Annotated in this window: 86 protein-coding genes and 3 pseudogenes; 49 read left to right on the top strand and 40 right to left on the bottom strand. The window is 63.9% G+C overall.

What is annotated here, in order from left to right:
* Positions 1-60 precede the first annotated feature (60 nt).
* From RLO07_RS15075 to RLO07_RS15060, 4 genes are all read right to left on the bottom strand, one after another.
* Positions 61-849 (bottom strand): fumarylacetoacetate hydrolase family protein, encoded by a 789-nt coding sequence (locus RLO07_RS15075; protein WP_462292965.1) that lies wholly within the window; start codon positions 847-849, stop codon positions 61-63.
* On the bottom strand, positions 842-1,678 hold the full coding sequence (locus tag RLO07_RS15070) for an alpha/beta fold hydrolase (RefSeq protein WP_462292964.1): 837 nt from the start codon (positions 1,676-1,678) through the stop codon (positions 842-844). Before RLO07_RS15070 ends, RLO07_RS15075 begins: the two co-directional genes overlap by 8 nt.
* Positions 1,679-1,701: 23 nt before the next feature.
* Positions 1,702-2,928: an acyl-CoA dehydrogenase family protein gene (locus RLO07_RS15065; protein WP_462292963.1), complete on the bottom strand. Its 1,227-nt coding sequence runs from the start codon at positions 2,926-2,928 to the stop codon at positions 1,702-1,704.
* A gap of 93 nt (positions 2,929-3,021) precedes the next feature.
* Complete coding sequence (locus RLO07_RS15060; protein ID WP_462292962.1) at positions 3,022-3,885, bottom strand: SDR family NAD(P)-dependent oxidoreductase; 864 nt, start codon at positions 3,883-3,885, stop codon at positions 3,022-3,024.
* Positions 3,886-3,980: 95 nt separating this feature from the next.
* On the opposite strand from RLO07_RS15060, the gene RLO07_RS15055 reads away from it, so the two are divergent.
* A complete protein-coding gene (locus tag RLO07_RS15055; RefSeq protein WP_462292966.1) occupies positions 3,981-4,775 on the top strand; it encodes a trypsin-like serine peptidase in 795 nt (264 codons plus the stop codon).
* Here RLO07_RS15055 and trhO read toward each other — a convergent pair.
* Genes trhO through RLO07_RS15040 form a run of 3 tightly spaced genes read right to left on the bottom strand, consistent with a single transcriptional unit; the run spans position 4,772 to position 7,160 of the window.
* Positions 4,772-5,722 (bottom strand): oxygen-dependent tRNA uridine(34) hydroxylase TrhO, encoded by a 951-nt coding sequence (trhO, locus tag RLO07_RS15050; protein ID WP_462292961.1) that lies wholly within the window; start codon positions 5,720-5,722, stop codon positions 4,772-4,774. The genes RLO07_RS15055 and trhO overlap by 4 nt on opposite strands.
* Positions 5,722-6,054 (bottom strand): BolA family protein, encoded by a 333-nt coding sequence (locus RLO07_RS15045; RefSeq protein WP_462292960.1) that lies wholly within the window; start codon positions 6,052-6,054, stop codon positions 5,722-5,724. Before RLO07_RS15045 ends, trhO begins: the two co-directional genes overlap by 1 nt.
* A 59-nt stretch (positions 6,055-6,113) precedes the next feature.
* Positions 6,114-7,160 (bottom strand): AraC family transcriptional regulator, encoded by a 1,047-nt coding sequence (locus RLO07_RS15040; protein WP_462292959.1) that lies wholly within the window; start codon positions 7,158-7,160, stop codon positions 6,114-6,116.
* A 153-nt stretch (positions 7,161-7,313) separates the two neighbouring features.
* Here RLO07_RS15040 and RLO07_RS15035 point away from each other — a divergent pair, with 153 nt between their 5' ends.
* Positions 7,314-8,030 (top strand): hypothetical protein, encoded by a 717-nt coding sequence (locus RLO07_RS15035; protein WP_462292958.1) that lies wholly within the window; start codon positions 7,314-7,316, stop codon positions 8,028-8,030.
* On the opposite strand, the gene RLO07_RS15030 is transcribed toward RLO07_RS15035, so the two are convergent.
* Together RLO07_RS15030 and RLO07_RS15025 are read right to left on the bottom strand one after the other, a co-directional pair.
* The gene (locus RLO07_RS15030; RefSeq protein ID WP_462292957.1) at positions 7,999-9,381 is read right to left on the bottom strand and encodes a sensor histidine kinase; all 1,383 of its coding nucleotides are present in this window, start codon (positions 9,379-9,381) and stop codon (positions 7,999-8,001) included. The two genes, RLO07_RS15035 and RLO07_RS15030, sit on opposite strands and share 32 nt — an antisense overlap.
* 5 nt (positions 9,382-9,386) lie before the next feature.
* Complete coding sequence (locus RLO07_RS15025) at positions 9,387-10,067, bottom strand: response regulator transcription factor (protein WP_462292956.1); 681 nt, start codon at positions 10,065-10,067, stop codon at positions 9,387-9,389.
* A 143-nt stretch (positions 10,068-10,210) separates the two neighbouring features.
* Between RLO07_RS15025 and RLO07_RS15020 the strand changes: the two genes are divergently transcribed.
* A complete protein-coding gene (locus tag RLO07_RS15020; protein ID WP_462292955.1) occupies positions 10,211-10,705 on the top strand; it encodes an RDD family protein in 495 nt (164 codons plus the stop codon).
* Here RLO07_RS15020 and lptG read toward each other — a convergent pair.
* Both lptG and lptF read right to left on the bottom strand, forming a co-directional pair.
* Positions 10,702-11,763: an LPS export ABC transporter permease LptG gene (lptG, locus tag RLO07_RS15015; RefSeq protein ID WP_462292954.1), complete on the bottom strand. Its 1,062-nt coding sequence runs from the start codon at positions 11,761-11,763 to the stop codon at positions 10,702-10,704. The two genes, RLO07_RS15020 and lptG, sit on opposite strands and share 4 nt — an antisense overlap.
* Complete coding sequence (gene lptF, locus RLO07_RS15010) at positions 11,750-12,868, bottom strand: LPS export ABC transporter permease LptF (protein WP_462292953.1); 1,119 nt, start codon at positions 12,866-12,868, stop codon at positions 11,750-11,752. Before lptF ends, lptG begins: the two co-directional genes overlap by 14 nt.
* A 124-nt stretch (positions 12,869-12,992) precedes the next feature.
* Here lptF and RLO07_RS15005 point away from each other — a divergent pair, with 124 nt between their 5' ends.
* The 6 genes and pseudogenes from RLO07_RS15005 (at position 12,993) to RLO07_RS14980 (ending at position 19,400) form a co-directional block, all read left to right on the top strand.
* On the top strand, positions 12,993-14,567 hold the full coding sequence (locus RLO07_RS15005) for a leucyl aminopeptidase (protein WP_462292952.1): 1,575 nt from the start codon (positions 12,993-12,995) through the stop codon (positions 14,565-14,567).
* Between the two features lies 1 nt (position 14,568).
* Positions 14,569-14,997 (top strand): DNA polymerase III subunit chi, encoded by a 429-nt coding sequence (locus tag RLO07_RS15000; RefSeq protein WP_462292951.1) that lies wholly within the window; start codon positions 14,569-14,571, stop codon positions 14,995-14,997.
* 33 nt (positions 14,998-15,030) lie between these two features.
* Positions 15,031-17,865, top strand: coding sequence for a valine--tRNA ligase (locus RLO07_RS14995; RefSeq protein ID WP_462292950.1), 2,835 nt, complete (start codon positions 15,031-15,033; stop codon positions 17,863-17,865).
* 91 nt (positions 17,866-17,956) lie between these two features.
* Positions 17,957-18,169 carry a cold-shock protein gene (locus tag RLO07_RS14990; protein WP_462292949.1) on the top strand — a complete coding sequence of 71 codons (213 nt, stop codon included), beginning with the start codon at positions 17,957-17,959 and terminating at the stop codon, positions 18,167-18,169.
* A gap of 408 nt (positions 18,170-18,577) precedes the next feature.
* A pseudogene (locus RLO07_RS14985) lies at positions 18,578-18,790 on the top strand (cold-shock protein); the annotation flags it as partial.
* 1 nt (position 18,791) lies between these two features.
* Positions 18,792-19,400, top strand: coding sequence for a class I SAM-dependent methyltransferase (locus RLO07_RS14980; protein WP_462292948.1), 609 nt, complete (start codon positions 18,792-18,794; stop codon positions 19,398-19,400).
* On the opposite strand, the gene RLO07_RS14975 is transcribed toward RLO07_RS14980, so the two are convergent.
* Positions 19,378-20,685 carry a hypothetical protein gene (locus RLO07_RS14975; protein ID WP_462292947.1) on the bottom strand — a complete coding sequence of 436 codons (1,308 nt, stop codon included), beginning with the start codon at positions 20,683-20,685 and terminating at the stop codon, positions 19,378-19,380. The genes RLO07_RS14980 and RLO07_RS14975 overlap by 23 nt on opposite strands.
* 124 nt (positions 20,686-20,809) lie before the next feature.
* Between RLO07_RS14975 and RLO07_RS14970 the strand changes: the two genes are divergently transcribed.
* From RLO07_RS14970 to RLO07_RS14950, 5 genes are all read left to right on the top strand, one after another.
* On the top strand, positions 20,810-22,276 hold the full coding sequence (locus RLO07_RS14970; protein ID WP_462292946.1) for a WS/DGAT/MGAT family O-acyltransferase: 1,467 nt from the start codon (positions 20,810-20,812) through the stop codon (positions 22,274-22,276).
* A 147-nt stretch (positions 22,277-22,423) separates the two neighbouring features.
* Positions 22,424-23,413, top strand: coding sequence for a LysR family transcriptional regulator (locus RLO07_RS14965; RefSeq protein ID WP_462292945.1), 990 nt, complete (start codon positions 22,424-22,426; stop codon positions 23,411-23,413).
* A gap of 22 nt (positions 23,414-23,435) precedes the next feature.
* Complete coding sequence (locus RLO07_RS14960; RefSeq protein ID WP_462292944.1) at positions 23,436-24,254, top strand: TatD family hydrolase; 819 nt, start codon at positions 23,436-23,438, stop codon at positions 24,252-24,254.
* Between the two features lie 139 nt (positions 24,255-24,393).
* On the top strand, positions 24,394-27,198 hold the full coding sequence (gene rapA / locus RLO07_RS14955) for an RNA polymerase-associated protein RapA (protein WP_462292943.1): 2,805 nt from the start codon (positions 24,394-24,396) through the stop codon (positions 27,196-27,198).
* A gap of 34 nt (positions 27,199-27,232) precedes the next feature.
* Positions 27,233-28,771: a leucyl aminopeptidase family protein gene (locus RLO07_RS14950; protein ID WP_462292942.1), complete on the top strand. Its 1,539-nt coding sequence runs from the start codon at positions 27,233-27,235 to the stop codon at positions 28,769-28,771.
* Between the two features lie 67 nt (positions 28,772-28,838).
* Here RLO07_RS14950 and RLO07_RS14945 read toward each other — a convergent pair whose 3' ends face one another.
* The 7 genes from RLO07_RS14945 to RLO07_RS14915 are packed head-to-tail and all read right to left on the bottom strand — an operon-like array spanning position 28,839 to position 35,955.
* Positions 28,839-29,606 carry an SDR family NAD(P)-dependent oxidoreductase gene (locus RLO07_RS14945; RefSeq protein ID WP_462292941.1) on the bottom strand — a complete coding sequence of 256 codons (768 nt, stop codon included), beginning with the start codon at positions 29,604-29,606 and terminating at the stop codon, positions 28,839-28,841.
* 47 nt (positions 29,607-29,653) lie between these two features.
* On the bottom strand, positions 29,654-31,189 hold the full coding sequence (locus RLO07_RS14940) for an acyl-CoA carboxylase subunit beta (RefSeq protein ID WP_462292940.1): 1,536 nt from the start codon (positions 31,187-31,189) through the stop codon (positions 29,654-29,656).
* 34 nt (positions 31,190-31,223) lie between these two features.
* Positions 31,224-32,012, bottom strand: a complete 789-nt coding sequence (locus RLO07_RS14935) for an enoyl-CoA hydratase (RefSeq protein ID WP_462292939.1) — start codon at positions 32,010-32,012, stop codon at positions 31,224-31,226.
* 11 nt (positions 32,013-32,023) lie between these two features.
* Positions 32,024-32,806 carry an enoyl-CoA hydratase/isomerase family protein gene (locus RLO07_RS14930; RefSeq protein WP_462292938.1) on the bottom strand — a complete coding sequence of 261 codons (783 nt, stop codon included), beginning with the start codon at positions 32,804-32,806 and terminating at the stop codon, positions 32,024-32,026.
* Between the two features lie 31 nt (positions 32,807-32,837).
* Positions 32,838-33,971 carry a CaiB/BaiF CoA transferase family protein gene (locus RLO07_RS14925; RefSeq protein WP_462292937.1) on the bottom strand — a complete coding sequence of 378 codons (1,134 nt, stop codon included), beginning with the start codon at positions 33,969-33,971 and terminating at the stop codon, positions 32,838-32,840.
* 12 nt (positions 33,972-33,983) lie between these two features.
* A complete protein-coding gene (locus tag RLO07_RS14920) occupies positions 33,984-34,757 on the bottom strand; it encodes an SDR family NAD(P)-dependent oxidoreductase (RefSeq protein WP_462292936.1) in 774 nt (257 codons plus the stop codon).
* 22 nt (positions 34,758-34,779) lie between these two features.
* Positions 34,780-35,955: an acyl-CoA dehydrogenase family protein gene (locus RLO07_RS14915; RefSeq protein WP_462292935.1), complete on the bottom strand. Its 1,176-nt coding sequence runs from the start codon at positions 35,953-35,955 to the stop codon at positions 34,780-34,782.
* Between the two features lie 132 nt (positions 35,956-36,087).
* On the opposite strand from RLO07_RS14915, the gene RLO07_RS14910 reads away from it, so the two are divergent.
* From RLO07_RS14910 to RLO07_RS14900, 3 genes are all read left to right on the top strand, one after another.
* Positions 36,088-37,272 carry a GGDEF domain-containing protein gene (locus RLO07_RS14910; RefSeq protein ID WP_462292934.1) on the top strand — a complete coding sequence of 395 codons (1,185 nt, stop codon included), beginning with the start codon at positions 36,088-36,090 and terminating at the stop codon, positions 37,270-37,272.
* A complete protein-coding gene (locus RLO07_RS14905) occupies positions 37,273-38,271 on the top strand; it encodes an AraC family transcriptional regulator (RefSeq protein WP_462292933.1) in 999 nt (332 codons plus the stop codon).
* An 80-nt stretch (positions 38,272-38,351) separates the two neighbouring features.
* On the top strand, positions 38,352-41,237 hold the full coding sequence (locus tag RLO07_RS14900) for a DUF748 domain-containing protein (RefSeq protein ID WP_462292932.1): 2,886 nt from the start codon (positions 38,352-38,354) through the stop codon (positions 41,235-41,237).
* A gap of 9 nt (positions 41,238-41,246) precedes the next feature.
* Here RLO07_RS14900 and RLO07_RS14895 read toward each other — a convergent pair whose 3' ends face one another.
* Positions 41,247-41,795 (bottom strand): SprT family zinc-dependent metalloprotease, encoded by a 549-nt coding sequence (locus RLO07_RS14895; RefSeq protein WP_462292931.1) that lies wholly within the window; start codon positions 41,793-41,795, stop codon positions 41,247-41,249.
* Between the two features lie 33 nt (positions 41,796-41,828).
* Entirely contained in the window at positions 41,829-42,713 is an 885-nt protein-coding gene (locus RLO07_RS14890) for a LysR substrate-binding domain-containing protein (protein WP_462292930.1), read from the bottom strand.
* 117 nt (positions 42,714-42,830) lie between these two features.
* On the opposite strand from RLO07_RS14890, the gene RLO07_RS14885 reads away from it, so the two are divergent.
* On the top strand, positions 42,831-43,604 hold the full coding sequence (locus tag RLO07_RS14885) for a ferredoxin--NADP reductase (protein WP_462292929.1): 774 nt from the start codon (positions 42,831-42,833) through the stop codon (positions 43,602-43,604).
* On the opposite strand, the gene RLO07_RS14880 is transcribed toward RLO07_RS14885, so the two are convergent.
* Positions 43,605-45,305, bottom strand: a complete 1,701-nt coding sequence (locus RLO07_RS14880) for a class I adenylate-forming enzyme family protein (protein ID WP_462292928.1) — start codon at positions 45,303-45,305, stop codon at positions 43,605-43,607.
* Positions 45,306-45,489: 184 nt separating this feature from the next.
* On the opposite strand from RLO07_RS14880, the gene RLO07_RS14875 reads away from it, so the two are divergent.
* The 3 genes from RLO07_RS14875 (at position 45,490) to RLO07_RS14865 (ending at position 47,577) form a co-directional block, all read left to right on the top strand.
* A complete protein-coding gene (locus RLO07_RS14875) occupies positions 45,490-46,509 on the top strand; it encodes a phosphotransferase family protein (protein ID WP_462292927.1) in 1,020 nt (339 codons plus the stop codon).
* 61 nt (positions 46,510-46,570) lie between these two features.
* Positions 46,571-46,930: a thiol-disulfide oxidoreductase DCC family protein gene (locus RLO07_RS14870; protein ID WP_462292926.1), complete on the top strand. Its 360-nt coding sequence runs from the start codon at positions 46,571-46,573 to the stop codon at positions 46,928-46,930.
* A 14-nt stretch (positions 46,931-46,944) separates the two neighbouring features.
* A complete protein-coding gene (locus tag RLO07_RS14865) occupies positions 46,945-47,577 on the top strand; it encodes a flavin reductase family protein (RefSeq protein ID WP_462292925.1) in 633 nt (210 codons plus the stop codon).
* Between the two features lie 21 nt (positions 47,578-47,598).
* Here the strand turns inward: RLO07_RS14865 and RLO07_RS14860 are convergent, their stop codons facing one another.
* Positions 47,599-49,257 (bottom strand): DUF3336 domain-containing protein, encoded by a 1,659-nt coding sequence (locus RLO07_RS14860; protein WP_462292924.1) that lies wholly within the window; start codon positions 49,255-49,257, stop codon positions 47,599-47,601.
* A 218-nt stretch (positions 49,258-49,475) separates the two neighbouring features.
* Between RLO07_RS14860 and RLO07_RS14855 the strand changes: the two genes are divergently transcribed.
* From RLO07_RS14855 to RLO07_RS14845, 3 genes are all read left to right on the top strand, one after another.
* Positions 49,476-50,546: an efflux RND transporter periplasmic adaptor subunit gene (locus RLO07_RS14855; protein ID WP_462292923.1), complete on the top strand. Its 1,071-nt coding sequence runs from the start codon at positions 49,476-49,478 to the stop codon at positions 50,544-50,546.
* A 28-nt stretch (positions 50,547-50,574) separates the two neighbouring features.
* Complete coding sequence (locus RLO07_RS14850; RefSeq protein WP_462292922.1) at positions 50,575-53,622, top strand: efflux RND transporter permease subunit; 3,048 nt, start codon at positions 50,575-50,577, stop codon at positions 53,620-53,622.
* Between the two features lie 142 nt (positions 53,623-53,764).
* Positions 53,765-56,665 (top strand): TonB-dependent receptor plug domain-containing protein, encoded by a 2,901-nt coding sequence (locus tag RLO07_RS14845; RefSeq protein WP_462292921.1) that lies wholly within the window; start codon positions 53,765-53,767, stop codon positions 56,663-56,665.
* An 11-nt stretch (positions 56,666-56,676) separates the two neighbouring features.
* Here the strand turns inward: RLO07_RS14845 and RLO07_RS14840 are convergent, their stop codons facing one another.
* Positions 56,677-59,025, bottom strand: coding sequence for a winged helix-turn-helix domain-containing protein (locus RLO07_RS14840; RefSeq protein ID WP_462292920.1), 2,349 nt, complete (start codon positions 59,023-59,025; stop codon positions 56,677-56,679).
* A gap of 92 nt (positions 59,026-59,117) precedes the next feature.
* Positions 59,118-61,460 carry a winged helix-turn-helix domain-containing protein gene (locus tag RLO07_RS14835; RefSeq protein WP_462292919.1) on the bottom strand — a complete coding sequence of 781 codons (2,343 nt, stop codon included), beginning with the start codon at positions 61,458-61,460 and terminating at the stop codon, positions 59,118-59,120.
* Between the two features lie 353 nt (positions 61,461-61,813).
* Between RLO07_RS14835 and RLO07_RS14830 the strand changes: the two genes are divergently transcribed.
* Positions 61,814-62,290, top strand: a complete 477-nt coding sequence (locus RLO07_RS14830; RefSeq protein ID WP_462292918.1) for a UrcA family protein — start codon at positions 61,814-61,816, stop codon at positions 62,288-62,290.
* A gap of 51 nt (positions 62,291-62,341) precedes the next feature.
* Here RLO07_RS14830 and RLO07_RS14825 read toward each other — a convergent pair whose 3' ends face one another.
* Both RLO07_RS14825 and RLO07_RS14820 read right to left on the bottom strand, forming a co-directional pair.
* Positions 62,342-63,931: an acyl-CoA synthetase gene (locus RLO07_RS14825; RefSeq protein WP_462292917.1), complete on the bottom strand. Its 1,590-nt coding sequence runs from the start codon at positions 63,929-63,931 to the stop codon at positions 62,342-62,344.
* 69 nt (positions 63,932-64,000) lie between these two features.
* Positions 64,001-64,852, bottom strand: a complete 852-nt coding sequence (locus RLO07_RS14820; protein ID WP_462292916.1) for an acyl-CoA thioesterase — start codon at positions 64,850-64,852, stop codon at positions 64,001-64,003.
* An 87-nt stretch (positions 64,853-64,939) separates the two neighbouring features.
* Here RLO07_RS14820 and RLO07_RS14815 point away from each other — a divergent pair, with 87 nt between their 5' ends.
* From RLO07_RS14815 to RLO07_RS14770, 10 genes are all read left to right on the top strand, one after another.
* Complete coding sequence (locus tag RLO07_RS14815) at positions 64,940-65,725, top strand: putative hydro-lyase (RefSeq protein ID WP_462292915.1); 786 nt, start codon at positions 64,940-64,942, stop codon at positions 65,723-65,725.
* 32 nt (positions 65,726-65,757) lie between these two features.
* On the top strand, positions 65,758-66,489 hold the full coding sequence (locus tag RLO07_RS14810; RefSeq protein WP_462292914.1) for a 5-oxoprolinase subunit PxpA: 732 nt from the start codon (positions 65,758-65,760) through the stop codon (positions 66,487-66,489).
* Between the two features lie 7 nt (positions 66,490-66,496).
* Positions 66,497-67,180, top strand: a complete 684-nt coding sequence (gene pxpB / locus RLO07_RS14805; RefSeq protein ID WP_462292913.1) for a 5-oxoprolinase subunit PxpB — start codon at positions 66,497-66,499, stop codon at positions 67,178-67,180.
* Complete coding sequence (locus tag RLO07_RS14800) at positions 67,177-68,127, top strand: 5-oxoprolinase subunit C family protein (RefSeq protein ID WP_462292912.1); 951 nt, start codon at positions 67,177-67,179, stop codon at positions 68,125-68,127. Before pxpB ends, RLO07_RS14800 begins: the two co-directional genes overlap by 4 nt.
* The gene (locus RLO07_RS14795; protein ID WP_462292911.1) at positions 68,124-68,966 is read left to right on the top strand and encodes a glutamate cyclase domain-containing protein; all 843 of its coding nucleotides are present in this window, start codon (positions 68,124-68,126) and stop codon (positions 68,964-68,966) included. The genes RLO07_RS14800 and RLO07_RS14795 overlap by 4 nt, the downstream gene beginning before the upstream one ends.
* A gap of 25 nt (positions 68,967-68,991) precedes the next feature.
* Positions 68,992-69,849: an aminotransferase class IV gene (locus tag RLO07_RS14790; RefSeq protein WP_462292910.1), complete on the top strand. Its 858-nt coding sequence runs from the start codon at positions 68,992-68,994 to the stop codon at positions 69,847-69,849.
* Positions 69,849-70,934: an alanine racemase gene (gene alr / locus RLO07_RS14785; protein ID WP_462292909.1), complete on the top strand. Its 1,086-nt coding sequence runs from the start codon at positions 69,849-69,851 to the stop codon at positions 70,932-70,934. The genes RLO07_RS14790 and alr overlap by 1 nt, the downstream gene beginning before the upstream one ends.
* Before the next feature lie 80 nt (positions 70,935-71,014).
* The gene (locus tag RLO07_RS14780; RefSeq protein WP_462292908.1) at positions 71,015-71,206 is read left to right on the top strand and encodes a hypothetical protein; all 192 of its coding nucleotides are present in this window, start codon (positions 71,015-71,017) and stop codon (positions 71,204-71,206) included.
* 74 nt (positions 71,207-71,280) lie between these two features.
* Positions 71,281-71,889 (top strand): hypothetical protein, encoded by a 609-nt coding sequence (locus tag RLO07_RS14775; RefSeq protein ID WP_462292907.1) that lies wholly within the window; start codon positions 71,281-71,283, stop codon positions 71,887-71,889.
* 90 nt (positions 71,890-71,979) lie between these two features.
* Positions 71,980-73,488 carry a Ppx/GppA phosphatase family protein gene (locus tag RLO07_RS14770; protein WP_462292906.1) on the top strand — a complete coding sequence of 503 codons (1,509 nt, stop codon included), beginning with the start codon at positions 71,980-71,982 and terminating at the stop codon, positions 73,486-73,488.
* A 5-nt stretch (positions 73,489-73,493) separates the two neighbouring features.
* Here RLO07_RS14770 and RLO07_RS14765 read toward each other — a convergent pair whose 3' ends face one another.
* Positions 73,494-74,093, bottom strand: a complete 600-nt coding sequence (locus RLO07_RS14765) for a DUF924 family protein (protein WP_462292905.1) — start codon at positions 74,091-74,093, stop codon at positions 73,494-73,496.
* Positions 74,094-75,104 carry an alpha/beta fold hydrolase gene (locus RLO07_RS14760; protein ID WP_462292904.1) on the bottom strand — a complete coding sequence of 337 codons (1,011 nt, stop codon included), beginning with the start codon at positions 75,102-75,104 and terminating at the stop codon, positions 74,094-74,096.
* A gap of 211 nt (positions 75,105-75,315) precedes the next feature.
* On the opposite strand from RLO07_RS14760, the gene RLO07_RS14755 reads away from it, so the two are divergent.
* Both RLO07_RS14755 and RLO07_RS14750 read left to right on the top strand, forming a co-directional pair.
* The gene (locus tag RLO07_RS14755; protein ID WP_462292903.1) at positions 75,316-76,170 is read left to right on the top strand and encodes a CPBP family glutamic-type intramembrane protease; all 855 of its coding nucleotides are present in this window, start codon (positions 75,316-75,318) and stop codon (positions 76,168-76,170) included.
* A gap of 4 nt (positions 76,171-76,174) precedes the next feature.
* Entirely contained in the window at positions 76,175-77,374 is a 1,200-nt protein-coding gene (locus RLO07_RS14750) for a serine hydrolase domain-containing protein (protein ID WP_462292902.1), read from the top strand.
* 108 nt (positions 77,375-77,482) lie between these two features.
* Here RLO07_RS14750 and RLO07_RS14745 read toward each other — a convergent pair whose 3' ends face one another.
* The 3 genes from RLO07_RS14745 to RLO07_RS14735 are packed head-to-tail and all read right to left on the bottom strand — an operon-like array spanning position 77,483 to position 81,010.
* On the bottom strand, positions 77,483-78,322 hold the full coding sequence (locus tag RLO07_RS14745) for a DUF6544 family protein (protein ID WP_462292901.1): 840 nt from the start codon (positions 78,320-78,322) through the stop codon (positions 77,483-77,485).
* A 53-nt stretch (positions 78,323-78,375) separates the two neighbouring features.
* Positions 78,376-79,245, bottom strand: a complete 870-nt coding sequence (locus RLO07_RS14740) for a general secretion pathway protein GspB (protein WP_462292900.1) — start codon at positions 79,243-79,245, stop codon at positions 78,376-78,378.
* Positions 79,246-79,288: 43 nt separating this feature from the next.
* The gene (locus tag RLO07_RS14735; protein ID WP_462292899.1) at positions 79,289-81,010 is read right to left on the bottom strand and encodes an ExeA family protein; all 1,722 of its coding nucleotides are present in this window, start codon (positions 81,008-81,010) and stop codon (positions 79,289-79,291) included.
* A gap of 279 nt (positions 81,011-81,289) precedes the next feature.
* Between RLO07_RS14735 and ggt the strand changes: the two genes are divergently transcribed.
* Entirely contained in the window at positions 81,290-82,873 is a 1,584-nt protein-coding gene (gene ggt, locus RLO07_RS14730) for a gamma-glutamyltransferase (RefSeq protein WP_462292898.1), read from the top strand.
* A gap of 13 nt (positions 82,874-82,886) precedes the next feature.
* Here ggt and RLO07_RS14725 read toward each other — a convergent pair whose 3' ends face one another.
* The 5 genes and pseudogenes from RLO07_RS14725 to RLO07_RS14705 form a co-directional block, all read right to left on the bottom strand.
* Positions 82,887-83,210 (bottom strand): DUF4156 domain-containing protein, encoded by a 324-nt coding sequence (locus tag RLO07_RS14725; RefSeq protein WP_462292897.1) that lies wholly within the window; start codon positions 83,208-83,210, stop codon positions 82,887-82,889.
* Positions 83,211-83,389: 179 nt separating this feature from the next.
* Positions 83,390-85,021: pseudogene (locus RLO07_RS14720) on the bottom strand (N-acyl-D-amino-acid deacylase family protein); the annotation flags it as partial.
* Positions 85,022-85,130: 109 nt separating this feature from the next.
* Complete coding sequence (locus tag RLO07_RS14715; RefSeq protein WP_462292896.1) at positions 85,131-86,855, bottom strand: N-acyl-D-amino-acid deacylase family protein; 1,725 nt, start codon at positions 86,853-86,855, stop codon at positions 85,131-85,133.
* A gap of 40 nt (positions 86,856-86,895) precedes the next feature.
* Positions 86,896-89,745, bottom strand: coding sequence for a TonB-dependent receptor (locus RLO07_RS14710; protein ID WP_462292895.1), 2,850 nt, complete (start codon positions 89,743-89,745; stop codon positions 86,896-86,898).
* Between the two features lie 168 nt (positions 89,746-89,913).
* The gene (locus tag RLO07_RS14705) at positions 89,914-90,411 is read right to left on the bottom strand and encodes a MarR family winged helix-turn-helix transcriptional regulator (RefSeq protein WP_462292894.1); all 498 of its coding nucleotides are present in this window, start codon (positions 90,409-90,411) and stop codon (positions 89,914-89,916) included.
* A gap of 224 nt (positions 90,412-90,635) precedes the next feature.
* On the opposite strand from RLO07_RS14705, the gene RLO07_RS14700 reads away from it, so the two are divergent.
* Genes RLO07_RS14700 through RLO07_RS14685 form a run of 4 tightly spaced genes read left to right on the top strand, consistent with a single transcriptional unit; the run spans position 90,636 to position 95,206 of the window.
* Entirely contained in the window at positions 90,636-92,099 is a 1,464-nt protein-coding gene (locus RLO07_RS14700) for a serine hydrolase domain-containing protein (protein WP_462292893.1), read from the top strand.
* A gap of 1 nt (position 92,100) precedes the next feature.
* Complete coding sequence (locus RLO07_RS14695; RefSeq protein ID WP_462292892.1) at positions 92,101-93,189, top strand: YkvI family membrane protein; 1,089 nt, start codon at positions 92,101-92,103, stop codon at positions 93,187-93,189.
* A 1-nt stretch (position 93,190) separates the two neighbouring features.
* Entirely contained in the window at positions 93,191-94,213 is a 1,023-nt protein-coding gene (locus RLO07_RS14690; protein WP_462292891.1) for a DUF1611 domain-containing protein, read from the top strand.
* A 15-nt stretch (positions 94,214-94,228) separates the two neighbouring features.
* Positions 94,229-95,206, top strand: a complete 978-nt coding sequence (locus tag RLO07_RS14685; RefSeq protein ID WP_462292890.1) for a dipeptide epimerase — start codon at positions 94,229-94,231, stop codon at positions 95,204-95,206.
* 42 nt (positions 95,207-95,248) lie between these two features.
* On the opposite strand, the gene RLO07_RS14680 is transcribed toward RLO07_RS14685, so the two are convergent.
* Both RLO07_RS14680 and ilvB read right to left on the bottom strand, forming a co-directional pair.
* Positions 95,249-96,415, bottom strand: coding sequence for a GGDEF domain-containing protein (locus RLO07_RS14680; protein WP_462292889.1), 1,167 nt, complete (start codon positions 96,413-96,415; stop codon positions 95,249-95,251).
* Positions 96,416-96,701: 286 nt separating this feature from the next.
* Positions 96,702-98,561 carry a biosynthetic-type acetolactate synthase large subunit gene (ilvB, locus tag RLO07_RS14675; protein WP_462292888.1) on the bottom strand — a complete coding sequence of 620 codons (1,860 nt, stop codon included), beginning with the start codon at positions 98,559-98,561 and terminating at the stop codon, positions 96,702-96,704.
* Positions 98,562-98,694: 133 nt separating this feature from the next.
* Here ilvB and RLO07_RS14670 point away from each other — a divergent pair, with 133 nt between their 5' ends.
* The 5 genes from RLO07_RS14670 (at position 98,695) to RLO07_RS14650 (ending at position 104,606) form a co-directional block, all read left to right on the top strand.
* A complete protein-coding gene (locus RLO07_RS14670) occupies positions 98,695-99,180 on the top strand; it encodes an Lrp/AsnC family transcriptional regulator (RefSeq protein ID WP_462292887.1) in 486 nt (161 codons plus the stop codon).
* Between the two features lie 249 nt (positions 99,181-99,429).
* Entirely contained in the window at positions 99,430-100,716 is a 1,287-nt protein-coding gene (locus RLO07_RS14665; RefSeq protein WP_462292886.1) for a thiamine pyrophosphate-dependent enzyme, read from the top strand.
* Positions 100,713-101,783, top strand: a complete 1,071-nt coding sequence (locus RLO07_RS14660; RefSeq protein WP_462292885.1) for an alpha-ketoacid dehydrogenase subunit beta — start codon at positions 100,713-100,715, stop codon at positions 101,781-101,783. The genes RLO07_RS14665 and RLO07_RS14660 overlap by 4 nt, the downstream gene beginning before the upstream one ends.
* An 18-nt stretch (positions 101,784-101,801) precedes the next feature.
* The gene (locus RLO07_RS14655) at positions 101,802-103,178 is read left to right on the top strand and encodes a dihydrolipoamide acetyltransferase family protein (RefSeq protein WP_462292884.1); all 1,377 of its coding nucleotides are present in this window, start codon (positions 101,802-101,804) and stop codon (positions 103,176-103,178) included.
* A 171-nt stretch (positions 103,179-103,349) separates the two neighbouring features.
* On the top strand, positions 103,350-104,606 hold the full coding sequence (locus RLO07_RS14650) for a valine--pyruvate transaminase (RefSeq protein ID WP_462292883.1): 1,257 nt from the start codon (positions 103,350-103,352) through the stop codon (positions 104,604-104,606).
* Between the two features lie 27 nt (positions 104,607-104,633).
* On the opposite strand, the gene RLO07_RS14645 is transcribed toward RLO07_RS14650, so the two are convergent.
* On the bottom strand, positions 104,634-105,761 hold the full coding sequence (locus RLO07_RS14645; protein ID WP_462292882.1) for a branched-chain amino acid aminotransferase: 1,128 nt from the start codon (positions 105,759-105,761) through the stop codon (positions 104,634-104,636).
* Between the two features lie 437 nt (positions 105,762-106,198).
* On the opposite strand from RLO07_RS14645, the gene RLO07_RS14640 reads away from it, so the two are divergent.
* Positions 106,199-107,233, top strand: coding sequence for an AraC family transcriptional regulator ligand-binding domain-containing protein (locus RLO07_RS14640; protein ID WP_462292881.1), 1,035 nt, complete (start codon positions 106,199-106,201; stop codon positions 107,231-107,233).
* A 90-nt stretch (positions 107,234-107,323) separates the two neighbouring features.
* Positions 107,324-107,572: pseudogene (locus RLO07_RS14635) on the top strand (TonB-dependent receptor); the annotation flags it as partial.

Raw genomic sequence — 107,572 nt, 5'->3', positions numbered from 1 at the left:
CCTGATTTTCTTGCTCATGATGGAATATCCGTTATCTCGAATGGGTTGCCGCTACAGGAATTATACAAAACGGCAGCTGCAGCCGCCGATGCCGTCGATTTCCAGGCGCATCTCGTCGCCTGCCACCACCGGGATCAGCGGAGCCAGGGAGCCGGAGAGGATCACTTCGCCGGCCTTGAAGGGAATGCCGAACTCGCCCAGAGTATTGGCCAGCCAGGCCACTGCGGTCAGCGGGTTGCCCTGCACGGCGCTGCCCAGGCCCTCTGAATGATACTCGCCATTCTTCCAGATGGTCATTTTCAGGCTGGGCAAATCAAATTCGCGCGGGTCTACCTCATTCCTGCCCAGAACGTAAACACCGCAGGAGGCGTTGTCAGCGATGGTGTCCTGGATCTTGATTTCCCAGTTGCGGATTCGCGAATCGACGATCTCGAAACAGGGCATGATGCTTTCGGTGGCATCGAGCACGTCCTGTTCGGTGACCCCAGGGCCCTGCAGGTCTTTTTTCAGGCGGAAGGCGATCTCGCCTTCCGCCCGGGGCTGGATGAGGTGGCCAGCAATCGGGATCTCGGCCCCGTCGGGGTAATCCATGGCATTGGTCAGGAAACCGAAATCGGGCTGGAACACGCCCAGCATGTCCTGCACCGGCTTGCTGGTGACGCCGATCTTCTTGCCCACCACCCGCTCGCCGTCACGCTCCAGGCGCTGCTGCAGCATCTGCAGGCTGATGTGGTAGGCATCACTGATGCTGATGTCGGGCGCGCGCTCGGTCAGCGGCGCCACGATGCGCAATTCGCGCAGAGCCTGGTAGAGCTCGTCCCCGAATCGGGCGATCTGCTGCTTATCCATGTTGCAGGAAATCCAGGCACTGGCGGTTGAACAGGTCACGGTGCTCGACCATGACCCAGTGGCCACACTCGGACATGAGGATCAGCTGCAGGTGCCTGACGTTTTTCGCCAGCGCCATGATACCGCTCTCGGGCATCATGCGTTCGTTGATGCCCCAGAAACCGAGGACCGGGCACTCCAGTTCGTGCAGGCGATCGACAAGCACGGGGATCTTCATGCTGGCCATCACATGCCCGTTCATGAGCCCCATGATTTGCAGTCGCTCGCTGACCAACTCGTCGGTGGCGTGGCGCGGATCGTACATGAGACCGGTGGCAAACAGGTCCTTCATCACCTCGTGGGTGACGGGCTCGCCCGCACCAAACACCTGGAACATCTTCTGCATGCCGGGCATCTGCTGGTATTCGTGCATCTCGCTGAGACCGCCGGGGGCCATCAGGATGAGTTTTTCCACCAGCTCCGGATGCGCCAGTGCCAGGCCTATCGCCACCACCCCGCCCAGGGAATTGCCGACCAGGCTGCAGCGGCTGATACCGGCTTCGTCCAGGGTCTGCTTGATGCACTGGACAAAAAAATCCAGGGTGTGGTCGACATCATCGGGCTTGTCGGAAAAGCCGTAGCCGACATGGTCGGGAACGATGCAGCGGTAGCCGGCGTCCACCAGCACGGGATAGTTGCCCTTGAAGTTACTGTAGCCGCTGGCACCCGGGCCGGAGCCGTGCAGGAATACCACGACCTCGCCACCCGCGCCCTCATCCAGGTAGTGAATCCGGTAGCCGTTGGCGCAATCGGCGTATTTGCCTTCCGGCAGCAGGCCTTTCATTGCCATGGGAGTCTCCTGTTTCAATTTCGTCAAATCGCCATGTCGGTATTTTCCGCGCCGAACAATACACCACCCATGTTGGCGGCAAAGGGCAGCGAATGGTTGGCGACATGGGCCTGGCTGGCCAGAATATCCAGGTGCCGGTTGAGCAGCGGACTGCCAAGCCGGATAGCGCCCGAGCCGGCCGCCTTGAGCATTTTGCCGGACAGCTCCAAGCATCGATCGGCCACTACCGCCGAATCATAGCGGTAACGAACCCGGTCTTCCACCGGAATCGGCTGGCCGGCTTGCGCCAGCGCCATCATCGCATCAAAGTTGCTGATCATGGTGCGTCGCATTTCTTCGATGGAGGTTTTTACTTCCGCCGCCAGGCGACGTGCCACTGGATCGTCCTTCATGAGAGTCGGCCCCACCCGTCGTGTTTGGGCCACCTCTATGTAGTCTTCCAGGGAGCCCTCCAGGCACCCCAAGGTCGCATTACAGACAGCGCGCACGAACACCTGCATGAAGGGCAGCTTGAAGAGCGGGGCGTCATTGACCTTGTTGCCGGGGTTTTCACAGTAGAACGCATCCATGACCCTGTGGGTGCGGTGCTCGGGCACGAAAGCATCTTCCACCACGATGTCGTGACTGCCAGTACCCTGCAGCCCCACCACGTCCCAGTTGTCGACGATCTCATAGTCACTGATCGGCACCAGGAAAGTGCGGTAGTTGGCCATGTCGAAGGGCGCCTCCGCCGTGGGCACCACGGCACCCAGAAACGCCCACTCACAGTGCTCAGAGCCCGAGGAGAAGCTCCAGCGGCCGCTCAGGCGGAAACCGCCTTCCACCGGTGTCACTTTGCCGACCGGGGCGTAGGAAGAGGAAATCAGCACGGTGGGATCATCACCCCAGACATCCTTCGCCGCCTGATCAGCAAACAGGGCCAGCTGCCAGTTGTGCACCGCGACCACACCGAGCACCCAGGCACTGGAAGTGCAGTGTTTGGCCACCTCCAGACCGAGCGTGTAGAACACCTGGGGGTCCATGGCGTAGCCACTCCACTGCTCGGGCTGCAGCACCTTGAAAAAACCGGCCGCCTGGAAGTCGGCAATGGTCTCCGCCGGTACCTTTCTCTCGGCCCGACACTGCGCAGCGCGCTCTCGCAGCGCGGGACCCATGGCCCGGGCCGCGGCCAGCAACTCTTCTGCCCGCGGGGAACCAAGACTGTGGGAATCACCGCCTGTTGTGGATTGCATTGCCTGCTGCGCCGCCATGAAACACTCCTGCTAACTGTTATTGCTGTTCTCTCAGCGACGCCATTAAACGTCGTCGGGTGTGGAGAATCATCCTCCATATGAGGTATGGGACTATTCGACCACGGCGTCGCCAAAAGTGGTGGGCGGGCCGAAGAAAGCACGGTGCGAGGGCGGTTGGTTACCGGTGATATCGGTAACACCGTAGGCCTCGCCGAGCTCGGCGCCGATACAGACGGTGCCAGTGTGTGCCATGCGGCCGGGGTCCGCCCACAGGGCCGCAATTACCCTGCCACTGAACTCGGGGTGCTCCGCAGTGGCGATCAGGTCCGCATATTTGTCGGGCTCTGCATCGAACACCTGCCGGGTACGCTCGGTGAGCAGCAGGCCCATCCACAGCGAGATGACCGCGACGTTGTGGGGCCGGAAATCGACCGCCATGTCGTGCGCCATCTTGTCGACCGCGGCCTTGCCGGCACCGTAGGCGGGGCCGTGCATGTAGATGCGGCCGCCGAAAGACGATGTATTCACCACCAGCCCCTCGCCGTTGGCCAGCAGCAGCGGCGCCGCGTACCAGCTGGCCGTATAGTGGGAGCGCATCCCCACATCCCAGATCGTGGTCAGGTCCAGGGGCTTCTCCCAGAATGGCCCGGTGGCAGTGAGCGCGTCATGCAGGCTGGTGGCATTGTTGACCAGGATATCAAGCCGGCCGTGATCCTGGCGTACCTGGGCAAACAGCGCCTCCACCTCGCCGTCACGGCTGTGGTCGCAGCGCACCGGAACCGCCACGCCGCCCGCTGCGGCAATCTCCTCCGCCGTCTCGGTGAGGGACCCGGGCAGCGCAGCCTCACCCGCTTGCCAGCTGCGCCCGGTGATATAAACCGTCGCACCCGCGGCCGCGAGCCCCTTGGCGATGCCCTTGCCGGCACCCCGGCTGGCGCCGGTCACTACGGCGATACAATCCCTGCCCTGCCCCATCCGGCTCTCCCGCTTGCTACTTTGGCTGCCATGTCCGACCATGCTACTGGCCACGATGGCGGGCGCCAAGTCCGCGCCGGAAGCCATTGACCAAAATGTTAGGCCACCCTGGAGAAATTGCCCTGCACTACCATCTGCCCCAGGCACTGCTGTCGTTGTTGCTGGTCACCACTGCCGCGGCGAGCGAAGACTCCCGACTGCGCTACTCGCAGACATCGCCGGACTGGTTGCGTGCCATTGGCCAGCTCACGGTACCCAGCATGAGGCTGGAGAATGGCTATGCGCGGCACCACACCGAGCGCTGCAGCGCCACACTGGTTGCGGCACCCGGTGCCAGCCATGCCAGGGTAATCGTCTCGGCCTGGCACTGTCTGGAGTTCTACCGGGACCTGAGCCAGCGGATCACCTTTACCCTGCTGCCGGCCAGCCAGGCGCCCCGCGACATAGAAGCGGTGCGCTACGCCGATGGCGGCAGCATGGCAGCGGACTGGGCCGTGCTGCGACTGCGGCAGCCGGTCGCGATTGCAGAGGTACCTGCGCTGCAGCTGCATCCACAGCAGGCCGACCCGACCTTGCCGGTGGTGATGGCGGGCTATTCAAGGGATGCGGGCACCGGGTCCTCCGGCAAGGAGCTCAGCTACGATCCGGCATGCCGCATCACGGCGGCTGACAGTCGCAGCGGCGACAGTGACTGCCGCGCCTACAAGGGCGCCTCGGGGGGCGCGGTGGTCCAGCTCACCGAGGCCGGCACCCCGCTGCTCAGCGGTGTGATTTCCGAGGGCAACAGCGTGGATTACAGCCGCTATGTGCCGGTTTCGGTGTTCCGCCAGGCGCTGCCGCCGGAACTTGCAGCAGCAGTCACTGCCGCCGCGCAACCGGCGCCGCGCTAGGCCCCGCCGCTGCCGGCACGCAACTGGCGCGCGGGCGGCGGCGCGCCGACGTGTTGTTCGCCCCGCTGTGCCGCCAGCTCGATCTGCTTCTGGCGCTCGGCAAACCGGGCCTTCTGGTCTTCGGTCAGGCTGTCGTAACAGTGCGGGCAGCACACTCCCTGCTGGTAGCGGTCCGAGGCCTTGTCCTGTGCAGTAATGGGGTGGCGGCACCCGTGGCACTGGTCGTAGCGACCTTTTTCCAGGCGATGATTGACCGCGACCCGGTTGTCGAAGACAAAGCATTCACCTTCCCAGGTGCTCTCTTCTTCAGGCACTTCTTCCAGATACTTGAGAATGCCTCCCTGCAGGTGATAGACCTCTTCAAAGCCCTCCTGCAGCATGTAGGCTGAGGCTTTTTCGCAGCGGATACCGCCGGTGCAAAACATGGCCACCTTCTTGTGCCGGGCCGGGTCCAGGTTCTCGCGAACGTAGCGCGGAAATTCGCGGAAGGACGTGGTCGCCGGATCGATCGCCCCGCGGAAAGTGCCGATATCATATTCATAACGGTTGCGGGTATCGATCAGCACCACCTCGGGATCATTGACCAGGGCGTTCCAGTCCCGCGGCGCGACATAAGTGCCAACCACGCGATTGGGGTCGATACCGGCGACACCCAGGGTGACGATTTCCCGCTTCAGTTTCACCTTCATGCGGTAGAAAGGCATCTCGTCGTCGACCGACTCCTTGTGTTCCAGAGCGGCCAGGCGAGGGTCGTTGCGCAGCCAGGCGAGCACCCGGTCGATGCCCTCGCGGGTGCCGGCAATGGTGCCGTTGATGCCCTCGGCCGCCAGTAACAGGGTGCCCCTGACCCCGGCGGCCAGGCACTCGTCCAACAGGGGCTCGCGCAGCTCGCGATAGTCGTCGAGAGTGACGAAGCGGTACAGCGCCGCAACCACGAACCCGCTCATCAGCTGGCCCCTCCCGCGTCTGCCTTGCTGCCGCCCAGGCAGTCGGGCGATGCCGGCGCAGCCGCGTCACGAGCCTGCCACTCTCCCGGCGAATAGGTATGCAAGGCGAGCGCGTGCACGGGGCCCTGCAATTGTGCCGCAAGCAGGCCGTAGATCTTCTGGTGCCGCGCCACCTGGCGTTGGCCGTCAAAGACCTCGCTCACGATCACCACCCGGAAGTGGGTCTCTGAATCCGGCGGCACACTGTGCATATGGCTTTCATTGGCCACTTCCAGATGCATGGGCGCCAGAGCTGCGGCAAGTTGCTCGGTGATCTGTTGCTGGACTGACATAGGGCCTCCGTCAAGGGTTGTAAATTATACCCGAGAGCTGGCAGTCGGGGTACCGCTGCTCAGGTCTCCAGACGCCGCCGCCTGCGCCCGGCCCGGTACTGCCCCGGCGTCTGTCCGGACCATTTGCGAAAGGCGCGATGGAAGGCACTGGGATCAGTGAAACCCAGCTGCAGCGCCACCTCCTGTATCGACAGCTCCGGGCGGTCCAGGGCCAGACAGGCGGCCTCGGAACGGGCCTCGTCCTTCAGTGCCTGAAAGGTCGTGCCCTCGCGCCTGAGTTTACGGCGCAGGGTCGGCGCCGACATGTTCAGCGCCTGGCTGATGGTCTCAAACCCCGGGACCCCCTGCCGGAAATCGTGCCCCAGCATGGCGCGCACCTGCGCCGACAAGCGATCCTTGGCGGACCGCGCGTCCATCAACAGCAATTGATAGGGCGCCGTGCGCAGGAACTCGTCCAGTGAATGCTCGGTATGCACCACCGGCCAGGCCAGGCAGGACGCATCGAAGTACAGCAGGTCTCGCGGCTGATCGAAGTACAGCGGCGCCTGGAACAGATCCCGGTACTTGTCTGCACTGGCAGCTTCACTGCCCTGGAAATCGACCCGCTGCAGCGGCAGCGGCCGACCGCACAGCCAGCCAAAAAAACGGTGCCAGAGAGACAGCCCGTAGACCTCTGCCGCCGCCACCGCTGGCTGCTCCGGCCCGCTCCGGTGCAGATAACCGACGCGGGCGGTATCGTCGCTGAAATTGGCATACAGCTGGCTCTGCTCGTCGAAAAATGTCCGGTAGAACTCCGCCGCCCGCTGGATCGCATGACCCAGGTTGCGGCAGGAAATGATGCAGTAGCACATCATCCGAAAGGCGCCGGGCGCCGCCAGATCGTTGCGGGTGACGCCGAAGGTGGCATCCTGCAGCAGACGCAAGACCTGCTGGTAGACCCGGGAGTACTCCATGGCACTGACCTGGTCGCGGTAGCCGCCCGCAGTCTCGTCCCGGGGATCGAAGTCCAGTCCTGCCGCGGCCAGCACCGCCCCCGGGTCGTGACCGCGCTCCTCCACCATGCGCACGAGAGTCCGCACGAAGCGGGTGGGCAGTTGTTCAGACATTGACCGGGGCTACCTCAGTGCAAGCAGAAGTCGCACATGTTAACAGATCGCGCCGCGCAGGCCGGGCCGCGGAGGCCGCGCTGCCCGGGCGCTTGGTAGGGCCGCCGCCAGCACCTATACTGAGCCGCAGGGACAAGAGCGGAGGACAAGAACATGGCTGCACGCTTCGATGTGCTGTTTGCGGGGCAACTGCTTGAGGGTTGCGATGCGGCCACGGTACGCGCCAACCTCGGCCGCCTGTTCAAGGCCGACGAGGCGACCCTGGAGAAACTGTTCAGCGGCAAACCCCAGATCCTGAAACGCGATGCGGATGAAGCAACAGCCCGCAAGTACCAGCAGGCGCTGGAGAAAGCGGGCGCCAGGGCCGAGCTGCGGCCCTGCAATGCGGCAGAGACCGCAGCTGCCGCAGCAGCCACTGCGGCGCCGCAATCCGGCCTCGCACTGGCACCGGCAGGCACGGAGGTACTTGCTCCCGAAGAGCGGGCAGCAACTGCTGCACCCACGGTCCACGCCCCCACCCTGGATGTCGCCGCGGTCGGCGAGCGCCTTGCAGAACCTGCACCGCCGGCACCGCCAGCGCCCGATACCAGCCATCTGACCCTGGGAGAGGCGGGCGAGGACATTCCCGGCCTGGCCGGACCGGCACCGGTCGCAGTAAACATCAGCGCCAGCCTTGCGCTGGAGCCAGAGGGGGGCGATTTCAGCGACTGCGCCCCACCGCCGGCGCCGACCCCCGCAATCGACCTCTCGCACCTGGAACTTGCAGCAGCAGGTGCTGATGTCCTGGAGGAGCAGTATCGCAAGCGGGATACCGCGACAGCGCCGGACACCAGCGGTCTCAGTCTTGAGGAATCCTCTCGGGGAGATTGACCACCACACGCAGACCGGGTTCGTTATCTTCCAGAGCGATGGTGCCGTGATGGTAGTGGACGATGGCCTGCACCAGGCTCAGGCCCAGACCATGGCCCGGCTGTTCGCTGCGACTGGACTCGACCCGATAGAAGCGGCGGAACACATTCCTGTGCTCCGTCGGGTCGATACCCGGCCCTGAATCAGCGACCACAATCTCTACGTTACCGCGGCTCGCCGCCAGCGCCACCTCAATGCTGCCACCGGCTGCAGTGTACTTGATGGCGTTGTCCAGAAGATTGGCACACATCTGGAACAGGAGGTCGCTGTCGCCAGCGCACTCCACTCCATCCGCCAGCGCCAGGCGCAGGTCGACCTGCTTGTCATTGGCCACCGGCTCATACAATTCCGCCAGGTCCTCCAGCAGCCCCGAGAGGGCCACCCGGGCCTGTACCGGCGCGCGACTGCCAGACTCCAGGGCCGAGATCCGCAACAGGGCATTGAACGAGGACAGCAGGTTGTCACATTCCTCGATGATCCGGTCAACTTCGTCCTGGCCGGCAGGGTCGAGCCGCTGGCGCAGCTGGCTGAGCTGGTTGCGGATGCGTGTCAGCGGGGTGCGCAGGTCGTGGGCGATATTGTCCGAGACCAGCTTCACCCCCTGCATCAGTGAGCCTATCTGGTCCAGCATCTGGTTCATGGCCCGGGCCAGCTCGCGCGGGTAGCCCTTCTTGCCCTCGACCGAAAGACGCTTAGAGAGGTTGCCGCGAACAATGCCCGACAGTTCCGTATTCAGGCGCTCAAAGCGATGCAGTGTGGTCGCGGCGCTGAAGAATCCACCGGCAATGCCCAACAGCAGGGTCGCGATCATCGCCCGGAACAGGGTCACGAAGACCAGGCCACCGCTGGCCACCGCGTCGGCGTAGTTGCGCGCCACCAGGGCTGCATAGCCGTCGCCCAGCGGCTCACGGCGAGCAAGGAAATCCACGTCAACGGTTTCGCCCCAGTTGAGGAGCGCAATCTGGAACCCCAGCCAGCCGCCGGAAAATTCGCGGTAGCGCGGGGTCTGGGCGAGATCGCCTGCCACCCTGTTGCCTTCCGCGTCAACAATCAGGTAGCTGTAGCGCCCTATGGTGGGCAGGTTGCGTTGATCCGCAAGGTACTGTTCCACCCCTGCCAGCCCCTGGCCGTTGTATACCAGCTGCAGCGCCTCCAGTTCATCGAGGATCGAGGAGCGCAACTCGGTGAAGTAGTCGTAGCTGAAATAGACGTAGAGCACAGCCAGCAGCAGGAATACCGTGGCACTGAGTACGGTGACGTACTTGACGATGTAGCGAAACGTGAGGCTGTTCAGGACATCCAGGATGCGCATGGGGGTCAGCCGCCGCTCAGGCAGTAGCCGGCGCCACGCACCGTCGCCAGCAGCGGCGGGGAAAAATCACGATCGATCTTTTGCCGCAACCGCGATACATGCACATCGATGACATTGGTCTGGGGATCGAAATGGTAGCCCCAGACATGCTCCAGCAACATGGCCCTGGTCACCACCTGGCCTGCATTGCGCATGAGATATTCGAGCAGCTTGTACTCGCGGGGCTGCAGCGTCAGCAGTTCGCCCCGCCGCCGCACTTCCTGGCTCAGCAGGTCCATCTCGAGGTCGGCGACCTGGAGGCGGGTCGGCACCTCGCCGCCGGCCTGGCTGCTGCGACGACAAAGGATCTCCAGGCGCGCCAGCAGCTCGGCCATGGCAAAGGGCTTGACCAGGTAGTCATCGGCGCCGCAGTGCAGCCCCTGGACCCGATCATCCACGTCCCCCAGCGCACTCAGGATCAACACCGGCGTGTCATCACCCTCCTGTCGCAGGGTACGCAGCAGCGCCAGGCCATCGAGTCTGGGCAGCATCCTGTCCACCACCAGCACATCATGATAGTCCGCGCGGGCAGCATCGAGACCGCTGTCGCCATCCGCGCAATGCGTGCATTCATGCCCCGCCTGCGCCAACTCGGAGACAATAAAGTCCGCGACGGCACGATCGTCTTCCACCAACAGCACTTTCATCTCGCGCAACCCGTTATTATCATGCCCAGGCAATTTAGCACTGGCGGAGTCCCCGGGACAATTTACAATCCGGTAATACGCACCCCGGGCACCAGGCTTCCGGGTACGCTGTCGGCACTGCCGCTCACTGCCTGAACCAGACCATGGGAACTTCGATGCAGGACTCCGCCACTCTGGCCCCTCCCCCGCTGCTGCGGCGACTCGCGGCCATGCTCTACGATACGTTGCTGGTGATCCCGTTTATCGGCGTGACCATCGCCGCCGCCACCGCAGTGGAAATGTGGCTGCTGAACGCCGGCACTGACGGTGACTACTACCAGATGCACCCCCAGCTGGTGCAGGCGCTCAGCCTTGCCTGTGTCATCGTCTTTTTCGCCGCGTTCTGGCGCAAGAGCGGCCAGACCCTGGGCATGCAGGCATGGCGAGTAAAACTGGTAGACGACGCCAGTGGGGAGAGCCCCGGCACGGGCCGCTGCGTGCTGCGTTGCCTGGCCGCGCTGGTATCCCTGGCCCCGGCGGGCCTGGGCTACTGGTGGTGCCTGGTAGACAAGCGCAAGCGCTATTGGCACGACCACCTGAGCGGCACCCATCTGGTGCTGCTGCCGAAACCACCCAAGGGTGGCGACCAATCGGGCTAACGGGTTCTCGCCAGCAGCACGAAGCCCGCGGCCATACACAGCAGGATGGGGGCCAGGGCGGCATACAGCGGTGAAAACCCGAACACCAGGCTGGCCGGCCCCAACAGGTCCTGGCTGATCTGGAAAACCACGCCTACCAGGACGCCGATAAAAATGCGCAAGCCCATGGTCCCGTCCCGCAGCGGCCCGAAAATAAAGGCGATCGCCACCAGCACCAGGCCAGCGATTGATACCGGCTGCAGCAGTTTGCGCCAGAGGGCGAGCTCGAAGTCGTCTGCATCCAGGCCCTGCTGCTGCAGATAGCGACTGTAGCGATAGAGATCCGTCAGCGGCAGTCGCTCTGGCGCCACCACCTCCATGACCAGCAACTGCGGTGTAATACCGGTATCCCAGCGCAGGCTCTCGTGCCGTGTCTGGGTGGTTTCCCAGCTGCTGAAATCGGTTTTTACTGCCTGCTCCAGCTGCCAGTGATCGCCGGCATGGACAGCGCGCTGGGCACGCAGTGCAGACTGCATGCGGCGCCGGTCATCGAACTGCAGCAGAGTGACACCGTGGACCACTCGCTCGCTCTCCATGGCATTGAAGTGCAGGAAAGAGTTCCCCTCCCGGTTCCAGATGCCGTAACGGCCCGCCACCCCTTCGCCGGGGTTCTGCGCCATGGCCCGCCGGCTCTGGGCCAACTGCTCTGCCGGGGGCGCCACATATTCCCCCAGCAGGAAACCCGCCAGTGCCACCAGCAGTGCAGACTTCATTACGATCACCACCAGCCTGGCAACGGAGACGCCGGCACTGCGCATGATAATCAACTCACTGGCACTGGCCAGCTGACCGAGGCCGACGAGACAGCCGATCAGGGCCGCAAAAGGCATGTACTCATACAGACGACCGGGAATGGTCAGGGCGATATAGAGCGCGATCTCGACAAAACCGTAGCTGGCGCTGACATCACCGGACTCGTCGATAAAGGCCGACACCACATCGACGCCAACGATCACCAACAGCACCATCATCATGGCTGCGAATACGGAGCGCCCAATGTAGCGATCAAGCAGCCGCATGGGTGACCTCCCGGCGACGGCGCTGCCACACCCGGCGCCGGAGACTGTCGCCGTAAAGCAACCACAGGGCCAGCCCCAGGTACAACAAGTGCACGCGCCAGAGCACCAGCAGACCCGCGCCAGCCTCCATCGCCGCCCTGGCATTGGTCAACAGCACCAGATATACCAGGTAGAGCGCGAAAGCAGGTGCCATCTTGATGTAGCGTCCGCGCCGATGGTCGGTACGGCTGAGGCAGAGGGCAATAATCGCGACGATCGGCACGGTAACGGGCAGGGACAGGCGCCAGTGCAGGGCGGCGATGTCTTCCGGCGCTTCTGATTTCAACAGCGATGCCGTGGACCGGCCATCCACCCGGGGTACGCTGCGAATGCTGCCCTCCGGCTCCGGAATTCGCTCGCCGAAGGTTGCAAACTGTATCACCTGGTAATCGCGATGCCCGGGCAGGCCCTGGTAACGATAGCCATCACGGAGCTCCAGATAACGGGCCCCGGTACGGGTATCAAGGACAATCTCGCCCTCAGCTGCCACCGTCACCGTCAGTTGCGGGCGACTCTCGCCGGGAGGCGATTGCTGCGACAGAAATACGCCGCGCATGAGACCGGTGTCGGGCGCAATGGTTTCTGCATAGCTGACCAGGTTGCTGCCGCTGCGGGTCTGGAACCGGCCGGAGGCCAGGGTCTGCAGCCCCTGGGACTTTTCCGGGTCATCCAGCAGTGCGGAAGAGCGGGCAGCACCCATCGGCGTCACCAGCAGGCTCAGCCCGGTCACCACAACCATGATCAACAGCGCCGGCACCAGGGTATAGGCGGCCAGCCGGGAAGGACTCACGCCACAGGCTGACAGGACCACCATCTCGCTCTCGACATAGAGCCGCCCATAGGCCATCAGAATGCCGATAAACAGCCCCAGAGGCAGAATCAGCTCAAGAAAGCCCGGGAGCCGGTAGAACATGACCGGCAGCAATATGTCACCAGCCAGGTTGCCAACGGCGGCCTCGGCCAGGTATTTGACGAAGCGACCGCTGAAGATGATAACCAGCAGCGTGAAGCTGACGGCTACCGTATGCAGCAGAACATCGCGTGTGAGGTATGCCAGGATTTTCATGCGAGCCCGGGTTAAAGCGCCAGCGATCGCCCGGAGAAGAGCAACACCAGCTGTTCAGTTTCATCGCCCATCATCATACACTAGCGCCCTGACACCCGCCCACGAAAACTGACAGGGATACCTGATGAGCAAACTGACTTTTACTGCACGCACCATTAGTGACATCGCCAAGGCCAAAACCCAGTGCGCCATCGTGCCGGTTTACGGCAGCCAGCTGTCTTCGGCAGCGCAGGCCCTGGACAGCGCCAGCAGTGGCAGTCTCGACACGGCGCTCAAGCTCGGCGACTTCAAGGGCAAGGCCGGCCAGACCCTGATGCTGCCCGGTGTCGGCGGTGCCGCGAGAGTACTGCTGCTGGGCTGCGGCGAGCAGGCAAAGTTTGACCAGAAGGCTGCCCGCGAAACCCTGCAGGGCCTGAACAGCGCACTCGGTGCCAGCAGCGCCAACGAAGCCCTGTTCCACATCGCCGACCTGAACTCTGCCACGGTCACCCCGGACTGGCTGCTGGAACTCCTGTCCCGCAGCCTGGTCAGCAGCAGCTACCGCTACTCGGCCACCGTCACCAAGCCCAAGGATCCCCTGGCCTTGAACAAGCTGGTCGTCAATCCCGGCGACACGCTGGCGGTAAAAGCGGCGCAGCTGGCGCTGGACACCGGGGCCGCAGTAGGACGCGGCATCAATTACACCCGTGAGCTCGGCAACCTGCCCGGCAACATCTGTACTCCGAGCTACCTCGCCAGCGAAGCCCGCAAGCTGGCTCGAGGCAACAGCAAGGTTCGAACCCAGGTGCTGGAAGAGAAAAAAATGCGCGAACTGGGCATGGGCGCCCTGCTGTCGGTCTCGGCCGGCAGTGACGAACCCGCCAAGCTGATCGTCATCGAATACAAGGGCGGCAAGTCCGGAGATGCGCCCCAGTTACTGGTCGGCAAGGGCATCACCTTCGACTCCGGCGGCATCTCCCTCAAGCCCGGCGCCAAGATGGACGAGATGAAATACGACATGTGTGGCGCGGCCGGCGTGCTCGGCACCCTGCAGGCCGTGATTGAAATGGCGCTACCCCTAAATGTCACCTGCATTATTGCAGCGGCGGAAAACATGCCCAGCGGCCGCGCCACCAAGCCCGGCGACGTTATTACCAGCATGGCGGGCAAGACCATTGAGGTCCTGAATACGGACGCCGAGGGCCGGCTGGTGTTGTGCGATGCCCTGAGCTACGCCAAGCGCTTCAAGCCCGCGGCTGTGGTCGATCTCGCTACCCTCACCGGAGCCTGCGTGATCGCGCTGGGTTCGCACGCCTCCGCGGTTTATGCCAACAATGAAGAGCTGGCTGCCAACTTGCTGGCTGCCGGCGAGACCAGCCATGACCGCGGCTGGCGCATGCCCCTGTGGGACGATTACCGCAAGCAGCTGAAAAGCAACTTTGCCGACCTCGCGAATATCGGCGGTCCCGAGGGTGGCAGTGTCACCGCTGCCTGCTTCCTGTCCCAGTTCGCCGAGGACTATCCCTGGGCTCACCTCGACATCGCCGGTTCTGCCTGGAACAGCAGCCCCAAGGGCGCCACCGGCCGGCCCGTGGCGATGCTGGCCCGCTACCTGCAGGATCGGGCCGCGGAGCAGGGCACCTCGGGCCGGGGTGGACAGAAGAAGGCCACCCCACGGAAGGCCGCCCCACGGAAGGCCGCCGCCAAGGCTTCCAGCTGACATGACCCGGGTCGGGTTCTACGTGGTACAGGCCGCCGATCAGACCCGGCGCCTGCACGTGGCTGCCCGCCTGGCTGACAAGGCCTTCCAGCGCGGCCACCGGATTTTCATCAACGCCGACAACGAAGACCAGGCCCGGACGCTGGACACCCTGCTGTGGGAGTTCCGGCCCGGCAGCTTCCTGCCGCACGGCCTCCCCGGGGAACCGGGCTCGGAGCTGATCGCCATTGGCTGGGGTGAGGAACCCGGGGGTCACGACGACCTGCTGATCAATCTGCAACGTGTCATTCCCTCATTTTTCAGCCGCTTCCACCGGGTCGCCGAAGTGGTGACCCAGGACCCGGAAACTCTCGCAGCTTCGCGCGCGTCCTGGCGTTTCTACCAGTCCCGTGGCTACGAATTGGAAAAGCACGACCTCACCGGCGTATAATCCCGCTCTTTTTGCAGCCGGACACCTCTAGCGATGGAAAAGACCTTCCAACCCGCCAACATCGAAACCCGCTGGTACGAGTACTGGGAACAGCAGGGGTATTTCCGGCCCCGTGGTGGTGAACACGCCTACAGCATCATGATCCCGCCGCCCAACGTGACCGGCAGCCTGCACATGGGGCATGGCTTCAACAATGCAATCATGGACTGCCTGATCCGCTACCACCGCATGCAGGGGGACAACACCCTGTGGCAGGTCGGCACCGATCATGCCGGGATCGCTACCCAGATGGTGGTGGAGCGGCAACTGGCGGTTGCGGGTGTGTCCCGCCACGATCTGGGCCGGGAGGCCTTTTTGGAAAAGATCTGGGCGTGGAAAGCCGAGTCCGGGGGCAACATCACCCGCCAGATCCGTCGCCTGGGCTCATCGGTGGATTGGTCCCGGGAGCGCTTCACTATGGACGAGAGCCTCTCCAATGCGGTGCGGGAAGTGTTCGTGCGTCTCTACGACGAGGGCTTGATCTACCGCGGCAAGCGCCTGGTGAACTGGGACCCGGTGTTCAATACTGCGATCTCGGATCTCGAGGTCCTGAACGAGGAGGAACAGGGGTCTCTCTGGCACCTGCGCTACCCCATAGAAGGGGAGGACGGCCAACTCGTGGTTGCCACTACGCGGCCCGAAACCGTGCTCGGCGACACCGCCGTGGCAGTACATCCGGAGGATGAACGCTATCGCCACCTGGTCGGCAAGCAGGTGCGCCTGCCGATCACCGGGCGCCTGATCCCCATTGTCGCCGACGACTATGTGGACCGTGAATTTGGCTCCGGCTGCGTGAAGATCACGCCCGCGCATGACTTCAATGACTACGAAGTAGGCAAACGTCACAATCTGCCGCTGATCAACGTGCTCGATCGCAACGGCTGCATCCTCGGCGAGTTCACTGTACTGACCTTTACTGGTTACGCCACGGCACACGGCGAAAAAGGGCCGGAGCAGTACGCTGGCCAGGACCGTTTCGACGCGCGCAAGCAAATTGTCGCCGAGTTCGAGCAGCTGGGGCTGCTGGAGAAGATTGAACCTCACACGCTGAAGGTGCCCCGGGGCGACCGCTCCGGCGCAGTGATCGAGCCCTGGCTGACCGACCAGTGGTATGTGAAGGTGGACGAGTTGGCCAAACCCGCCATCGACGCAGTTGAGGACGGCCGCATCCAGTTTGTCCCGAAACAGTACGAGAACATGTATTTCGCCTGGATGCGCAATCTCCAGGACTGGTGTATCAGCCGCCAGCTGTGGTGGGGACACCGGATTCCGGCCTGGTACGACAGCCACGGCAAAGTCTATGTCGGCCGCGACGAAGCCGAAGTTCGCAGCAGATACAAGCTGGATGCCGACACCAGCCTGCAGCAGGACGACGACGTACTCGACACCTGGTTCAGCTCCGCGCTGTGGACCTTCTCTACCCTGGGCTGGCCGGAGGACACCAAGGACCTGCAGACCTTCCACCCCACCAGCGTGCTGGTAACCGGCTTCGACATCATCTTCTTCTGGGTGGCGCGCATGATCATGATGAGCATGCACTTCCTCAAGCACCCTGACGGCAGCCCCCAGGTACCCTTCCGCACCGTGTATGTCCACGGCCTGGTGCGGGACTCCCAGGGCCAGAAGATGTCCAAATCCAAGGGCAACGTCCTCGATCCGATAGACCTGATCGATGGTATTGAGCTCGAGCCTCTGGTACAGAAGCGCACCGCCGGCATGATGCAGCCGCAGCTGGGGAAAAAGATCGCCCAACAGACCCGCGACGAGTTTCCCGAAGGTATCGCCGCCTATGGCACCGACGCCCTGCGCTTCACCTTCTGCTCGCTGGCCTCCACCGGCCGCGACATCAAGTTTGACATCGGGCGCATCGACGGTTACCGGAACTTCTGCAATAAAATCTGGAATGCGGCCCGCTATGTACTGATGAACTGCGAGGGCCAGGACTGCGGCAGCGATCCCGCGCTGCCTGTCACCCTGAGCCTCGCCGACCGCTGGATCGTCTCCCGCCTGCAGCAGACCGCCCGGGAGGTAGAGCACGCCATCAACCAGTACCGTTTCGACCTGGCCAGCCAGGCGCTGTACGAATTCATCTGGAACGAATACTGCGACTGGTACCTGGAGTTGTCCAAACCGGTACTGTGGGACGAGAGCGCCAGCCCCGAGCTCCAGCGCGGCACCCGCCGCACCCTGATCACGGTACTGGAAGCGTGGCTGCGACTGCTGCACCCCTTCATGCCCTTCATCACCGAGGAGATCTGGCAACGGGCTGCACCGCTGGCTGGTGTCGAAGGCCCCACCATCATGCTGCAACCCTACCCGCGCTGTGACGAGTCCGCCGTGGACACTGCGGCGAATGCAGATATAGAATGGCTGAAAAGCGTGATCCTGGGCGTGCGCAACATCCGCGGGGAAATGAATGTGCCTCCGGGCCGCTCCCTGGCCCTGCTTTGTCGCCATGGCGGCGACAGCGACAGGAGACGCTTGCGGGAAAACACCGCCTTCCTGACGAAGCTGGCCCGGCTGGAAAGCATTGAGTGGTTACTGCCGGAAGCAGAGGCCCCGGTTGCAGCGACAGCGCTGGTCGGTGAACTGGAACTGCTGGTACCCATGGCGGGGCTTATTGACAAGGACAGCGAACTGGCCCGGCTGGGGAAGGAAATCGAGAAGCTGGAGAAAGAGCAGGCACGACTGCAGGGCAAACTGGGCAACAGCAGTTTTGTCGACAGGGCCCCCGCGGAGGTCGTGGCCAGGGAACGGGACAAACTTGCGGCGCAGCAACAGGCTCTGGAAAAGCTGCGCCGGCAGGAGGAACACATTCGCCGGTTGTGACTCGGCAGCCGGATGGGCGAAATTCAGCACCCCGCTGCGGTAACGTCGCGGGGAATAATAAAAAGCAGCAGGCTACACCGAGGAAAGCGGTATGAGTGAACGTGTGAGCGGCACGGTGAAGTGGTTCAATAACGCCAAGGGGTTCGGTTTTATCACCCGGGAAGAAAGCAGCGACGATGTTTTCGTGCACTTTCGTTCCATTCAGGGGGATGGTTATCGCACCCTGAACGAGGGTCAAGTCGTTGAATTCAGTCTTGTCGAAGGGCCCAAGGGCCTGCAGGCTGAGGACGTGCAAAAGCTGTAGCACAGCAACTCGCGGTAACAACCGGCTGTCGAGCCCGTTGGCACCGCCACAAGGCTACTGTGTTCACCCTGTTATTCAGGCGCCGGCTGTGCTTGCGCCGCGGCGGGCCTTTGTGTCTTTTCACCACAGCACCACCATTACCAACTTAGCCATTACCACAAGAGGGCAACAATGCAGTTCAGCGCCAGGTTAATTATCAGTATTGTGATCGCGGCCGCGGTCTCCACCATCGCCACCTTCCTGCAGGGAGGCCAGTTTCCGGACCTGGCCCTCCTCGCCACCTTTACCATCGCCACTGTCGGCACTGCCCTGGCGGTTGGCCTTGTACCTGCCGACAAGGACGCCAAAGCCGCCAGCCCCAGGCGTGCCAGCGGGGCGCCCGCTTCGAAACCCGGCAGCACAGGCAACCGGGAACAGGGGACCGTCAAGTGGTTCAATTCCGCCAAGGGATTCGGCTTCATCACCCGCGATGACGGCGACGAGATCTTTGTCCACTTTCGTTCCATTCGCGGCGAAGGCCGCCGCAGCCTCCAGGACGGCCAACGGGTAGCCTTCCACACTGCCAGCAGCAAGAAGGGGCCGCAGGCCGAAGACGTGGAAATCCTGGGCAAGGCCAGCTGAGGTGGCCAGCGAGCGCAGATTCCGCGGCATGATCATGCCCACCACGTCGCACCCTGCCATCCGTCGGGTCCGGCGCCAGGGCAGTCAGCCCAGCATCCACGGCAACAAGCTGTGGAAATCCAGCTGTCTGCTACTCGATTATCTCGGCAAGCATACCCCCGAACACCACGGGCGGGTGCTCGACGTAGGCTGCGGTTGGGGCATTGCCGGACTCTGGTGTGCGGCCAAACTGGGTTCCGAGGTCACTTCCATGGACGCCGACCCGGATGTGTTTCCCTACCTGGATGCCGTCGCCGCGCTCAACGGTGTCAGCAGCCGCCATCTGGTCAGGCGCTTCGAGCAGCTGACCACACGCGAACTGGCACAGTACGACATGCTCATCGCCGCCGACATCTGCTTTTGGGATGAGTTGGTGAAGCCGGTCACCAACCTGGTAAACCGCGCGCTAAAAGCCGGCGTCAAGCACGTTGTCATCGCCGACCCGGAGCGCTCGACCTTCCTGGAGATGGCCCAGACCTGCGTCGATCGCCACTGCGCGGAACTGCTGCCCTGGCGCTGCCGCGGCAGTGTCGAGGCTCGCGGTGCGCTCATGGTGATCGAAAACGCCTGAGCGCCTCGGGGTCCAGGTAGCGGTAGTTGCGCTCGACCTCCGCGGTGGCCACCGCAGTCCCGGCCTCGAATCGCGGCCGGAACCGGGTTGCGAGCAGCCTCCGGTACAGGCGCATGGCGAAACCCTTCTCGCTCTCCTCCGCAGCCACCGTTTCAATATCCTGCGGGCGCCCTTCCGCGGTAACAGCAAAGCGCGCAGATACACGCACGCCGCCCGCCCCGGGATCACGGGAAAAGGTACCGTTGTCCGGCAGTTCCACCGGGCTGCCAAACCACTCCTGCAGCCGGCCCTCCTGGCGGGTTGTCTGCAGGAAGCTGACCACCTGCCGGTAATCCTCGCCGGCCTGTCCGCGGACACCATTCCACTGGTGCCAGTCCGCCAGCGCCAGCAGTGCCTGCGCCCGCAGCCTTGTATCCACCAGGGCGGGCGAGTCAATGAAGTCGACGAGCAGCTCACTGCCTCGCGCTACCGCAGTGCGCTGGACATTCGCCAGGCGTTGCTCATGGACATCCATTTCCTGCATGGGCTCGCCGCGAAAAGGTGCTGCCGAGGTAAATCCGCGTGTCGCGCTCACCGTGCGGGGGGTTGCCAGCGCCTGCACCAGATACAGGTTGCGCAGCTGGCTGTCCAGCAGCTGCCAGTAGCCCGCCACGTCCTGTACCGGGTCGGCAGCGGCCAGCAACTGCTCATTGGCCTCGTACAGGCGCAGCAGGCGGCGGTGGTCACTGCTATCGAGCTGTCGTCGCAGCGCCTCCCGCTGCCAGCGGAAGTATTCCACCGCAGATTCCACGTCCATCTGGCCCGAAGTGGCCGCGAGCCGGAAAAAATACTCGTAGCGTGCATCCAGCGCCTGCCAGTCACCAAGACTGCGGTGGACGGCGAACAGGTTGCGCAGCAGCGGTATCTGGTTGTCACTGTAGAGTCCTTCATTGATCCGGAGAACATGCAGCGCCCGCTGGTAGAGCTGTCCCGCCTGTTCCGCGTCTCCCGCTTCCTGCAGGAAGCGCCCCATATCCATCAGCGGTTCCGCCAGGGCCGCGGCATAGGGCCCCTGCTCCTGCTCCAGTTCGAGCAGGCGCTCGCGCTGGGCCGCCACCGCTACCGCCTGCCCCTGCCGTGGCGGCTTCGGCAGCAGCGCCACCGGGGCTTCGTCGGGCCAGTATCGGTCCAGGCGCACAAAATCGCGCCCGTAAGTCGCAGCCGGGGCGGCCGCAGCAGCGTTGGCCAGCAGCACTGCCAGCAACATCGCGGCGGCCAGCTGCCGGACATTCAGCCATGGAGTCATCACTTCTTCCTGCCCTGAGTCGGGAGGGCTGCTCGGTAGAGCAACCGGTAGCTTAATGATATAACGGCCGCAGACATTACACACTGATAGCCCTGGTGCGCAAACAGGGCGGGACCGCAACCACATGAAGCAACTTGGCATCCTCGACTCCGCATTCATCAACATGGAGCAACCCAACACCCCCCAGCACGTGGGCTCGCTGGGAATCTATGATCCTTCGACCGCTCCCGGCGGCAAGGTTCGCTTCAAGCAGGTGATTGCCACTTTCGAGCGGCGTCTCGCCAACCAGCCGCTGTTTCGCACCCGGCTGGTGCGGGTTCCCGGGGGACTGGACCGTCCCTACTGGGTCAAGGACGCGCGTTTCGATGTCGAATTTCACCTGCGCCATATTGCCCTGCCGAAACCGGGAGACTGGCGCCAGCTGTGCATCCAGGTAGCCCGCCTGCACTCCCGCCCCCTGGACATGGGCAGGCCCCTTTGGGAGGCCTGGATCATTGAAGGTCTGGACCGGATACCGGGGCTGCCAAAGGGCAGTTTCGCCATCTATACCAAGATTCATCACTCCCTGGTCGATGGCATGGCGGGCACCAGCATCGTCGCCCTGATTCACGACCTGGTCGCCGACCCGCAGGCCGCCGCGACAGAGGTCGAACCGGCGAAGCTGGTGGATCCGCAGCCCAGTGTCGCTGAACTGCTGGCGCGAGCTTCGATCAACGGTATCCGCAACGTCGCCGGTGTGGTCAGCGGTGGGCTCAGCACCTCGGCCCAGCTCGCCCGCTATCTTACAGCGATATTGCGCAAAGAGGTTCCGCCCCCGGAGATCAGCGCACCCAAAACCCGGTTCAACCGACCGGTGGGACCGCATCGGGTGTTCACTGCCGCCGAGTTCAGTCTGGAGCGTATCCGGGCCATCAAGGACGCGGCCGGCGTCAAGGTCAATGATGTCGCCCTGGCCATCACCGGCGGCGCCCTGCGGCGCTATCTGATCGAGCTGGATGAAGCTGCGGAGACTGCGTTGGTGGCGACAATCCCCCTGAACATGCGCACCCGTCGGGACAGCAGTGAAGACAACAACCAGGTGGGTTCGGTGTTCGCGTCCCTGCACACTGACATCGCCGACCCGACGCAAAGGTTGCAATCCATTCACCGGAGCGCGATCGAGGCACAGCGCTCGGGCGAAGCCAGCCCCATGGTGGACGTACTCAAACTGGCGGGCGTGTTTGCCCCCGCGCTGACCCGGCCAGTGCTGGGGTTCTGGGCACGCAATCACCTGTCGAGCTACATGCCGGTCAATGTCACCACCGTGGTCTCCAACGTAGCCGGACCGGACTTCCCGCTCTATTGCGCCGGCGCGCGACTGGTGGACTACTACGGTCTGGGTGTACTCACCCCGGGGCTGGGCATCTTCCACATGTTTTTCAGCTATTGCGGCAAGGTAACCATCTCCGTGCTCGCGGATCGCGAGATGCTGCCCCAGCCAGAGCGCTACAAGGCCTGCCTGGAGAGCGCTCTTGAGGAGTTGGAGACCGCAATTCTGCCGCGTCCGGACAGACGCCGCAGACAAAAAAAACCCGCCTCGCGGCGGGTCTGAAATTACAGCCTGTCTGGACCTGGACGGGCCCTTCCGGGTACTCCTGCCCGGAAGGATTTGTCGCATGAGAAAATTTTAGGCAAACCACCAATATATATCCAATGTATTTTTGTTATGATCCTCATGAATTGAAATCATGTAGTAGCGATGGATACCCTCAATCTCCACAAAGTTGACCTGAACCTGCTGGTTGCCCTGCAGGCCCTGCTGGAAGAGCGCAGCGTTTCTCGGGCCGCGGAGCGGCTGCACATCACCCAGCCGGCCATGAGCAAAACCCTGGCCCGCCTGCGGGACCTCTTTGGCGACCCACTGTTCACCCGCAGCAATCGCGGGATGCAGCCCACGCCCCGCGCCCGGGAGCTGGCCACCGAGCTCGGGGTCGTGCTCCACGACATTACCCGGCTGGTATCGGGCTCGCGTTTCGATCCCTATACCTACAGCGGTGAAATCACCTTCGCCCTCTCCGAGTATGTGGGGGTAGCCCTGCTGCCAGGCCTGATCCGGCGTCTGCACCAGTATGCCCCGAGACTTTCAATCCGCACCATTACCCGGGTGGAAAACCAGCTCGGACAGTTGGCCACCGGGAGTCTCGATTTTGCCATCCACATCGCCCAGGCCCACTATCCCGAGGAATTCCGGACCCAGGTGCTGGGTACCGCGCCACCCGCGATCCTGGTGCGCGAGGGCCACCCCCTGACTCACGGCGAGATCACCTGGGAGCGGCTGGCGCTGTACCCGGTGATTCGGGTTTACGTGCCCGATCTCGAACAGGTCGAGCTGGCCCGGACTTCCGAAGCGTTCATGCGCGTGCGCCACCCGCAACAGGGATCGCTGGAAACCTCGCACCTGATGACCGCGATGGAGGTGCTGCGCAGCACCGACTACTTTCTGCCCGGTCCTGCCTATGTGCTGCAGAACTCCCATGCCACCGACGGCATTGTGGCGCTGCCGACGCCGCCCGGGAGCGAGTACACCCTCAAATACATGCTGGTGGCCCACAGGCGCACCAGCCACTCCGCCATGCACTGCTGGCTCTGGGACCAGGTGCTGGACACCATCCGGGCCATGGCCGCGGAAAACACGGCGGCCCAGCGAGTCCGTTATCCTGCTATGCTGTCGCCCCTGAACCCGCCCTGAACCTCAGCTTTCCGGACAGACAATGAGCACCAGCAAGCGACGCGACATCCCGATCTACGCGACCCCGCTGATTGAAACCCATTGCCACCTCGATTATCTGGACCAGGAGCAACTGGCACAGACCCTGGCCCGCGCGCGCGAAGTCGGCATTGAACGCATCGTGACGATTGCGGTATCGGCTGCCAACCTCGACCGGGTATTTGCCCTGACACGGGCTGCGGAGGACATCTGGGGCACCCAGGGTATTCATCCGCACGAGGCGGAGAGTTACAACAACAACGTGGCCAACACCATCCGCGGGCGCGGCAGCGATCCCCGCATCGTTGCCGTCGGCGAAATCGGTCTCGACTACTTCTACGACCATGCCGACCGGGCGGTACAGCGCCGGGTATTCGCCGCACAATTGGCGCTGGCGGTGGAACTGAACCTGCCAGTGGTCATCCATACCCGCGAAGCCGACGACGATACCCGCGCCATTCTCGGCGAATTCAGTCGCGACCTCGGCCGCAAGGGCGTGATTCACAGCTTCACCTCGGGCCTGGCGCTGGCGGAATTCTGTCTCGACGAGGGATTCATGCTGGGTTTCAACGGCATCACCACCTTCAACCGGGCCGACAACGTGCGGGAAGTGGTGGCCGCTACTCCGCTGGACCAGCTGGTGCTGGAGACCGACTCGCCCTACTTGACCCCCGTACCCTACAGGGGCCGCCCCAATGCTCCGTTCTACCTGCCCTTTGTCGCCGAGCGGGTAGCCGAGGTCAAGCAGGTGCCGGTTGAGGATCTTCTGCGTGCAGTCCGCCACAACAGCCTGGCGCTGTTTTTCCCGGCGGCGCTGAGCTGATTGGCGCCGGCGTTGACGAGAGTGACTGGAAAGCACAGTTGGCCCGGAAATTTGCCCCGGAAGCCTGAACCCAAAGGCAGTCGATGTTAAACTGCCGCCTTTTTCGCGGGCGTTCAGCCTGCCTGGATGACAGGACGCTATGGACTATATTGTCGGCCAACGCTGGGTCAGCCACGCGGATGCCCAGCTCGGGCTGGGAGTCATTGTTGAAGTAGAGCCGCGACGGGTAACCTTGAGCTTCCCCGCCGTTGGCGAAGAGCGCACCTACGCCGCGGAAAACGCTCCGCTGACGCGCCTGCGCTTCAAGGAGGGGGATCACATTTCCACCTCGGGCAACCTGGAGCTGGTGGTCACCGAGGTCGAAGAGAGTGGCGGCCTGCTGCTGTATACCGGCATGGATCACCACGAGCAGTCGGTGACGGTATCCGAGCTGGAACTGGATGCCTTCGTGCAGATCACCACCCCCCAGCAGCGTTTGCTGAACGGTCACTTTGACAAGACCAGCGATTTCGCACTGCGCGTGGCCACACTGAACCAGCTCGATCGCCTGCAGCGCTCGCCTGCCCGGGGACTGATGGGGTCCCGCACCAGCCTGCTGCCACATCAGGTCTACATCGCCAATGAAGTCGGTCAGCGTCACGCGCCACGGGTCCTGCTCGCGGACGAGGTCGGTCTGGGCAAGACCATCGAAGCGGGCATGATCCTGCACCAGCAGCTGTTGACCGGGCGCGCGGCCAGGGTGCTGATCCTGGTACCACAGACCCTGCTGCACCAGTGGCTGATAGAAATGCTGCGGCGTTTCAACCTGCATTTTTCGCTGTTTGACCAGGAGCGGCTGCAGGAGCTGTCCGCGGTCGACGAGTTTGGCGACGAGGCGCTGCCGGAACTTGACGAATTCAACCCGTTCGAAAGCGAACAGCTGGTGCTGTGCAGCCTGGACCTGTTCCGGGAATTCCCGCAGCATCAGCTGCAAGCCCTGACCGCTCCCTGGGACCTGGTGGTTGTGGACGAGGCTCATCACCTGCACTGGTCGCCGGAAGCACCGGGCGAAGACTATCGTTTCGTCGCCGCCCTCGCCCGCCAGAGCCCTGGCCTGCTGCTGCTGACGGCGACGCCGGAACAGGTCGGCATCGACAGCCATTTTGCCCGGCTGCAACTGCTGGACCCGGAGCGCTTTCATTCGCTGGATGCCTTCCGGGCGGAGGAGCAGCAATACCGCCACTGGAGCGAGATGGCACAACAGCTGGAGCGGGGCGAAATCCCCCCGGACCTGCCGCCCGGGCTGGACCCGGCCAGCCCCAGTGAGGTTTTGATCGAGCAGATTCTCGACCGCCACGGCACCGGCCGCGTCATGTTCCGCAACACCCGGGCCGCCATCAGCGGCTTCCCGCAACGGGTCATGCACCGCTATCCGCTGCCGACTCCGGACGCCTACAGCCATGCCAACAGCGATGTGCTGGAGGCCCTGCATCCGGAATCCCCCTATCACGATGACAGCTGGCTAGCCTTCGACCCGCGGGTCACCTGGCTGGAGCAGACCCTGAAACAGCTGCGCCCGGAAAAGGTGCTGGTGATCTGCGCCCGCGCTGCCACTGCCGTCATGCTGGAACACTACCTGCACCTGCGTGCCGGGATCCGCTCCGCTGCTTTTTACGAGGGGCTGTCCATCATTGAGCGGGATCGCGCCGCCGCCTACTTTGCCGATGACGTTGCCGGCGCCCAGACCCTCGTCTGCTCGGAAATCGGCAGCGAAGGGCGCAACTTCCAGTTTGCCCACCACCTGGTCCTGTTTGACCTGCCCTTGAACCCCGACCTGCTGGAGCAGCGCATCGGCCGTCTCGACCGCATTGGCCAGACCGAGGATGTGCAAATCCATGTGCCCTATCTGCAGGGCAGCGCCCAGGAGACGCTGCTCGACTGGTACGACCGCGGCCTCGACCTGTTCCACGAGAGCTGCTCCGCGGGCACCCTGATCTTCGATCGCTTCGAGGAACGCTTGCTGGCACAGTTGCGCGGGCGCAGTGCCGACTTTGAGGACCTGCTGGTCGACACCGCCGCTTTCACTGTGGACACCCGTCGCGAGTTGCGCGAAGGACGGGATCGCCTGCTGGAGCGCAACTCATGCAAGGCGGATGTGGCCGCCGCGGTCATCGCTGAAATCGAGGCCAACGAAGACAGCGACAAACTGCAGGTCTATCTCGAGTCACTCTGTGATGCCTACGGTGTCGAGCACGAACATCACTCCGAGCACACCTTCATTCTGCGTCCTACCGATCACATGCTCACCGGCCACTTCCCGGGGCTGGAGGAGGAAGGCACCACCGTCACCTTCTCCCGCGACAAGGCACTGACCCGGGAAGATATCGCGTTCCTGACCTGGGAACATCCCATGCTGGTGGAAGCCATGGACATGATGCGCTCCACGGAGCTGGGTAACGCCGCCCTGGGTACCATCAAGCTCAAGGGCATAGCGCCCGGCACCATGCTGCTGGAGAGCATCTTTACCATCAACTGCGTGGCGCCCCGCGCCCTGCAGCTGGAGCGCTTCCTGCCGCTGTCACCCCTGCGGCTGCTGGTGGATGCACGCGGCAAGGACCTGGCCGGGCTGGTCCCACACGAGCGCCTCAACGGCCTGGTGGAGAGGGTAAACAAGAGCACCGCCCTGGCCATCATCAAGCAGGTCCAGCCGGACGTCGACGCCAAGATGCTGCTGGCAACAACGCTTGCCGAAAAACAGCTGGCACCCACCCTGGCGGACGCGGAAGCGCGGATGCGCGAGGATCTGGGAGCCGAGCGGGAGCGGCTGCAGGCTCTGCGGGAGGTCAACCCCTCCATCCGCCAGGAAGAACTGGACCACCTCGATTACAAGATCGAGGAATGCGCCATCCATATTCAACACGCCGGCCTGCAGCTGCAGGCACTGCGCCTTATCATTACCACCTGAGCGACATTCACCAGAGAATACAAGGTATCGACTCATGACAACGTTGTATCGCTTCATTACGGGACTGGCATTGACACTGGTGGCAGCGGTTGCCGCCGCGGACTACGTCGATACCACCCATGCGTTCCGGGAACAACCCGCCAGCGAGCCGGACACCCTGGTGGTGCTGGTGCCGCTCAACAGCACCGACGGTCTGCCGGAATGGGGCGAGGCGACTCGCGAGCACTTCAGCCGTGCCCTCGCCGCCCAGGATTTTGACGGCAGCATGACCCAGCAGCTGGAAATCCTGGCGCCAGTGGGCCTGCCCGTAGACCGCCTGATTGCCGTCGGCCTGGGGGAGGCCGCAGAGCTTGCCCGCGCCGATGCCGAGATAATGGGCGCCAGCCTCGCCAATTACCTGAATCTGGGCAAGGCTGGATCGGTACAGGTCCAATCTGCCCTGATCCCTGACCCCAGGCTGAACACGGCTATCGTCAGCGCGATCGCTCACGGCGTCGACCTGGTGAACTACCGCTTCGACCGGTTCAAGACCGAGGCAGAGCCGCGGCCGACGCAATCCTATGAATGGCTGGTGGCGGATCAGGAACAGGCTGGCAGGGCCTGGGACCAACTCAACGCCCTGGCGCAGGGTGTGTTTACCGCCCGCGAGCTCACCAACCTGTCCGCCAGCGATGGCAACCCGGCTGCCTTCGCGGAATACGTGCGCCAGCGGCTGCAGCCGCTGGGAGTCAAGGTCACCATCCTCGGTCCGCAGCAGGTGCTGAAAGCGGGCATGGGCGCCCTCTACGGGGTCAGCAAGGGCAGCCAGCACGGCGCTCATCTGCTCATTGCCCACTGGCGCGGCAGCGATGATCCCCCTGTTGCGCTGGTGGGCAAGGGTATTACTTTCGACAGCGGTGGCTACAACCTGAAGACCGACGCAGCATCCATTCTCGCCATGACCGGCGACAAGGCCGGCGCCGCCGCCGTGGCCGGCACCCTGGAAGCACTGGCGCGGCAGAAGGCAGCGTTCAATGTCGTCGGCATAATGCCGCTGGCGCAGAACGCCATCTCCGGCACTGCCCAACTGCCAGGGGATGTTGTGACTGCAGGCAACGGCATGACAATTGAAATCGTGAATACCGACGCCGAGGGCCGCCTGGTCCTCGCGGATGGCATCTGGTATGCACGCGAGCACTTCCAACCGCAGGTCATTGCCGATATCGCCACCCTGACCGGCTCCAAGGTCCGCGCCCTGGGACGCGACTACGCGGCGGTGTTCAGCGAGGAGGAGGAACTCATCGAAACCCTGAAGACCGCCGGCGAACTGACCCGGGAACGGGTCTGGCAGCTACCGCTGGGGCCCTATGAAAAAATCATCGACAGCACGATTGCCGACATGAAGAACAGTGGCCAGCCAGGCGCCCAGGCCGGCGCGGTCTTCCTGCAGCGCTTCGCCGGTGACACGCCCTGGATCCATATCGACATGGCCGGCAATGGCCGCTACGAAGACACCAGCCAGCCGCCGCTGATCGGCGCTACGGGTTACGGTGTACGCCTGCTGACAGAGTGGGTGAAGCTGTACGCGGAATAGCGATATTGGTGAGGTGGCGCACTATGGGCGGCGTGTTTATCGCGCCGCCGCCATCTCTGTCACGGGCTCAGGAAGCCGCAACCAGCCCGCCGTCCAGAACCAGCACGTGGCCCGTTACCCAGGCGGAGGCCCTGGAGCTCAGGTAAATTGCGGTACCGGCTGCGTCTTCTGGCGCACCCATGCGGCTGATGGGAAACGCCTTGACCATTTCTTCCTCGTGCCCCGCCATGTGCGCGGTCATCTTGCTGGGAAACAGGCCCGGCGCGATGGCGTTGACATTCACCCGCTCCCGCGCCAGCTCGGCGCCCATATGCCGGGTAAGGTGGTGCACCGCAGCCTTGCTCGCGGTATAGCTGTAGTTCTGCATGTGGCTGTTGGTGATGCCGTTCACTGAACCGATGTTGATGACCCGGGCCGGATCCGTATCCGTGCCCGCCGCCCGCAGCGCCGGCAGCAGTTGCTGGGTGAGGAAGAAGATGGACTTGACGTTGAGGTCCATGACCTTGTCCCAGCCATTCTCGGGAAACTCATCGACACTGGCGCCCCAGGTGGCACCGGCGTTGTTCACCAGGATATGCAGCTCCGGCTCACGCTCGCGGATCTCTGCGACAAAGCGGGTGGCACCTTGCACGGTCGACAGGTCCGCGACCAGGGCGATGCACTCCCCCTGCCGTGACAGCGACGCCGCCGTCGCCTGCAGTTCGTCTTCCCGGCGCGCAGTGATGTAGGTGCGCACGCCGTTGGCGACAAAACCCTCGGCGATCATGGCACCAATGCCGCGCGAGCCTCCGGTCACCACCGCGACCTTGCCACTCACATCAAACAGGTTCCTCATCGTTATTCTCCGGTTAAACGGGTTGGTAGTCTGAATTGCGCGCCCTGTCAGCGCGCAACAACAGTCGCCGTGCGCAGTGCCTTGAGCACCTCGCCGCGGGTGTCCGCCGGGTCAATCACGGCATCGATCTCCAGAAAGGAGGCCGCCTCGGTGGCCTTGCCTGATTCGTACAGGCGCGCCAGCAATTGCTCGAACAACGCCTCGCGCTCGACGGGATCGGCCATCGCCTCCAGTTCCTTGCGATAGCCGAGCTTCACCGCACCCTCCAGGCCCATGCCGCCAAACTCGCCGCTGGGCCAGGATGCGGCATAGACCGGAGCCCTGAAACTGCCACCGGTCATGGCCATGGCACCAAGACCGTAGCCCTTGCGCAGAAAAATCGCCACCAGCGGTACTGCCAGACTGGCACCGGCAAGGAACAGGGAGGACATGCGTCGCACGGCGGCCTCCTGCTCGCTGGCGGGGCCCACCATGAAACCCGGGGTGTCGGTCAGGGACAGTACCGGCAGCCCAAAGGCATTGCACAGCTGCAGGAACCGCGCGGCCTTCTCCGCTGACTCAGCGTCCACGGCGCCGCCGAGTTGCTGGCAATCGTTGGCAACCAGAGCCACCGGCATGCCCTCGAGGCGGATAAAGCCGGTGATGATGCCGCGGCCGTAAACACGGCGCAATTCGAGGAAGGAGGCGGTATCGGCAATGATCTCAATGACCTTGCGCACCGGGTAGGCCCAGCGCCGGTCCGCGGGCACCAGCTCGCGCAGGGCGGTCTGGTCACCACAGGTCCAGTCCGCGACCGGACCCTGGAAGTATCCCAGCAGCTGGCGCGCCAGCGCGGTGGCTTCCGCTTCATCTTCCGCGGCGATGTCGACCACGCCGTTCTTCAGCTGGACCTCGATGGGACCGATGGCCTTGGCCTCAACCTTGCCCAGGCCGCCACCTTCAATCATCGCCGGCCCTGCCATGCCGATCCAGGAGCTGCGGGTCGCGATCGTGAAATCGGCGCAGCCAAACAGGGCCGCATTGCCGGCGAAACAGTAACCGTTATTGACAGCGATTCGCGGTACCTTGCCGGCCAGTCGCGCCCAGTTGCGAAATGAATGCAGGTGCAGGCCGGCGATCTGGGTCAGGACATCGGTATCCCCGGGGCGCCCGCCGCCACCCTCGGTATACATGACCACCGGCAGGCGGTGCTGCTCCGCCAGCTCACAGAGGCGGTCCAGCTTGCCGTGATGGAAGAAGCCCTGGGTTCCCGCGAGTACCGAGTAATCGTTGACAATAACCGCAGCACGCGCCGCGGCACTGCCCACGTGGTCGGCGTTGATGGTGGCGGTGCCAGTGATGATGCCGTCGGCGGCAGTGCTGGACTGCAGCTCCTGATAGTCGCGGCGGCTGCGCTGGGCGGCTACCGCCAGCTGGCCGTATTCCTGAAAGCTGCCGGGATCCACCAGATCGGCCAGATTCTCCCGAGCGGTCCGGTAGCCGGTTCCGTGGCGCCGCTCCCGGGCCTCCGTCCGGCCTGCATCCAGGGTCCGCAGGAGACGCTCCCGGAGGGCCAGCAACTCCGGGCGCAGCTGATCATCCATGACGCCGCGCTCGTTTTGGCCGCCGCAGCAAGGCTCAGCCCTGCTGCTTCTGCTGCTGGCCCCTGCCGATCACCGCCTGCCGCTGGGCAGCAATATCGTCGCCAGAGACACGGGCGTTGGCATGCGTCATGACCTGTTTCTCCATCGCCAGCCCCGCACCCATGGTCATTTCCAGGCCGTCGTTGACCAGCGCCTTGTAGGCCTTCACCGTCCAGGGCACACAGCCGGCAATATCATCCGCCAATTGGCGGCAGGCAGCGGCCAGCGCATCCGGTTCCACGACCCGGCTCACCAGGCCCCAGGCGTCAGCCTGCCCGGCGCTGATGAAGTTGCCGCTGAAATGGGCTTCCCGGGCACGGCTGTGGCCAATGATGCGCGCCAGCTTCTGCGACAGCCCCCAGCCCGGGGCCAGGCCGACGCGGCAGTGGGTATCACCAAAGCTGGCATCGCTGGAGGCAATGAGAATATCTCCCATCAGCGCCAGTTCAAAGCCACCGGTGGCGGCGACACCGTTGATCCCCATAATGATGGGCCGGTCAAAGGCGCGCAGCGCGGCGTAGACATCGTTGTCCCCGTGAATAGCGAAAGCGGCGAGGCCGTCGGGATGATTGCCGAGAGCCTTCAGGTCCAGACCAGCACAGAAGGCCCGCCCCTTGCCGGTAACAATAACGGCTCGAATGTCCCGGTCATCCTGCAGCTCGCGGAAGGTATCGCACAGGTCCCGCAGCAGCGACGGCGACAGCGCATTCATCGCCGCCGGGCGGTTCAGGGTCAGCGTGGCAACGGCGCCATCGCGCTCGACCAGGAGTTCAGCTTCCGACATGCATAACCCCTCTATTTGCCCTGCCATACCGGCGCACGCTTCTCCGCGAAGGCGGTTACACCTTCGCGGGCATCGGCACTGGCGATACAGAGTGCCTGCAGCCGGGCCTCCTCGGAAATGGCGTCATCGACACCATGCTCCATGGCAAAATTGAGCGCCGCCTTGGCATGGCGCAGGGCCAGCGGCGCCTTGCCCGCCAGCTCCTGCGCCCACTGCAGCGTATCCGCCAGCAGCGACTCGGCGGGCACTACGCGATTGCACAACCCCAGTTCCAAGCAGCGTGCCGCGGGCAGTTTTTCACCGGACACGATCAGTTCATAGGCGCGCTTGCGGCCCAGGGTACGGGCAAGATGCCAGGTCGCACCGCCGTCGGGTACCAGGCTGATGGCGGCAAACGCCTGATAAATATAGGCGTTCTCAGCCATCACCGTGAGATCACAGACCATGGCGAAGGAACTGCCGACCCCGGCCGCGGCCCCGTTCACAGCGCTGATCCAGGGCTTGGGCGCGTCAGTTATTGCCATCAGTACCGGCTTGTATTCGGTGTTGAGCTGCTTTTCAACATCGAAATCGTCCCCCGCCACTTCCGTCAGATCGGCGCCGGCGCAGAACGCCCGCCCCTCACCGGCCAGCACCACGGCGCGGATACTGTCGTCTGCATTGGCTTCCTGTACTGCCTGCAACAGATCCCGGCGCAAGGCCGCATTGAAGGCGTTGAGACTGTCGGGACGGTTGAGGCTGACCAGGGCCACCTGATCATGCCGTATCACCTTTACTGTTTCATAATTGGCCATGCTTGCTCCTCGTTGGTGGCGCTGCCCGGCATCAGCCCAGGGTACCGGATTCCCGCAGCCGCTTGATCTCGCTTTCCGCGAACCCCATCGCTGCCAGCGTGGCCTCGGTATCCTCCCCGAGGCTGTGGGGGCCATGGGAAACACTCGACGGCGTGCGACTGAAACGCGGCGCGGGTGCCGGCTGCGTGACTCCGTCCACTTCAATATACGTGTTGCGAGCAACGTTGGCGTGATGGCCGGGTGCATCCATGAATGACAGCACCGGGGCAAAACAGACGTCCGTGCCCTCCATGATCTCGCACCACTCGGCCTGGGCCTTGCGCTTGAAGACCGCTGCCAGCTTGTCCGTAAGTTCCGGCCATAACGACGGGTCGTTCTGGTTGCCGAACTCTTCTTCCGGCAGCTCCGCAAGCTGCTTCAAGAGGGCGTAGAACTGCGGTTCGATCGAGCCCACAGAGATGTACTGGCCGTCGGCACACTCATAGGTGTCGTAGAAGTGGGCCGCGCCATCCAGCAGGTTGACTCCGCGCTGACTGGCATCCCAGCCGCCGATGGACTGGAAGCCGTGGAACATCCACATCAGCTGGGCGGCGCCATCCACCATGGCCACATCGATGACCTGGCCCTTGCCGGAATTCGCCGTTTCCAGCAACGCCGCCAGCACGCCGTTGACCAGCAGCATGCCGCCGCCGCCCATGTCGCCCACCAGGTTGAGTGGCGGCACCGGCTTCTCGCCGCGGCGTCCGGTGGCAAACAGCGCTCCGGTGAGCGAGATGTAGTTGATGTCGTGACCCGCAGCGTGGGCCAGGGGGCCCTCCTGGCCCCAGCCGGTCATCCGCGCGAACACGAGGCGCGGATTGCGCTGCAGGCAGACCTCCGGCCCCACGCCCAGCTTTTCACAGACACCCGGGCGATAGGGATCGATAAGCACATCCGCGTTCTCGATCATCCGCAGCAGGGTCTCTACCCCTTCGGGCTGCTTCAGGTTGAGAACCACGGACTTCTTGCCGCGGGCGCTGACATCATGCATCTTCTTCAGATCGGTGCCGTTGGCGCGCTCGATGCGGATGACCTCCGCGCCCATGTCCGCGAGTATCATCCCGCCCATGGGCGCGGGACCTATCCCGGCAAGCTCGATAACGGTGAAACCATTCAAGGGACCCATATCAAGCGCCCCTCAGCGCGGCTGCATGCGGATAGCGCCGTCGAGACGGATGCACTCGCCGTTCACATAGTCATTCTCGGCGATAAATACCGCCAGGTGCGCGATCTCCCCGGCCTTGCCCAGGCGCCGCGGATAGCAGACGCTGCTCTCCAGCGACTTGTAGGCCTCTTCCGGGATCATCTCAAACAGGGGCGTGTGGATCAGGCCGGGAACGATGGTGTTGACGCGAATACCGTAGCTCGCCAGGTCGCGGGCCATGGGCAGGGTCATGCCGACGATGCCGCCCTTGCTGGCGCTGTAGGCCAGCTGACCCACCTGGCCTTCCATCGCAGCGATGGAGGCGGTGTTGATGATCACCCCGCGACCACCATCATCGTTGATGGGCTCGTTCTTGGCCATCTGCTCGGCAGCGAAACGCGAGACGTTGAAGGTGCCCACCAGGTTCACGTTGATGATAGGCATGAACTGGTCCAGCGGAAACGGACCGTTCTTGCCCAGGGTCTTGCAGGCGCTGCCGATGCCGGCGTAGTTGTTGCAGATATGCACGGCGCCGAACTTCTCGACCACGCCGGCGACGGCTTCGCGGACCACATTTTCGTCGGCCACGTTGACGCTCCAGAAGGCGACCTTGTCTTCACCCAGCTGGCCAATGACTTCTTTGGCGTTGTCCTCGTTGAGGTCAAAGATCGCGACCCTGGCGCCCTTGGCGACATAGGCCTCCACGGTGGCGCGGCCAAGCCCGGAGGCACCGCCGGTTACGATTGCTACTTTTCCTGCGAGTTCCATGCTGTTCTCCTGGTACAGTTGATCAAAAATTGCGCGTATTGAACGGCGTATACTTGTCCGACAGGCAGTCCCGGCTGATGATGATTTTCATGACCTCGGAGCTGCCCGCATAAATGGTTGCGATCTTGGCGTCTGTACACTGGCGGCTGATCGGGTACTCATCCATGTAACCGGCACCGCCGTGCAGTTGGACCCCGAGGTCTGCGGCGGCCACCTGCAATTCGCTGGTAACCAGCTTCGCCTTGGCCGCATCCACCGCCGTCAGGGCGCCATTATTGAACGCCCGCACGCACTGGTCGACATAAATTTGTGCAATGTCCAGCTGGGTGCGCATCTCTGCCAGCTTGAACTGGGTATTCTGGAATGCCGCCAGCGGCTTGCCAAAGACCTTGCGCTCGCGAACAAATTCAGCGGTCAGATCCCAGGACAGCTGCGCTGCGGACAAATAGCCACAGGCACCGATCAGGCGCTCCTCGGCCAGGCCCTCCATCAAGTAAATGAATCCCTTGCCCGGCTCGCCCAGCACATTGGCCTTAGGCACCTTGACCTCGTTGAAGAAGAGTTCGGAGGTATCCTGGGCTTTCATCCCCATTTTCTTCAGGTTGCGGCCACGCTCGAAGCCCTGCATACCGCGCTCGACGATGAACAGCGTCATGTGGTGCGGGTTGTTGTCGGGGTCGGTCTTGGCCGCCACGATTACCACATCGGCGTTGATGCCATTGGAAATGTAGGTCTTGGAGCCGTTCAGAACCCAGTGGTCGTCAGACTCCACCGCGGTGGAGCGCATGCCCGCCAGATCGCTGCCGGCGTCCGGCTCGGTCATGGCGATACCGAGAATGGTATCACCGCTGACGCAGCCTGGCAGGAAGCGCTGGCACTGCTCCTCACTGCCAAAGCGGGTGAAGTAGGGACCAACCAGGCGACTGTGCAGGGTACTGTACCAGTCCCCTGCCCTGGCGTAGGCGGTCTCTTCGATGATGACCTGCTCAAAACGAAAGTCGGGATCGCCCATGCCACCGTACTTTTCCTCGGGCCACACCATCAGGAACCCCTGCTCGCCGGCCTTGCGGAAGGCGGAGCGATCGACAATTCCAGCCTCTCGCCAGGACTCCATATGTGGCACAATCTCCGCAGCGAGGAATTTGCGGTAGGCATCCCGGAACATGTTCTGTTCATCGGTGAAGTCGCGTTGCAGCATGTCTGTTGCCTCTGGTGGCTAAAAAATCAACATCCGCCAGTATGTTCAGCGGCGCCAGTACCAGCAATGACCTGTGCCGACAAATTAATTGACCTAAACTGACAGCGCCAGCACCCAGAGTCCTGACCATCGATGCAGAGCAGTCTTGCCGACACCATCCTCATCGCCCACTACGGTCTGGCCACGGCCATGGTCTGCGCCCAGCTGCTGGTATTGTACACCCTGAGCAACTCCACCCGGGCACCTGCGGGCCTCGGTTTCTACAGCGTGTATTTCATGACCGCGCTGCTGGCCTGGATTGCATTCACGGTTGCCGAAGTGGCCAATCTTGAGGTGGCGATCAATGTTCCCGCGGTAGCCGCCATGATCAGCAGCTATGTACTGTTGCTGGCAATCATGCAGCGCGCGGAAATGGGTCGCGGCCGCTACGCCGCGGGCATCTGCTGTACCGGAGCCTGCCTGGCGGTCTTTTTTCTCGAGCCGGCACCGATGTTGCAGGCCTACGCGGCGACTACCGCGCTGTTCTGGGGTGTACTGGCCGTAGTGTCCGGTGGCCGCGGCTGGCAGTCGCACAACGCGGGTGACAGCATCATGGCCCTCGGCGGGGTAGTCATGTGCGCAGCCATGCTGGCGCTCGCTCTGCCCTCGACGCCCTCTTTGAGCACCGCGGTTGCTCCCGCCACGGCCGCCGGACTCGCCTACGCCCTGCAGGGTGGCGCTCACGTACTTGCGGGAGTGGGCTTCCTGGCCAGCATTCTGGTCGACCAGCGACAGCAACTCGCGCAACTCACCACGCTCGACCCCCTGACCCGACTGCTCAACCGACGCGGGCTGGAAAAAGCCCTGCACGTCACTCTCGCCACTGCCGAACGACACAACCAGCCCACGGCAGCGGTAATGCTCAATGTAGACCACCTGCGGCGGCTGAACGACCACTTCGGTGCAGACGCCGGTGACAAGGTGCTGCAGCAGGTTTCCCAGTGCCTGGAAGTGGAGTGCCGCGCCAGCGATGTCCTCTCCCGCTATGACGGCGACACGTTCCTGGCAATTCTGCCCAACTCGGATCTGGCTGCAGCCCGCAAGCTCGCCGAGCGTATCCGCAGCCGGCTTGCGGACACCTCGCTGCAGGTCGACGAGCAGCCGATAACGGCCACGGTGAGCGTGGGCATTGCCGAGGCGCTGGGTGCCATGAGTCTCGACCGGCTGTGCAAGGACGCCGGACTGGCCCTGCAACTGGCCAAGCGCAGCGGACGCAACCGGGTAGCCGCCGTCGAGCACCGGTCGCTCCAGATCAGCAACAGTACGGCAGGACACTGAGTGCGCGAACTGTCGATATCGGTGTACTTCGCCCGGGCGGTACTGCGCAACGCCGTCGCCATTGGCCTGGATCCCATGCAGCTGCTGCGCAAGAACCGGATATCCCCGCGTCTGTTGCTGGAGGAGGGTGCACGCATCTCCATCGAACGCTTCGCCGATCTTCAAGTCAGCACCATGCTGGCCATGAACGACGAAGCCCTGGGCTACACCAGTCGCCGTCTGCCAATCGGCACCTGGTCGATGATGTGCCATGCGGTCATCGGCTGTGAAACCCTGGGCCAGGCCCTGAACCGCTACTGCCGTTTTTTCCAACTGTTTGAAGCAACGCCCTTCCCCGCCTTACTGGAAGAGTCCGACCTGGTGAGGCTGCGGCTGCAGCAGGACCCACAGGACCCGCCAAAGCCCTATCCGGTCGAGCTGATGCTGTTCAATGCCCATCGCTTCGGCAGCTGGCTGGTGCAGGAGCACCTGCCGCTGCAAGCGGTCAACCTGGCCTATGCACCCGCTGCACGACCAGAGGACTATCGGCACATGTTCCTTGCCAACCCTGTCCATTTCGATGCCGAATACTGTGAGCTGGTATTTTCGACGACCCTGATGGACAAGCGCATCTCCCAGACCGAACAGAGCCTGCGCCACTATCTGCGCCATCCGGTATTGATGATGCTGACCCAGGACTTCCAGCGCAACAGCTGGACCGCCCGGGTCCGCGACCAGATCCGCCACAGCCTGCACGAGATGCCGGAACTGGGCGCGGTAGCGGAGTCCCTCGATATCCACCCGCAGACCCTGCGACGACGCCTGTCCGCTGAAGGCACCACTTTCAAGGACATCAAAAACCAGCTGCGGCGCGATACTGCACTGCACTACCTGGGCAAGCAGGGACTCTCGATTGAGGACATCGCCTGCCGTGCGGGCTTTTCCGAGTCCAGCGCCTTTATTCGCGCCTTCAAGGGCTGGACCGGCGTCACCCCCTATACCTATCGCAAGGGACTCTGAACCTGCAGGGATGCCCGCGGGCAGCCACTTGACTATAGTACGGTGACGTGCCGACCATTGACGCGCAAGGAGACCGTACTGTGCGAACCCCGTTTAGAGGTTTGATTTACGCCTACGCCGCCTATCTCGCCGTTGCGTTTTTTATCGTGCTGCCGGCGCTTAATTTCCTCCCGCCCTGGCTGGCGAAAGAGCAGTGGGGGCGCACCCTCACCACCGAGCTGGTGCTCTTCAACCCGTTCACTTTGGCGCTGGAAATCCGCCAGGGGGCCCTGGCCGAGCCCGACGACAGTCGCTTCCTGGACTTCGATCGGGCCGAGGTCAATTTTTCCCTGGCCAGCCTGATCCGCTCGGGCCTGGTGTTCGATACCGTGGCTCTGGAGCAACTGTACCTGCATATGCAGCGCAATGCCGACGGCAGCCTCAATGTCAGCGACCTGCTGCCGTCGCCTCCCGGAACAGAAGAGGAAATCCCAACAGACACCGACTCCGGTGAGCTGCCAGCGCTCGCCATCGGCTCCCTGCAGCTGAGCGCGGAGCGGATCGAAGTTACCGACCAGCAACATCCCGATGGCTACAACACCTACCTGGACGGCCTGCAGCTGGCAGTCACCGACCTGTCCACCGTCACGACAGCGGGCCAACCCTATCGTCTCCAGGCCCGCGGCGAGGGTGGCGGCCAGCTGCAATGGCAGGGGGACCTGTCCCTCGCCTCCGGCAGCAGCAGAGGCAGCCTGGAGCTGGAGGACATTGACCTGCGCCCGATCTGGCGCTTCGCCGAACCGTGGCTCGCTTTCGAACTTGTCAGCAGCCGGCTCAATCTGTCCCTGCAGTACAGTGCCTCCTGGCAGGACGCTGTGGATTACTCGGTGACTGACGGCAACATCGAGATCATCAATACGCGGATCAGTCCCCTCGACAGCGAGCGCCTGCCGGATACAGGGGTGGCACTGGCATCCCTGAAGCTGGCCGCTATCAGCGTTGACGGCAGCCAGCAAACCCTCGACCTGGGGCGCGTCACAGCGGATGGTCTGAACCTGCGCGGCTGGAGCGAGGGTAATCAGGTGAGCCTGGCGGAGCTGTTTGCAATGCCCGCAACCACGGCGGATGACGACGACGAAACGGCGACGGGCTCCCCCTGGCGCCTGCACCTGGGCCTGTTCGAATTGCGCAACAGCGAAGCGGCCTGGCGCAGCGAGTTCACCGAGCCAGGCCTGCTCACGATCCGGCCGCTGACCGCGGAGCTGCGCGATCTGCACTGGCCTGCCCGGGGCACCAGCGACCTCACCCTGGCCCTGCAGATCAACCAGCTCGCCAGCCTGGAAGCTGCGGGCAGCGTGGATCCCGGTACGGGCAGCGCGGAGCTCGACTTTGCCCTGGAGGGACTGCCGCTGGCCTGGTTCGGCCCCAACCTGCCGTCGCTCCTGCGCGCCGAAATCAGCAGCGGCGCAGCGCGGAGCGCTGGCCGCCTCACGCTGGCCGATTTTCAGCCCGAGACCGTGACAGTAGATGGCGCCGTGACCGACTTTGCCATGGTCCTGCACGGCGCCGAGGACGCTCTGACGCGCTGGGACAACCTGCACTGGGAGGGCCTGGCTGTGGCCATGCCGGAACGCAGCATCACTCTGGCAGAGCTGCATCTGGAGGGCTACCAGGGGCGCCTGCACATCCAGGAGGATGGCAGCATCAACATTCAGCGCCTGCTGGAACAGCAAGCAGACGCCGAAATGGGCACCTCTTCCGAGTCCGAGTCCGAGTCCGAGTCCGAGTCCGAGTCCGAGTCCGAGTCCGAGTCCGAAGCCGGATCCGGGGAGCAGGCTCAGTGGCAGTTCAGCGCTCCGGCAATCTTTGTTGCCGACAGTGCCATTGACTTCCAGGACCAATCACTGCCAATCCAGTTCCGCACCGTCATTGGCGATCTCGATGGCAGCATTACCAACCTGAGCAGTGACCCCGCAGAAGCGCTGCAGGTGGACCTGCGCGGCTCGGTTGACGGTTACGCACCGGTCACCTTGACCGGCACCGCCAGCCCCCTGCGGTCGCCACCGGCCCTGGATCTGGACCTGAACTTTCGCGGTCTCGATATGGCCCGTCTGACGCCCTATTCCGGAACCTATGCCGGCTATGCGATTGAGCGCGGCACCCTCAATGCCCAACTGGGTTACAGCCTGCAAAACAACCGCCTGCAGGGGGACAACCGGATCGTGATCAACCAGCTCAAGCTGGGCGACCGGGTAGCCAGCGACAAGGCCCTCGACCTGCCACTGCGCCTGGGGATTGCCCTGTTGACCGACAGCAACGGCGTCATCGACCTCGCGGTCCCGGTCAGCGGGGATGTAAACAACCCGCAGTTCAGTCTCGGCAGCGTCATCGCCGGCGCCTTCGTGAACCTGCTCAGCAAGGCAATCACCGCACCCTTCAGCTTTCTTGCCAGTCTGGTGGGCAGCAGCGAGGACCTGCGTACCGTTGATTTTCCTGCCGGCGGCAGTGACCTGGACAGTCACGGCCAAGGCAAGCTGCGCGATCTGGCCACCGCCATGCAACAGCGACCGGGGCTGAGCCTGGTTATCACCGGCCTGATCGACCCGGAGACAGACCGGACGAGCCTGCAGGAGCAGTTGCTGCGGGCGGCGCTGCTGCAACAGGGGCTCAGCGCGGAGGACATCAGCGAGCGCAGCGAGGCCTGGCAGACGGTAATCGCCGAGCGCTACGCCCAGCTGGACACGACTGCGTCGCAGGATCCGGAGCAGTCGGCGCCGTCCCTGTTGCAACAGGCGCGGATCCTGCGCGACCAGTGGCCAGTGCCGGACAGCGCGCTGCTGGCGCTGGCCAGCGATCGCGCTGCCAGCAGCAAGCGCTTCCTGGTCAATGAGGGGGCAGTCGACCCCGAGCGGGTGGTTCTGGCAGCACCGGAGCTGGAGGCCGAAGCCAATACTTTCAGCGGCGTGGAGCTGTCCGTGGATACCTGAGGTGTCGTCTCACAGGGCGGGGAGCAAGGGCGCGTCGCAGTAGCGACACAGGTAGCGAGCCCGCCCCTCCAGCATGCGCCTGTGGCGCACAGTGGATACCTCGTGGTCGCGACAGGCGCAGCGATAGGCGTGGCGCTGCTGGCGCCGGACCGGAACCCCCGCCAAATCCAGCTTGAAGGTCACCTCCGGGGGCAGGCCGAAACCCCGCATGACCCGCTGCCACTCCGGTCCGTGTGGTCGCACCCGGCGCCGGTAATGCTGACAGTACACCGCGTAATGCGCCACTTCATGGGGCACAGTCACGTGAAGGTTGTCGTCAAAATGCTTGGCGAAGATCCAGGGATTGAAGCGAATCCAGCATTCCCTGCCCCGGGCGCGAAACATGCCCGCGGTGGCACCGCGAAGATCAAACAGCACCGGCACCGGTGCCAGGGGCAAGTCCAGCAGCTGCCCCGCACGCTCAATCCAGGCCGCGGTGGCTGCCACCACCTGCTGCCGCTGCTGCGCGCCAATGGGCAGCACCCTGGGCGGATGTTCCGAGGCAATGAATGTCGTCATGGACGCAAAGTGTAACCGGATCCGGGCGCCGGGTTAATGGGCCCGCTCCCGGCACAGCTGCAGCCAGTGCCTGAGACCTGCAGTATGGTACTTGTGGCGGTGCAGAACGATGTTGAGTTGGCGGCTGAAATCCCGGCCGGGCACCCGCAGGGGCATCAGGGAGCCGCGGGCGAACGCCTCCACCAGACTGATCCTGGACAGGCAGCCCACGCCCAGGCCCGCTTCCACTGCCCGCTTGATCGCCTCGGTGTGCTGCAGCTCCAGCACTATCCGCAGCTCCGGCAACAGGCCGTGCATGGCGCGCTCGAAGGTCTGGCGGGTGCCCGAACCCGGCTCCCGCACAATCCATTCCAGCTGCAGCAGGTCCCGATCGCTCAGCGCGCGGCGCCGGGCCAGCGGATGACCGGGGGCGGCAAAAACGACCAGCTCGTCCGCCTGCCAGTGTTGACTGTGCAGATCAGGGTGCACGAACTCGCCCTCGACCAGGCCGATATCGAGCTCGAAATTCGCCACCCCCTCGGCGATCGCCGCGGTATTGGCCACCGTCAGGGCGATGTCGGCACCTGGATAGCGCTGGCGGAAGTCTGCAATCATGGGCACTGCCAGGTAATTGCCGATGGTCAATGTAGCGCCCACCTGCAGGCGGCCGCTGACCTCATCCCCGGTCAGCGACTGTTCGAAGGTCCGGGCCCGGGCCTGCAGATCCTCTGCCGCCGGGCGCAACTGGCGGCCGAGTTCGCTCAGGCGCAGGCGCTTGCCAATGCGATCGAACAGCTGCACGTCAAACTGCTGTTCCAGTTCACGCAGCGCCCCGCTGGCGGCTGACTGGGACATCGCCAGGCTGTCCGCTGCGCGACTGACGTTCTCATGGTGCGCGGTGGCAAGAAAGACCTCCAGTTGTCGCAGCGTGTAGCGCAAGACCGAGCCCTATATTGATTTAATCGATATATTATATTCATAAAAACTGTTTTATCAATATAGGGGAAAGCTCTATGCTCTGACACTTGGCTATCAACCGCACATGAGGACCACGACATGGCAACGCTGCTGCGCGAACAGGTGACCGAGGTCCACCACTGGACCGATCGTCTCTTCAGTTTCAAGACCACCCGCAACCCGGGCTTCCGCTTCGAGAACGGCCACTTCACCATGATCGGGCTGGAACGGGAGGGCAAGCCCCTGCTGCGGGCCTACAGCATGGCCAGCGCCAACTACGAAGACCAGCTGGAGTTTTTCAGCATCAAGGTCGCCGATGGCCCGCTCACCTCCCGATTGCAGAATATCCGCGTCGGCGACGAACTGCTGGTCAACAGCAAGGCCACCGGAACCCTGGTCGCTGACAACCTGCTGCCGGGAAAAAACCTCTATCTGCTGGGCACGGGCACCGGGCTGGCGCCCTTCCTCAGCATCATCAAGGACCCGGCAATCTACGAGCGTTTCGACAGGATCATTCTCGCCCACGGCTGCCGCCATGCCAGCGAACTGGCTTACCAGGACAGCATTACCCGGGAACTGCCTGCACACGAATACCTCGGCGAGGACATCCGGCAGAAACTGCGCTACTACCCCACGGTAACCCGTGAGGCCTTCCGCAACACAGGGCGCCTGACAGACCTGCTCGCCAGCGGCAAAATGGCGACGGACCTGGGTCTCGAGGCCATCGACCCGGAGCGGGACCGCTTCATGATTTGCGGCAGCCCGAGCATGCTCAAGGACATGACCCGACTGCTGAACGAGCGCGGCTTCAACGAGTCCCGCCACGGCACAGCGGCCCACTACGTGATCGAGCGGGCCTTCGTCGAGAGCTGATCAGAGCGCGTCGGCTACCTGCAGGGACTCCCGCAGCTCACGCTTGAGGAATTTGCCATTGGCGTTGCGCGGCAGAGGCTCGGGCATGAGCCAGAGATAGCGCGGCACCTTGTAGGGCGCCAGCAAGCCGGCGCAGTGGGCGCGCAGGTGCGCGGGATCAGCGCTGGCACCGGGTCGCAGGTGGACGGCAGCACCCACCTCTTCCCCGAGGCGGTGATCCGCCACCGCAAACACCACACATTCGGCCACATCCTCGTGGGCAAACAGGGCATTCTCCACTTCCGCGCAGTAGATGTTCTCGCCCCCCCGCAGCACCATGTCCTTGGCCCGGTCCACCAGGAAGATGAAGCCCTCCTCGTCGATGCAGGCAATATCGCCGGTGTGCAGCCAGCCATCGGTAATCGACTCTGCGGTCGCGTCGGGGCGGTTCAGGTAGCCCTTGATCACCGGCGCGCCCCGCACCCAGAGCTCGCCTATCGCGTTGGCGCCGAGATCCTCTCCGCTGGCGCCGACGCACTTGGCTTCAAAGGTCGGCATGGCGGGACCGACGCTGGCGGGCTTGTCGACAAAGAACTCGGCGGAAACCGCGGCGATAATGCCGCTGGTTTCGGTCATGCCATAACCGGTGTTGGGGCGCGCGGACTTCGAGCGCTGCTGAATTTTCTCCACCAGATCCGGCTGCAGCGCAGCGCCACCCCCCCCGAGCACGGTCAGGGAGGAAGTGTCGCGACGGGCAAAATCCGGGTGCATGAGAATTTCCCGCGCCATCATCGGCACCCCGTTGAAGGTGGTAATGCGCTCTTCCTCGATCAGTCGCAGCGCCTCGGCCGGATCCCACTTGTACATGTGCACCAGTTTGCCTCCCGCCACCGTCGTGGCGTGGGCAACGCAGTTGTTGGCGGTGACGTGAAACAGGGGCGTTGCCACCAGGGAGTTGGGCGCCGGCGTCGAACCGGGTGCAGGTGGCGCCTCACCCCGGGCCAGGGCCATGGCCACGGGCTGCACCGTATTGATGAAACCGACATTGAGGATATTGGCGACGCAGCCGCGGTGGGTCAGGCGCGCGCCCTTGGGACGACCGGTGGTACCGGACGTGTAGAAAATGCAGGCGTCGTCATTGGGGTCGATGCTGACGCTCGGCAGCGCCGGTTCCGCATTGATCAACTCCATCCAGTCGGCAGCCCAGTCCGGGGCCTCGTCCTGCAGGCGCACCGCCACAACCCTGAGTGCAGGAAACCTGTCGCGCACCGCTTCGAACCGTTGCAGGCGCTCGCGGTCGCAGATCAGCACGACCGGCGCCGCGTCTTCCAGCGCAAACTCCATCTCGTGGGCGACCCACCAGGCATTCATGCCCACTACCACCGCGCCCATGGAGGTAACGGCCCAGTAGGCCAGCATCCACTCGGGATAGTTGCGCATGGCAATGGCGACGCGGTCCCCGGGCTTGACCCCCTCCGTGTGCAACCAGTGGGCAATACTGGCGGTAAAGGTCTGGGCCTGGGCATAGCTGCAGCGCTCGCCGGCAAAGACGAGGTAATCCTTGTCACCGTGCCCGGCCGTACTCAGCCAGATCTCGCGCAGGGAGGGTGGCGCATGCTTGTAGCTGCGAATCGGCACGCCGCCGACATCAATGGTCTCTACCTCAAAAAACTGCCCGGAGGCGGTCAGTTGCTGCCATGCCTGCTGCAAGTGTTCGTACACGACTTGACCTCTGTTAGACTTGTGGATTCGCGGAGGCGGCAGCATACCCCGAGCCGGCGGTCCGCTCAACGCCGCCGGCGCCATGAACCCTGCGGTCAATTTTTTTGTCGCGGCACGTCATTGTCTGCCTGCCAACCGGGCGCCAGACTGGTTCGTTAACCTTTTTCTGACAACAAGGATTTGCATGAGCGCGCAGCAAATGGATACAGAGCGGCTTGCCGCCTACCTGGCAGAATACATCCCAGGAATCGACAAGGAACTCACGGCGGAAAAGTTTCCCGGCGGCCAGTCCAACCCCACCTACAAACTCAGCGCCAACGGCCAGTCCTATGTCCTGCGCCGCAAGCCACCGGGCGAACTGCTGCCCTCCGCACACGCGGTAGACCGCGAATTCCGGGTCATTTCCGCCCTGCAGGACACCGACGTACCGGTGCCCCGCACCTATGTGCTCTGCGAGGACGAGGCGGTCATCGGCTCCATGTTCTATGTGATGGAATACATGGATGGCCGCATTCTCTGGGACCCGGTACTGCCCGAGGCCGCCGACAATGCCGAGCGCAGTGCCATTTACGATTCCATGAACCAGACCCTGGCGGCGCTGCACAACGTCAACGTCGAAGCCGTGGGACTTGCGGACTACGGCAAGCCGGGCAACTACTTCGAGCGCCAGCTGGGCCGCTGGACCAAGCAGTACCGGGCTTCGGAGACCGAAACGGTGGCGAACATGGAAACCCTGCTCAAGTGGCTGCCGGCCAACATGCCCGAGGACGACGGCACTGTCAGCCTGGTGCACGGGGACTATCGCCTGGACAACATGATGTTTCACGCCACCGAGCCGCGGGTCATCGCCCTGCTGGACTGGGAGCTCTCCACCCTGGGTCACCCGCTGGCGGACCTGGCCAACCAGTGCATGGCCTGGATGCTGCCACGGGACAGCAGCATGAAGGGTCTCGCCGGTGTCGACCGCGCATCACTGGGCATCCCCAGTGACGAGGAATATATCGCCCGCTACTGCGAGCGCACAGGGCGCGACGGTATCGACAACTGGAACTTCTACCTGGTGTTCTCCCTGTTCCGGCTGGCGGCCATTGTCCAGGGTATCAAGAAGCGGGCGCAGATCGGCACCGCTTCCAGCGCCGAGGCAGACGCCCGCGGCAATCTTGTCGAGCCCCTGTCACGGCTGGCGGTACAGCTGATCGAGTGAAGCCCGGCGCCGCGGCGCGCTGCTGTCATCCAGCGGCGGGCCGGGTGCGTATATTTGCTTCGTGAACACAGACCCTGACAACGATTCCGCAGACACCCTCTACTACGATGGTCGCTGCCCGCTGTGCACTACAGAAATGGCGCGCCTGGGGAAACTCTGCGACGCAGGCCTGCAACTGCGCGACATCCACGCGCTGAACCCAGACCCATCACTTCCGGACCGGGAAACGCTCCTGCGCAACCTGCATCTGCGCACCGCTGACGGGCGCCTGCTGACAGGGATCGATGCCAACGTGGCCGCGTGGCAGCACACCCGCCTGGGGTCCCTGTGGCGCTGGCTGCGCTGGCCCCTGATCCGCCCCATTGCCGATGCTGCCTACCGCCTGTGGGCCGAACGCCGCTACCGGCGCCTCTACCCGTAACACGGAATCCGAACATGCTCTTCCGCAGCAAGGACATCGCCGCCCTGGAATCGCGCTACCGCGCCGCCCTGATCAATTCCCTCAGCGGCTTCAAGCCCGCCAATCTCATCGGCACCGCGGATCGTCAGGGTCAAACCAACCTGGCCATCATCAGCTCAGTCGTGCATCTCGGCTCACAGCCGCCGCTGTTGGCGCTGATCATCCGCCCCAGCCCGGTGGAACGGCACACGCTGGACAACATTCTCGACACCGGTTGCTACACCATCAACCATGTCAGCGACCAGTTTATCGAGGCCGCGCACCAGACTGCTGCCCGCTACCCACGGGAACAGTCGGAGTTTGCGGCCACCGGCCTTGGGGAGCTCTGGGTAGAGGATTTTGCTGCGCCTTTTGTCCGCGAAGCCTCAATCCGCATGGGACTGAAACTGCGTGAGCACCAGCAGCTGGAGATCAATGATACCCATTTCCTGATCGGGGAGATCGCGCTGGCCGAGGTGCCTGACGATTGCCTGGGCGATGACGGCTCGGTGGATATCTGCACCGCGGGCACCGTCGCCCTCAGTGGACTGGACAGCTACTACAATACCCGCCGTCTGCGGCGCATGGCCTACGCCAAGCCCGATCTGCCGCCAACGCCTGTCGACTGATCCGGCACCATGGCGGCGCGATCAGGCCGCAGCCCAGTCCCCGCCACCGTCGCTCTTTTTGCTACCGCCCCGTGACCCGGGAGGCGCTACCTTCTTGCGACTGGCCTTGGCCCGGCGCCGGGGTTTTGCCGTTGCATCGACAACGCCAACCAGGTCCCGCTGTGACTCGCGGTCCGCGCGGGTGGGCGGCGGCCGACGCCGGGACGCCCGCGGCCGGCGGTACTCCTCGGAGTTGGGCCTGAGATCCCCGTACTCGAAGCGGTGCAGGATCTCCTCCATGGTGCGGCTGATCTTGGTACAGATGCGGATAGTCTCGATGTTGGGAAAGGCCGAGTGCGCCCCGCCATGCATCAATTCCACCAGTTCCTTCTCGGAGAGGTGGGACAGGATCTTCGCCGGGTTGTACCAGCGGAAACTGGGAACGATATTGATGTCGCCGCTGTACTCCTGGTCCAGCAGCGAATGAATGCCGTTCATCAGCAGATTGAAGCGGGGCCAGTTATCGCCTTTCTTCTGCACCATGCCACGGTAGAAATTCAGCACTTCGCGGCCAATGCCGACACCCAGGCTGCCCAGTGCCGCGGTCAAGCCACTGGTTTTGCGATTGCCACGCAGAAACGGGGTGGCGATGGGATTGACCATGCTGACGATGTAGTGATTGGTGCTGTACAGGCGCGACAGCCGCTTGGCTGGCAGATCGTCGGCAATGGAGCCGTCCACCCACTTGCGGGTAGGCAGGTAGGGCTGGGCTTCACCGTGGGCATTTTTCGCCATCAGCATCACCGGCGGGAATACGCCGGGGACAGCACAGGACGCCATCACCGCAGAGCGCACATAGACATTGGGCGAGGTAATGGCATTCAGCAACCTGGAGCGCTGGTGCGTCTCCGCCGGCGCCACGGTAATGCTGATCTGGCGCCCGGTCTTCTCGTAGGCCTCCTGGAATGTCATCTCCGGCACCAGGCGGGCGATGATTTTCTCCAGGTCGTGTACGTCGATCTGGGGATTGCGGCCAAAAAACATCCGTGAAAAAACGCTCGCCTCGCGCTCGGCCTCAAAGTGCACATTGTCGGGGTCGAAAAAGTGCTCCAATTCGGCATCACTATGGGTCCCCACGACGCCTGCCACCAGCGAGCCGGCGCTGGAGCCGGAAATCACCCGTGGCAGCAGGCCCTGCTCCAGCAGCGCCTTGACCACACCCAGGTGATAGAACCCGAGTACACCGCCGCCACTCAACATCAGCGCCGAGCGACCGAAACAGATGTTCGCGCGGTAGAAAAAGTCCAGCTTCTGTTGCAGCGTGACGTCATCACTCTTCAATTCCGCCAGGAAACGGAGCGAGTCATCCACCTCGTCGATGTACTGCTCTATGAGGTGCTTGGTGCCAAACTTGGCGCGCTGGTAGAGAGTGCTGCGCCCCATGCCGCCCATGTTGCCGTGAATGCCCTCGTTGAGGGTAAACAGCAGGCCCTGGTAGTCATGGCGCGAACGCAGGCTGCGCAGCCGGTCCAGGCGCAGGCGGATCTGGCTGTAGTCGTACTGCCGGGTCTGGTCGACTTCGCGCCAGCGCCGCATGCCGGACAGCTCATCGTGCTGCAGCGCCGCCTCGCACCATTCAGCGTAAGAATTGCAGGCGGCCATTTGCCGTTCCAGCTGGGCTAGTTTGCGGGATGTTCTCACGGGCTGACCTCTCTGCCACTTGACCTACAGCTAGCATACTGCAAACCCAAGGCCGGGCACAGGTTGAATCAGGCCACAGCGACACCGGGCGGTAGTGGCTCCGAGTTGGTCATTGTTACATTTTCAATCGGTGCAGGCGCCGCCCAAAGTCCCTAGAATACGATACCGACGGCGACCCACACGCCACCGTCGGCAACCAAAAAAAGAAGAGACCCGTTTTGCGCGCTTACCTCATTGCCCTCGCCCTGTTGCTGCTGATATTCGGCGCGATTGCCGCCTACCTCTATCAACAGTTTACCGGCTTTGCGAACCAGGACGTCAGCCAGCCACCGATCACTGTCGCTGCGGCGACTGCTGCAGAAAGCTTGTGGCCAGAGACGTTGACGGCGACCGGGAGCATCCGGGCCGCCCGCGGGGTCGAGCTCAGCACTGAAGAAAGCGGCGAAGTAACAGCGATCGCGGTGCGCTCGGGAGAGCGCGTGGCAGCAGGACAACTGCTGCTGCAACTGAACGACCGCGCAGAGCTGGCCAGCCGCGAGCGCCAGCGGGCTGCTGTCGAGCTGGCGCGACTGCTGTTTGAGCGCGATGCGCGCCTGCTGGAGCAGAAGTCCATCCCCCAGACCCAGTACGACCGCTCCCGGGCTGATCTGGCGGTGGCCGAGGCGCAGCTGGCGGAGACCGAAGCCGTGCTCGCCAACAAGCAGTTGCGGGCGCCGTTCGCCGGCACCGTGGGTATCGTCCAGGCCCGGGTTGGTGACTATGTCGAGGCCGGGACCCGGGTAGCGAGCCTGCAGGACCTGAACACGCTGGAAGTCGACTTTGCGGTTCCCGGCCGCTTCGCGCCGCTGCTGCGGCCCGGCCTGCGGCTGCGGGTTGCAGTGCCCGGGTATGAGCAGCGGTTGTTCACTGCCACCCTCACGGCACTGGACTCGCTGGTGGATGCCGACACCCGCAGCCTGCTGTTGCGGGCTGAGCTGCGCGAGAGTGCAGGCCTGCTGCCGGGCATGTTTGCCAGGGTCAGCATCGACCTGGACCGGACCGAGGCCCGGGTCAGCGTGCCGGAGACCGCCATCACCTACTCCACCAGCGGCGACACCATTTTCGTGATCGAGCCGGGCGAGGAAGGCGGCCTGCAGGTACAACCACGGGTGGTGCGCATCGGCGCCGCGGCCGATGGCCGGATCGCCATTCTTGAAGGTCTGGCGGCGGGAGAGCGGATAGTGACCGCGGGCCAGAACAAGCTGTACCGCGGCGCCAGCATCCAGATAGACGAAAACGCGCCGCTGTGATCAGCAACCGCGATACAGGAGCCTGAGGGTGCGCTTCACCGATACCTTTGTCCAGCGCCCGGTGTTGGCGCTCGTGGTCAGCGCTCTGATCCTGTTGCTGGGCATCGCGGCGGCCAACAGAACGTCGATCCGGGAATTTCCCGAGGTCGAGCGCAGCGTCATCCGCGTGGTCACAGTCTATCCCGGCGCCAGCGCCCGCTCGGTGCAGGGCTTCGTCACCACGCCTCTGCAAACCACCATTGCCGGCGCACGCGGCGTCGAGTACATGACCTCGACCAGCAACCCCGGCAATTCCGAAATCAGCGTCCATGTGCGTCTGGGCGAAAACAGCAGCGACGTGCTCACCGAAGTCATCGCCAAAGTCAATGAGGCCCGGTTCCAGCTGCCCCGTGAGGTCTATGACCCGGTGGTGACCACCGGTGGCGGCGACGATGCCCTGATCTACCTCGCGTTCTACAGCGAGCAGATGAGTACGGCGGAAATCTCCGATTACCTCGCGCGCAGCGTACAACCGGAGCTCGCCACCCTGGAGGGCGTTGGCAAGGCCGAGATCCTGGGGGGCAGGTTTCCGGCGATGCGGATCTGGCTGGACCCGCTGCGCATGGCCGCCCACGGCGTTACCGCCAGTGATGTCCACGCTACCATAAGCAGGGACAACTTCATCGCCACGGCCGGCAGCACCGAAAGTGAACTGATCCGGGCCACCGTGGATCCGCGCACGGACCTGCAGACACCGGAAGCATTCGCCGCGCTCACCGTGTTCCAGCGGGATGACCGCCAGGTCAGTCTCGGCGATGTCGCCGACATTGAACTGGCGGAAGAAAACAGCCAGTTTCAGACCCTCTCCAGCGGCCGCGAGGCCACCTTCATCTCCATCACCACCACCCCGGATGCCAACCCGCTGGCTGTGAGCGCCTCCGTGCACGGCGCCCTGCCCGCTATCACCGCGGCGCTGCCCGCGGACCTGGAGCTCTACCTGGACTGGGACGGCACCATCGCGATTGACGCCGCGCTCAAGGAAGTGCGCAACACCCTGCTGGAAGCGGTGCTTATTGTCATTCTGGTGATCTACCTGTTCCTGGGCTCGCTGCGGGTGGTGCTGATACCGCTGGTCGCTATCCCGCTGTCCCTGATTGGCGTGGTGTTCCTGATCTTCAGCCTCGGCTTCTCCCTGAATCTGCTGACCCTGCTGGCGATGGTGATTGCCATCGGCCTGGTGGTGGATGACGCCATCGTGGTGGTGGAGAATGTCCATCGCCACATCGAGCACGGCATGGCGCCGATGGAGGCGGCCATCCAGGGTGCGCGCGAGGTCGCCTGGCCGGTAGTGGCAATGACCCTCACCCTGGCCGCGGTCTATGCACCCATCGCCTTTATCGGCGGTCTCACCGGCACCCTGTTCAGCGAATTTGCCCTGACCCTGGCCGGCGCCGTCATGGTCTCGGGCATTATCGCCCTGACCCTGAGCCCGATGATGTGCTCGCGGCTGCTCAAGGATCAGGCGCACCAGGGGCGCTTTGCCAACTGGCTGGATCACCATTTCGAACGCTTCACCCTGGCCTATCAGCGCCTGCTGGCACACTGCCTGGATAACCGCGGCGCGGTGCTGATGTTCAGCATGGTGCTCATTGCCAGCCTGCCGCTGCTGTTCTCGCTGACGCGCGAGGAACTGGCGCCGGAAGAGGATACCGGCGCCCTCTACGTGGTCGGCAGCACACCCCGCTACGCCAATCTGGAGTACATCAACCGCTTTCTGGACCAGGTGGTGGACATCTGGCGCGAGATTCCCGAGGTAAGCCACTCCTGGCAAGTGGTTTCCCCGGAGTTCAACTTCGGCGGCCTGACCCTGCACCACTGGAGCGAGCGCGAGCGCAGCCAGCAGGAGATACAGGCCGAGTTCCAGCAGCGGCTGGGCAGCATCGCCGGGCTGGAGGCCTTCTCTTTCGGGACTCCCTCGCTACCGGGCTCGGATGCGGGGCTGCCAGTCAGCTTCGTGGTCGCCTCCACGGCCGATCACAGCGAGGTCTACCAGGTCGGCGTGACATTGCTGGAAGCAGCTCGCGAATCGGGACTATTCATCTTCGCCAACCAGACCCTGGCCCTGGACCGGCCCGAAATCGAAGTGCGCATAGACCGGCCGCTGGCATCGCGCCTGGGTGTCTCCATGGAGGAGATCGGCCAGACTCTGGCGGTAATGCTGGGCGAGGCGGAAATCAACCGCTTCGAACTCGAGGGCCGCAGCTACAAGGTCATTCCCCAGGCCGGCCGCGACTTCCGTCTCACCCGGGAGGCGCTGGAGCAATATTACCTGCGCACCGCCAGTGACGAGCTGGTGCCCCTGTCGGCGCTGGTGACCCTGGGCTCACGGGTGGAACCCAATGAGCTGAGCCAGTACCAGCAACTCAACAGCACTACGATCCAGGGCATGATGATGCCGCCCAACTCGCTGGGGGATGGGCTGATCTTCCTGCAGGAAAAACTGCAGGAGATTGCCCCCAGCGGCTTCCGCGCCGGCTATACCGGTGGCTCCCGGCGCTTCATTGAGGAAAGCGCCTCCTTCCCGCTGCTGTTCACCCTGGCCCTGATCCTGATCTTTCTGGTCCTGTCGGCCCAGTTCAACAGCTTCCGCGACCCGCTGGTGGTGCTGGTGGGAGTGCCGCTGTCGATCTTTGGCGCTACGGTGCCGCTGGCCCTGGGCTTCGCCACGCTCAACATCTACACCCAGATCGGGCTGCTGACCCTGATCGGCCTGATCAGCAAGCACGGCATCCTGATCGTGGAGTTCGCCAACAACCTGCGCCAGGACGGCCGCAGCCACCGGGATGCGGTACTGGAGGCGGCGGCCCTGCGCCTGCGCCCGATCCTGATGACCACCTTCGCCACCGTGCTCGGCGTATTGCCACTGGTGATTGCCACCGGCGCCGGCGCCAACAGCCGCTTCAGCATCGGCCTGGTGATCACCGCCGGCATGCTGGTGGGGACGCTGTTTACCCTGTTTGTATTGCCCGCCTACTACCTGCCATTGCGGCAACAGCAGGTCATTTCGCGCCCCGGCGTCCAGGTTTCGTTTACCTGAAACGGCCGTCGCGGGCGCAAGCCCCCCGCACAGAGGGTACGGATAAATCCCTTTGCCAATGCTAAGCTTGTCCCTGCAGCGCTCCTGCCGTGGCAGCGTCCGGACGCGCGGCTTGGGTGTGTCGCAAACCGGGGAATGTTACATGTCTGACTTCCGCAGGTTCATGCTTGCAGGGTCGCTGCTGGGCAATCTCAGCGTGATCCCGGACTCAGTGAGTGCCGACCTTGCCGAAGAGCAACGCGGCACGGCCATTGAAGAAGTGCTGGTCACGGGTACCCGAATCCAGCGCGCCAATCTGGGCAGCCCCAGTCCGGTGGTAGAGGTGTCGGCACGGGAGCTTTCCCACGGCGGCAGCGACCGCCTGGAGGATCTGCTCAAGGCCCTGCCCCAGCTATATACGGACCAGAACCGCAACACCGCCAATGGCAGCACCGGCACTGCCACACTCGACCTGCGCAACCTCGGGCCGCAGCGCACCCTGATCCTGATGGACGGCAGACGCCTGCCCGGCGGCTCCCCCCTGGCCGCCGGGGTGGCGGACATCAACCAGATCCCCGCGTCCCTGATCGAGCGGGTGGAAGTGCTGTCCGGCGGCGCCTCCGCAACCTACGGCTCCGATGCCGTGGCGGGGGTGGTGAACTTCCTGCTAATGGACGATTTCGAGGGTGTCGGGCTGGAGGCGCAGTTCAGCCAGTATCGGCACCGCAATGATGATGACGGCCTCGAGCAGCTATTGGCTGCCAGCGGTTTCGACCTGCCCGAGGGCAGCGTCAGCGACGGTGACAGCCAACAGATCGCACTGCGGGTGGGGCACAATTTCGCAGAGGACGCGGGCAATATCACGGCCTACGCGACCTGGCGCGAGAGCGATGCGGTCATCCAGGCCGGCCGTATCCACAGCGCCTGTGCCCTGCAGCAGATGGGCGCCAGCAGGCGCTGCGTCGGCTCCTCGACCATCGGCGAGGGTCGCTTTACCGATTTTGGCCTGCTGGCGGCTGACTTTGGACTGCCCCCGATCGATGTCATGGTGCAGGGCGACAGCTTCCTGCCCTACGACGGTCGCAGCTACAATTTCGCCTCCCTCAACCACTTTCAGCGTCCAGATCGGCGCTGGACCGCCGGTCTGCTGGGGCACTACGAATTCTCCCCCCGGGCCCGGGTATTTACCCAGCTGATGGCGATGGACAATGATACCACGGCCCAGATCGCGCCCTCCGCTGCCTTCTTCCTCGACAGCGCAATTCGCTGCGACAATGTACTGCTGTCCGCGCAACAGCGATCCGTCATCTGCGACAGCTACGGGCTCGAGGGCGATGACCGGCCGCTGCTGTTCGTCGCCCGACGCAACGTCGAGGGTGGCCCGCGCCGACGCTCCATCGCGCACCAATCTCGTCGCGCCATGCTGGGGCTGGAAGGGGAGCTGGGGCAAAAATGGCAGTACGAGGTCTACGGCCAGTTTGCAGAAGTGACCCTGCGGGACTCGACCGCCAATGAACTGCTGGTGTCGCGGATGCGAAGGGCCCTCGACGTCACTCGCGATCCGGCCGGCGGCGAGGCCGTGTGCGCGGCCGCTCTCAATGGCAGTGATCCCGACTGTGTGCCCTGGAACATCTTTACCGAGGGCGCGGTCACGCCGGAGTCGATTGCCTATTTGAGCTCGCCGCTCAGTGCCCGCGGCCGCACCTCGCAGGCCGTTGTTTCCGCCTGGATTGGCGGCCAACCGGCCCTGCCGCTGCTGCAGTCGCCGCTGGCAACGGCAGGGCCCGCCCTTGTCTTCGGCGGAGAGTATCGCGAGGAAACCCTGCGCTACGACCCGGATCAGTTATACCGCTCGGGCGACGCCGCGGGCACCGGACTTCCGGTACCGGTGCTGGACGGTCGCTTCGACATCGCCGAAGCCTACGCCGAGCTGCACGCGCCCCTGGTGGAGAACCGGCCTGGCATCGAGCTGCTGACCCTGGACCTGGGCTATCGCCATGCCCGCTACTCCACCGGTGCGTCCAGCAACAGCTTCAAGCTGGCCAGTATCTGGGCGCTCAATCCGACGTTGCGACTGCGGGGCAGCCTGCAGGAGGCCACCCGGATCGCCAACATCGAGGAGCTGTTCAGCCCCGAAGGCACCAGAGTATTCACGGCAAACACGGGTGACCCCTGTGCCGGCCCCTCACCCGCGCGCTCCCTGGCCGACTGCGCCCGCAGCGGCGTCAGCGCCGGGCAATATGGCAGCATCCCGCAGAGCCCGAACAACAACCTGCGCTCCCTGGTCGGCGGCAACCCTGCCCTGCAACCCGAAGACGCCACCACCCGCACCCTGGGGCTGATCTACACGCCGGGTTGGACCGAGGGATTGCTGCTCAGCGTCGATGCCTACGACATCGAGATCGAACGGGCGGTCACCGAGCCGGATCCCGCCAGCACACTCCAGGGCTGTCTCGATACCGGCCTGGCGGCCCTCTGTCGACAGGTTCAGCGCGACCCCGAGCGCGGCGACCTCTGGCGGCCCACTGGCACCGGCCTGGTCGACGCACGCAAACAGAATGCTGGCTACCTCCGTACCCGGGGGGTGGACATGGTACTGCAGTTTGGCCGGGAACTGGGTGCCGCGGGCCATCTGCGAGTCCACAACCTGCTCACCAGGGTACTGTCCTGGGAACTCCAGAACGCGCCCGGCGGTATTGTGATGGAGTGCCGCGGGCGTTGGGGGGGCAGCTGCAACAGTGTCGTACCCAAGCTCCGCAACTACCTGCGCCTGACCTGGGAAACCCCCTGGCAGCTGGAAATCAGCGGCCTCTGGCGGCACATCGGCGGGCTGTCCCCGGTCACCGGCGTCGGGCCCGAGGTATCGGCCCACAACTACCTCGATCTGTCCCTGCGCTGGGCGGTCCGCGAAAGTCTCACGCTACAGGCGGGGATCAACAACCTGCTGGACAAGGACCCGCCGCTGGTACCGGCCAATCCACCGGCGGGGAATGGGAATACCCTGCCGGGAGTCTACGATGCGCTGGGGCAGTACTGGTTCCTTGGCGCCAGCGTCAGGTTCTGAGCAGGAGGCGTTCAAGCAGGCGGTACCGCCCGCCGATCAGGAATGGTGCCATCCTTGCGCAGCTGCGCCAGCAGCGCTCGCTGGGCCGCCAGACGCTGCTCCCAGCCGCGCTCCAGGGCGGCAAATTCCGAATGCGCGACCAGCGCCGCGAACGCCGGCTGGACCTCGAGCAACCTGTACCAGCCGCCGGCAAGCCTGTGCCGCTGCTGCCCCTCCCGCAGCAGATCGAGCGCACGGCCGGGCTCTCCGAGGGCCGTTGCCGCCAGCGCCCGGGCCAGCGGCCTGTGCCCGGTCAGGCAGTGCGGTGCCTGGGCATCCTGGCGCGCCATTTCCGCATCGAGGTCGCGCATCAGCGCCTGGCCGCTGCTATCCAGTGAACCCCCGGACCAGATCAGCACCATGTTCACCAGCGCGGCCAGCTCGGCGGAATCAATGTGCTCGGGCAGCCCGCCATCGAAGTCGAACCGCTCTTCGATATGACGCCTGGCCCGCGCAAAATCGCCGCTGTCAATCGCGGCCGCCAGCACCGAGTAGGTCTCGGGCCAGGGCCCCAGCTGGCGCCGCATGGTGGCGGCGTCACTGCCGTAGACCAGCTCCCCCGCGCTGGCTGGACTTTCCAGCAGCAGGCGCTCGGCCCACAGCGACCGGAGGCTGCTGTCGTCGACCTGTCGCGCTGCTTCCCGTTCCCCGAGCACGAGGTAGGCGTTGTGCAGATGCTGTCGCGTCCAGATACTGTGGGGATCCATCGCCAGCGCCTGCTCCTGCAGCTTCACCGCCTCCGCCAGCTCCCCCCGCCAGCTGTTGATGTGACCCAGCATCACCAGGGACGCGGGAAAGCCGGGATTGACCCGCAGTGCCTGCCGGGCGAGGTCCTCGGCAGCGTCGAGCTGGCAGAGATCAAAGGTCATGTAGGTTTTGACATGGTGTAGCCGGGCGCGCAGCGGGTCCAGCGCGCGAGCCTGATCAATCAGCTGCAGCGCTTCCTGCCGCCGCTCCGCGCTGGCAAACAGCCTTTGCGCGAGAATCTCGTAGGCCTTGGGGTAGCTGGGATTCAGGGCGATACTGCGCTTCAGGTCGGCCTCCACTGCAGGATCTCCGGGATCGCGGTACAGGCCCGCCCGTATCGTGTACGCAGGTGCAAGATCGGGATCCAGTTGCAGGGCTTTCTCCACCAGGGTGGCAGCAAGCTCGCGCTTGGGCGGGCCTTCCTGCTCTCCGCCCCGACTGGCCTGAATCAGCATGACCTCGGCCAACTGCGCGTAGGCCGGGGCAAAGTCCGGCGCCAGGGCAATGGTATTCTGCAATGCCAGGGCGGCGGCCTCGAGATCGTCCGTTGCCCAGCTTGAGGTCAATTGCCGGGCCCGCAGGTATTCGAGATAGGCTTCGCCTCCCGCCAAACCCGCGGCATCCAGCACCCGGGTATCGGGTTGTTCCGATTCCACCAGTACCACCTGCAGCGCCCTTGCCACCTTCGTGGCGATATCCGACTGCAAGGCAAACAGACCGGCCAGGCCCCGGGCGTAGCTCTCTGCCCAGACCTGGAAGCCGGAATCCGTTTCCACCAGACGCACATCCACTCGCACCTGGTCAGCATCCCGGCGCACACTACCCTCCACCAGGTAGCGCACGCCAAGCGTCGTCCCCACTTCCCGCGGACTGGCCGCCGGATCGCGAAACAGGAATGAGGAACTGCGGGCAGCTACGCGGAAGGCACTGAAGCGCCCCAGCAATCCCAGCAGCTCCTCCGCCAGACCGTCCGCCAGCCAGGCATTGTCGGCATTCTCGCTGAGGTCAACAAAGGGCAGCACCGCCAGGGTGTAGGGCGGGTCATCCATCGCCGTGGCGGCGGGCGGCGGCCGCTGCAGCCAGCCCCAGGCACTGGCGAGCATGACCAGCAACAACAATACAACCAGCAGCAGTGGACGTCGCGCCATAGCAGGGTTGAAGGAACCAGCGACAGCCTGGGGGGCTGAGCTGGTGGTGGACACCACCGGGGCAGCGGGAAGCGCCGGCTCGGCGGGGGGCCGCACAGCAGCCTCGGGCGGCAGCGGCTCGACGCGGGGCAGCCTGGCAAGGTAGCCCTTCTTGTGCACGGTCGTGATCAGCTTGTCGCTGCCATCCACTATCAGGGCGCGCCGCAGCGAGGATACCGCGCGGCGAATGGCGTCGTCAGACACCACCCTGCCCTCCCAGACCTCCGCAATAAGCTGGTCGCGACTCAGCAGCTCGCCGGAGTGGTCGAGAAAATATTCCAGCAGGCTCGCTACCAGAGGCTCCAGTGAGACCGCTGCCCCCTCCCTCTCGAGCACCCCGGTGTCGGGATAAAAGTGCCAGTCACCAAAGCGGATTTGCCGCGCCATGTCGCCTTCCCTGCAGTCACGCTGCCCACAAGCTTACCAGCTCTCGCCTGCAAGCGGGACGGACGGTGCCCCGTAGTGCCTGCGGATTCGGGTCAGCGCGTCGCGGGACTTCCGCTGCCCTGTCCCCGCAGCGGCACGACGCCTTCGGCACGCATCCTTTCCAGAATCTCGCGCTGCTCCGCCACTACAGCCTGCCGCTGCTGCAATAATTCCTGCAGCCGGGGTTCCTCCAGCAGAGGAGCAAATGCAGGGTGGTTGAGGATGATCCAGTGCCAGCTGGACGCAATGCCGGCGTTGTCGATTGCGCTCTCAAGCACTGCGATTGCCTCATCATGGCGCCCCAGGCTCACGCCGGCCAGCGCATGCGCCAGCGGTTGATAGCTGACCAGACAACTCCGGAACTCCCCCTGCATTGCATTTATTCCCGTCCACAGACGATCTATCAGGCCCCTGGCCGCGGTGTCATGGTCCGGCCCATACCAGACGAGAACCATATTGAGCAGATAAAAGAGGTCTTTGGGGGCGAGGGTTTGCGGCAACCCACCATTGTATTCAAGATGTTCACTCAGGTAGCGGCGGGCCCGGGCATAATCCCCGCTGGTCATGGCGGTAACAAGGAGCACGTCGGTTTGTCTCCAGAGACGATGCGGTGAGGCCTCCGGAGAAAGCGATTCGACCGAATAAATCAAATCGCTCGTCGCAGCATGATTCGCAAGGAAAAGAGACTCTCGCAACAGGGCCCAGACATGATCGCCACCCATCTCGCGCGCGGCGGCAATATCTCCCAGATCTGTGTAGGTCATGTGCAGCCGCTCTCTCAGCCAGTCAGCGCGGGGGTCCAGCTCGAGTGCCTGCTCCTGTAGCCGCACCGCCTCGGCCAGCTCGCCCCGTAGTTCGGCAACCCGGGCGAGCATGACCAGCCCGGAGCGAAAGCGGGGATTGACCCGCAGCGCGTCCCGGGCAAGCTCTGCGGCCCGCTCGTGCTCACAACTGTCCAGCATCATCAACGCCTTGAGGTAATGGTTGCGAGGCAACAGGGGATCCAGAGCCCGGGCCTGGTCTATCAACGCAATTCCCTCATCGCCTCGTCCGAGTTGAAAATACAGATACTCCGCGAGCCATCGATAGGCCAAGGTATAGCTCGGGCTGAGCGCTATGCTCCGGCGCAGATCCTGCTCCTTCAACGCTTCTTCCCCGCCTGGCCACAAGCTGGAGCGCAGGCCGTAGGCTTCACCCAGATCCGGATCCAGCGCCAGGGATTTCTCGATCAGGGCCTTTACTGTGTCGCGGGTCTGCTTCCACGTGTTATCGTCCTGACCACTGGCCTGTGTCAGTATCGCTTCCGCCAAGCGGGTATAGGCCGGGGCAAAATCCGGCGCCAGGGCAATGGCGTTCTGCAGATGAGCAATAGCTGCCTCCAGGTCGGCGGTTCCCCAGCTGCTCATCAGCTGCCGGGCGCGCAGGTATTCGAGGTAAGCTTTGGCACCCGCGGGTCCGGCAGTTTCCAGCGCGCGGGCGGCGGGCCGCGCCGGTTCCACCAGCGCCACCTGCAGCGCGCGCGCAACCTGGATGCCAATGTCCGACTGCAGGGCGAACAAACCCACGAGGTTGCGCTGGTAGTTTTCCGACCACAGCTGAAAGCCGGTAGCAACCTCAACAAGGCGCACATCAACACTGACCTGGTCGCCATCCCGCCGGACGCTGCCTTCAATCAGGTAGCGCACCCCCAGCGCCTCGCCGACCTCGCGCGGGCTGGCCATCTGGCCCCGGAACTGGAACGAGGAGCTGCGGGCGGGTACCCGGAATGCATCGAAGCGCCCCAGCAGCCCCAGCAGCTCCTCCGCCAGACCGTCGGCCAGAAAGCCGTTGTCCGCATTTTCACTCAGGTCCACAAACGGCAGTACCGCAAGGGTGTAGGGCGGGCCCTTTACATCGTCAGTCTGGGCGTCAGGGGCCGGGGACTGCAGCAGGTGCCAGGCCGCACCCAGGGTCGTGAATAACAGCATGACCGCCAGCAGCAACAGCGCTCGTCGCGGCAAAGCCGGGTTGCGGCGCCGAGTCGCAGCTGGCGCCGCTTCGACTCCAGCATCCAACGGCATTGGCGCTGGCCCCGGCCCCGGCACGGGAACTGGCACCAGCAGATTCGCCAGATAGCCTTTCTTGTGCACAGTAGTGATCAGCTTGTCGCTGCCATCCAGCGCCAGGGCGCGACGCAGCGACGATACCGCCCGGCGGATGGCGTCGTCAGACACCACCCTGCCCTCCCAGACCTCCGCAATAAGCTGGTCGCGACTCAGCAGCTCACCGGGATGATCGAGAAAGTACTGCAGCAGCGCGGCCACCCGCGGCTCCAGGGAAACCACCGTACCATCCCTGTCGAGCACGCCGGTGTCGAGGCAAAAGTGCCAGTCACCAAAGCGGACTTGCCGCGCCATGTCGCCATCCTTGCAGTCACTCTCCTTGCAAGCTTACCAGACCTCGCCCGGTATCGGGTCACAGGCACCGGGCGGGTACCCGGGCAGAACCCGATCAGCCTGGTGCCGGATCCGCAAAGATGCCGCGCTCGCCAGATACCAGCGGCGGCGCGGACATGAAGGGGCCTCTAACCCATTGATTTACATGCCATCACATTTCCATCAGAGGTAAATCACGACTTCCTCCCGACGAAATCACGGCTTCATCCGGCGCCGCACCAACGCCTGTGCTCAACTTGGCTCAGGGCTGAACAGCAGGGAATGCCTCCCGGCGAACAGCCCGTAAACGAAAGTCCACAAGCGAGGAACACCTCATGAAAACTGTAAAAAATGAGAAGCACAGCAAACTGCCCCTGGGTGCCACCGCGATCCTGTCACTGGCGTTGGCCCTGCCACTGGTCAACAGCCAGACAGTCGCAGCGGAAGACTACCGCCGCATCATGGAGCAGCCCACCGCCCGGGAAATCACTCGCGATACCCGGGCCAACTTCGTACGCTTCCCCGCTGCCGGGCGCACGGAACGCTCAGCGACGGTCACCTGGGCAGATCTCGACTTGAATCGGCCCGCGGGCCTGGAGCAGCTTTACGTGCGCCTGACCCAGGCGACCAGCGATGTGTGTTCTCCGCGGGCCGACATCCGCAATGCCGCCATGAACCGGGACCGCAGGGCCTGCCTGGAGGCGGCGATGGATCAAGCGGTCAGCAACGTGGGCCATCTGGGTCTTGAGGAAATGCATGCCAGCAGGACGGGCCGCAGCCTGCAGTCCGGGCAGGAAGTCGCCGAACGTTGAAGGATCGCCGAGGGCCTGCACCCGCAGCAACCGCGGGGGCAGGCCACTGCATTATCCCTCGGGCGGATTCTTGCCCTTGTCCAGCGTGTCACCTTTTTCATCCGTGCGGGTCGCCCCGCGATACTCTTCCATCAGGTGCCGCTTGTACAGCTTGCCGTTGTCCATGCGCGGCAGCTCGCGGTGAAAATCCAGCGACCGCGGCAACTTGATGTGGGAAATGCGCTCGCGCAGCCACTCCATGATCTCGATTGCCACTTCATCGGTAGCATCCACCCAGTTCATGGGCTGCACTACTGCCTTGACCTCCTCTCCGAACTCCTCGTTGGGAATCCCGAACACCGCCACATCCGCCACCTTGTCGTGGGTGATCAGCAGGTTCTCGATTTCCTGCGGGTAGATGTTGACACCGCCGCTGATGATCATGAAATGCTTGCGATCGGTCAGGTACAGAAAGCCGTCCCGGTCCAGGTAACCGACATCACCGGTCGTGGCCCAGCCGTGTTCATTAAAAGCCTCGGCGGTCTTGTCAGGCTCGTTGTGATACTTGAACTGGGCCTGCTCACCGCTGAAATACACGGTGCCGATCTCGCCGGGGGGCAGCTCCTTGCCATCGTCATCGAGGATGTGGATCTTGCCGGACAGGGAGGGACCTACCGAGCCCTTGTGGGTAAGCCAGTTGGCGGAATCGATGATGGTGATGCCGATACCTTCACTGGCGGCGTAGTACTCGACGATGACCTCGCCCCACCATTCGATCATTTTCTCCTTCACCTCAATCGGGCACGGTGCGGCGGCGTGAATGGCAAACTGCATGCTGCTGAGATCGTATTTGTTGCGCACTTCCTCCGGTAGCTTGAGCATGCGCACAAACATGATGGGCACCCACTGGCTGTGGGTGGCGCGGTGTTCCTCGATCAGCGCCAGGGCGGCCTCGGGGTCGAACTTCTCCATCACCACGGTGGTACCGCCCTGGTACAGTGTCATCATGTTGTAGTGCAGCGGGGCCGTGTGGTACAGCGGTGCCGGCGACAGGTAGACCGTTTCCTCGCTGAAACCGAAGGCGGCTCCCAGACTTGCCGCCAGTGGATGGGGGGTATTGACGTCATCGCCGGCGGGCGGCAGGAATACGCCCTTGGGCTTGCCGGTGGTGCCGGATGAATACAGCATCGGCACTCCGTTGGCCTCGTCGGCGATGCGCTCCGCAGGCTGCAGGCCGGCGCTGTCGTCCCAGGACTCGAAGCCGTCGATAATCCCGTCAACCATGTAGAAATGGCGGATGGTGTCGTCCGTTGCCGTCAGTACCTCTTCGGCCACACCGGCCAGGCCATGGGAGGCAATAAACAGTTTGGCGCCGCAATTTTCAAGGATATAGGCGGTTTCATCGCGTTTCAGGTGGGTGCTGATAGGGGTAAAAATCAGGCCAGCCCGCTGCGCGCCCCAGCAGATTTCCAGGAACTGGCGGCAGTTCAGCAGCATCATGCCGATATGGTCGCCCTTTTTCAGGCCCAATGAGCGAAACAGCTGCGCCGCCTGGCTGCTGCGCTCGTCGAGCTCGGCATAGGTCACCATCTCGCCGGAGCCGCCCATGATGATGGCGGGCTTGTGGGGGTAGGTTTCAGCGGTTATCGCGGGGTGTGGCATCTCGGGTTCCTTATAATGGGCGCGGTCCAGCACAGCATCATAAGGTGCCCCATCCGGCGAGGCAACGCGTCAACGCAGGCGCATCAGGCCCTGCTGGACCACCGAGGCCACCAGCACTCCCTCCGGGTTGTAGAACTTGCCCCGCGCCAGTCCGCGTCCGCCACTGACCCGCTCGGCCTCGACGGTGTGCAACAGCCAGTCGTCAGCCCGGACCGGGGTGTGGAACCAGAGGGCATGATCAAGACTCGCGATCTGGCAGTCGTCCAGCAGGAAGCTGCGGCCCGTTGCTGCCAGGCAGACGTCAATCAGCAGAATGTCCGACATGTAGGCCAGCAGACTGGCATGCAGGGACTGCTCCTCCGGCACCGGCCCGGTGGTTTTCACCCAGGCTTGCAGGTACGGAGGCAGGGGCTTGGGATTGCGCCAGTCCACCCGGGTCACCAGCCGTACATCCAGATCCAGGCCGGTGGCCACCATGAAGCTCTCGTCCATGGTGCCCTCCGCCAATGCCCGCTCCCGCTCGCTGGGCAGGGTTTCCGGCGCCGGCACTGACGGCAGCGGCTGCTGGAATTCATCGCCACGTCCTTCACGCTGGAAAGAAACCGACGATACCAGGATCGGCTTGCCCCGCTGCAGTGCCACAACCCGGCGCGAACTGAGACTGCCGCCATCCAGGGCCCGGTCCACCTCCAGGCGAATTTGCTCCCCCGGATCGCCGGGACGGAGGAAATAGGCGTGCTGGGAATGCACCGCCCGATCCGGGGCGACGGTCGCGGCCGCCGCCCGCAACGCCTGGGCCAGCACCTGTCCTCCGTAGACCCGGGGAGCGTCCGGATGCATGTTCTCGGCGATGAAGACATCTTCATCCGCAGCACGGGGAGAGAGAATCTGCAGCAACTGGTCGAGCATGAGGGGAATCATCTATGATGGCAGGCAAGTGTGCATTATCCCGTTTTCCGGGCGCGGCCTCCAGTGGTGGGACCCGCCCTCTGTCCGACGAGGTTTATCATGGCCAGCAATTCCACTCCTGCAGAACTGCGCCGCCGCATCCGCAGCGGGGAGCACACGGGCAACACATCAGGCTTCGCCGCCGGTTTCGTGCAATGCAATATCGTCATCCTGCCCGCGACCTGGGCCAGTGATTTTCTCCGCTTCTGCCAGGCCAACCCCAAGCCCTGCCCGCTCATCGCCAGCTCCGCGGTACCGGGTGACCCCGCGCTACCACTATTGGGGGATATAGACATCCGTTCCGACGTGCCAAGCTATCGTGTTTTCAGGGATGGCAAGCTGCAGGAAGAGCGCAACGACATCACCGGCCTCTGGCAGGATGATCTGGTCACCTTCGCCCTCGGCTGCTCGTTCTCTTTCGAGGAAGCGCTGTTGGCCGATGGGCTGGAAGTGCGCAACGTGACCGAGGGCGTCAATGTGCCGATGTATCGCACGGATATCGATTGCCAGCCGGCGGGACCCTTCACCGGCAAGATGGTGGTGAGCATGCGCCCCTTCAGGGCGGCGAATGCCATTCGCGCGATCCAGATCTGCACCCGCTTCCCCTCGGTCCACGGTGCCCCGATCCACCTCGGCGACCCGGCCCAGATCGGCATTCGCGACCTGGAGCAACCCGACTATGGAGACCGGGTCAGCATCAAGGCGGGGGAACTGCCGGTGTTCTGGGCCTGCGGCGTAACGCCGCAGGTGGCACTGGAGCAGGCGCGTCCGCCGCTGGCAATTACCCACAGCCCGGGCTGCATGCTGGTAACCGACCTGCGCAACAGCCAACTGGCTATACTCTGATCACACACGCGTTTGCACGCAAAGGATAGACAATGCTACTCAATTGCGACCTCGGTGAAAGCTATGGCAGCTGGGAAATGGGCATGGATGCCGACGTCATGCCCCACATCGACCAGGCCAATATCGCCTGCGGCTTTCACGGTGGCGATCCGGTAACCATCGACAAGACACTGGCCCTGGCGGTGCAACACGGTGTCAGCGTGGGGGCACACCCCGCCTACCCGGACCTCGTTGGTTTCGGCCGTCGCTCCATGCACCTCGATGATGCAGAGCTGGCCAGCGCCCTCCGCTACCAGATCGCCGCCCTGGACGGCATGGCGGGCTGTCACGGTCTGCAAATCAGCTACGTCAAGCCCCACGGGGCCCTGTACAACGACATGATGGCGAACGGCCGCCTGCGAGGAGTGGTGATGGCTGCGGTCGCGGGCTACCACCGCCCCCTGGCGTTGATGCTGCAGGCGACCCCACAGGCGGAAGAACATCGACAGGAAGCGCGGGCACTTGGCCTGCAGCTTCTGTTCGAAGCCTTCGCCGATCGCTGCTACGATGATGACGGGCGCCTGTTGTCGCGGAAGCGGCCGCACGCAGTGCACGACCGTGAGCGCATGCTGGCACAGGTCGATGAGCTGCGGCGGGAGGGTACGGTTACCACCATCAGCGGCCATCGTCTACAGCTTGCAGCCGACACGCTGTGTGTACATGGCGACAATCTCGAGGGCGTTCGTGCCATTGAAGCCGTGCGCGCACTGATCAAGGGAGCCTGAATTGCGCATGCAGTTGAGCTACGCCGGCGACAACGCGCTAATACTCTATCTCGGTGAGAGCACGGGAGCCGCCGTTGCCGCCCGGGTACAGACCGCCGCGACCGCGGTCCGGCGGGTATTGGGCGCGGACCTGATTGATCTGGTGCCCTCGTACGCGTCGCTGCTGGTCATCTACGACCCCTTGCGCACCGATCACATGAGTATCATTCACCGCCTGCACGGCATCCGCGAGGAAATTGACCACGCCAGCGCCAGCGAAGGTGGCCGCGAGATCGTGCTGCCGGTGTACTACAGCGCGGAATCGGGCGCGGATCTGGAGCGGCTGGCGCAGCAGTGCGAGCTGTCGGTGGAGGAGGTGATCGCCCTGCACAGCGATACCGAGTACCGGGTCTACGCCATCGGCTTTGCCCCGGGCTTCGCCTACCTGGGCGAGGTGGACCCGCGTATCGCCGCGCCACGACTGGCAACGCCCCGTGCCAAAGTGCCGCGGGGCGCGGTAGCCATCGCCGATCGGCAGACCGCTGTTTATCCCGCCGTGTCGCCGGGTGGCTGGAACCTGATCGGCAACTGCCCGCAGCGCATGTTCGACCCGGACCACGAGCCGACGATGCCGGTTGCCGTTGGCGATCGGGTGCGCTTCGAGCCGATCAGCCGGGCGCGGTTTCTGGAACTGGGCGGGGAACTGGCATGAGCCTGGTCGTGCGCCAGCCCGGTCTGCTGAGTCTGCTCCAGGACCCGGGCCGTTTTGGCCAACACGGCATCGGCCTCACCACTGGTGGTCCCCTGGACCGGGAAGCCTTCACCCTGTGCCAGCGTCTGCTGGGCAACGACCCGGCCTGCACCGCGATCGAGGCTAGCTTTGGCGGCCTGGAACTGGACGCCCACACCGATACCTTCATCTGCGTCACCGGGGCGACCATGCCGCTGGCGATCAACGGCCACGAGCGGGATCTGTGGACCGTGCACAGGGTTCAGGCAGGCGACCACATCAGCCTCGGCTACGGCACGGATGGCTGCCGCAGCTATCTCGGTGTCGCCGGTGGATTTACCGTTGCGCCGCAGTTTGGCAGCACCGCCACCGTGGTACGGGAACGGCTGGGTGGCCTGCGCGGCGACAAGCTCGCACCCGGAGATATCCTGCCCTGCGCCAGGGTAGACCAACAGCGCCGCCTGCAGCTGCCCCCGGACCAGCGCCCCCGCTACCAGCACCAGCTGACGGTGAGGGTCATACCCGGCTATCAGCAACATCACTTCAACCGGCTGCAGCAGCGGCGCTTCTTCAGCAGCGCATGGACCGTGTCCCAACGCTGCGACCGCATGGGCTACCGCCTGGAGGGCCCCGCCATCCGCTGTGACATTGAGGGCATACTCTCCGAGGGAATTTGCTTTGGTGCCATCCAGATCCCTGCTGATGGCCAGCCGATCGTGCTGCTCAGCGATCGCCAGACCATCGGCGGCTACCCCAAGATCGGCGCCGCCCTGTCGCTGGACGCCAGTCGCATGGCACAGCTGCAGCCGGGAGGTACCGTGCACTTTGCGGCGATCAGCCCCCACGGCGCCCATAATGCACTGCATCTCAATCATTGGCGTATACAACATATGGCGTTACGGGAGTTGCCCCAGGAGCGAGATCGGTGAATGACCAGACCCTGAGTGAAACCATTGAGGCGCTGCTGGTTGCACGCAATCCGCGGCAGATGCAGACCGCCCGCGCCGCGCTGCAACCGGGCTATTGTCTGCGCGCCGCCGGGCTACTGCGGGATATTCACGGCACGGTGCTGATCGGTACCGGCTTTCCGGTGGGAAACACCTTTGAAACCGATGGCCCGGTAGGCGCCATCGCCCTGTATCAGGGTCTCGAGGCGCTGGGCGCCCGGCCGGTCATTGCCTGCGCCAGTCCGCTGGCCGAGGCCCTGGCCGCGGACTATCGGGTCCTGACTCTGGCCTGTGCGCCAGGCGATGGCGGCGAGCGGGCCGCCACAGACTGGCTGGCCGCGAACAATCCCGCCGCCGTGGTCTCCATCGAGCGCCCGGGCGTGACCGCCGACGGGCACTACTACAACATGCGTGGCGAGGACATCAGCCCGCGCTGTGGCGTATTTGATCCATTCCTGACCCACGCAAGCTGCCCCACCATCGCTATCGGTGACGGCGGCAACGAGATCGGCATGGGCAAGATCGCCGGGGCCATCGCCGCGCTGGATATACGGGTGGCGGTTACCGACTGCGACGAACTGTTGGTGGCGGATGTATCCAACTGGGGCGCCTATGGCCTGCTCGCCTTCCTCGGCCTGTGGTCACAGCGCGACCTGCTCGGCGAATTCTCGCCACTGGCGACGCTGCGCTACCTCTCCGAGCGAGGCAGTGTCGACGGCGTGACCCGGGAGAACACCCTGACCGAGGATGGCATGGCACCCACCGAGGGCGATGCCGTGATCCGGGAGATCAGGCAACTGACTGGCTTTCTGCAGGACTGAAAACGGACCAACACAGGATTTTAACATGAGTATTGTGTACCTGAACGGCGACTACATGCCGATGAGCGAAGCCCGGATCTCGCCAATGGACCGGGGCTTCCTGTTCGGTGACGGCATCTATGAAGTCGTGCCCTCCTACGCTGGCAAGCTGGTGGGATTCGGGCCACACATGCAGCGCATGCAACAGGGCCTGGATGCCATCGAGATCAAGTTGCGGGTAGATGAAACGCAGTGGCGGGGTATCGCCGAGGAACTGATGGCCCGCAACGGCAAGGGCAACCTCGGGATCTATTTCCATGTCAGCCGCGGGGCCGATATCCGTCGCAATCATGCCTACCCGGAAAATATCGCCCCGACCCTCTACGGTTTTGCTTTCGAAATTCCACCGCCGCCCGTGGCGGACAAGGCAGCAGCGACGTGCTATCGGGTATCGACGGCCGAGGATTTGCGCTGGCGCCGTTGCAATATCAAGTCCACCGCCCTGCTCGGCAACGTCATGCATTACCAGCACGGCCACAGCCGCGGCCACGGTGAGACCATTCTCTACAATGAGGCCGGCGAACTGACTGAAGCGGCGGCATGCAATGTATTTGTGGTCAAGGACGGCGCCGTAGCCACGCCGGAACTGGATCACCAGAAGCTGCCGGGCATCACCCGCCTCATGCTGCTGGATATCCTGCGCCGGCACAGCGACATTCCGGTACAGGAGCGGGTAGTGACCATGGCCGAGGTCCACGCCGCCGATGAAGTCTGGCTGACCAGTTCCAGCAAGGAGGTGGCTCCGGTCGTTGAAATCGACGGTCAGGCGGTGGGCAACGGCGGCATCGGTGACGTCTGGCTCGCCGCCGAAACCCTGTTCGCGCAGCATCGCTACGACTACTGATGACACGCCCCAGCCAGGCTCGTCTGGACCTTGGTGCCCTGCGCCATAACGTCGCCCTGGCGCGGGAGCTGGCGCCGCGGGCACGCCTGATGGCGGTGGTCAAGGCCAATGCCTACGGCCACGGCGCGGTGACCATGGCCCGGGAACTTGAACCCCGCGTGGACGCACTGGCGGTCGCCTGCACCGAGGAAGCGATGGAGCTGCGCGAGGCCGGGATTCGCTGCCCGATCCTGCTGCTGGAGGGGGTGTTCGAGCCCGGGGAACTGCCCATTGCTGCCGAGGCAGGGCTCTGGATCACTATTGATAACGAGGTCCAGCTCCAGTGGCTGGAAGAGGCCTCGCTGCCGCAGCCTATTGGTTGCTGGCTGAAGATCGACACCGGCATGCATCGCCTGGGGGCGCTACCGGCCCAGGTAGCCGGCTTTTACCAGCGCCTGCTCAGCTGCGGCAAGGTGGCTGGCACGCCGGTACTGTCCACCCATTTTGCCTCTGCGGATGAACTGCACAGCCCCCAGACCTGGCAGCAGATCGAATTGTTCGAAGCAGCCACCGCCGGCCTCGAGGGACTGCGCAGTGCCGCCAACTCTCCCGCTACCCTGGCCTGGCCCCGCGCCCACTACGACTGGATCAGGCCGGGCTTCATGCTTTGGGGCAACTCTCCTTTCGCTGAAGCCCAGCCCCAGGCGGAGCACCTGCGACCGGTCATGACCCTGACATCGGCGGTCATTTCAGTGCGGGAAATTGCCGCCGGGGAATGTGTCGGCTATGGCGCCAGCTGGCAGGCACAGCGTCCCTCGCGAATCGCCACAGTGACCATTGGTTACGGCGATGGCTATCCGCGCACCGCTACCAGCGGCACCCCGGTGCTGGTCAATGGCCGACGGGCCACGCTGGCGGGACGGGTCTCCATGGACATGATTACCGTCGACGTCACCGACCTGCCGCCAGTTGCCATCGGCGACCCGGTAGTCCTGTGGGGAGAGGGCCTGCCCGTGGGCGACGTTGCCCGCCACGCCGGCACAATTGGCTACGAGCTGTTGACCCGCATGCCCATGCGAACACCACGGGTCATCATCGCCGACTGAGCCCGACCGGGCCGCGGGGCAGACAGGAGCAGTGCTTTTGCGGTATACTTGACGGCCCTTCAGACGCAAGAGCACTGAGCATGTCCGCCGCCAAGCCCCAACGCGCCCCCGCCAAGAAGAAGCAGCCCGCAGCCGTTGAAACATCCTCCTCGATTGAGGAGCAGACCCGGGACTTCCTGCAGTCGGGCGGCGAAATCCAGAACATCAAATCCGGCATCAGCGGCCAGCAGGGTGGCTATGCGGCACGCCCATCAGGCGCCGCGCGCAAGTAGCCAGCCCGCCCGCCACATCCGACAGGCCGTTGTTTGCGTAAATCCGGTATCAGTCTCGCCATGAGGCAAGGATTATGGACAACACAATCAATGACCCCGCCCGGGCCCGTGCCACCGCAAGCGGAATAAACGCGGGGCTCGTTGCCTTCGTGCACCTCGTTATCGTACTCGCCCTGCTGGGGCTGTTCACCGCGACCGCCAGCTGGTACACGCTATCCGGCCTGCCGCTGGTTGCGGCTTGCAGCGTCGCCACCGGCCTGTTGGCTGGAGCCATCATTACCACCCTGATCCACGAATGGTTCCATTACGCGGGCGCACTTGCGGTCGGCGGACACTGCAACCAGACCAGGCGTATCAACCTGTTCGCCTTTGATTGGGATTTCAGGCGCAACACCCGTGTCCAGTTCCTCGCCATGAGCTACGCCGGCACACTTGGTTCGATTGTGGCCATCGCCTTGTTTCTGTTCACTGTTCCCATCGACGCTCCGGGACCCGTGGCCCTGCTGGCGGCAGCCTTCGGCAGCCTCGCGTTCGCCGGTGCCATCGAGTGGCCGGTGCTCGCCAGAGTCCACGCCGGCGGCGACCCATTGGCTGAACTGTCCAGAATCACTCCCAGAGTCGTGCTTCTCAGCGCCACCACCGGCCTCCTGGCGATCATCGTCGCAGCCCTGCTGCTGGCCTGAGCAGGGGCTACGCATGGCCACGCCCCGTGCGTCCGGGCGGGGTATCGTTTATCATCATCGGTCGACGCCAGCCGCGAGAACTCAATCATTTTGGAACCCCAGGCACACGAACCCCTTCCCGACGGCAGCCTGCTGGCGGCGATTGACCTTGGCAGTAACTCCTTTCACCTGATCGTGGCACGCGTCGAGCACGGGGAGATGCGACCGGTGGAGGCGCTGGCGGAGAAAGTCCAGCTCGGAGCGGGCCTGGCCGACAATCGACTGTCACCCGATGCCATCGAGCGCGGCCTCGACTGTCTGGCGCGCTTTGCTCAAATGCTGGGCAGTGTCGATCCCGAGCGCATTCGCGTTGTCGGCACGAACGCCCTGAGAGTGGCGGACAATCGCCGTGATTTTACCCGTCCGGCGCAACAGATCCTCGGCGCTCCGGTAGACGTGGTCTACGGCCGCGAAGAAGCGCGCCTGGTATACCTCGGGGTTGCACATACACTGGCAGATGACGCCCAGTCACGGCTGGTGGTAGACATCGGCGGCGGCAGCACCGAGTTGATCATAGGCCAGCGCTTCGAACCCCAGCACCTGGAAAGCCTGCAAATGGGCTGTGTCTCCTACTCGGATACCTGCTTTCCCGACGGCAAGATCAACAGGGACAACTACCGACACGCCTACAATCGGGCGCGACTGGAAGTGTCCCATATCCGCTACCACTTTCACTCCGGTCACTGGGCCGAGTGCGTGGGCTCCTCCGGCACCCTGCAGGCGATAGAAGCTGTACTGGTCAGCCAGGGCTGGAGCGATGGCGGCATCAATCGCAAGGGGCTGGAGAAACTGGAGAAACGCCTGCTGCGCTTCAAGCGCTTCGACAATATCACCCTGGAGGGACTCAGTAGCCAGCGCCGCAACGTCATAGCCGCCGGCGTGGCGATTGCCAGCGCCCTGTTTGACGAACTGGGCATCAAGCATATGCGCACCTCGCGCGGCGCCCTGCGTGAAGGCGTCATCTACGACCTTATGGGCCGCCTGAGTCACGAGGACGTGCGCGAACGGACCCTGAATGCCCTGATGCAGCGCTACGGGGTAGACACTGCCATGTCGGAGTTGATGGCGCGCCGCGCCCGCACGCTGTTCAGTGCCACGCGCAGCGGCTGGGAGCTGCGTGGAACCGACGGTGATTTGCTGCAGCGCACCGCCCTGGCTCATGAGATCGGCATGGCCATCTCCCACAAGCACTACCAGCGCCACAGCGCCTACCTGTTGCTCAATACCGACCTGCCGGGATTTTCCCAGGAGGAACAGGAGCAGATGGCACTGCTGGCCGCCACCCAGCGCGGCAAGCTGGACCATCCCCTGTGGGCGGCGATCACCGACACCGAGCGACCACGCCTGTTGCGCCTGATTACCCTGATCCGGCTGGCGCTTATTTTCAAGTATGTGGAGCAACTGGAGGCACTGCCGGACTTCGCCATCTCTCCCGACGAGAATGGCCTGCGGCTGGAGTTTCCCGCGGGTTGGCTGGCGCAACATCCGCTGACCGCTCAGGAATTACAGCAGGAACAGGCCGTACTCGCCAAGCAGGGACTGGCACTGGAGATCCGGTAGCCGCGTCAGAAAGACGAGCCAGGTTCCCGCAGGAATGCAATTTCCTCTTGTGTCGATGGTCTACCCAGGATCTCGTTGCGGTGAGGGAAGCGCCCAAAGCGGTCAACCACAGCCTTGTGGCGCTGGGCAAAGTCGTAAAATCTGTCGAACGCGGCCTGCGCCCCGGCGGGTGCACTGGCGGCAAGTTCCCTGAACAGCTCCACGCTTCGGACCTGGTGCGCCTGGTATTCGGAATGTTCCAGCGGCAGGTAGAAAAATACCCGCTGAATGGGTCGGAGCTGCTGGTCTGCCGCAGCTGCCAGACCCTCTTCACAGAGTTGCCGCGCAATGGGATCGTAGCGGAACGCGTCCGGCGTACCGCGATAGATGTTTCTCGGGAACTGATCAGTCAGGATGATCAACGCCAGCCAGCCCTCGCCGCTCCTGCGCCAGTGATCGAGTTCGCTGGCAGCGACGGCCTGCACGGCAGGCTCGAAGCGTTCGCGGATGCTGCTGTCTGTTTCCGGGTTCTTGGACCACCACAGGCCAGCGCAGTTGCTGGCGACGGCCGCGTCATCGTCGCTATCGCCAAACCAGAACTGCACTATGGTGTCCGGAGTCTCCATCTAGCCGCTGCTCCCGGTTTGAGCATGCCGCTCAATATCCTCGAGAAACTCCAGCAGGATGGCGTTGACTTCAGCAGACGCCTCCAGCTGCACCATGTGCCCGGCCCCCGGGATCATGCGTACCTGGCGCAGATCGGGAAATATCCTCCGCATCTGGCCGATCGGGTCCTCGCCGTGAAACCCCTCCAGGTCGACATCGTGCTCACTGCCGAGAAAATAGGCCGGCACCGCACTTTGTACACCTTCGAAAGGCTTGCGCTGGGCCCACTTGAGATCAAAGGACCGGTACCAGTTGAGGCCGCCGGTGAAGCCGCTGCGACTGTACTCGGAGACAAAGAATTCCAGCTCCAGCTCCGACAGCCACGTCCAGGGCAATGGCGGCGGCTCTTCCATGGCGTCGATGTAGGAGGTGCCGGGGGGATGGCGGAACATGTCGAAATAACTGCAGGCGCCGCTCAGTGTGTGGAAAACCTTGTGCAGGAAGCGGCGCGGCGCGGCCGCCAATTCCAGGTCCGCCCGCGGCGGCTCGCGGAAATACTCGATGTGCAGGAAATGCTGCTGCCCCATGCGCTGGTATTCAGCAAGGGGAGGCTCATCGGGATTGTGCGGCGCCGCCGGGTTTTCCAGACCGATGATCGCGACGACCCGCTGCGGATGGCGCAGGGCGAGGTCATAGATGGCAAAGGCGCCGAAATCCAGCCCGGCAAATACCGCGCGCGGCTCGCCAATATGGTCCAGCAAGCCCAGCAGGTCGGCGGTGATGTGGTCGATATCATAGGCTTCCACCGCGGCAGGCGCCTCGGTCTGGCCCATGCCGCGCATGTCCGGTGCAATCACCCGGTACCCGGCCGTGGCCAGCGCGCTGATCTGCCGATGCCAGCTGAACCAGAGGTGGGGGAAGCCATGGCAGAGCACCACCGGCATGCCCTGCCCCTGCTCCACGTAGTGCATGTGGATGCCATTGATGGTGGCGTGGTGGTGGGTCCAGTTCATCATCGTAGCAACCGACATCTCATGGCCGTGCCGACAAGGTCAGCCTGCATTTTTCGTACCCTCCCGGGAATCCCTGAATTGCCCCTGTTCGCTATCCGCAGTATAGGTAAATCGTCGCGCCCATGACACACCCCGCACCCGCCGACCCGGGTTGATCCACATCAGGGACGCCCTGCAGCGTATGTGCGAAAATTTCCACCATGATCTTCCAGTCCCTGGAGCGCAGCCGATGCCTGTCGAACCGTCCTTGACACTCCCGCCCAGAGTACCGTCAACGGCGCTTGTTGCCTTTGTCGGTATTACCTTTCTGATCACCTGGGGACTGATCGGGATCTACATTGTCTTCCCGGGCAGGGCCGCCGCCACCTTCGGCGAGATCAGCGGTTCACACCCGTTCTTTTTCCTCGCGACCTGGGCGCCGGCAATCGCGGCCTTCGTGGTCGTATGGCTCCATTCCGGTACTGCAGGCCTGCGCAGTTTCCTGGATCGACTATTCCTGTGGCGAATCCCCGTGGGCTGGGTTGCCTTCATTCTGGTCGGACTGCCACTTGTCTTCGTCGCTGGCTCCCTCCTCAAGGGCGGCCCGGTCCTGGCGCCGCTGCCGCCCGAGGGCATGGGCCCGGTCGTGGCGCTCCTGTTCATGATGCTGTTGCTGGGCCCGATTGAAGAGTTCGGCTGGCGCGGCGTGGCACAACCTCTGCTGCAGCGGCATATGGCGCCGATCTGGGCAGGGCTGCTGATTGGCGCAACTTGGGGCTTGTGGCACCTGCCGGCATTCTTTCTGTCGAGTACGGTTTACGCGGAGTGGAATTTCCTGCCCTTCTTTCTGGGCAACGTGACCCTGGCGGTGCTGGTCACGCCGATCTTCAACCGGACCCGGGGCAGCCTGCTCTGGCCGATGCTGTTCCACTGGCAATTGATCAACCCGTTCTGGCCCGACGCCCAGCCCTGGGACACGATCATCCTGGTCGTGGTGACAGTCGCGGTCGTGTGGTGGCACCGCAACACGATGTTTACCCGTGGAGGCGCGGTGACCCAGGTTGTACCGACGAAACAGCCTCGCGCACCCGGGGCCGCGGACTAGACGCATGCGCAGATTCCTCATAGCCGCCAGTGTCGTGGCAAGCCTCAGTGCCGGCGAGCCCGCAAGCGCCCGGGACCATGCCGATCTTTCGGTGCGGCTAGATGCAACACTGGAGGACTTCCGCGCACGCTACGGCTTTCCCGGCGCGACGGCCGCACTTGCCCTGGCGGACGGCACTATCGTCACTGCGGCCACCGGCCTCGCCGATATCGAAAACGGCCGTGTGATGACGACCGAGACACCCATGCTGGCCGCGAGCATTGGCAAGACCTTCGTCGCCGCCACGCTGCTGACGCTGGAAAACGAGGGGCGCCTGTCCCGGACCGATCTGCTGGCCGATTATCTGGGCGACCGGCCTTGGTTCAGTGCTCTGCCCAACGCCCGGACCATGACCCTCGGGCAGCTCCTGCAACACAGCTCAGGGTTACCCGACCACGTCTATCTGCCTGCGTTTCGCGCCGCCTGGACAGAGATTACGCAGGCCGAAGGTACGGTGCTCCCCGAAGATCTCCTGGGCTTTGTGGTGGGTAGGACACCGCTGTTCGCTGCGGGCTCCGCCTGGGCCTACAGCGATACCGGGTATATCCTGCTCGGGCTGGTGATTGAGGCAGTGACGGGGCAGACCTACGGAGACATTGTACGCGCACGGTTTATTGGTCCGCTGGCACTCACCGGCACCTTCCCCTCTGACAGCCGTGACCTTCCCGGTATCGCAGTAGGCTACGTCGCGCACGACAATCTTTTCGGCCTGCCGGAACGAACGGCAGATACCGACGGCCGGCTGCTCTGGAATCCGGCCGTGGAATGGACCGGTGGCGGACTGGCCTCGACTTCGCCGGACCTTGCGCGCTGGGGACAGCTATTGTTCGGCGGCGAAGCGATGGCAGAACACTACCTTGACCGCCTGCTCGACGGGGTGCCGGTTGCCCCCGGTGTGCTCTACGGCCTGGGTGTCGCTATCTACAAGGACACACCGCGAGGACCGGTGTACGGACATGGCGGCTGGATTCCGGGCTATGTCTCGAGCCTGCGCCACTACGCCGACCACGGCATAACCGTCGCCTTCCAGATCAACACCGACGTGGGCATCATGGACGACAGCAACGACCTGTTGCCCTCGCTCGAGGCGGCGCTGGTCGATCTGGCACCCGGAGTGGTGGCACCCGTCTCGGCACTCGCCCCGGGACCGGAACGGCAGCTGTGACAGTTGCGCGTTTCCTTGAGATACGGCGCGCCTTTGGTGCCGATATCGCCTCCTGCCGCACCAGCAGCGCCAGTGGCAGCGCGACCTGAACGGCAAGAACCATGGCCATCATGGCGCCGCTTCGGGAAACCGGATGGCCGAAACCTCGGCGCGGAAAAAGGGAAAATAGTCCTCGGTCCCGTACATATTGCCGGCCTCGACCCGGAACGGCAGTCGATAGCCTTCGACCTCGCGGAAATCCGCCAGGGTGGCGCCAAAGGGCTGCAGGCGGTGTACCTTGTCGGGGTTGGCGTTGCTCCAGCGCTGAAACGATGCAACAACGGGCCTGCCATCACTGGCGACAGTCACATCCACTGCCTGGCTCAGATCACCGTGGCGAACAGTCACCCGTGCCGTGTCATCGTCCACCGCCGCCCAGCTAACTCCCGGCCCGGGCAGCAGCGCCGCGGGCGTCCAGACCACGGCCTCGGCAACGTAGCGGCCGAAGGCCGACCGGGTATGATCCGGCGTCCCGCCGAGCCGTGCGACGGGAATCAGCCAGAGAATGCGAAACCGTGTCCAGGATCCGGAGTCCGATCCCGACACCGGCATCCCGCCGCGGGTACGCATGGACCAAAGGAAACCGTCGGGGGCAGCGAGGATCTGGCGCGCTTCCATCGGCTGATAGGCCGGGTTGTCCTTGTTCCCGAGGCTGAACTGCCCGCTCATCTCAATCTCGGCCACGGGCAGCAGCGGCGTTCCCGGTTCGATCATGAAACTGAAGTAGCGTCGTGCGGGCTCGGGCAGGTCTTCGATCATGCTGGCGGAGAATCGTTGCGGAGCGTCCGGCTGGAGCGCCGCGAGACGCTGCCATTCCGCCCTGTCGGCACGCAGGTCCCAGGCGAGCAGAGCACTCAGGGCGAGGACGAAAAAAAGTAGCAGGAGGACCAAGGCGATGATGAACTTCATGATTCCGGTACCCGATCTAAACCAGTGTTTCATGTCAAGCATTCAGGCTGTCGTTACAGATTCACCCAGCTGTTGAGCGCCCGCAGCCGAAACTGCTGGCCATCGTGGCTCAGCACCACCGAGTCGGGCAGGATTTCCTCCACCGTCACCCCGCGGGCAACTGTCTGCCCCGCGCGCGCCTGCTGGCCGTTGATGGTCACGGTCGAGCCGCCTTCGTTGCGGTAGTCGTGCTGCAGGTACATGAGGGTGGGCACCGCGTCCTTGCGCTGTTGGGACAGGTCGCCGAGAAAGAGCGCCGGGTGTTCGGCCAGGCGCACGTCCTCCAGGGCCTGCTCCGCTGCCGTCACCAGGCTGGCGATATCCACGGGCTCCTCGCTGGCGGGTACCGTTGCAGAGGCTTCGGCCACTTCCGGGGCCTCTTCCGGGATCGTGGTCTGCTGGTACAGGGCCGCCACCTCCGCGCTGGTTCCGGTGCCCGCGGTCGCAGGTGCTTCGGGGTGTGGCAGGGATGTGTCCACCGCGGACGCAGAAACCTCCGGAGCTGTCTCCGGGACTGGCTCCGGGACTGCTTCCAGAATCACGGGGACCTCCGATGCCGCTTGTGACGCCGGGGCACTCCCGGTCTCGGGAACCGTTGCTGTGGCCACCGCAGGCGCCGCAGATGGCGCAACCGGAGCTTCCGCCATCACAGCGGGTTGCACCGGTGCCGCGGGGGTGGGTTCCCTCCCGTCGCGGCTGAACTCACGGCCCAGCAATACTCCGATCACCAGCAGGGCCACCGCGAGAGCGCCCAGCAAACCGCGCTGCCGCCAGGGACTCTCTTCAACCGCGGGATAGTAGTGGTCGCTGTCCACACCCGGTACCGGCGCCGCATTGTGCTGCTCCCGCCGGGCGCGATTGAGTGCTTCCAGAATCAGCGACATGCCCGCACCCCGTTGCCCGGCATTTCCAGGCCTGTTGTTGCCATCATGGCGCGGGTTCCCCTGTGGTTGCTGTAGCCGCTCTCAATGACTCCAGTGCGGCCCGGGCGGACAGATCGCGGCCCGCCAGCAAATTCAGGCGCAACAATGTCTGCTCGCCCACCACACCATCCGCCAGCAACTGCTGCTCGCGCTGGAACAGCCGCACCCTGTCCGCCAGGGCCGCAGTATAGCGATTGCCCGCGAGCGGCTGCGGCTGGCCGTCGAGGCGCGCGAACAGTGCCGCCACATCGGCGACCGCGGGGCTGACCTCGGTGCGGCCAATGGGGCCGCTGAATCCTGCCGGCGGCCGCCACAGCAGACGGTAACCACCGCGCCAGAGTGGCGCCACTTCAGTAAAGGGAACCCGCTGCAGCGCATTCCCCGACCACAACAGGGCGCGGCCATCGTCCTCACCCAGGAACAGCGCCGCCGCGGCAAACCGAGCCGGTGTCACCAGGTCCAGCAGCAACGGGCGCTGCAGTGCCAGCAGTTCCTGCCAGGTTTCGGCGCGGCCACGCAGGCAGCTCAGGGGGAAACGGATGACATCGTCGCAAAGCTGTTTCAAGGCAGGTGCCGGACCTTCAGCCTGCAGTCGCCAGAGCTGCTCCAGGGCCGCCTGCGGCGCCAGCTGCCAGGCGTCGGCCGTTGCCGCGGGCGGAGTTGCCGGCGCTGGAGATCCCACCGGAGTCGGTGCCGGTGGGGCTGGCGCCGGGGCGACGGCAGCAGGCGCGGCAACCGGTCCAGCCGCCCTGTCCTCGACCGCTGCCGGCGCGGGCGAGGACTGCAGCGGCTGCGCAGGCACGGTGTCCGGAGGCCAATACCACCACAGCAACAGCAGCGCCAGCGCCAGCAGCAGCACCGCGCCAGCAGCCAGCCACAGGGTGCGGCGCGAGCGATTGCGCCGCAGACCCTCTTCCCCCATTACCTCGGCGGCGGCAATCCCCAGCATGTGTCGGTCGGCGCGGAGGCGGTTGCGGCCGTAGGTGCCCAGCAGGATACGATCACAGAGCACGTTGATCAGGCGTGGAATGCCCCGCGTGGTGCGATGTATGCCACGCACCACTTCCGGCGGAAACAGTTCCCGCCCGGGCGCCAGCCCGGCCACCTGCAGTCGGTGGCGGATATAGGCGCCGGTCTCTTCCGGACTCAATGGCGCCAGGTTGTAGCGGGCGGTAATGCGCTGGTTGAGCTGGCGCAACTCCGGGCGCTGCAGCAGCTGTGCCAGCTCCGGCTGGCCGATGAGGATAATCTGCAGCAACTTTTCGCTGTTGGTCTCCAGGTTGGTGAGCAGACGGATCTGCTCCAGCACATCGAAGTCCAGGTGCTGGGCCTCATCGATCATCAATACCGTCTTGCGACCATCGGCGTGATTCTGCAGCAGGTAGCGGTGCAGGCTGTCGGTCAGGGTTTTCAGCGTCGGCTGCTGGCCGTCGTAGCGTATCCCCAGCTCATCGCAGACAGTCGCCAGCAATTCCAGGGCATTCAGGGCGGGGTTGAGAATGATGGCGACATCCGTCGCCGGCGGCAATTGTTCCAGCAGGCAGCGATTGATGGTGGTCTTGCCGGTGCCAACCTCACCGGTGAGCAGGATAAAGCCGCCGCCGGCGCCGACTCCATACAGCAAGTGGGCCAGCGCATCCCGGTGTCGGGGACTCATGAACAGATAGCGCGGATTTACCGCGATGGAGAAAGGTGCTTCGTTGAGGCCAAAATACTGGTGGTACATCTGCTGACGCGCTGCCCGTGCCCCGAAATCAGGCTGCCATTATGCCCAAGGGAGCCCCGGGGCGCCATGGCAGCGGAAACAGCCAAAGTCCGTCGTTGACCACAGCCTGTCCGCAGCGTTCAATACCCAATCAGACCACTACATTCCCCGGGGAGAACTGCCATTCACTGCCTGCACTCAGTCAAACCAGCCCTCCGCCGCCATCTGGCCGCCCTCTGCAGCAGCCTGCTGCTGCTCGGTGCCTGCCAGGCCTGGGCCGCTTCCGGCGGCGCCATCGCCATGCCCGACCGCTACTCGGCGGCAGCCGCCGCGCAGGTACTGGAGGAAGGCGGCAACGCCATTGATGCCGCGGTCGCCGCGGCCTTCGTGCTCGCGGTGACCTACCCGGAGGCCGGCAATATCGGCGGCGGCGGCTTCATGCTCAGCGTTGTCGACGGCGAGGCGCAATTCCTCGACTTTCGCGAACAGGCACCGCAGGCTGCCAGCCGCGACATGTACCTGGACGACGACGGCGAATTCGTGCAACGGGCATCGCTTGTCGGCGGCCTCGCTTCCGGCGTGCCCGGCACCGTGCGTGGCCTGCAGCGGGCCCATGCGCGCCATGGCAGCCTGCCCTGGAGCCGCCTGCTGCAGCCGGCAATCAGTTTGGCGCGCGAGGGCTTCGAGGTTCCGGCGGATCTCGCTGCAATGGCGCAGGGCAAGATTGCAGACATCGCGGGAGAGACCAATTTCGGCGACCACTTTGGCGCCATGAGCGCTGGAGAAATGTTCCAGCAAGCTGCGCTGGCGGCCACCCTGGAGCGAATCGCTGCCGACCCCGAGGACTTCTACCGGGGCGCAACCGCCCGCCTGCTGGTAGCGCAGATGCAGCGCAGCGGCGGCCTGATCACGCTGCAGGACCTCGCGGACTACGAGGCGCAGTGGCGCGAACCCCTGCAGTTGCAGTGGCGGCACTTCACCGTGCTGTCGGCTCCGCCCCCCAGTTCCGGCGGGATCGCCCTGCTGCAGTTGCTGGCCCTGCGCGACGCCACCGCTCCTCTCTTTGCCGGCCTGGCGCACAATTCGGCACCCTACCTGCATCTGCTGGCGGAACTGAAGAAACGCGCATTCGCGGACCGCGCCGAGTACCTCGGGGACCCTGATCATGTGGATGTGCCCGTCGCCGCCCTGCTGGACCCGGACTACCTGAATGCACGAGCCAGTGGCATCGACCCCACCCGCATCTCGAGTCCCGCAACGGTGCCGCCGGGCCTGGAGTCACCGGACACTACCCACTTCTCAATTCTCGATGGCGACGGCAACGCCGTCGCCCTGACCTACACCCTGAACTGGGAATTCGGTTCCGGCGTGGTGGTGGAAGGTGCCGGCTTCCTGCTCAACAATGAAATGGACGACTTTTCGGCCAAACCCGGCGTGCCCAATGCCTTTGGTGTGATCGGCAACGAGCGCAACGCCATCGCGCCCGGCAGGCGGATGCTGTCTTCCATGACCCCGACCATCCTGCTGGCGGATGGCAAACCCGCGCTGGTGATCGGTACGCCCGGCGGCAGCACCATCTTCACCTCGGTTTTCCAGGTTATCCTGAACCTCTACGACTTCAACATGCCGTTACAGATGGCCGTTGACGCCACTCGCTTTCATCACCAGTTGCCGCAGGCGTACTTGCTCCGCCACGACCAGCGCCAGATCAGCGCCAGCACCCGGCTGGCCCTGGAGAAAATGGGTTATGAGGTGACGCCCAACGACTGGGGCGACCTCGGCGATATCCAGGCTGTTCAGGTAACGGCTGCAGGCGTCGATGCGGCCGCCGACAGCCGCGGCAGAGGGGTGGCGCAGCGGGTAAGGGTAACCGGCGGTCCCTGACCTGACCGTGGGCTCAGGGACACTTGTAGGCGATGTACTCGCCGGTACCCTCGCTGATGGACTCCCGCACCATGGTGTTGCCGCCCATGCCGAAGGTGCGCTCGCGGGCGAGATTGTCCAGCTCTACCCGGACCTTGTTTTCCCCGCGCTTGATGCCCGCCACTTTCCAGGCGACATTGGTCGACACATTGCCCAGGCGCTGGCAATTGCCGACCGCACTGGCTTCGACAATCGCAACCGCGCGCGCGTCGTCGGGGATTTTTACCCAGGTACAGGCGGGCAATGCCAGTGAAAATGCGGCCACAGTGGCCGCCTTGAGGACAGTCGTGCGAATCATGATTTCCCCCTGAAGTTGCTGGCGGGAGCTTACCACAGGGGAGAAGCTCGCGGGTACCGTGCCCGGCTTGCCGGGCGTTACCGCGCCGCTCTCCCATCTGCACCCTGGTACCCCGGGCCACGGACAACACGGCCTGGCAGGGCGCCGGTATGTACACCGTCGGCCAGCACCTGTTCACCGTTGACGAACACATGGCGCACGCCGCTGGCCAACTGGTGGGGCTCCAGATAGGTGGCATGGTCCTGGATGGTCGCGGGATCAAAAATCACGAGATCGGCGTAATGGCCCACTGCCAGCAGGCCCCGATCAGCGAGACCGAGATTGCCTGCGGGCAGGGACGTCAACCGGCGTACCGCCTCCTGCAATGGAATCACGCCGTTCTCGCGAACATACTTGCCCAGCAAGCGGGCGAAGTTGCCGTAGGCGCGCGGATGGGTGCTGCTCTGCAGAAACGTGCCCTCGGGCGCGAGTGCCGGCGCGTCGGACTGGAAACTCATCCAGGGCTGGGCAATCTGCTTGGCCAGGTTCTCTTCCGACATCATGAAATAGACCGCATCGACCCGGCTGTTATCCTCGATCACCAGGTCGATCATGGTTTCGGCCGGGCTGCTGTCACGCATGGCAGCGACTTCCGCCAGGGTCTTGCCGGCAAGCGGCTTCAGTGCTTCGCTGCGGAAGCCCACCAGCAGGACGTTGTCGGCGCCACCGGAGGCGAGATAGATGTTCTCCCAGGTGTCCGTCGGGGTCTCGATTTCTTCCAGCACGCGGGCGCGGATGTCCGGATCACGCAGTCGCGCGACCCAGGCATCAAACCCGCCCTCCTGCACCCAGGGGGGCATGGCGGCGTTGAGGCCCGTGGAACCCGCCGTGTAGGTATACATGTTGGCACGGATGGCGACGCCTTCGGCGCGGGCTGCATTGATCCGATTGATGACCTGGTCCATTTTCCCCCAGTTGTCCCTGCCCGCCGCCTTCAGGTGATAAATTTCCGCCGGGGCGCCAGTGGCATCGGCAATGGCCAGCACTTCATCCACCGCTTCCAGCAGCCTGTTCCCTTCCGAGCGCATGTGCGTGATGTAGGAACCGCCGTACTCGGCGGCCACATCCACCAGCGCAATCAATTCGTCGGTATCCGCGTAGAAGGCCGGCATGTAGATCAGCGAGGAGCCTACGCCCATGGCGCCCTCCTCCATGGCCAGCGCCACATCCTCGCGCATGCCCTGCAACTCGGCGGCGGTCGGGGGCCGGTCCGCGTAGCCGACATGCTTGATGCGCAGGGTGGTGGCACCGACGAAAGACGCGACATTGGGGGACACGCCGCGGCGCTCGAGGAACTCCAGATATTCGCCGAGCGTGGTCCACTCAATGTCATAACGGATGTCGGTCTGGCGCTCGCGGTCCTCTTCTTTCATCGCCTCGGTGAGCGGGCCCATGGACCAGCCCTCGCCAAACACTTCCAGGGTCACGCCCTGGGCGATGTCCGAGAGGCCGCGCCCGTCCTCGATCAGGGTCTCGGTGGCCCAGCTCAGCATGTTGATGAACCCGGGAGCAACCGCCAGCCCCCCAGCGTCCAGCCTGCGCCCGGCAACGGCGCCGTCAAGATCGCCCACTGCGGCAATACGGTCCCCGTTGATGGCGATGCGGGCGCGCACGGGCGCCGCGCCCGAGCCGTCGTAGACCACACCATTGTCGATAATGAGATCGTAGCGGGCAGCGGGGACATCCGGTGTCTGCGCCGGCTGGCGCTCGCTGCAGCCTGTGACGAGCAGCAGTGCCAGCAGCGTTGTGAGCAATCGAATGGCAAGCGGCATGGGTTAACTCCTCCTGGCCGTCGTGGAACTGCATGACCCCGCGACGGGACAGTTCACGCGGAAGATCCGCGCAAATAACCCGCAAATATCGGGTTCGACGGGAAATTGCTTAATCAGTAGCGCCCGGTGCAAATGGTACAAACCGCCCAAACCGTTGTTCGCTCACCTGCCCGTGCAGCAATGCCGCATCGCCGCCGATAAACACGTGCTCCACACCCTCGGCATACAACGCCGGCTCGGACCAGGTTGCACGGTCAATAACTGTCTCCGGATCAAATACCACGATGTCGGCCACCGCACCCTCGCGCAGAATACCCCGATCGGTAAGCTTGAGATATCGTGCGGGCAGTCCTGACATCTTGTGCACGGCCTCTTCGAGGCTCAACACACCCCACTCCCTCACATACCGGCCCAGTACTCTCGGAAACGTTCCCCTGCCGCGCGGATGTTCCGGATCGACTTCGGCACCGTCGGAGGAAATCATCGCCCAGGGCTGGCGCATGACCACACGGATATCGTCCTCCTGAATTGCGCCCAGTGTAACCATGGCGTTGTCACCCTCCGCAACGATCAGTTGCCGATACAGTTCGAACGGGGTGATGTCCAGATCCTCCGCCAGATCCACGACCATCCGTCCTTCATACTCCTTGTTTTCGCTGACGACGATCCGCATCGACTGGTAGCCCACTACTTCGATCCAGCTGTACAGGTCCTCCGGGGGCTGCTCGGTGACTGCCCTGGCCTGCTCCAGAATTTCCGGTTGCGCGGCTGCATCCCGCCAGTATTGGCGCAGATCCTGTGTCAGTTGTTCCAGGGAATCCCCGGCCTCCAGTGCGCCGGTCATGATGCCCGCGAGACGTTGCCTGAGTGCCTGACCCCGTTCATCTTCACCGGGATACAGCAGGGCAATCACTGGCGCGGTGGCTGCACCATCGTAGGGATACAGATCGACGGTGACATTTTGTCCGCGCGCAATGCCAGCCTCGACCAGGTTGACAATGTCGGGGCCCTTGCCGAAGTTTGCCGCGCCCACTGCCTTGATGTGGCCCGGGTGCGGATCCACACCGGCCGCGAGGCCAATGTCCAGACACTCCTGGTGCGATGCCAGCAGGTTTTTGGCTGGGTCCCGCACATGCGAGTCATAGACGCCGCCATAGGGAGCAGTGACTTTTGCCAGGGCCACTACCTCCTCGGTGCTCGCGTAGCTGCCCGGCAGGTACATCAGGCCCGTGGACAGGCCCGCGGCGCCGAACTCCATGGCATCCCTGACGATGGCCTGCATCTGTTGCAGTTCGGTCGCGTCCGGTTCACGATTGTCCATCCCCATCACTTCCCGGCGCACCGCGTTGTGACCGATGTAGGCCATGAAATTTATCCCCATTCCGCCCTGCTCACCGAACTCGGCATAGCGTTGCATGCGCTTGAGGTCGAGAAAGCCGTCCACACCATAGACAGCGGTCGTCACACCCTGGCGCAGGAAGCCCTCAATTGCTGCGGTGGATGGATCATCCAGGGCACGGTCCGCATGCGAATGCACGTCGATAAAGCCCGGTGCAATGACCTTGCCGCTGACGTCGATGACCTGTCCTGCAGCGGCGGTATCCAGCCTGCCAATGGCGACGATGCGACCACCGACGATCGCGAGGTCCGCCGCGTAAGCATCCTTGCCCGTACCATCAACTACCGTGCCATTGCGGAGAACCAGGTCATACTGTGTCGCCCCGGCAGGTGTTGATGCCACTGCCTGGGCCTGTCCCGACTGCTCCGAGCAGGCGGCGGCAAGCATCAGCATTGGGGCCATGACCAGCCCCCGGAAAATGTGTCTTGGATTCATGTTGAAGACTCCCTGTAATTAGTGGTGCGGCAGCGCGGTGCTAGAAAGTGAGTCTCACTCCAGCAAAGAAATAGCGGCCGACGACATCGTACAATTGACTGTTGGTCCCCAGATTATTGATGAAATCGACCGGCGCAACGGGCGGATCCTGGTCGAAGGCGTTGTTGACCCCACCATAGAGCTGCAGATTGCTGCTGTCGCCCCAGGGAATATCGTAGCGAGCGCCCAGATTGACGTAGTAGACATCGTCCACATCATTGTCATTGATATCTTCGATCGTCTGGTCCGCCAGATAATCGCCACCGCCGACGTAGCGCAATTGTGCGGTCACGCCAAGCTGCCCGATCCGGTAGTCACCGGAAAGGTTCCAGCGCCATTCAGGTGTCGGATTATCGCCCGCGGCGTCCGGACCCACCACACCGGCATCATCCAATACAGTGATGCCATCAGGAGAGAACGATTGCTCTTCAACATAGCTCGCCAGCCAGCGCAGGGTCAGGGTACCGCCCATCAGTTCCGGTACTTCGTAGACCGCCTCCAGATCTACTCCCTCGACGTTCCGCTGTGCCACGTTGACCAGATTCTCCTGCACCCGGAACAATTCGCCGTTCTGCAGAGTCACCAACTCACAGAGAGCGCCAGTTGCAAAGCAGGTGTCGACAACGGTTTGTGCCGGCAGGCTGCTGATGGCGTCATCGATCTCGATCTGGTACCAATCCGCCGACAGACTCAACCCGTCCAGCCACCCGGGCTGGTACACGGCACCAAAGGTCACGGTATCCGATTCCTCGGGCGCCAGCTCGGTGTTGCCACCCACCGGCACCTGGATCAGGCGGGACACTCCCCCACTGAAGGGGTCGACCAGGTTCTGGAAGAACAGGCGCGAGGTCTGGAACAGCTCGCCGATATTCGGCGCGCGAATGTCGCGCGAGACCGTGCCGCGGAAAGTGAGATCCTGATAGGGGCTGAAGGTTGCGCCCAGTTGCCAGGTATTCTCGCCACCGCTGGTGCTGTAGTCGGTGTAACGAATCGCGGCATTGACATCCAGGTTCATGCCGTTGACGCCCGCCAGCACCGGAAGCCCCGCCTCCATGAACACCTCGGACACGTCGTACTCGCCTTCCAGCGGCACCACGTTGGTAATGAAATATCCGCCTTCCACCGCGGTCTTGTCGGGAGTGGTGGATGAGCTCTCCTCGCGGTACTCTGCCCCAAACGCCAGCGCAACCGGCCCCGCGGGCAATTCCAGCAGTTCACCGCTCATGGATGCCGCAAACACTTTCTGCCGGACTTCCCACTGCAGGCTGGCGGTGCCGTGAATATAGTCAAGAGCGGCCTGACTGGGAGCACCATTGCCAAACAGGTTCAGCGGTACGCACCCTGGGGCGCCATTGGCACCACCAAGGTTTGCCCGACACACGATATCTCCGCTGGCGGGATCGCGTACTGCGTCAATGGCAAAGTTGCGGTTGGCCTTGATGACATTGTCGAACTGCAGAGCCTGGGAGTCGGTGGTGCCGGTCGCCGCCGACAGTTCCCAGCGCCAGGTGTCCGCAAAGTCACCTTTCAGCCCAGCCAGAAAGCGCGTGGTCTCGTTGGTGGTATCCGAGGTAATCGCCCCGTGATCAAGATTGGTGCGAGCCATTACCAGCACAGGGATGGCGTTCTCCGCCATGACCTGCTGCAGTGGGTCCGGTATGAACGGGTTATCCGCAGCAATGATATCCGGACCGCCGCCGATGAAGCTCCATGGGTGCACGGTCTCGTTTCTGGAACTGGTCTTGCCCCAGGATGCTTCCGCAAACAGGGTGACACTGGCCGTGAGATCGTGGCTGGCAATGGCCATGAAAGACTTGCGGTCATAGGGCGCCGAGAGACTGGCAGGATCGCCGAACGGGGTGCCGTCACCACCTACCTGGAAGGGCAGCGCGGCAAATGCACTGGGAATCGGAAATGCACCGATGTCATAGGGCAGCCACTCGCCAGCGGGACCAAAGCGGGTCTGGGCCACAGCGGGATGATTGCCGAGTGCCAGCGGCAGGTAACCACCGGGGGTACCCAGGCCCAGCACCACATCGCGAGTGATGAGGCGTGCCGGAATGCCATCATCGGGACCGGTATCCAGCGGATTGCCGACAATCCCCCAACGCTCCCGACCCCAATCGCGATCACTCTGGTTGACGACGCCATCATGATTTTCCATGTCGCCACCGATGACCAGGTGGCTGCGGCCATCATCGCTGGCAACCCCGAAGGCAAAGGAGACAAACTCTGTCTCCGCATCACCCTCACCGGCCTCGCCATAGCGGGCATCGACCCGGGCACCCTCGAATTCGCGATCGAGCTGGAGGTTTACGACTCCGGCCACCGCGTCGGAACCCCACTGTGCGGAGGCCCCCCCGGTAACCACCTCCACATTCCGGATCAGGGACTGCGGAATCACGTTGATGTTCACCACCCCGGTATCATTGGTCGGGGTGAAGCGGCGCCGGTCCACGAGCACCAGGGTCCGGTTCGGGCCCAGGCCGCGCAGATCGAGCAGGTTGGCACCATTGAGGCTGGAGGAGAGCGTGGTGGTTGCCGGCGTGGTGGTGCCGATGAAGGAGGGAATCTCGTTGAGGAAGTCGGCCACGTTCACCAGGCCGCGCGCGTCAAGCTGTTCCCGGCTGACCGTGGTCACCGGCTTCGGCGACTCGAACCCGGACTGCAGTCGGGTCGCCGCGGAGGTGACAATTACCTCTTCCAGAACACCTTCGCCAGCACCCTGGGCCAGGACGGCGCCAGCTGGCAGCATTGACACGGCAACGGCCAGCGAAACCCCTGCCAGGCGCGAGGCGTGCTCGCGCACAGCGTGCGCGAGGCGTGTTTTCCCCAAATTTTTCCCGGTCATATCTGCTCTCCATTGTGATTATGGTGTGTTCCCGGGGCCACCGGATACTCCGAGCCGACCGCCGGGATGGATGCGAATGGGAAAAAGGTAGCACATGAATGTTGTTATAACAACATACTGGATTGGGCTATTTGCAGGGACCACAGACGGGCCCGACGGCGTTCCGGGCTAGATGCCCTGTTCGATCCGCACCCGCTCGACGTGATCCTTCAGCTTGTCCAGCAGGCGGCACAACTCCCGTTGCTCGCTGTCACTGAGGACATCGGTGAACAGTTCGGCCTGCTGGATAAATACCGGATAAATACGATCCACCAGTTTCCGGCCCTTTTCCGTCAACCAGATATAGGGGCTGTTCTTGTGGGCATGATTGGGTATCTTCCCGACCAGCCCCTCGCGCTCCAGGCCCGTGATAGCCCTGCTGATACTGCCCTTGTCCTGGTGCACCAGGCGCACGATGTCGCTGGCAGTGGCCGGACCCACCTGCGTGATGCAGCCGAGCACCCGCCACTCCCGGGTCTTGATGCCAAACCGCTTTACGTTACTGGCACTGCTGCCGAAGGCCATCAGGTTGGCGGCAATGGTGATCTGGTAGCTGATATGGGAGGGCGGTTCCATACCCTCCGTCAGCTGTTCCTTCTTCAACCTGGGCAGGGGCGCTAGAGGCATTGTCTCTCCTTGGTGCGGATCGGGCCGCGACAGTATCGCGCATTCTTCAGGCAGGCGTCAGCCATTTCGTTGTTATGACAACATAGTTGTGCTAAGGTCTCTCCCGCTTGGCGGCGCGAACCACATGCGGCCATCAGATTAGCATTTAATCAAGGCACGGGCATGTGCGCAGGGCGTACCCCGAACTTCGCGCACTGCCCCGACCTCACTGGCAGGAGGACAAGGTGATTCTCAACACAACAATAACAACGGGCATCCGGCGCTGTTGCCTTGCGGCCCTGGCAGCTTGTGCCAGCCTGGCCTGGTCGGGTGAGGCGTGGGAACCTGCCGCGGAGGAGATCGGCAATGTCGATGCCCTGCTGTCCACGGAGATACCCTGGCAGGGGCTCACCCCCGCCTACACCGTCCTGGTGGATGTCGGGGGGAAAACGGTTTACGCCAAGAGCATGGGCTTCGCTGATCTCGAGCACCAGGTGGCCGCCGGTCCCGATACGGTGTACCAGCTCGGCTCCATCACCAAGTCCTATACTGCACACCTGATCCTGCAACTCGTTGCAGAGGGCACGTTGCAATTGCAGGGAATGGTTGTCGATTACCTTCCCGGCTACACAGGCCCCGGCCGCCACGCCAGCCTGCAGCAACTGCTGACGCACACCTCGGGCATCGCCAACTACACGGCTCTCCCGGCAGGGCAGGCGATCCTCAGTTGGGTACCGAACCAGCGGGAGGATATCCTGCAATTGTTCGCCGATACGCCGCTCGACTTCGAGCCCGGCAGTCATTTTCTGTACTCGAACTCGGGCTACTATCTGCTGGGGCTGGTCCTCGAAGCGGTCACCGGGGAAGACTACTACGCTCTGTTGCAGAACCGGATCCTGGATCCGCTGGGACTGGCGCGTACCTACAGCGGGCGCTACGAGGATATTGTCGACAAACGGGCCCGCGGTTACCTGGCCACCGCCGACGGCTTCCACAATGCCGCGCCCACGCCCTATCTCACCCCGTTCGCGGCGGGTTCCATCCAGGCTACGGCAGCAGACCTGGCCCGCTACCGGCGCCAGTTCTTCACCTCCCCCGGAATAGCGGACAGCGTACGCGAACTGGCCACCAGCACACTCGTGTTTGCCGATGGTACGCCGCAAAGTTATGCGCTCGGCGCCCTGACCCGCAACGAACACCACGGGCACACCGTTTGGTCCCACGGTGGCGGTATTTCCGGCTTCAGGTCCCATCACGCCTACTACCCGGAGCTGGACATGACCATTGTCGTCCTCACCAACGCCGAAAATCCGCCCGTGGCTCCGGCAGTGCTTTCCCGCAAGATCAGCAGCATGCTGCTGGGCGAAGAGACGGTCATGCAGGAGGCACTGGTCACCCAACCCGCCCCGGAGCGTCTGCGCCAATTTGCCGGCAACTACCTGATGACACCTTTCCGGATCACGGCTGATGGGCTCTTTTCACTGGTGTACCACGATGGCGCCCTGCTGGCCCGGCTCGGCGCCGCGAATGATGAACAGGCTCCCACACTGCCTCTCACCGCTGTGGGACCCCGGGAGTTCGTGGCGGAGGGGGGCATGGGGCTGCAGGTGCACCTGCGGGAAACGGACGGTGTAGTGGCCGGGTTGGAGATCACCATCCCGGCCATGGACCGGCCGCCCTTCCCCGCCATCCCAAGCGGCGGCCGCTGACATGGCCGCGTGGCGCGCCTACCTGCTCCCGGGCCTGATTTTCCAGTCGGTGATCATCGGCGGGGGCTATGCCACCGGTCGTGAGCTGGTGGAGTTCTTTATTCCCTCGGGACCCGTGGGGGGGCTACTCGGTATCGTGGTCGCCGGCCTGGTCTTCAGTGTCGTCATGGCCGCGGCCTACGAGTTCGCCAGGGTGACACGCTCCTTCGACTACCGGACCTTCTGCCGACATTTGCTGGGTCCGGCCTGGATCCTTTACGAAGTCGCCTACATTGCCCTGGTCATCCTGATTCTCGCGGTGGTGGGCTCGGCGGCGGGGGAACTGGTTCTCACCTTGCTGGGTATACCGGCGACAGCCGGCACAATTGCCATGATGGTGCTGGTGGGTCTGCTGACTTTTCTCGGCTCGGCGGTAATCCAGAAAGCGCTGGCGTTCTGGTCGGTACTGCTCTACCTGGTCTACATCGCCCTGTTCATCATCACCTTCATCAGCTTCGGCGATGCCATCCAGCACACGCTGGATGCAGACCAGGGCGGGGAGAACTGGCTGGTCAACGGCGTCCGCTATGCGGGCTACAACATCAATCTGCCCGCGGTACTGTTTTGCATGGTGCTGCTCACCAGCCGGCGCCAGGCCATCGGTGCCGGCCTGATAACCGGCGCCATCGCCGTGGTGCCGGCGTTCATGTTCTACCTCGCAATGATGTCCCAGTACCCGCAGATTGCAGAGCAGCCGGTCCCCGCCCTGTACCTCATGGCCCAGCTGCAGACACCGTGGCTGCAACTGCTGTTCCAGCTGGTGGTGTTCGGTACCTTCGTCGAGACCGGCACCGGGCTGCTGCATTCGATCAATGAGCGCATCGATGTGCACGCTCACGAAACCGGCCACCAGCTACCGCGCTTTGCACGACCGCTGATCGCGGGAGGACTCTTGCTGGTTTCGGTATACGGCGCCACGGCAATCGGGATTGTGGACCTCATCGCCAAGGGCTACGGCTTTCTGACCTGGGTATTCATTGCCATCCTCATTCTGCCCTTACTGACTCTCGGTATCTGGAAAATCCATCGGCTATCCCTGCAAGGAAACTGACATGCACGCTATTTCACTCAAGGCACCCTATCTGATTTTCGTGGGCGATGAAGCACGCAGGGCCTACGTCAAGACCGGTGCTGGCCTCGTTCAGTGGCGGCGCGAACTTTGCGCCGGGCAGCTCAGGCTCACCGCGGATACCGCGGACCTGGGACTGCCGGACATGACAATCGAGGCAGCCGTCGCCGCGGGAGTAAAATCCGTCATCATCGGCACTGCCACGATCGGTGGCGCGCTGCCGGCAAGTTGGCAGGCACCACTCGCGGCAGCCGCCGCAGCAGGCCTGGACATCGTCGCCGGTCTGCATACCCGCCTCGCCGACAATCCCGTCCTGTCCGCTGCCGCCACCGGCAGCGGTGCACGCCTGCTCGACATCCGGGTACCGCCGGCGGAACTGCCGGTAGCCACCGGCAAGAACCGCAGCGGCATGCGGTTGCTGACGGTCGGAACCGACTGTGCACTGGGCAAGAAGTACACGGCCCTGCAGCTGGAAAAGGATATGCGCAGCGCCGGTGTCGACGTTGATTTCCGGGCCTCGGGGCAGACCGGCATCATGATCGCCGGACGCGGCATTCCGCTGGATGCGGTCGTATCCGACTTCCTCAGCGGAGCCGCGGAGCTGCTGTCGCCGGACAACAGCCCCGGGCACTGGGATGTGATTGAAGGCCAGGGGGGAATCTTCCATCCGGCCTATGCCCCGGTCAGCCATGGTCTGTTGCTTGGCTCTCAGCCGGACGCGTTCGTGGTCTGTCACGAAGCGAGACGGGAACAGGTATCGGGCTGGGAGCACTACCCGGTGCCCGCTATCGAGGACGTCATCGCGCGCACGGTGGCCATCGGTTCACTCACCAACCCGAACATCCGCTGTGTCGGCATCAGCATCAACACCTCGACAATACCTGCCAGTGAGCGCGGTGACTATCTCGCCGGACTCGCAGGACGCTACGGCCTGCCCTGCGTCGACCCCCTGGTCGAGGGAACCGCCGCCATTGTCGACCATCTTTTATCGCAATTCCGAGCCTGAGGAGCACACAAGCCCATGCAGATAACCATTGAGAAAGTCGCCTTCCCCATGGTGGCCCCGTTCGCTATCACCGGCCACGTCTTCGAATCCAGCGAGACACTGCGCGTCACGGTGAGCAAGGATGGCATCAGCGGCAGGGGCGAAGCACTGGGGGCCTATTACCTGGGTGAAAGCGCCGACTCCATGGCGGCACAACTCGAGGCCGTGACCGGCGGTCTCACCGGGGATCTCTCCACCGAGAGCATCCAGCACCTGCTGCCCGCCGGCGGCGCGCGCAATGCCCTCGACTGTGCATTCTGGGACTATCGGGCGAAGGCAGCGGGCAAGCGTATCTGGGAACTGTTGTCGATCACGCCGCGCCAGCTGACCACCGTCTATACCCTGGGAGTCGCGTCCGCGGAGGTCATGGGTGAACGGGCCCGGGAAGCCCGCCAGTTTGCCAATCTCAAGATCAAGCTGGATGCGAGCGACCCCATCGGGCGACTCGAGGCAATCCGTGCCGCCCGACCGGACGCGAGACTGATCGTCGACGTCAACCAGGGCTGGGATTTCGCCGCACTGGGGGAATACCTGCCCCACGTAGCACGACTTGGCATCGCCATGATCGAACAGCCTCTCCCCCGCGGGGAAGACGAGGCGCTGGAGGGGTTCAAGTCCCCGGTTCCCCTGGGCGCCGACGAGTCCTGCCTGCACCTCGGAGAGTTTGCTACCGCCGCCCGCCGCTATGACGTGCTCAATATCAAGCTGGACAAATGCGGCGGTCTCACCGAGGGACTGGCACTGGTGGATGCTGCCCGCAAGGCCGGGATGGACCTGATGGTGGGAAACATGTGTGGCAGTTCGCTGTCGATGGCGCCGAGTTATGTGATCGGTCAGTTCTGCCAATACGTGGATATCGATGGCCCGCTGTTGCTCAAGTCGGACATCGAACACGGCCTGGAGTATGGCGAAGGCGGCGTTGTGGGACTCCCCGAACCGGCACTCTGGGGTTGATGCAAGCGCTGGCCTTGCCTTCCACAGTGCTCGCCAGTGCCGTCAATCCTGGTCGATGCAAACGTGGTTGCGTCCCGCGGATTTGGCCGCGTACAACGCGCGGTCGGCGCGTGGCAACCATTGGCCAGGGTCGTGGTCGACGTTGAGTCCAGCCGCACCGATGGATACCGTCACCGGCCCGTCGGGCCCGCGCAGCCGTGCGCCAATGACATGCTGCAATTTCTCGAGGGCGGGAGCGATTCCTTCTGGTGGAGTGCATGGCATCACCAGGACGAATTCCTCGCCGCCATAGCGGTAGAAGCTGTCGCAGGCACGCATCGTATCCACTACGATTCCCGCGAAATCGACCAGCACCTTGTCGCCCGCATCATGGCCGTGGCGGTCGTTGACCTCCTTGAAGTAATCCAGGTCGATGAGCGCCAGGGCAGCACTCTCGCCGCCAACCCTGGCGGCTTCGACCCGTGCGGCAATTTCGCGGCGCAGGGAACGGCGGTTGCCGACTCCGGTCAGCGGATCACGATTGGCCATGATATCGAGCTGGTGATGCTGGCGCGAGGTTCGCCAGGCGAACACAAACGAGAACACCGCGACCTGTACCGCGACCGCCAGGAACGTGACCCACTCTATGCGGTCGGCGAAAATCTCCGGCACACTGCCCACCACAACAATCAGCAGCAACGAGAGCGCGATGCTGATCCTGCTGCTGGCCATCAGGAAGATGGCGATCATCAGCGAGAACAGCCACAACCAGGATGTTCCCATGCCCAGGACCAGGAACAGACCGCCGCCGGCAAGCAGCGTGGCAACCAGGTTGCCCGCCAGCGCGCTGCGCCCGGTTTTCCAGGCGTAGGCAAGGCCGCCCAGCATCACCGCAACAAGCAGAACCTCAACCAATGCCACCAACAGCTCGCCCTGAATCAGGCGATAGACGGCGAATGACCCGATTGCCAGGGAGCCGACCGCGCCAAACACGGTCAGAATGGCCAATTGGGTATCGGACTTCAGGCGCTCAAGCACACCGACGCCAACAGCAGTGCCGATTCCCAACGCTTGTCCATTGCCTGCAGGCATGGTGTCGTCATCACTCAATTGGTCGCGCACGGGGCTGACGGATGCTTCAATTGGCCCAACGGCGCGCATTATTTTAATTGAGGCCGGTTCTGCGACGGAGTGCCAGAACTCCGTCGCTGTTCTGGCATTCCAGATCATGCGAACCAGCCATAGTCCTGACCTCAGGCGACTTTTTATATTGATCCGCAATAGAAACACGGACGGCGAGTCGACCGCAAGCAGCGGGAGCCGCTGCAACGGTGCTGCTGCCAGGCGTGATCAGCAAACGTGAGGTTTGCTCACTGCTCTCCCCCGAACACCGTCATGCCGCCGCCGACCGTTCGCAGTAGCGTGATCCCGGCGAGGCCGAAGGCTGACAGACGCCCGTGGGCAGGGTTTGGGCATGCGCCTCCGGCGTCGCAATGGCTTCCTGCGGGCCTCGGCCTCAGACATTACTGCCCTGCTGCTCCCGTGCCGCCGCCGGCATGTCGCCCGGTCCCATGATGATGTCGCGGTAGGTGCCCCCCGCCGGGATCATCGGGTACACGTTCTCCTCGGCCGCGACAATCACGTCCAGCAAATAAGGCTCGTCCGGATCCGCCAGCATGCGCTCGAAAGCCGCTGCCAACTCTGTCGGCGCCGACACCCGTTCGGCCCGCACCCGATAGCCCGCGGCAATGGCCGGGAAATCCGGATAGATGTCGGACTCGCCCGGCGCCTTCACCGCCATCGGATCCGACAGGTCCGAGCCCGAGCGATGGCCCTCATAGATCATGTCCTGCCACTGCCGGACCATGCCCAGCCACTGGTTGTTGATCACCACCACCTTGACCCCGATGCCATAGCGATGACAGGTACCCAGCTCGTGGATGGTCATGTTGAGGGAGCCGTCGCCGTCGATGTCGATGACCTGGCGGCCGGGGCAGGCGACCTTGGCGCCGATGGCCGCGGGCAGGCCGTAGCCCATGGTGCCGAAGCCGGAGCTGCTGAGAAACGAGCGCGGCTGCTGCGGCTGGTAGTGCTGCATGGCCCACATCTGGTGCTGGCCGACACCCAGGCTGACGATGGCGTCGCCACAGGTCATCTCGTTCAGCAGGCGGATCGCGAATTGCGGGCTGATCGCCTCTCCCGCCGGCACGTCATAGGGAAACTGGCGCTTGATATTCGCCAGGTAGTCCAGCCAGGCCTCATGCCCATCGGTGTGGAGATCGCAATCGCAGAGTTGCGCGAGCGCGCGTGCGATGTCCGCGCAGATGGGCAGGGTGACGGTCTTGTTCTTGTTCAGCTCGTCGCGATCGATATCGATGTGGATAATCTTGCCCTCGGCGATAAAGGCATCCACCTTGCCGGTGACACGGTCATCAAAGCGCACCCCCGCAGCGATGACCAGGTCGGCCTCGTTCACCGCCACGTTGGCGACCTTCGAGCCGTGCATGCCCAGGGTGTGCAGGGCCAGCGCGTGCCCGGGCGGAAAGGCGCCGTGGCCCATCAGGGTGGTGGTCACCGGGCAACGCAGTTTTTCTGCCAGCTGCAGCAGCAGGTCGGCGCAGTTGGCAGAGATGATGCCGCCGCCGGCGTAGATCACCGGCCGCTGCGCCTCGCCGATCAGGCGGCAGGCCTCCTCCAGCTGGTTGGCGGTGAGACCGCCGATCTCCGGTTCCGGGTGCTCGACGACTGCCGGAATCCGCGGCGGCACGTGGTTGCCGTCCGCGTCGCGGGGGTACTGCTGCTGGATATCCTTGGGGATGTCGATCAGCACCGGCCCGGGGCGGTTGCCGCCCGCCAGGGCGAAGGCCTCCCGCACCACCTCGGGAATCTCGGTCACCTTCTTTACCAGGGTGCTGCGCTTGGTGACCGGGCGGGTGATGCTGACGATATCCACTTCCTGGAAGGCATTCTTGCCCAGCAGGTGCGAGGGCACATTGCCGGTGATGGCGACGATGGGCGTGGAATCGCTGTTGGCATCGGCGATCCCGGTGACCAGGTTGGTGGCCCCGGGGCCGGAGGTGGCAAGGCACACGCCGACGCGACCGCTGGCGCGGGCATAGCCCTGCGCCGCGTGCACTGCGCCCTGCTCGTGCTCGGTGCGAATGCAGCGGATGCCGTAGTCGCGCAGCACATCGAAGATTTCCAGATTGGCGCCGCCAGGGTAGCCGAACAGTACTTCCACCCCCTCGGCCTGCAGCGCTTTCGCCAGCAGCTGGGCCCCGCGCAGGGCGCCCTGGCGCTGCTCGGGACGAATCTCCGCCAGGCTACCCCCGGTGACGGTGGAAGTGTTGGCATAGGTGACGTTGTCCGCGCTCATGAGAGGTATCCGCCTGGGTGTTCAAAACCACCAATGTACTGCTTCCCACTGCAAATTATTATCCAAATTGTTTCGCGGTGGCAGAAGCTATCGTATGATTTATACGCCAAAAGCCAATTAATGGAGTTATTTCATGCAGGAAAAGCTCGACAAGCTGGATCGCCATATCCTCTACCTGCTGCAGCGGGATGCCGGCCTCAGCGCCGCCGAGATCGCCGACAGGGTGGGCCTGACCCAGCCACCCTGCTGGCGCCGGATCAAGCGGCTGGAGGATCAGGGCATCATCCAGAAGCGCGTCGCACTGCTGGACCAGCGCAAGCTGGGGCTGAACGTCACCGTCTTCGCCCGGGTGAAGCTGTCTGCCCACGGCAAGCGCTCCCTGCCGGAATTCGAGGAGCAGATCCGCGAGTTGCCGGAAGTGCTGGAATGCCACACGGTGATGGGCGACTACGATTTTCTGCTGAAGATCGTCACCCGCGACATCGACACCTACGAGACCCTGTTCCGGCAAAAACTGTCGCAGATGCCGACGGTACTGGAAATTCACTCCAACGCGGCCCTGTCGCGAATCAAGCTGACCACCGAGCTCCCCCTGGACGTCAATCAGATGACGACCTGAGGCCCGCCCTCGCCCGCCCGGCATAAATCATCCAAAATCCCGAGTATTGACCCTCGTGAACGCATAGTTAATTCCCGCCGCCTGAACTATATTTTTACTTTCCGGAGGCGCTCTCGTCTAACCGGGATCGCCCGCAGGTGCGAACCACTGCGCGGGCCCGCTTACCGTCACGCGCCGCAACCCGGCGCGAGCACAGAGGCCGACGACGGCCCGCCACAAGCGCGGAAGTCGGCGGCGGAGGAATACACCATGCCCAGAACTGGCGGCAACCAGCCCGCCGGGGCACACGGCCACCCAGGCGCCAGCGGCGCCCGGGTGAGCAAGCTGCATGTGCCTACCGGCTCTTCACGCCCCGGTGAAGTCCCCGATTTCAGCGCGCTGCACCTGGCGGGCGAGGACGCCCTGTTCCGGCCCGAACCCGATTGCACGGTTACGGACGCTGAACCCCTCGCCCGCGGCCTGGTCCGGGTGCTGGATGACGAGGGCGTGGCCGATGGCCCCTGGCTGCCCGAGCTGACGGATGAGCAGCTGCTGCAGGGCCTGCATCACATGCTGCACGTGCGCGCCTACGATGAGCGCATGTTCCGGATGCAGCGCCAGGGCCAGCTCTCGTTCTACATGAAGTCCACCGGCGAAGAAGCCGTGGCAGTGGCCCAGGGCATGGCACTGGACAGCGGCGACATGCTGTTTCCCGCCTATCGCCAGCAGGGGCTGCTGTTTGTACGCGGGCGCAACGTGGTGGACATGATGTGCCACTGCATCTCCAACGCCCGCGACAACTGCAAGGGCCGCCAGATGCCGGTGTTCTACACCTGGAAGGACGGCAACTTCTTCAGCATATCCGGCAACCTCGCCACCCAGTACAGCCAGGCCGTGGGCTGGGCCATGGCCGCCGCCTACAAGGGCGAGGATCACATCGCCGCGACCTGGGTCGGGGACGGCAGCACCGCGGAAGCCGATGTCCACAACGCCATGCTGTTCGCCGCGACCTATCGGGCCCCGGTGATTCTCAATATTGTCAACAACCAGTGGGCGATCTCCACCCCACAGTCCTTCGCCGCCACTGGCACCACCTTTGCCGCCCGGGGGCTGGGCTACAACATTCCCGGTATCCGCGTGGACGGCAATGATTTCCTGGCGGTTTACGCAGTCACCGACTGGGCGGCCCAGCGTGCGCGCCGCGGACTCGGCCCCACCGTGATCGAACTGGTGACCTACCGGGTCGCCGGTCACTCCACCAGCGACAACCCGGACGCCTATCGGGCCCGCGAGGAAAGCGCCGCCTGGCCCCTGGGCGACCCGGTGACGCGCCTGAAACAGCACCTGATCGGCCGCGGTCTCTGGAGCGAACAACGGCAGCAGGCGCTGGAAACCGAACTGAAGGAAGCGATTACCCGCGACTGGAAGCAGGCCCTGTCCCACGGTTCCCTGGAGGACGGCCCCCACTGGCCGGTGACAACGATGTTCGACGATGTGTTCCAGCACCTGCCCGCCCACCTGCTGCGCCAGCGGCAGCAACTGGAGGACGAGGGATGAGCCCAGCCGCCCGCATCGCCACCGAGCCGCAACAGCCCGCTGCCGAGCGCAAGACCATGAGCATGGTCCAGGCCATCAATTCGGCCCTGGACTGCACCATGGCCGCGGACCCCGCGGTACTGGTGATGGGAGAGGACGTGGGCTTTTTCGGCGGTGTATTCCGCTGCACCGAAGGTCTGTACGACAAGTACGGCGCTCACCGTGCGCTGGATACCCCGATCGCCGAAGGCGGAATCGTCGCCGCCGCCATCGGCATGGGCGTCAATGGCCTGCGCCCCGTGGTGGAAATGCAGTTTGCCGATTATATCTACCCCGCCATCGACCAGATCATCAGCGAACTGGCGCGCCTGCGCCATCGCAGCGGCGGCGAGTTCTTCGCCCCGGTCACCATCCGCGCACCCTGTGGCGGCGGGATCCGTGGCGGCCAGACCCACTCCCAGAGCCCGGAGGGGATTTTCACCCACGTCTGTGGCCTGAAAACTGTTATCCCGTCCAATCCCTACGATGCCAAGGGCCTCTTGATCAGTGCCATCGAGGACGACGATCCGGTCATGTTCTTCGAACCCAAGCGGATCTACAACGGCCCCTTCCACGGGCACGACAGTGGCGCCGGCAGCGGCAGCTGGAGCGACCACCCGCTGGGGCAGGTGCCAACCGGCCACTACCGCATTCCCCTGGGCAAGGCGGCAACCATCCGCAGCGGGCGCCAGGTCACCGTGCTGGCCTACGGCACCATGGTGCACGTGGCCGCGGAGGCGATCCGCGCCAGCGGCATCGATGCGGAACTGCTGGATCTGCGCAGCCTGCTGCCCCTGGACATCGAGGCAGTGGCGGCGTCGGTGCAAAAAACCGGCCGCTGCGTGGTCATCCACGAGGCCACCCGCACCAGCGGCTACGGCGCGGAGCTGGTGGCGGAAGTCCAGGAAACCTGCTTCTGGCACCTGCGAGCCCCCATCGAAAGAGTCACGGGCTGGGATACGCCCTACCCGCACGCTTTTGAGTGGGAGTACTTCCCCAGCCAGCGGCGCATAATCGATGCCCTGCAACGCACCCTGGCGTATCACTGAGACGGCAGGCGACCGACTATGGGTACATTCAGTTTCAAGCTACCGGACCTCGGCGAAGGCATCGTCGAATCCGAGATCAGCAAATGGCATGTGGCGGTCGGCGACACGGTCAGCGAAGACCAGCACATCGCCGATGTGATGACCGACAAGGCCGTGGTGGAGGTTACCGCCCCGGTCGACGGCGTGGTGACGGCGCTGGCCTGTGCTGCCGGTGAGATCCTGGCGGTGGGCCGGGAACTGATCCGCTTCGAGGTCGAGGGCAGCGGCAATACCGCCGCCGGGCAGAGCCCTGCGGAACCGGCACCAGTGCAGCACGCAACGGCACCGGCTGCGCCCGCTGGCAACGACGGGGACAGCGACGCCGCTGTAGATCGTGCACAAGCAGTCGAAGGCGCGGAGGACACGCCGGACACGGATACAACAGACAGGGTTGCAGCAGCGCCTGCCCGCGCTGCACAACGTGAAACAGGCCCACCGCAGACGGCGCCGATCACCCCTGCCCTGCCGCACCGCACTGTGCTGACCTCACCCTCGGTGCGGCAGCGGGCGCGGGAACAGGGCATCGACCTCAGCCTGGTGCCGGGCAGTGGCCGCGACGGCAGGATTGACAACCGCGACCTGGACGCTTTCCTCGAGGCCATGGGAAGGCTGGCCGCCACGGGCCAGCGACACCCGCGCAGCGGCAGCAGGGAGACGCCGATCACCGGCCTGCGCCGAGTCATCGCCCGCAAGATGGCAGCGGCGAAGCGAACGATTCCGCACTACTCCTATATCGAAGAGATAGACCTCACCCAGCTGGAAGAGCTGCGCGCACAGCTCAACGAGACCCGCGGCAGCGAGCAACCGAAACTGACCCTGCTGCCTTTCATCATGCTGGCCCTGGTGCGGGTGCTGCCGCGTTTCCCGCAGTGCAATGCGCAGTTCAATTCCGAGACCGAGGTGCTGACCGAGCACGAGGCCATCCACATCGGCATTGCCACCATGACCAAAAACGGACTGCTGGTACCGGTGGTACGCCACGCCGAGGCACTGGACCTGTGGCAAGCGGCGGGGGAACTGGCCCGCCAGACAGCGGCGGCCCGCGAGCAGCGCAGCGCGGCCGCGGACCTGCAGGGCTCCACCATCACCCTCACCAGCCTGGGGGCGATCGGCGGAATTGCCACCACCCCGGTCATCAACGCCCCCGAAACCACCATCATCGGCATCAACAAATTGCAGCAGCGGCCAATGGTGCGCCAGGGCAATATTGTCGTGCGCAACATGATGAACCTGTCGGCCTCCTTCGATCACCGCGTGGTTGACGGCTACGACGGCGCGCAACTGATACAGGCCCTGAAGCAGCTGCTGGAGCACCCCGGAGCTATTTTTGTCCCGGATCAGCCCTGCAATGAATAACACAGGCTTTCGCTCACTCCGGTGCCAGGACGACGCCCTGAGAGGCGACCTTCGAGACCGTATGCGACATGGATGTCGCATCCGAGCCCCCAGCGATGGGTTTACGGCGTGTCGCGAAGGTCGCTTCCCAGGGTGTCGGCCGAGACTAGAGATAGAGGGAACGGAGAAGAGATGAAATTATCCGCCTTCGGCGACAAGTTCGCCGGCCAGTCAGGCATCGTCGAGTTGATGAGCGACCTGGGCAGCGCGCTGAATGAAAACCCCGACATGATCTTCATGGGCGGCGGCAATCCCGGCCGTCTGGCCGAGGTGGAGGCGGTTTTCCAGCAGCGCCTGGAGGCGCTGATGCGGGACCCCGCCGGGCGCCACAGCCTGTTCGGAATCTACCAGTCGCCCCAGGGCGACCTGGAATTCCGGCAGCAGCTTGCGGCGTTCCTGCGAGCGCAGTTTGGCTGGGAGCTGGGCGCAGCCAACGTCGCGATTGCCAACGGCAGCCAGTCGGCGTTCTTTATCCTGTTCAACATGCTGGCCGGCGCCATGAGCGATGGCAGCCGGCGCGCCATTCACCTGCCGCTCGCGCCCGAATATCTGGGCTATGCCGATGCCGGCCTCAGCGAACCCTTTTTTACCGCGACCCGGCCGGGCATCGAACTGCTGGAGGGGCGGCAGTTCAAGTATCGCGTGGACTTTTCTTCGCTGCACCTGGACCAGCACACCGCGGCGCTGTGTGTATCACGGCCCACCAACCCCACCGGCAACGTGCTCACGGATGACGAGGTCGCCCACCTCGATGCGATAGCCCGCGAACGGGATATCCCGCTGATTATCGACGGCGCCTACGGCCTGCCCTTCCCCAATATCAGTTTCGTTGCCGCCACCCCGCACTGGAACGACAACACCATCCTCGTACTGAGCCTGTCCAAACTGGGCCTGCCCGGCGTGCGCACCGGCATCATCGTGGCCCGCGAGGACATCATCGACGCCTATACCAACGCCAATACCATCGTCAATCTGGCCTGCGGCACTCTGGGACCGGCGATTGCGAAAGCCCTGTTTCGCAGTGGCGAGATCCTGTCCCTGACCCGGGACCATGTCACCCCCTTCTACCGCGACCGCTCACAGCAAACCCTGCAGTGGTTCCGCGAGGCGCTGGGCGACCTGCCCTGGCGCTGCCACAAGCCCGAGGGCGCGATCTTTCTGTGGTTGTGGTTTGAAGGATTGCCGATCACCAGCCAGGAACTCTACCAGCGCCTGAAACGGCGCGGGGTGCTGATTGTGCCGGGCCACAACTTTTTCGTCGGTCTCGCGGATGACTGGCCCCACAAGCAGGAGTGCATCCGGGTCTCCTACGCCCAGGACGCCGCCGTGGTAAAGCAGGGTGTACAGCTGATCGCGGAAGAGGTCAGGCTCGCCTACGAGGGCCGCTGAGCGCCAGGTTGCCGGCGAGGCTGCTGTTTATTGGTGCGCGTCAGCCAGCGCCTGGTATTCGGCCGGCAACGGCACCATCCAGCCAAAGGGGTCTGCCGCCCTGCCCTCCTGAATATCGAGCAGTTCCTCCCGCAGGAGGGCAGTGATTTCGCCCTCCGCCTGAGGCAGTGCATAGCGGGTGCCGTCCGCCTCCCCCAGTTCCCGGATCGGGGCAACAATCGCAGCGGTGCCGCAGGCAAAGCACTCGCTGCAGCGCCCCGCGTCGATCCAGCCCAGCAGCTCGTCAATGGCAATAGACGTTTCCTCCACTTCCAGCCCCGCGCTGCGCGCCAGCCGGATCACCGAATCGCGGGTAATGCCCGCCAGGATCGAGTCGGTCAACACCGGGGTCAGCAGGCGGCCATCGACCACGGCGAAAAAGTTCATGCCACTGAGTTCCTCAATAGTGCGACGCTGCCGAGGATCCAGCCACAGGGTGAGGTCGTAGCCCAGCTCCGCGCAGCGGGCGGCGGATTGCAGCGCACAGGCATAGTTGCCACCGACCTTGGCAGCGCCAATGCCGCCCCCGGCCACCCGGGATTCACCGCGCTCGATCAGCAGGCTCATGCTGCCTGCGTGATAGGCCTGGGAGGGGCTCGCGATCACCATGAAGCTGACCTCACGCGATGCGGCCATGCCCAGGTTGCTCTCGGTACCGAACAGGAAGGGACGCAGGTACAGGGATTGGCCGCTGGAACGGGGGATAAAGGCTTGGTTTAGCGCGGTGACACCGAACACACCGTCCAGGAACAGGGACTCCGGCAGCGGCGGCAGACACAGCCGCGCGGCGGAGGCATTCAACCGCCGCCAGTTCATGCTCGGGCGAAACAGGGCCGTGGGCTGCTCGCCGACCCGGTAGGCCTTCTGGCCCTCGAAAGCTTCCTGGGCGTAGTGCAGCACCTTGGCGCCGGGGTCAATGCTGATCGGGCCGTAGGGCTGGAACTGACCGCACTGCCAACCCCCGTCGCGGTAGTCGGCGCGGAACATGGCGGGCGCGAACACCGAGCCGAAACCCAGGATATCGGGGAGGCTGAAAGCGGCAACGGCTTCCGCCAGGTTCTCGTGCAGGGAAATGCGCTGAAGCGGGCTGTCCCCGAATGCGGATATCTGGTGCATGCTGGCTCCTTGTCTTATGCCGATAACAATAACCGGATGCTGCCGCAAAAGCTTGCCGCAATGAGTCGGAATTGACTCGCGCGACGCATAGTTTATTCGCAGACAGTGGAGCATACGCCAGGAGTATGTGGCGCGAATAAAGACAACGGCCCCCGCGCGGTCGGCCACACTCAACAAAGTCTCAACCGAGGGCAACAACCCGGGGCGGCGTCATTGCCAGCCTGATCGATATCGCCGGTGACTTTGCGCCGAGCAAGCGACTCATACGCAGCTTAGGAAGTTTCAGGACCGGCGTCAGCACTCATACTATCGCTATTGGTTGAGACTGTGAGGGAAATGCCCTAGTTCCGCGTCGGGACACCTGTGCAATCACTATTCTCGCAACGATTCGGACTCTAGGCTAATCTTGCGCCAACGCTCAACGTTCGTGGGTAATTATGCAGCCACACCCCAGCGATACGCCCCTCCCCCTCATCGGCGTGGCCGAACTCCGCGAGGTGCTTGGCCTGGGCGACACTCCGGCCAGCACGCTCAGGGTACTGACGGCCGCCGGACTGCCTCCCAACGCCCTGGCCGACCCGCGGGGCTATCTGGGTGTGGACGCAGTCTGGCGGCTGTTCTCGGCGCAGATAGCAGCTACCGGAGACGAACTGCTGGGTCTCGGCACACATCCCCACCCGGCAGGCGTTACCGAAGTGATAGTCGCCCGCTGCATGCACGCAAGCTCCCTGGAGCAGGCTATCGGCTTGTTCTGCGAGACTGCCAACCTGCTGCTACGGGACCTGCGCCTTTCATTCAAACCACGCCACAATGAATTGCTGCTGAACGCGGTCTTTCCGCACCAGATCGACCGCCGCCACCAGTTGTGGCTGGAGATTGCCTGCATGCCCTGGCACTGCACGTTCTGCTGGTTGAGCGGCAGGCTGCTACCGCTGGCGCGATTCGTCACTCATCCATCCCGGCGCAGCGCGGGCACACAGTTGCTCGCTATGTTCGGCTGCCCGGTAGAGTATCACGGTGACGGTATTACGCTTGTATATCAGCGCGAAACGCTGGCGGGCACATTTTCTCCTCCGCCCCTGGTACATTGGCGTCAGCGCATTTACGATCTGCTGCTGGAGCAGATACGGGGAAGGCAGGCCAGCCTGGCACAGAGGGATATCGTCACCTACGTCGATCGTGCACTTCGGCAGGGCGTGATGGATCAGGCAGCCATTGCCACCTCCGCGGGCATGAGCCTGGCGACCTTGCGCAGGCATCTGGCGCGTCGCGATCAGGACTTTCGCAGTATGCGTGACGCGGTCAGGGATGAACACGCATTGCAACTTCTGCACGCCGGACATACCGATGAAGCGATTGCCGGGCGCCTCGGCTTCTCAGAGGCACGCAGTTTTCGCCGCTCATTCAGACGACTTCATGGAGAATCCCCCGCAACCGCTCGGCGCCGGATCCGCAATGGTGCTGAGCGGTAAAGACCCCTTCATGTTGCGCGGTCTCGTCCTGTCCGCGTAACGCTTCACGTGTGAGAGTGCTTCCATATCAATAAAATCGGGAGCACGCCCATGCAATCGCCTCTTTACTCTCGCAGCCGCCTCAGCCTCGCCTTTGCCGGCGTCCTGCTGGCATCCACGCCAACAGCCTTCGCGCAACTGGAGGAGGTTATCGTCACTGCGCAGAAACGCGCACAGTCCGAGCAGGACATCGGCATGGCGATCAGCTCCGCCAGCGGTCTCGCCCTCAGGGAACGCCGAATCGAGTCTCCTCTGGATCTGCAGGCCATCAGCCCGAATATCAATATCAAGGAGATCTCG

The sequence above is a fragment of the Haliea sp. genome, assembly GCF_040221975.1.
In the GTDB taxonomy this organism is placed as follows: Bacteria; Pseudomonadota; Gammaproteobacteria; order Pseudomonadales; family Halieaceae; genus Haliea.
This window is presented reverse-complemented; position numbering and strand designations above follow the sequence as displayed.

Coding starts and splice junctions, on each gene's coding strand:
- RLO07_RS15020 (WP_462292955.1), top strand. CDS start 10,211: ATGGGAACTTCGATGCAGGACTCCGCCACTCTGGCCCCTCCCCCGCTG.
- RLO07_RS14815 (WP_462292915.1), top strand. CDS start 64,940: ATGGCCAGCAATTCCACTCCTGCAGAACTGCGCCGCCGCATCCGCAGC.
- RLO07_RS14835 (WP_462292919.1), bottom strand. CDS start 61,460: ATGGCGCGGCAAGTCCGCTTTGGTGACTGGCACTTTTGCCTCGACACC.
- pxpB (WP_462292913.1), top strand. CDS start 66,497: ATGCAGTTGAGCTACGCCGGCGACAACGCGCTAATACTCTATCTCGGT.
- trhO (WP_462292961.1), bottom strand. CDS start 5,722: ATGAGCGGGTTCGTGGTTGCGGCGCTGTACCGCTTCGTCACTCTCGAC.
- RLO07_RS14780 (WP_462292908.1), top strand. CDS start 71,015: ATGTCCGCCGCCAAGCCCCAACGCGCCCCCGCCAAGAAGAAGCAGCCC.
- RLO07_RS14790 (WP_462292910.1), top strand. CDS start 68,992: ATGAGTATTGTGTACCTGAACGGCGACTACATGCCGATGAGCGAAGCC.
- ilvB (WP_462292888.1), bottom strand. CDS start 98,561: ATGAGCGCGGACAACGTCACCTATGCCAACACTTCCACCGTCACCGGG.
- RLO07_RS14655 (WP_462292884.1), top strand. CDS start 101,802: ATGGGTACATTCAGTTTCAAGCTACCGGACCTCGGCGAAGGCATCGTC.
- RLO07_RS14875 (WP_462292927.1), top strand. CDS start 45,490: ATGAGCGCGCAGCAAATGGATACAGAGCGGCTTGCCGCCTACCTGGCA.
- RLO07_RS14830 (WP_462292918.1), top strand. CDS start 61,814: ATGAAAACTGTAAAAAATGAGAAGCACAGCAAACTGCCCCTGGGTGCC.
- RLO07_RS14920 (WP_462292936.1), bottom strand. CDS start 34,757: ATGGAACTCGCAGGAAAAGTAGCAATCGTAACCGGCGGTGCCTCCGGG.
- RLO07_RS14735 (WP_462292899.1), bottom strand. CDS start 81,010: ATGTACCACCAGTATTTTGGCCTCAACGAAGCACCTTTCTCCATCGCG.
- RLO07_RS14765 (WP_462292905.1), bottom strand. CDS start 74,093: ATGGAGACTCCGGACACCATAGTGCAGTTCTGGTTTGGCGATAGCGAC.
- RLO07_RS14810 (WP_462292914.1), top strand. CDS start 65,758: ATGCTACTCAATTGCGACCTCGGTGAAAGCTATGGCAGCTGGGAAATG.
- RLO07_RS14950 (WP_462292942.1), top strand. CDS start 27,233: ATGACAACGTTGTATCGCTTCATTACGGGACTGGCATTGACACTGGTG.
- RLO07_RS15030 (WP_462292957.1), bottom strand. CDS start 9,381: ATGCGCATCCTGGATGTCCTGAACAGCCTCACGTTTCGCTACATCGTC.
- RLO07_RS14895 (WP_462292931.1), bottom strand. CDS start 41,795: ATGACGACATTCATTGCCTCGGAACATCCGCCCAGGGTGCTGCCCATT.
- ggt (WP_462292898.1), top strand. CDS start 81,290: ATGCCCGACCGCTACTCGGCGGCAGCCGCCGCGCAGGTACTGGAGGAA.
- RLO07_RS14820 (WP_462292916.1), bottom strand. CDS start 64,852: ATGATTCCCCTCATGCTCGACCAGTTGCTGCAGATTCTCTCTCCCCGT.
- RLO07_RS14725 (WP_462292897.1), bottom strand. CDS start 83,210: ATGATTCGCACGACTGTCCTCAAGGCGGCCACTGTGGCCGCATTTTCA.
- RLO07_RS14925 (WP_462292937.1), bottom strand. CDS start 33,971: ATGGGTCCCTTGAATGGTTTCACCGTTATCGAGCTTGCCGGGATAGGT.
- RLO07_RS14710 (WP_462292895.1), bottom strand. CDS start 89,745: ATGACCGGGAAAAATTTGGGGAAAACACGCCTCGCGCACGCTGTGCGC.
- RLO07_RS14745 (WP_462292901.1), bottom strand. CDS start 78,322: ATGAAGTTCATCATCGCCTTGGTCCTCCTGCTACTTTTTTTCGTCCTC.
- lptG (WP_462292954.1), bottom strand. CDS start 11,763: ATGCGGCTGCTTGATCGCTACATTGGGCGCTCCGTATTCGCAGCCATG.
- RLO07_RS14935 (WP_462292939.1), bottom strand. CDS start 32,012: ATGTCGGAAGCTGAACTCCTGGTCGAGCGCGATGGCGCCGTTGCCACG.
- RLO07_RS15040 (WP_462292959.1), bottom strand. CDS start 7,160: ATGTCTGAACAACTGCCCACCCGCTTCGTGCGGACTCTCGTGCGCATG.
- RLO07_RS15005 (WP_462292952.1), top strand. CDS start 12,993: ATGAGCAAACTGACTTTTACTGCACGCACCATTAGTGACATCGCCAAG.
- RLO07_RS14705 (WP_462292894.1), bottom strand. CDS start 90,411: ATGCCTCTAGCGCCCCTGCCCAGGTTGAAGAAGGAACAGCTGACGGAG.
- RLO07_RS14965 (WP_462292945.1), top strand. CDS start 22,424: ATGGATACCCTCAATCTCCACAAAGTTGACCTGAACCTGCTGGTTGCC.
- rapA (WP_462292943.1), top strand. CDS start 24,394: ATGGACTATATTGTCGGCCAACGCTGGGTCAGCCACGCGGATGCCCAG.
- RLO07_RS14975 (WP_462292947.1), bottom strand. CDS start 20,685: ATGACTCCATGGCTGAATGTCCGGCAGCTGGCCGCCGCGATGTTGCTG.
- RLO07_RS14670 (WP_462292887.1), top strand. CDS start 98,695: ATGCAGGAAAAGCTCGACAAGCTGGATCGCCATATCCTCTACCTGCTG.
- RLO07_RS14970 (WP_462292946.1), top strand. CDS start 20,810: ATGAAGCAACTTGGCATCCTCGACTCCGCATTCATCAACATGGAGCAA.
- RLO07_RS14650 (WP_462292883.1), top strand. CDS start 103,350: ATGAAATTATCCGCCTTCGGCGACAAGTTCGCCGGCCAGTCAGGCATC.
- RLO07_RS14695 (WP_462292892.1), top strand. CDS start 92,101: ATGGCCGCGTGGCGCGCCTACCTGCTCCCGGGCCTGATTTTCCAGTCG.
- lptF (WP_462292953.1), bottom strand. CDS start 12,868: ATGAAAATCCTGGCATACCTCACACGCGATGTTCTGCTGCATACGGTA.
- RLO07_RS14910 (WP_462292934.1), top strand. CDS start 36,088: ATGCAGAGCAGTCTTGCCGACACCATCCTCATCGCCCACTACGGTCTG.
- RLO07_RS14865 (WP_462292925.1), top strand. CDS start 46,945: ATGCTCTTCCGCAGCAAGGACATCGCCGCCCTGGAATCGCGCTACCGC.
- RLO07_RS14665 (WP_462292886.1), top strand. CDS start 99,430: ATGCCCAGAACTGGCGGCAACCAGCCCGCCGGGGCACACGGCCACCCA.
- RLO07_RS14840 (WP_462292920.1), bottom strand. CDS start 59,025: ATGGCGCGGCAAATCCGCTTTGGTGACTGGCACTTTTATCCCGACACC.
- RLO07_RS15060 (WP_462292962.1), bottom strand. CDS start 3,885: ATGGGGCAGGGCAGGGATTGTATCGCCGTAGTGACCGGCGCCAGCCGG.
- RLO07_RS14915 (WP_462292935.1), bottom strand. CDS start 35,955: ATGCTGCAACGCGACTTCACCGATGAACAGAACATGTTCCGGGATGCC.
- RLO07_RS15045 (WP_462292960.1), bottom strand. CDS start 6,054: ATGTCAGTCCAGCAACAGATCACCGAGCAACTTGCCGCAGCTCTGGCG.
- alr (WP_462292909.1), top strand. CDS start 69,849: ATGACACGCCCCAGCCAGGCTCGTCTGGACCTTGGTGCCCTGCGCCAT.
- RLO07_RS14760 (WP_462292904.1), bottom strand. CDS start 75,104: ATGTCGGTTGCTACGATGATGAACTGGACCCACCACCACGCCACCATC.
- RLO07_RS14715 (WP_462292896.1), bottom strand. CDS start 86,855: ATGAATCCAAGACACATTTTCCGGGGGCTGGTCATGGCCCCAATGCTG.
- RLO07_RS14645 (WP_462292882.1), bottom strand. CDS start 105,761: ATGCACCAGATATCCGCATTCGGGGACAGCCCGCTTCAGCGCATTTCC.
- RLO07_RS15075 (WP_462292965.1), bottom strand. CDS start 849: ATGGATAAGCAGCAGATCGCCCGATTCGGGGACGAGCTCTACCAGGCT.
- RLO07_RS14680 (WP_462292889.1), bottom strand. CDS start 96,415: ATGATCTGGAATGCCAGAACAGCGACGGAGTTCTGGCACTCCGTCGCA.
- RLO07_RS14990 (WP_462292949.1), top strand. CDS start 17,957: ATGAGTGAACGTGTGAGCGGCACGGTGAAGTGGTTCAATAACGCCAAG.
- RLO07_RS15055 (WP_462292966.1), top strand. CDS start 3,981: ATGTTAGGCCACCCTGGAGAAATTGCCCTGCACTACCATCTGCCCCAG.
- RLO07_RS14845 (WP_462292921.1), top strand. CDS start 53,765: ATGTCTGACTTCCGCAGGTTCATGCTTGCAGGGTCGCTGCTGGGCAAT.
- RLO07_RS14930 (WP_462292938.1), bottom strand. CDS start 32,806: ATGGCCAATTATGAAACAGTAAAGGTGATACGGCATGATCAGGTGGCC.
- RLO07_RS15065 (WP_462292963.1), bottom strand. CDS start 2,928: ATGGCGGCGCAGCAGGCAATGCAATCCACAACAGGCGGTGATTCCCAC.
- RLO07_RS14960 (WP_462292944.1), top strand. CDS start 23,436: ATGAGCACCAGCAAGCGACGCGACATCCCGATCTACGCGACCCCGCTG.
- RLO07_RS14690 (WP_462292891.1), top strand. CDS start 93,191: ATGCACGCTATTTCACTCAAGGCACCCTATCTGATTTTCGTGGGCGAT.
- RLO07_RS15000 (WP_462292951.1), top strand. CDS start 14,569: ATGACCCGGGTCGGGTTCTACGTGGTACAGGCCGCCGATCAGACCCGG.
- RLO07_RS14800 (WP_462292912.1), top strand. CDS start 67,177: ATGAGCCTGGTCGTGCGCCAGCCCGGTCTGCTGAGTCTGCTCCAGGAC.
- RLO07_RS14995 (WP_462292950.1), top strand. CDS start 15,031: ATGGAAAAGACCTTCCAACCCGCCAACATCGAAACCCGCTGGTACGAG.
- RLO07_RS14940 (WP_462292940.1), bottom strand. CDS start 31,189: ATGGATGATCAGCTGCGCCCGGAGTTGCTGGCCCTCCGGGAGCGTCTC.
- RLO07_RS15025 (WP_462292956.1), bottom strand. CDS start 10,067: ATGAAAGTGCTGTTGGTGGAAGACGATCGTGCCGTCGCGGACTTTATT.
- RLO07_RS14640 (WP_462292881.1), top strand. CDS start 106,199: ATGCAGCCACACCCCAGCGATACGCCCCTCCCCCTCATCGGCGTGGCC.
- RLO07_RS15070 (WP_462292964.1), bottom strand. CDS start 1,678: ATGGCAATGAAAGGCCTGCTGCCGGAAGGCAAATACGCCGATTGCGCC.
- RLO07_RS14775 (WP_462292907.1), top strand. CDS start 71,281: ATGGACAACACAATCAATGACCCCGCCCGGGCCCGTGCCACCGCAAGC.
- RLO07_RS15035 (WP_462292958.1), top strand. CDS start 7,314: ATGGCTGCACGCTTCGATGTGCTGTTTGCGGGGCAACTGCTTGAGGGT.
- RLO07_RS14740 (WP_462292900.1), bottom strand. CDS start 79,245: ATGTCGCTGATTCTGGAAGCACTCAATCGCGCCCGGCGGGAGCAGCAC.
- RLO07_RS14685 (WP_462292890.1), top strand. CDS start 94,229: ATGCAGATAACCATTGAGAAAGTCGCCTTCCCCATGGTGGCCCCGTTC.
- RLO07_RS14750 (WP_462292902.1), top strand. CDS start 76,175: ATGCGCAGATTCCTCATAGCCGCCAGTGTCGTGGCAAGCCTCAGTGCC.
- RLO07_RS14945 (WP_462292941.1), bottom strand. CDS start 29,606: ATGAGGAACCTGTTTGATGTGAGTGGCAAGGTCGCGGTGGTGACCGGA.
- RLO07_RS14755 (WP_462292903.1), top strand. CDS start 75,316: ATGCCTGTCGAACCGTCCTTGACACTCCCGCCCAGAGTACCGTCAACG.
- RLO07_RS14660 (WP_462292885.1), top strand. CDS start 100,713: ATGAGCCCAGCCGCCCGCATCGCCACCGAGCCGCAACAGCCCGCTGCC.
- RLO07_RS14885 (WP_462292929.1), top strand. CDS start 42,831: ATGGCAACGCTGCTGCGCGAACAGGTGACCGAGGTCCACCACTGGACC.
- RLO07_RS14825 (WP_462292917.1), bottom strand. CDS start 63,931: ATGCCACACCCCGCGATAACCGCTGAAACCTACCCCCACAAGCCCGCC.